The sequence below is a fragment of the Vibrio vulnificus CMCP6 genome, assembly GCF_000039765.1.
Classification (GTDB): domain Bacteria; phylum Pseudomonadota; class Gammaproteobacteria; order Enterobacterales; family Vibrionaceae; genus Vibrio; species Vibrio vulnificus_B.
This window is the reverse complement of record NC_004460.2, coordinates 865,073-980,415: the sequence shown is the minus strand read 5'-3', so window position 1 is coordinate 980,415 and position 115,343 is coordinate 865,073. Positions and strand designations below refer to the sequence as shown.

Genomic DNA, 115,343 nt, shown 5'->3' with positions numbered 1-115,343 from the left:
GTGGACTGAAAGTAGAATCTAATATTTATGACGTTTCGCGTGAGTTACATGAGTATTTTTGGGACAAGTTGTATCAATGCTATCCTAACTATCAACCGCTTTTTTCTTCTTGTTCTAGCGATATGGGAAAGTTTAGTCGTGATTTCGCAGAGTGTATAAAAAATGGATATTCTATTGAGCTAGTACTTAAAAAACACAAAGATTTAAAAAATAAACAACTGAAATATCCACAAGCAGATAGCATCATTTTGCTAATGATGAAGATGAGCTATGAAATGCGTGCTAAATTAAATTCTTATAAACAGATGGTACAAGTCGATATTGCTAATGAAGTTAGTAATGTATTTAGTGCGATGGTTACAGGCATCAGGAAAATCATCGAATTATGGCCAGAAATCGTTAATATAACTGACTTTAAACTCCAGACACCTTTGATGTTAGCTGCAAACAACAGAGATCATCAAACGGTAGAAGCATTACTAAAAGCAAACGCAGATCCGAATCTTCAAGATTTCACGGGTAGAACCGCCCTACATGCAGCAGCAGCTAGTCGATGCTTAAAATCAGCTTATCTCATACTAGAGCATGGTTGTGATGCGACGTTAATTAACGAAGAAGGTGAAACAGCGTTACATACGGCTATTCGCATGGGTGATCTGCCTATAATTGAACTATTAATTGAAAAGAAACCTGGGCTACTAAAAATTGAAGATTCAAAAGGAATAATACCTGAGCAATTGGCCAGAGAAATTGGCAATAATCCGCTAGCTTACGACGTTCTGAAGAACTTTCTCTTGTCTGAAGGCCGTAGTATTGTCACACACGAGACTTATAAGAAAATCTTAGAGGTTTTTTAATGATTTATTTATAAGTTTCGATTTGAGTTGAAATTTACTTCAGGGGACAAGTATTTCTAAGGATGATCTGCATGTTATGCTGAAAAAGTGCATAATATGAATCTAACACAACTGGTTGAAGATGGAAGTTTTTGTCCATTTCTTTGAATCTCAGGAACAGTGATAAACAGTACCTGATTGTGCTTTTGGATACTAAAAGTTATTAATAGGGTGAAAGTTAGTCCGTCGGTGTCAAATTAAAAATGTCCAACAACGAGTTAGAGCCTTCCCTCTAACTCGCTCCTCACAGAACTGTACTTAACCCTTACTCACCGCTGTGCGTCTTTTGCCCTTAAGCCAATGTTTCCAGCGGATGGGCATCATAGGCACAATGATCAGTAGAATGCCTAAAACGGTGTAACTGTCTGGCACTTCATCAAACCAAATCACCCCAAAGAAGGTGACAAACGCTAAGCCAGAATATTCGGCCAGAGCGATCTGGCTTGCCGGAGCTTGCTGAAATGCCTTCACCACCAAAGCGTGGTAGGCGAGTACAAACAGATTGATCGCCACAATCCATAAAATATGCTCGAAGCGAATCGCGCTCCATTGCCAGTAGGCGAGGGCAAAAGCAAAGGGCAGCGTCATTAAGGTCGTCCAAAAAAGCGTGGAAATCAGCGACTGATCGGCAGGTACTTTGCGGATCAGAATATTACCCACGCCCATGGATAACGCGCTGCCCAATGCCACAATCGCTGCCCAATGAAACTGCTCTGGGCGCAGCACAATCAGCACACCAACAAAGCCCAATAACGTTGCAACAATTTTTCCTGCGGCAGGGCGTTCCCCCAAAAAGACAAAAGCCAGAGGCAATACCAGCAGTGGGCCAACGTAGAACATGGCATTGGCGGTCGCCAGTGGCAAATGGGTGATCGCTATCATCGCGCACGCGCTGCCGAGCAAGATCAGTTGCGCGCGCCAAAAGGTGATCCAGTCGCAGCCCTTTTCCCACTGCGATTTCTCCAGACGAAGCCAGAAAGGCAATAGCAGCACTAGGCTGATCGACTGGCGAATAAACACATATTGAAACGTCGGCACTTCGCCATTGAGTATTTTGAGTGACACATCCGAGAGGGAAGCAAGCAAATTGGCCGTCACCAGTAGAAAGATGGCGCGAGAAACGGTTGGGTTGTTCATGATATGAAGTGCTAAAGGCTCGTCTACTGCCAGCATTGTGGCGAGTGTGGTGAATAAGGTCAGTGGCGTGATGCTATCAGAGAGCGGTAGAACTCGAACCTGCCAAAACTGCAGAGTTGGATCTTGCTCACGAATAATTGAACCATTGTTTTAAAAATATTGTCTCATGGTTTTGTTGCTGTAATAATAGCAGCAATTACGTTAAGGAGACATCCTATGAATCACATCAATCGCGTTGCCATTATTGGCGAATGCATGGTTGAACTGAAAAAGGTCAACGGCGAGCTACAACAAGGTTTTGGTGGGGATACACTCAACACCGCAGTTTACCTTTCCCGTTTGACCCAGCAATCCGGTGTTTCAACCTCTTATGTTACGGGATTAGGACAGGATCCATTTAGCCGAGAAATGCTTGCCGCATGGCAAGACGAAGGTATTAACACGGACATGGTGTACCTTTCTCAAGACAAATTGCCAGGCATTTATGCCATCGAAACGGCAGACAATGGTGAGCGTAGCTTCTTCTACTGGCGCAACGATTCGGCGGCGAAATACTGGCTGCGTGACCGTGCCATCCTGACGCTGGCGAAAGAGCTGTGTCAGCATCAAATGATTTACCTCAGTGGTATCAGCTTGGCGATACTGTCGCAAGATTGCCGTGAAGCGCTGATCAAACTGCTCGCGCTTTGCCGCAGTGATGGGGTGAAAATCGCGTTTGATAATAACTTCCGCCCTGCGCTGTGGAGCAACGTGGCGGACGCACAAGCGTTCTACCAGCAAATTCTGCAAGTCACCGATATGGCATTTCTCACCTTTGATGATGAGATGCTGTTGTGGGGCGATACCCATGAAGATCAAGCGATTGAGCGCACCAAGGGGTTTGGTGTGAGTGAAATCGTCATCAAACGTGGTGGGGATGAGTGTTTTGTCGTTACAGAAGCGGGCCGTCATGCGGTTGCGCCACTCAAAATTGACCATGTTGTCGACACCACCGCCGCGGGAGATTCATTCAGTGCTGGCTATCTTGCAAAGCGTATTTTGGGTGGTGATTGTCAGCAAGCTGCTTTTGCTGGTCACACTGTTGCAGGTCATGTTATTCAACATCGTGGCGCAATTATTCCTCGCGAAGCGATGCCAACTATTTAAGGATTCAAACAAATGAAAGATTTAAATCAACAGCTTGCTGAAATCAAAGTGGTTCCGGTTATCGCCATCAAAGATGCCAACAAAGCGGTAAAATTGGCGCAAGTGCTGATTGAAAATGGCTTGCCTTGTGCTGAAGTGACGTTCCGTACTGCAGATGCGGCTTTGGCAATCAAAAACATGCGCGAAGCGTACCCAGAAATGCTGATTGGCGCAGGTACGGTACTGACTTCTGCGCAAGTGGATGAAGCGATTGAGGCCGGTGTGGATTTCATCGTCAGCCCAGGTTTCAACCCAACCACAGTGAAATATTGCCAACAGCGCAATGTGACCATTGTTCCGGGAGTGAACAACCCAAGTTTGGTTGAACAAGCGATGGAAATGGGTCTACGTACCCTGAAGTTCTTCCCTGCAGAGCCTTCGGGTGGCGTGAACATGCTGAAAGCGCTAACGGCGGTTTACCCAGTGAAATTTATGCCTACGGGCGGCGTTAGCCCAAGCAACGTCAAAGATTATCTTGCTATCCCTGCTGTGTTGGCGTGTGGTGGCACTTGGATGGTTCCGGGTGATTTGATTGATAACGAGCAATGGGACGATCTAGCGAAGCTAGTACGCGAAGTTGCGGGCATTATCGCTTAATTCCCCCTGATTTGGCTCCCTTCACTGTCTTCAGAAATCGAAGATATTTGCTTTAGAAATCGAAGATATTTGGCTCTTCTTTGCCACGCCTGCACTGGTTGCAGGCGTTTTTCTACGCCCCTAGCGGCGAATTTGTGACCTCGGCAAAGTTTTAGGGCGTAGGGGGTGAGAAGGATGTGTTTGTTATTCCGTCGTTTTATTCTGAGCGTGATAAAAACGATCAAACGTCTACCTTTTTAGTCTCCATTGCTTTAAGCATCTATTGTTCTGAGGATCGATGGTGACTTGAGAGGAGAAGGCGTGAACAACGGACTGAACGATGAAACTGAACGCCATAACCCTAACTCTGCTTCTCAGCTCGACAGCGGCGATTGCCGAGCCGAATTTAACCATTTCAACCACCACCAACAGCCGAGATTTTCCGCTCAGTGCCGAGCAGCCATTAGTGGTGCCGCTGGTCAAAGAGAGCTATCAACTGAAAATCACTGGGCTGGAAGGTGATTGCCAAGCGCCAGATGCGCAGGTGATTAAGTTCAATCAACCCATTGCGCTGAATTGTGGCAAAGTGACCGAACTTCCGCTTAAAATCCGCTTTACGGGTGACTACAGCTTTGAACTAGACGCGAACGCCAACACGCTGACATTCAAACGTGAGCCGAAAAAGGTCGCTAAAACCGAATTCAAACGCCCATTGCCGCAGGTGACTTGTGAAGTTTACCAAGGCGGTGAAGTGACGATTGAACTGGGCGACAGTTTCAAAGACGGCACCTCACTGCGTGACGCCTACAGCGGCCAAGTGGTGAGCGTGAAAAAAGGCAAAGTGAGCTTAACGCCATCAGCGCAATCTGGCGGTTTGGTGCTGCTGGAACCGGTTAAACAAAACAAAAAAGCGCGCCCTTTCGATTACCGCAACGCCAATATTTACTTCGTGATGGTGGATCGCTTTAACAATGGCGACACCAGCAATGACCAAAGTTATGGTCGTCAGAAGGATGGTAAAGAGGAAATCGGCACCTTCCACGGGGGCGATCTTAAAGGGGTGATTGAAAAGCTCGACTACATTCAACGTCTCGGCACTGATGCGATTTGGTTGTCGCCGATTGTGGAGCAAGTGCACGGTTTTGTTGGTGGTGGCGACAGCGGCTCTTTCCCATTTTATGCCTATCACGGCTATTGGACGCGTGATTTTACCAAGATCGATGAGAACTTTGGCCGCGATGAAGATTTGAAAACTCTGGTGGAAGAGGCGCATAAACGCGGCATCAAAGTCCTGCTCGATGCGGTGATCAACCATTCCGGGTATTCAACACTGGCGGATCTGCAATTTGATGGCATGCAAGTGACGACAAAAGAAGCGAACTTGCCAGAAAAATGGGCCAACTGGCAGCCAACATCGGGTGAAAACTGGCATAGCTACCACTCTGCGATCGACTATCAAAGCCAAAACTGGTCACAGTGGTGGGGGGCAGATTGGGTGCGAACTGGGCTTCCGGGTTACCAACAACCGGGCAGCAGCGACATTACTTTGTCTCTCGCTGGGTTGCCTGATTTTCGCACCGAGTCGACCCAAGCGGTGACGCCACCACAGTGGCTGCTAGAGAACCCCGGTACGCGCGTGGTGGCGCGTGACAACTACACCGTCAGCGACTATTTGATTGAGTGGCAAACCGATTGGGTGAAACGCTTTGGTATTGACGGCTATCGGGTAGATACGGTCAAACACGTTGAAGGCGAAGTGTGGAAGCGCCTGAAACAAGAAGCGACGAAAAGCCTCGATGCGTGGCGCAAAGCCAATGGCCAATCGGGTGCGCCATTTTGGATGATGGGGGAAGTGTGGGGCCACTCAGCCTACCGCAGCCCTTATTTTGACGACGGTTTTGATGCGCTGATCAACTTCGATATGCAGAAGAAACTCGATAAAGGCGCAGCCTGTTTTAGCCAAATGGCCGATACCTATCGCGATTACGCCAACACCATCGCGCAGCAGAGTGATTTTAATCCAGTGAGCTACATGTCCTCGCACGATACTGAGCTGTTCTTTAGCCGATTTAAAGACTATGCCGTGCAGCGCAACGCCGCGAACGCATTGCTGCTCAGCCCTGGTGCGGTGCAGATTTACTATGGTGATGAAGTAGGGCGCAATATTGGCCCATACGCGGATGATTTCCATCAAGGCACTCGCTCGGACATGGTATGGCAATTGAGCGCAGAGCAACAAACATTGCTCAATCATTGGCAGAAACTGGGCCAGTTCCGCCGGGCGCATCCCGCGATTGGCGCTGGTGTGCATCAGGAGATTGAACAAACTGGCGCGTACGTTTTCTCCCGCACCTTAGGGGATGACAAAGTGGTTGTGGCGTTTGTTGGTCACGCCGTGCAATAGCGACGAGAAGTACCTTGTCCTCAATGTTCGCCACCCAGAGTGGTGGCGAACATTAAGCGAGATGTGCTGGTTGAGCAATACAGAGTTAGAGGCGTGAGTGTCGAATCACTGTTTTAGCCCATCGCAAACGCGCATCAGTTTCTCTTTCACTTGCCCTGCTAGCCCTTCGATACCGGGCTGATCCACCATGCTGAGCACCGCAGACGGATCCATAAACGCCACCGTCACGCTGTCATCTTCTTCCACTCGCACCACCACATTGCACGGCAGCAATAAGCCAATGTCTGGCTCGGCGGTGATGGCTTGATTGGCCAAGTGAGGGTTGCAAGCGCCGAGAATCACATAAGGTTTTCTATCCACATCGATCTTTTTCTTTAAGGTCGCTTTGACGTCAATTTCGGTCAAAATACCAAAGCCTTCTTTGGCGAGTTCTTGCGTTACTTTTTCGATCGCTTGTTCATAGCTGCCAGCAAACTGAGTGCTAAATCCGTACATGTTTATCTCCTTGATGGATAAATTCCGTTTGAGTATAGGAGAGAAAGACGGCGTTTGAGCAATGGCAAAAGGGTCGTTTAAACGGTGAAAGTTCGATGATCGCCGCAAATCTCTTTTATCTCGCGAAAGAAAAGCGACGTTTGCCGCAAAAGAGCCATAAAAATTGCTAGCACACTGTTATGAAATGTGAGGGATTTGGTTTCCAATTTGCTTGGTTGTGAATGGATTAAAAAAACCTAATTTGTGTTATTAATTAATATAATATGTTAATTGTGATGGTTATCAAAAAATAATATTTCAATAGTGGCTTATTTAATCGTTTGGCGCGGGGGTTGACCCTGATCAGTATGTAACCCATCTTCTACGTTCAAGATCCTATGCGTTCAGTTCCACAACCATAGGTGAATTTATGACAACTCCTGTTCAAACAGAACGCAAGGTAACGATTGGGAGCTACATTGCTCTCGCGTTTGCCGTTGTGTTCTTCTCGGGCCTACTGCAATCGAATCAGTGGTATGGCGTTTTTGACTTTACGACGCTAAACGGTGCGTTCGGTAAAGTAGCGTACGGCGTGAACGAAACGGCCGATGGCGTACAAGCCATGACCACCTCTTTCCGTGGTACGGGCGGTAGCGGTGCGCGTGATGGTTTCATCTTCGCATTGACCTTAATTCCAACGGTGATGTTCGCTTTGGGGATGATCAACGTGCTTGAGCACTACGGCGCATTGGATGCAGCACGCAAGTTGCTGACGCCACTACTACGCCCACTGATGAACATCCCAGGTAACACGGGTCTTGCATTGATTGCCTCGCTGCAAAGTACCGATGCGGGTGCGGCGATGACGCGTCAATTGAAAGACGAAGGCCACCTGACCAAGCGCGAAACGGACGTGTTCACCATGTTCCAGTTCACTGCCGGTGCTACCATCGTTAACTTCTTCTCTTCTGGCGCGGTGCTTTTCACCCTCACCATGGCGGATGGTTCACCAGCGGTAACGTCGTCTATCGGCCTCGCAGTTGCCGTGATGTTCGTCTTCAAAATCGTCGGCGCGAACTTGTTCCGCATCTACCTAAACCTAACGGAAGGTAAAGAAGACAAACAAGACAACGCGGATCAAGACAAACCACAAACGCTAAAAGAAGAGGCAGCAAAATGAGTGAAGTAAAAGCAAAGAAGCCGATTGTGACCGACATTTTTGTTGAAGGCGCGAAAAAAGGCTGGGTTATTGCCACCACCTCGACCGTTCCTAACGTTCTGATGGCGTTTGTGATCATCAAAGCACTGCAAATCACGGGCACACTTGATTTGATGGGCAGCGTATTTTCACCTGTGATGGCGGTGTTTGGTTTGCCGGGTGAAGCCGCAGCAGTATTGATCGGCGCGTGGATGTCGATGGGTGGTGCAGTGGGTGTGGTGATCAGCTTGTTTGACCAAGGCATCCTTAACGGCACTCACATTGCGATTTTGGCACCAGCGATCTACCTAATGGGCTCACAAGTGCAGTATGTTGGCCGTATCTTGGGTCCTATCGGCACCGAAGGCCGCTACATTCCAGTGATGATCGCAATTTCAGTATTGAACGCCTTTGGCGCCATGCTGGTGATGAACCTGTTTGTCTAGGAGCAGTAAGATATGCAATTTTCTCTCGAGCATTATCTGGAAGAACTAAAGCCGCTGATCAACGTTGATTGCGGTACCTACACGCTAGAAGGCATCGAATATATTGCCAGCCAGTTTGAGCAAAAGTTTCAAGCGATGAACGGCTGGCAGGTCAAGCGTGTCGATTGCGGTAAAGCGGGTGTGGGTCTTGAAATTAGCAACCAACCGGATGCTGCGCACATCGATGTGATGATGATTGGTCACATGGATACCGTGTTCCCTGTCGGTACGGCAGCAGCGCGCCCGATGTCGCTAGACGCTGAGAAAGCGTACGGCCCAGGCGTGTCAGACATGAAATCTGGCTTGCTCAACATCGTATACGCGATGCGCAATTTGGACCAAGCAGTGCTGGACAAGCTTTCTATCTGCATCTGCATGAATCCAGACGAAGAAACAGGCTCTGGCGATTCGGTTGAATGGATTCAATCGGTCGCCAAACTGGCCAAAAACGTGCTGGTGGCCGAAGCCGCTCGTGCCGATGGCGGCTTAGTGAAAGCGCGTAAAGGCATGGCAGGTTACAAGATCAACTTCAAAGGCATTGCGGCGCACGCGGGTAACGATCCTGAAAAAGGCCGCAGCGCGATCACCGAAATGGCGCAGTGGATCATGGCAATCAATGCGATGACCAACTTTGAATCGGGCACCACCTTAAACGTGGGTGTGGTGTCTGGTGGTGCGGGTGCCAACATTGTGCCGGAACATGCGCAAGCGGTGGTGGACGTGCGTTTCTGGAACAACGCAGAATACGATGACGTAGACACCCAACTCAACGCCATGGCGCAAACGCCATTTGTGGACGGCGTAAGTGTGACCATCGAACGTGAGGCGTACAAACCGTCTATGGTGCCAAGCGAGCAGACCGAAGGCCTGATGAAGTTGGTGGAAAGCGCAGCGCAAGAGCTGTCGATTGATCTGAATTGGCACGCGGTGGGTGGTGGCTCTGATGCGAACAACACGGCGATTTTAGGTGTGCCTACCCTTGATGGTTTGGGCCCAATCGGCGCGGGTTTCCACAGCGATCAAGAGTATCTAGTGCTGGCCTCGATCGAACCTCGTATCCGTATGCTGATGCGTGTGCTTGAAAAGCTGGCAGCTTAAACGTTTAACTGTTTAATAAGGCATTAAATAAAAACCCCGTGGTATCGCATGACCACGGGGTTTTTGTTTGGCTGTGAGTTTGTGCCACAGATTTCAATCTTGAACCTGTCATTTCTACTTGGCCTCTTCTACGCTTTCATCAATGTATCCACAAAGGAAGTACTCACTATGAAAGCGTTATTGATCACTCTGGTTATCGGGCTGGCAACTTCACCACTGGCGTTGGCTGAAAAACCGAACTGGGCAGGGGAAGGCAAACCCAGCAAGGAAGCGGTGGAGCAACATACCGAAGAAATGATGCAAAAACACTGTGACAAGAAAGACAAAGAGTGTTTGAAAAAACTGGAAAAAGAGCAGAAAAAAGCCGCCAAAGAAAAAGGCAAAAAAGAAGAACAAAAAGCGATGAAGGAGATGAATAAGCAGGAGAAAGAAGCGCGTAAACAAGCGCTCAAAGAGAAAAAGCAAGCGTTAAAAGATCAGCGCGAAAAGCTTGAAATGGAAGAAGAGAATATCGAAAAAGAGCTAAAACAACTGGAGGAGGATGACGAGTAAACCGCCGCCAATTTCTCATCGCTTATCTGGCCTGTCTCTCTTTGTCATTCGCGCAAGGAGAGACATTTACTCAGTACCTGTTAAGTATTTCTTGATGCTGGTGTCGATCACGTCATCCCGAATAAGGCCTATCATTTCCCAAATGTTTTGCACTAATTGCGGATTCGCTTCGGCAAACTCATGGCTGAAAATAAGGTAGTAATCCTTGGTCGATATCGGTGGGGAAACGCGTTCGACGCTGGAAAGGTGGTGTTCATTAATGTAACTGGTGGCAATGTTGCTCTGAATAGCAATGGCGGTTAAGCGTCGTTTGCCGAGCATCTCGAATAGCTTTTCCGTGCTGCCGATCTCGATGGTGTTGACGTCACTCTCCTTCAGTTTCTTTGTAATGGAAAAGCCAGTATGAGCCCCTACGGGGACGCCTCCAATAGAGCTCAGTTGCACGCCGTCCCATGCGAACGGTTGCTCTTTTAGCTTGTAAAAATAATAGTCTAGTGTGGCGATGCGCAAGGTGTGATCGGCTTGTTGATCTTTCATCGGATAGCGCGCGTATTGAGCTCGCTCCTGACTGTAAGAAAAAATAAATCCGCCATCCACTTGGTTCGCTTTGATCTGGCTTAAAACCCTTTTACCAGGAAGCCTGACATAGTTGATTTTAATATTGAGCAGACGGGCGGCTTGCTCGATGACATCGACGGAGACTCCGGGTGGCTCGGCAACCAAGTTGCCATTGCCCATTTGGAAGGGGAAGGATTCGACGTCTGAGTACGCCAGCGTTATTGTCGTGGCGGGCGAAGCGTGTGAGCTGAATGGGCTCAGCAACATACAAAACAGGAACAATAGATAGCGCATTCAGTTTGCTCTGGATTCGATGACTGTTATTTCTCTCAGTATAGAGCTCAGAAGCGCATCATGACCCCGATTTGCGGAGAAAGTGAGCCATTCGTCAGCATGTTGACTCCAGAACGTATTCGACCCAAAGCAGTGCCTGCTACCATTGACCGCTTATACCATTGCCCGCTTCTACCGTTGTCGGCTTATACCTAAGCGGCGACGTGCAGTGACACAGGGTGTCTCTCATTTCCGATTTTCTCCTTGCATAACTTGACATATGTTTTTCCATATATATGATTTTCCGTATGTGTTTGATTGAGTGTTTGCTATGTCTAATCCCGTTTTTCTCTACAAAGCACTTTCGGAAGAAACTCGTCTTAAATCTCTGCTTTTAATGCAAAAGCTCGGGGAGTTGTGTGTTTGTGATTTGATGGAAGCCCTGGATGTAAGCCAACCGAAAGTCTCTCGCCATCTGGCTGAGCTACGTAAGCAGGAGCTGGTGTTGGATGAACGCCGCGGTAAATGGGTCTACTACCAAATCCATCCTCAGCTTGCTCCTTGGATGAAGCAAGTGCTGCAAACCACGTTGGAAAACAATTTTGCGTTTATTGAATCAGAGCTAGAAAGCATCCTTGGCAAGTCTTGCCGCAGCGATGTGAGTCATTGCGCCCAATAAGCGCATCCAGAACAAATTTGAAAGAGGTTGATATGAACCAGACCGTCAGTTGTGAAGAGAGCAGTGCTTATCAAAAGATGAGCTTTCTTGATCGATACCTAACGTTATGGATTTTTCTCGCCATGGCGGTGGGGGTCGGCATTGGTGTGCTGTTCCCTCAAGTCGCGCAGTGGAATGAAGCGCTTTCGGTGGGCTCGACCAATATTCCGTTGGCTATTGGGTTGATTTTAATGATGTATCCGCCACTGGCTAAGGTCAACTATAGCCTACTGGGTGAAGTGACTCGCGATAAACGCGCCATCACCTTGTCGCTGGTGATGAACTGGATCGTCGGGCCAATTTTGATGTTCGTTTTGGCGATCATTTTCCTGCGTGATCAACCGGGGTATATGGTCGGGCTTATTTTAATTGGCTTGGCACGCTGCATCGCAATGGTGCTGGTTTGGAATGACATCAGCGGCGGCAATAAAGAGTACGGTGCCACGTTGGTAGCGCTGAACAGCGCTTTTCAAATTTTTACCTACAGCTTTATGGCGTGGTTGTTTATCACGGTGCTTCCGCCCTATTTTGGCTTGGAAAGCGTGGTGGTCGATGTGACGATTCTCGACATCGCACAAAGTGTTTTGATCTATCTTGGTATCCCATTCTTAGCGGGCTTTTTAAGCCGAAAATGGCTGGTCGCCGCCAAAGGTGAGCAGTGGTACAACGAGGTGTTTATCCCACGTGTTTCGCCCATTACATTAGTTGCGCTGCTCGCCACCATCGTGCTGATGTTCAGCCTCAAAGGTGACATGATCATCGAGTTGCCGATGGATGTGTTCCAAATCGCTATCCCGCTGGTGATTTACTTTATGGTGATGTTTTTTGCCAGCTTTTACATCGGCAAGCGCTTAGGGCTGCCTTACGATCAAAATGCCTCTATCGCTTTTACCTCATCTGGTAATAATTTCGAGCTTGCGATCGCCGTTTCCATTGCGGTGTTTGGACTCAATTCAGACCAAGCGTTTGCTGGCGTGATCGGGCCTCTGGTCGAGGTGCCTGTGTTGATTGCGTTGGTCAATGTCGCGTTAAGAATGAAGCGCAAATACGATGCTTAGTCTTCCGCTCTTAACTCTTTGAAGAGTCCACTATAGAGATCCTCTGTTGCCATTTTTGATGAACGCGTTTGAGTCTTGCAAGTGTGTTCATCGGGCTCAGAGGATTAATAAACCGCGTTAACAATCGCCAATAAAAGTGCACGGAATCCCCTTTCTTTCTTGGGATCAGATGAAGGTGCACGTGGGGAATATGTTGGCCTGAATATTGGCCGTTGTTGATGATTACGTTGTAATCACAAACACCATCATAGACATGTGACATTTGCTGCCCAATATCACGCGCAAATTGAAAGAGAGTCGCATATTCACTGTCAGACAGTTGCTCTAAATGAGATGCGTGACTTGGGCTAAGAATCAGAATATGTCCTTCTGCAATCGGGTATTTATCGAGTACCGCCTTGAAGCCATCTTGCTCTGCGATAAGAAAATGTGTCAGTTTGTTTTGTTGAATCTGACAGATGATGCAAGTTTGCTCTGTTGCCACAGTCTTTTCCTTGTTGATCTCTTTTTCATCCCGCCTTCATTATTCATTCATTTTATTTCTTAAGCCAATCTTAAGTTTCGCTCGATATGATTCGCCTTGTTGAAGCACACACAAGGACCCCATCATGAAAAAAACACTTCTCTTGACCACCATCGCATTGATTTCAATGGGCAGCGCAACCAGTGCATTGGCCGATCCACAGTGCACGAATGCACCGGAATCGCAGTGGATTAACTTTGAGCAAGCCAAATCTCAAGTGGAAGCGATGGGTTACAAAATCAAAGTGTTCAAAAAGACCAAAACCGGTTGCTATGAATTGTATGGTCACACCAAAGAGAACAAACGCGTCGAAATCTATTTTGATCCCACCGACATGCGCAAAGTGAAGGAAGAGTTGGATGACTAACACCTTTAAATGGGATTGGGTTGTGCGAGCAACCCATTGGACAGTGGCAGTGCTGTTTTTGGCCAACTTTTTTGTCTTGGAAGAGGGCAGCGAATGGCATCACTGGGCAGGTTATTTGATCCTACTGAGTTTGAGCCTTCGTCTTGCTTGGGGGCTGGTGGTGGAGTCACCTGCACGTTTAACTCGCTTTCTGCCTTCTGTTTCAGCCGCGCTGGTCCACCTAAAAGAAGTGGTGAGCAACAGGCAGGATAAGCACCTTGGTCACAACCCAGCGGGCGCGGTGATGATTTGGCTATTGTGGAGCCTGCTCATCGCAACCGCAGGCAGTGGTTGGTTGACCGAGAGCGATCTTTTCTGGGGAGAAGAGTGGTTAGAGGAAGTACACGAGGTGCTTGCCAACCTAACCTTAGTGGCCGTTGCAGTTCACGTCTCGGCCGTGATTTTTATGAGCAAATGGAATCGCAAAAATTATCTCAAATCGATGCTGCCTTAGCAGCACATTCGCAGGGCAGTGAATGCTCTGCGCTGGTTTTATTTCACATTGAGTTTGGTTGTTATGCAGCGAATTTTAAAAAATACCCATTTCTCGTATGTTGGCATCACATTGATGTTGGCGAGCTACTTTGCGTTTTTGGTTAACATCCCGATCTACGCCACGTTGCATTCGATCTTAAGTAGTTTAGATAGCGTTAAGATTGGCTTTGTCATTTCGATCCCGCTGTTCTTTCTTGCGGCGTTTAATTTGCTGTTTAATCTGTTCAGTTGGCCTTGGATCACTAAGCCCTTTTTTGCTGTGCTGCTGCTGGTTTCTGCCGCGGCGAGCTATGCGGGTTTTAACTACGGCACCTTGTTTGACTCCGATATGATCGCCAACATTCTCGAGACGGACTCTGCCGAGGCGAGTGCGTACCTCAGTGCCTATTCTGTGCTGTGGATCGGTTTGATGGGGGTACTACCGGCTGTGCTACTGGCGGTGACACCGATTCGCTCAAGCGGCTCTTGGCTGCGATTTATTGGCCGCAAGCTTGTCTCTATGGTGATTTCTCTGGCGGTGATTGTCGCAATTGCCGGGCTTTACTACCAAGATTACGCGTCCGTTGGGCGTAACAACCCTTATCTTCGTCAAGAGATCATTCCCACTCAATTGGTGTACAGCATTGGTAAGTATGTTCACCGCACGTATTTTTATCAGCCCATGGCATACCAAGTCTTGGGTGAGGATGCGCAGCAGTCGTCACAAGCGTTACAACAAGCGACAACAAAGCCAACGCTGATGGTGTTCATCCTTGGCGAAACCGCGCGCTCAAACAACTTTGAGTTAAACGGTTACCCCAGAGCAACCAACGCTTACACCAAAGATCTTGATGTGATCTCATTTAGCCAAGTTTCTTCGTGTGGAACCGCCACGGCGGTATCGGTGCCTTGCATGTTTTCTGCAATGAAACACGATAACTACTCGAAGCGCGTGGCGGACAATCAAGATAACGTTATCGACATTCTGAAACGCGCCAACGTTGACCAATTGTGGCTTGAAAATGACGGAGGTGACAAAGGCGTAGCGCACAACATCCAAAAAACGGTGGTGGATCGCAACGCAAAAAATGCCTTCTGCGATGGCAATACCTGTTACGACATGGCGATGTTGGAAGACTTCTCACAACGAGTTGACGGCATGCAAGGAAACCGAGTGGTGTTTTTGCATGGCATGGGCAGCCATGGGCCGACCTATTTCCGACGTTACCCGGAGCAACAGGCCGCGTTTCAGCCAGATTGCCCGCGTGCTGACATCGAAAACTGCAGCGTCGAGCAGATCGTTAACAGTTACGACAACACCATCTTGTATACCGACTACGTGATTGCGCAGACCATTGAACAGTTAAAAGCGCTGCAAAATCAGTTTAACACCGCGCTGATTTATGTCTCTGACCACGGCGAATCCTTGGGCGAAGATGGGCTCTTTTTGCATGGTATGCCGTATGCGCTCGCGCCAGAAAACCAAACCAAAGTGCCGATGCTTTTTTGGGCATCCAACGGTTTTGCCAAAGAAAAAGGGTTAGACAGAAAATGCTTAGCCAATGAAGCAACACACGGCGCGTTTTCTCACGATAACCTGTTCCACTCTATGCTTGGCATCATGGACGTGAAAACTCAGGTTTATCAAAGTGATCTGGATATTTTTGCCCAGTGCCGCAGTTAACCAGTACTCAGTTAATGTCGTTACTGAGTAAAGTAGCGACTGAGTCGTTCACGAAGCCATTGGTTGGCAGGGCTGTTGATCTCTCGGTTATGGATGAGAAGCCGATAGGTGATGGGAATAGCAGTCATCGGAGAGTGGAGAACTTGCAAACCCAGTGTCTCGGCAAATTGCTCCGCCAATGAGCGGGTGACCATGGCAATGCAATCGCTGGTGGCAACGAGTGACATCTGCGCCACCATCGAATCGCATTCCGCCGCAACCCGTCTAACGTTGAGAAACTCTTCGGTAAAGTAATCGGCGAGGTAGACATTTTCTCGACGCATTTTTAAGGTGATGTGCTTCTCTTGGTAATACTCATCGCGGCTAATCGCCCCTTGAATACGCGGGTGCCCACGCCGTGCAATCAAGCAAATTTCATCATTCATCAGCTTTTCTGAATAGAAAGAAGGGGCTGAATGGTGCACAAAATCAATCGCGAGATCCGCTTGCTGTTGGTTCAAACGCGTAAACTGTTCGTCTACATCGTAAGGCATGTGTTGAAGCTCGATGTCGATTTTGCCCAGTGTCGAATCGCCTTCAATCTTAGGCAGCAGTGTTAGCATCAAAGGCTCTGGCGCATAAATGACAAACTTGCGGTAGGTGTCGGTGCGGAAGGCTTCTAGGCTTTCCAAAGCATTGTGAATTTGGCTGAGCGCCGGTTCGACTTGTCTAGCCAACTCATGTGCATGGTGTGTGGGGGCAATTCCACGGCCATCACGAGTAAACAGGGTGACGCCAAGTTGCTCTTGTAGACGTTTTAAAATGCCACTGACGCCGGGCTGGGTTAACCCCATGGCGTCAGCCGCCAAGGTGATCGAACGGTGGCGATACACGGTGACAAATACTTTCAATAAGTTGAAGTCGATCGGGTTATCCATGGCCTTAATACATCGCAGTTTGTTATGTTTTGAGCTAAGTTTTATGGAACTTTAGCGATGAGTCAATCAAGGTTTTGGCTCAACTGTGAGAGGAGGCGGAAAATGATCTCTGCTCGTTTCACGGCAATCATTCAAAAATTCAACAACGATGAGCACAATAATGGGGAGTTCGCATGGATGAGGTGATTCAATCCGCAATCCAATTGAGAAAAGCTGGGCAATACGATCAAAGCCGAGCGCAATTAACCACCTTGCTTCAAGACGCGCACTACAAAGCGCTAGCGCATCTCCATATTGCTTGGAGCTATGATAATCAAGGTTTGGAATCACAAGCGGTACCTCACTATTTGGCGGCAATACAAGGTAACTTGACGGGGGATGACCGCTTTGAAGCCCTGTTTGGTTTGGCCAGTACATTGAGAAGCTTAGGGGACTATCAAGATGCACTGAACTGGTTTGAGAAAACGCTGCAAGAGTTTCCTGAGCGAAGAGAAGTGATGCCGTTCTACGCAATGTGCCTTTATAACTTGGGCAAACATCATCAATCGACCGCGTTGCTACTCAATCTACTGGTGGAGACGACCCAATCTCAAGCCATTCTGGGTTATCAAAGAGCCATAGCTTTGTATGCGGAAGATTTGGATCGCGTCTGGCCCAAGGGCTAACGCGCATTATGCTGTTAGGAGGGATTCTTTGATAAGGTGAAGTGTTGAAGTATCGCGAATCGTGATGTTTTAAATAAACATTCATGCATGTATCTCTATGTGTTGTTTTTCTAAAGTATGCCCATAACAACGCACTAAGAGAGATAACGTTATGAATATCCGCTTTGTACCCTCAACCCTTACCCTTGCTTTGATGGTTTCTTTTGGCGCATCGGCGGACTACGCCAGCTTAGAAAACTATCAAGGTAAGCCAGCAACGGCCCACACAAAACAAGCCAACGCTGAACTGGCAAAACAGTTGCCTTGGCATGATATCTCGGCGTTTGAGCGCACTCAGCGTGGGCTTATTGCCGAATTCGGTAGCCATCAAGCCGGTGAACTCAAGCAGCGCTTTCACTATATGGCAGAAATGAACGTAGAGCAGTTGCCAGAGACGGTGAATCCGTCGATTTGGCGTCAAGGCATGCTCAACTACGTTGCCGGCGGCTTGTATGAAGTGACGGATGGGGTTTATCAAATCCGTGGTGCTGATCTCTCGAATATGACCATTTACCGCACCAACAATGGCTACGTGATTCACGATCCACTATTGTCACGCGAAGCGGCGGCAGCGGCGTGGGAATTTGCCAAACAGCATCTTCCTAAAGTGAAGGGTGGCCACAAAATCACCGGCATGATCTACTCGCATATGCACGCTGATCATTTCGGTGGTTCAAGAAGCATTATTGATTCTGGCGATTTTGTTAAAGGTGCGCCGATCTACGCACCGAAAGATTTCATTAAAGAGCTGGCGGATGAAAACATCATCGCGGGTACGGCCATGAGTCGTCGTGCTAACTATCAATACGGCACCACTCTCGATAACAATACCAAAGGCATCGTGGATAATGCGCTTGGCTTAGGCACCTCTCGTGGTGAAATCACGTTGGTGGCGCCAACACAAGAAATCCAACCTCGCGAAAAAGAGCTGACCATTGATGGGCTCAAGTTCCACGCGATCAACATGCCGGGCGCAGAAGCCCCAGCAGAAATGGTGCTTTATGTTCCTAAGTATCGCTCTCTCAATACCGCAGAGCTGACTTACGATGGCATGCATAACATCTACACTTTCCGTGGTGCGAAAGTACGCGATTCCTTGGCGTGGACCAAATACCTCACCGAGCTGAAACTGCGTTTTGTCGACAGCGGTTTGGTGGACAACATTCACGCCGCGCACTCAGCGCCAGTGTGGAATGATCCGCACACTGAAGTGAATGAGATTTCACAATACATGACCCTGCAGCGCGACAACTATGGGTTTATTCATAACCAGTCGATGCGCTTAGCAAATCATGGCGTGACCATTCACGATGTGGGCCGTGAGATTGAGAAAATTGTGCCTCAAACGCAAAAAGAAACCTGGCACACCAATGGTTACCATGGCTCCTACAGCCATAACGCTCGAGCTGTGGTGAACTTGTATCTTGGCTATCACGATATGAACCCGGTGAACACGAACCCACTGGCGACTCAGGATAAATCGTGCGTTTACGTCGAAGCCGCTGGCGCACAAACGCTATACAAAGCGGGGCAAACACACTTCGCCAAAGGGGAATATCAGCAAGCATCGCAGCTATTTAACGACTTGGTTCAGTGTGACCCGAACAATATCCAATACCGTTTTGCGTTAGCTGACAGCTTTGAACAGCAAGGCTACCAGTCGGAAACTATGGCGTGGCGCAACTCGTATCTGCAAGGCGCGGTTGAGTTGAGAACCGGAGAAATTCGTCCATCGATCAAAGCAGCATCGGCCGATGTGATTGCCAACACCCCAACGGGTATGTTCCTTGATTTCTTAGCGGTGAAGCTCAACGCGACGAAAGCAGAGCAAGCGGGGCTGGATTTCCGCTTTGGTGTATCACATCCAGAGCTGAAAGAGCATTACTACGGTGAAGTGTCCAACGCGAACATGGCCAATATTCAAGTGGATAAGTTACCGAATACCGATGTGACTCTAAGCATCAGTAAGAGCGACTTAACGCAAATTGTACTAGGTAAAACAACGTTAGATAAGCTAGTGAAAGAAGGAAAGGCAAACCTGAAAGGGGATGCCCAACTGATAAAAGCACTGTCGGAATGTTTAGATGAGTTTGATGGCTTGTTTGAGATTCTTCCAATGCCGAATAAAAAAGCATAGAAAGTGCTAACCCCTAATCCCTCAACTTCGGTTGAGGGATTTTTCACTTCCTGACGTTAAATCAAGAAAAGTGCAAAAAACGCCCAAGGTTTGGAATAGCGAAAATTCCGAATTGACTGGGCGAGTTTTGTAAAATGTGCCGCTCAATATACCAATAAAACAAGGCTCTACATCATGTCTACCTCTGCAGAAACCCTAGCGCCAAAGGAAGGTCTAGGCAGCAAAATAACAAGGTTCGTTATGGGCACCCTACGGTTTATTTTTAAAGCCCTATTGGTGATTGGCACGTTAGTCGGCTCGTCACTTGCGCTATCCAAATTGGGGGCCATTCACGGTAAAGACTTGCCTGAAAGCTATTTTTCTCATGGCTATCCGAGCATATTGCGCCTGTTGGATTCTGAGATCTTTATGGGATTCATTTTCTTTGTCACCGTCGCCGTCCTTATCTATGTGGTTTATCTTTTTTGGCGTTTACACGAAGTGGCTGTTCATCGAGCCTCTGAAATGTCGAGTGCGCACACGCAACTGGTCTTTGCGTTATCACTGTGCGGGTTGTTTGTCGATAAAGCGTGGTGGGTGTTGGCGATCATTATTGCGTTTGCACGTTGGGATGTGTTGGCCAAAGAGCTCTCTAATATCATTCGTAATGGCGTCCAGCCCCGCACCAGCGTTAAGGAGTAAGCGATGAAAGAAATCATGTTGCCTTATGTGTTCATCTGCTGGTTGTTGGTAAAAACAGGGCTGGTTAAGTGGACATTAAGGAATGCGGTAATCATTGTTGGCACAGGGGTATTGATTGCCTTAGCCTTGTTTACGGCGCATCGCTTTTGGTCTCCGGCGGACCTAACCAACAGTACCACCGTGAAGGCGCCTCATGCGGTGTTAAGTCCGCTGATTGGTCAAGAGGTGGAGCAGGTGTTTGTCGATCATAACCAAATGGTGAAAAAGGGAGACTTGATTTACACCTTACGAACAGAAGACACCGAGTCTCAGATGAATGGGTTGCAAGCGCAGAAGAAGGCGGCACAAGCGGAAATTCTAGCGCTTACTTATCAGATTGAAAATGATAAGAAAAATCTCGCTCGATTAGAGAAGCTGAATGACTATGCTCAGGAATTTCAACGAGACGATGTGCGCACGCGCATTGAATCGACCGAAGCCAAAATTGCCTCTGTGCATGCGCAAATCCTCAATATCGAAGCACAAATCGCCACTGCAACGTGGCAAAATGACCGCCGCGAGATCCGTGCGCCGTTTGATGGTCAACTCTCTATCACCAACATCGTCAATGGTACGCGCTTAGGCAACATGCATCTTTATGACACCAGCAAGAAGTTTGTCGAAATGCGTATTGCCGATCAGACCTTTAGGGGGATTGAAGTCGGTCAATTTGCCGAGTTCTATGTGGATGCCTATCCGGGGGAAATTTTCCGTGGTCGAGTTCACAGCGTAACCACTGGCACGGGTGAAGCGGCGGTGTCGGTGATCAACGGTTCGCAGCATGTTCGTCAGCATGTTGGCAACAACATGGGCTCGCATGGTCGCACCATTATTATTGAGTTTATCGAACCTGAAGGTTACAACGTACCGATTGGCGCGACTGGGGCTGGGTGGGTTTCGGCGAACAAGCCTCATCCGTTATTGGGTTTTATGGACATCATTGGTGCGGCGACAGTTCGCTTGAAAGCGTATAAATCCTATTTGTCGGCGATGTAAGTGCCTCGTTTGGTATGGCCATTTAGCTTTCGTAATAATGAGTGAGTGTGGGTGGTTAAAGTCAAGGCCATGGGCTTAAATGCGCATGGCCTTGTTTTGTGTTTCACCAATGTGTTTGCAATCCGGTTTGAAAAGAGGAAATGAAAGGTTTAAACCGTGAGCTTGCATTGGTTTGTGATTACGCGTGATGTTTATCGCTCCAGCGCGTTTTAATATTGTGTTCCACCACTGAAATAATGAGATCAGTGAGCCATTTTTGTTTTGCCGCATGGCGAAGAGAGGCTTTCGTAATGAGTGCGACATCAATATTCAATCTTGTCTGTTTGGTAGAAGAAAAATGTGGTTCATAACGCAAGGTATAACAATCTTCCATTAACTGCATCATAAGTGCGTGGCTATCAACAATAATGCCAACATTCGTCTCGGGTTCGAGCGTTTTAAAATGATCACTGTATTCGTTTACTCCTGAAACAATAAATTTCACATACTCGCCCTCTTTATTGCCTTCAAAATATCCTGCACCAGAGTGTATTCTTTTTTGATAGAACGCTTGAGGCTTATCATTAATAATGTGCAAGCCAACATCGACACTCTCATTTAGAATAAGAGACTCGCTGTGCTCTCCCCATTGTCTAATTTCTATTTTGGCCTTGGTCTCGGCTCGAATCGCTTCAATGAGTGCTTTGCCGATCTGAATCAAATAAGGTTCAACAATGTGTAAGGTGACTTTATCAAGCTGAGAAGGATCAAACTGCTGTGGAACGAGTGCAGAGTCGATTTGTTCCAAGGCGATACGAATCTTAGGTTCTATGGCGTTTGCATAGTCAGTGGGTACTAACCCTGAACTTTCCCGTAGAAACAGTGGATCGGCCAACTCTTCTCTCAACTGCGCCAAAACTTTTGAAACGTAAGATTGTGAACGTCCCAGTTTTGCCGCGCAGCGTTGTGTCGAACGAGTTTGCATTAATAACAAAAATACATGTAGGTTATTTAAATTATTCATTGGCATTGTCTTCTAATTCACTAGGATGGCTAGAATAACCTTTTGTATCCAGAGATGTGTTTTATTTCTGTCAGGTGTTTGATTGCGATTTATTTTACTATTTATAAGTCACTCATTATTATTAATTAATTTCGCGTCAATAGCAGTTTAGGAATAAACATTATTCCAATTTGGAAAATTAACTCAGTTAAAATAGTACAAATTTGAATTCTGCCTCTGAACGGGATTTGAGTATCTCGCTATTTTAAGAAAGAGCTTCTTTATGAAAACACTAAACGCTTTTGTACCTCATAGCGCTCGTCGGCTAGACATGCCCTCGTTTGCGTCTTTGAACACCTTTTGTCTTTCTTCTTTGAGCCTCAAACGAACACTATTCAGCCTCTCTCTGTTGGCCTCCGCTCACGCCAGTGCCAGTGGTATTTTTCTGCAAGAGGCCGTGATTGCTAACGCAGGAACGGTGGGAGCGGGCGATGGTGTGTATACACAATCGGCGGCGGCAATGTGGGCAAACCCAGCGACAATGCCGTGGATGGGTGAGACGTTGACGACAGTGAATGCCACGGCGTTTGACTTGAAAATGGACTATCACGATCAATCGGGTGTGGGCCATGGGCAAGCTGCGTCTTTGATGCCTTCTGTTGGCCTGTTTCATGTTCGTCAACTCAATGAAGACGTGCACTTTGGCATTGCGTTGGGTACGGTGGGCGGTTCCAGCCTAGATTACGGTTCTGAGTGGCAAGGTGCCGCACTGATGACCGACATTGCGTTGGCGGCAGTGCAAATCAACCCGGCTCTGGGTTTTAGAGTAACTGACCAGCTTTCTTGGGGGATCGGTGCACAAATCAGCTGGGCTTCTCTGGAAATGGGCATGGCGAATGCGCGACGGCTTGAGCAGTCTTCTGATTGGGCGTATGGCTTTAATGCTGGCGTGATGTATCAGTTTGATGAGCAATGGGATCTGGGTGTAAGTTTTCGCTCCAAAGTGAATCATGAGTTTTCAACGGAGCTTAGTGGTGGGCAACGTGCGCTTCCTGTAGGCACGGATCTGGTTGTACCCGCGATTGTGGATGTGAGTAGCAGCTACGCAGTGAATCCGAAGCTCAAGTTACTTGCTTCTATCCAATTACACCGCTGGAGTGAATGGGATACGACGGTGTTTGATTTTGGCCGTTTAGATTCAAATCCTCTCGGTCTGAATTCGATAGATCGTCAGTGGGAGGATGTGTGGAAATTTGCCGTTGCGACGGATTACCAACTCAATGCGGATTGGCGCTTAAAAGCAGGCTTCTCGTACGAAACGTCGCCACAAGATGACCCTAGCAAGCAATGGGTGGATCTGCCCGTTGGTCAGCAATATCGTTACTCTGTTGGCGCCACGACGCAGTGGGACAGCTATGTCCTTGATGTTTACTATGAGTATGCCGACTTAGGGGAAGTGGACATCGCGACGCGGAAAATAGCGAATCAGGATGTGGGCATTAATGGCACGTTTGAAGGGCGTATCCACTTTGTTGGTCTGAGCGTCAGCTTTTAAACCTGAGAGACACTCCGAGCCCGAGTGCTCGGAGTGTACGCAGGTGGTTAAAGTAGTCGTCAAAGGGAAGATGTCGCGCTAAAGTGAGCCTCTCAATGAACGTCACAGAGAGCTCTTTCATGCCTTATACTCCCGTGAAAACGGCCGTCATCGGCTATGGTTTTTCAGCGAAAACCTTTCACCTACCTTTTATTGACGCCCTGCCTGAGTTAGAGCTGTGCGCGATTAGCTCGAGCCAGCAATCGGCTGTGTTAGCCGATTTTCCGCAAGCAGAGTGGTATGGCGATGCTTACCAAATGCTGGATCAAAGTGATGCGGAACTGGTGATCATCACCGCGCCAAATGATGTGCATTTCCCATTGGCAAAATATGCCCTAGAGCAAGGCAAACATGTGATCGTGGAAAAGCCATTTGTGACGCGTAAAGAAGATGGCGCGGCGCTGATTGCACTGGCAGAGCTGCAAGGGCGGGTGTTGAGTGTCTTCCATAATCGTCGCTGGGATGGCGATTTCCTGACGGTGAAGAAGCTGATTGAAACGGGGCAATTGGGTGAGGTGAAATTGTTTGAGTCGCATTTTGACCGTTACCGTCCTGAAGTGCGCCAGCGCTGGCGTGAATTGGCTCAAGAAGGAGGCGGCATTTTGTATGACTTGGCGCCGCATCTACTTGATCAAACACTCGCGCTGTTTGGCTTGCCGCAAGCGATCAATGCGCAATGTCGAATCATGCGCCCACAAGGCCAAACCATCGATTACTACAATTTGATTCTCCATTATCCTGACCACTTGGTGCATTTGCATTCCAACCTATACAGCCCGGAGCCTAACTTACGTTTTCGTGTGCTAGGCTCGTTGGCGAAATACGAAAAGTATGGGTTGGATCCGCAGGAAGGCTATTTGAAACAGGGTATCCAGCCGAAAGAGGAGAGCTGGGCGCGCGAAGAACCCGAGAACTATGGCCGAATGTATCGTGAATCGGAGACGGAAACGGTAGTCACAGAATTGGGGGGCTATCAGCACTACTTTAAGGGCGTGGCGGATGCGATCCGACTTGGTGCGGCCAATCCTGTACCAGCGCGAGATGCGCTTGATAACATTGCCTTGATTGAGTTAGCACTGGAAAGCAGTCGTACAGGGCAAACGCTTTCAGTGGATTGGTGATGGCGCGATTTTATCAATAAGCCAGCATTTCGCTGGCTTATTCATTGCGCCGTTACTCTTACACTTGCGCGAGTTTCACCATCGCAAACTGCTTTTTGCCTCTTTGCACAATGTAATATTGATCATACAAAGCAAATGTCTGCGCTAAAGTCAGTTCATGCCAGCGCTCGCCGTTAATACGAATCGCCCCATTTTCCAGCCATTCACGAGCTTGACGCTTTGAGCTCGCCAAACCTGTCTCTAAGAGCAAGGTAACCACATCACTCACGTGCGCCAATTGGCGACAAGGCAGCCCATCTTGCTCAAGCTGTTTGAGCTCGGCTAAATTCAGTTGGTTGAGTTGGCCGCTAAATAACGCCTGTGAAATACGCTGCGCACTCTCAAGCCCTGCTTGCCCATGTACAAATCGCGTCATTTCTTCGGCGAGAATTCTCTGTGCGCTCGGTTTGCCTACTTGCGCTTTATCGGTGGCTTCAAGCTGCTCAATCTGCTCGACAGAGAGGAAAGTGTAGTAGCGAAGAAAGCGATACACGTCCGCATCATCGCAGTTGAGCCAAAATTGATAAAACATGTAGGGTGAGGTTTTCGCCGCATCAAGCCAGATCGCTCCGCCCTCGGTTTTACCAAACTTTGTGCCATCGGATTTGGTGATCAAAGGCAAGGTTAAACCATGCACGTTAGTGCCATTGAGGCGGCGCGTTAAATCAATACCGCTGACGATGTTGCCCCACTGATCATTGCCGCCAATTTGCAATGCGCATTGGTGCGTTTGGTTCAATTGAGCGAAGTCGTAAGATTGCAACAGCGAATAGCTGAACTCGGTGAAAGAGATGCCTTGATCTGGGCGAGCCAAACGCTGTTTAACCGATTCACGCTGAATCATGGCATTGACGGAAAAATGTTTGCCAATATCGCGGAAAAACGCAATCACACCAATGGATTGCATCCAATCGGCATTATTCACCATGACGAGTGGTTGGGTGAGATGCGGTGTCATCAACTGTTGAATTTGCGTAGCTAACGCGTTCACCCAGGCTGCAACCGTTTCGGCGCTATTGAGGCTTCTTTCGCTGGCTTTAAAGCTTGGGTCTCCAATCATGCCCGTTGCGCCGCCGATGAGCGCGATCCCTTGATGCCCGGCATCTTGAAAGCGTTTTAGCATAATCAAAGGCACTAAATGACCAATATGCAAGCTGCCCGCGGTGGGGTCAAAACCACAGTAGAGTGTTTGTGGTTGGCGAAATAGCGCGATGAGTTGTTCAAGGTCGGTGGTTTGCGCGATCAGCCCTCGCTGGGCCAAGTCATCAAAGAGTAATTGTGAATTCATGCTGCCTCCAAAATCTAGACAGGCAGCGTATAAGATCAGGCCAGATCATGACGATATCCCTAAAGGGATAAAAGCGGTGATTAAGCCAGCGAGATCGGAAAACTATGCTTTGAGAGCAATCAAATGATTGAGAAACAACTGGAACAGTTCGCTGAGTGAGGCGACGTTGAGCTGCGCGTAGATGCGTTTTCGATGGTTTTTCACGGTGCCCAGTGTGATGCCGAGCTGCTGGGCGATTTCTTTGGAATCAAGCCCTTGGATGAGTAGTGCCGCAATTTCTTGCTCTCGTTGGCTGAGTTGCTGTTGACCAAAATCGCCAATCGCTTTGCGCACCCACTGGCTGACGTTGGGTTGCGCGGTTTGATGTTCTGCCAGCAACAAATCAGCGTTGAGCCAATGTTGGCGGCACAAGGAGGCGATGGTGTCAAAGCGTTGCGACAGTGCGTTGATGTCTGTTGCTTGGAAGACGTTTTCTGCTTGCGTAATGCCTAAATAGATGGCGATGGCGCGTTGTTCATCGAGGGTGATGATGATCGCTACTTCGTCTTGCCATTGGGTTTGCTGGTAAAACTCTTGCTGGTAGATGGCGTGAGGCACCAGTGTTGAGCTGGTGTCTTTCTTCATCACCTGCGCAAGATGAAAAACCCCTTGCTGCGCCGCACCGAGTACGGGGTCGTAGAGCGGATCATGTTGATAGTAATGGAGCAAATAGCGTTGAAACAGCAGCTCTCGTTGTGTCTGAATGGAGTCAAACAGATAAATGGGATGCTTGTTGTCACGATGGCCTAAAATGATGGCGCAGTCGAACGTGACCACTTCCGCTAACATTGCGATCAGCGTTGAGCTAAAACTTGGTGAGTGCAATGTGGCGATGCATTGGCTCAGTTTTTGATACTCAGAAGAAGAAATACGCACAGAAAGATCCATCAGTTTGGGGGAAGTCAGTATGCCGATTCTGGCAAACAAAATCGACAGGAGTCGTCAGTTTTCAGCCACCAAATTTTTCAAGATCGAGGTGGCTGAATGATTTAGCGACTGGCGATCGCTCTTTACCGCGCAAAGATTAGATAAGTAGCTGGCCTTTCAGGGTCGTCACCGCGGTGCCGATCAGTTTCACGCGTTGATAAGGAAGCAAAGCCATTTCGATGCGGCCACCACGAGCGGACGCTTGATAGCCCGCAAGGTAATCCTTCTCAAGTTTACTACCCCAGTAACCCGCAAGGGCACAGTGAGTTGAGCCAGTCACGGGATCCTCATTGACACCAACCCAAGGTGCAAAATAGCGCGAGATAAAATCGTAGATCGGTGAGTCGGAACGTGCGGTCACGACCACGCCGCGTCCGGTCAAGGTTGCAAGAGCATCAAAATTGGGAGAGAGGGCCAAAAGCGCCTCTTCACTGGTGATTTCGATAAAATCTTTCTGTTGAAACTGACCACTGCAAAGGACTTCCTCTGGTTTAATGCCCAGGTGAGCCAGTTTGTTGGCGTCAATGTTGACGGAGAAATCAATGGGGGATTGCGGAAAGTCCATTTCAATTTTGTTCGCGGCCAGTTTGACTTTCAGTTCACCCGATAAGGTATCAAAGGTGATCTCTTCGCCTGCCTTGAGTAGCCCTTGTTGTTGCATGATATGGGCCGTGGCTAGCGTGCCGTGTCCACACAGTGCCACTTCGGCTTTCGGTGTAAACCAGCGCAGATTCATGGTTTCCAAACTTAAGAAGGCGGTTTCGGAGACGGCCATTTCAGCCGCAATCAACTGTATCAAACGTTCATCAAGCGGTTTCTCTGTAATACAAACACCAGCGGGGTTTCCTTTAAATGCTTCACGGGCAAAGGCGTCTACTTGGTAGATATCGAGTTCTGTTTTCATGTGAATGGCCAAAGCGTCAGTGCTTTTGTTCCTTAGCGTGTTTTGAGTAGCGTAGATTGGTTGATGTAGAGTAGCTCGAAAAACTCATGCATTTATCTGATAGAACTATCAAAAATTTGCATGATTTCGTCTCAATATTGAGATGGTAGCCTATCGTCATAAAGTGAGATAGAGATTATCGAACGGCAAGAAGTTTGTCAGAGAACTGTTTTTCAAGCTGTTTCAGCCATGTTTGGCTCAACAATGGGTGCGATTTTGCAGACACGGCCAACACGATGTCTACCTTAGGTAGTGGTGGAAAATCCCTTAGTAGCCTTACTTTGTCACCCATGCTGAGTTTGCCCATCGCGCCAATCGCAAGCCCTTGCTCCACCAAAGCGCGCTGTGCTGATGCGGTATTGCAACAAGCCAGTAGTTGGAAAGCTTGGCCGCGTTTGGTGAGGCCATCAATCGCCGCCGCGTGGTATTTGCAATCCGCTTGAAAAAGAGCAAGGGGCAGAGCGGAATGGGCTTCGACACAAAAGGTTTGACTGGCAATCCACACCCCTTGATCGGAGGTGAGCCAATAGCCCTCTTCACTGTTTGGCGCGCGAGTTAAAATGGCGCAGTCCAGCTCGCCCGCATCGAGCTTTCTTCTCAGTTCGATGCTCGGCTCACTAAAGACTTGGATAGAGCATGTGGGTTGTGCTTCATGGAGCAGGGCAATCAAACTGGGGAGCACTTTCTCGTTGTAATCTTCAGGGCAGCCCAAGCGCAGCGGGCGTTTACCTTGAAAATGTTTGAGCTCCGAGAGAGTCTGATCATGTTGCGACACGAGTTGACGAGCGTGAGAAGTGAGGCGAATACCCGCATCACTCAGTACTAAATAACGCCCTTCTTTGATGAACAGCTCTGCACCGATTTCTTCTTCGAGCTTTCGCATTTGGGCGCTAAACGCCGACTGAGTGCGGCTGATCTGTTTGGCTGCGCGGGTAAAACTGCCCGTCTCAACAAAAGCAAGAAAACTGCGTAGTGCTTCAATATCCATATTGAGTCTAATCCATCGTATTTTTAAATAGGTTGTATCAAAACTATCCGTTGGTCGTGGCAAGGAAGTTGGCCTAATCTGCGATTGAACTTAACAGAAATAGCAGGGAATGACGATGAAGTTGTATATAGGAAATCAAAACTATTCGAGTTGGTCGCTCAGAGCATGGGTGATGTTTGCCACTTACAACCTTGAGGTGGAAGTGGAAAAACTGGCGCTGTTCACTCCTGAGTTTTATCAAGCTCTGGAAGGCATTACACCAACGGCGAAAGTACCGACGCTGGTGGATGGGCCGTGCACGGTTTGGGACTCTTTGGCCATTTTGGAGTACGTCAATGAAACACAACTGGCGGGTAAAGCGTGGCCTGACGATCGCGCCTCAAAAGCCAAAGCACGTGCGCTTGCGTGTGAAATGCATTCGGGTTTTCAAGCTCTGCGCAATGAGCTGCCGATGAACTGTCGGGCAAAACGCAAAGTGACGCTTTCAGCGCAAGCTGAGAAAGACGTTGCGCGCATTGATCAAATTTGGTCGCAGCAGATGGCGGCTCACCCTCATGCTTGGCTGTTTGGTGAGTGGTCCATTGCCGATGCGATGTTCGCGCCTGTGGCGCTGCGTTTTGAAACGTATCAAATCCCGCTTTCGGAAAGCGCTCAGCTTTATCAGAACAAAGTGCTGGCCAGTGCGCCAATCCAACGTTGGTTGGCGGAGGCAGCGTTGGAAACCGATATTGTGGAGGAAGATGAAGCAGGAGAGCCGATTTAGTCGCCATTTTCGTATCGCTAGGATGGAAGCAGATAATACGATTTGTCTGCTTTTCTTTTTGTCTTAGTCTTCTATCTTCTTTCCTAGCCCCTAGCCCCTAGCCCCTAGCCCCTAGCCCCTAGCCCCTAGCCCCTAGTCCCTAGTCCCTAGTCCCTTCCTTTAGTTGTAAGTCCATTCATTTTGCATGGTTACTTGTCTGGAAAATACCTCTAAATAAGGTGTTTTCGCTTAATAATATGGCTCAAAAGAATATGAAATTGATTGCTTTATGATGTGTGTCAAATTGTAAACAAAAAATGCGGAGCGATATTGGCCAGCGTATATAGTTAACTTAGCAGCAATATGCCGTGTTTAAAGCGGTTTTCTCGGAGGAAACATGGATATGCGTCATCTCGCTTTTTGTGTTGTTTTGTTTTTTTCTCCTTGGCTCAGTGCGAGCCAACAGATTGTTTATATGGTTTCCGATCTGCGGATCCCATTTTGGCAAATCATGTGGGGAGGAATTGAGAATGAAGCAAAACAGTTGGGCTATGAAGCCGTGGTGTTAAGTGCAGAAAATGACGCCAAAACCGAGCTGGAAAACATCATCAAAGCCATCGCCCTCAAACCAGATGGCATTATTCTATCGCCGACCAATTCATCGGCTGCGGTTACTATTCTCAAAATGGCGGAGCAAGCGAATATTCCAGTGGTCATTAGCGATATCGGCACCGAAGGCGGCACCTTTGTCAGCTATATTGAGTCGGATAATTTTTCCGGCGCGTTTCAATTGGCTCAAATACTGGCGGAGGCTATGAAAGCGAAAGGCTGGCAAAATGGCGAAGTTGGCGTGGTCGCCATTCCGCAGAAACGCAAGAATGGCATTGAGCGTACAGAAGGGTTTGTTGAAGCAGCCAAGCAACAGGGCATGCGCATTGCGGCGATCAAACAACAAAAAGATTTCAGCTACCAAGAGACCTTTATTTTCACCCAAACGATGTTGCGTGAGCATCGCAAAATACGCGCCATTTGGTTGCAGGGCTCCGACCGCTACCAAGCGGCACTTGATGCGATTGATTCATTAGGTCAAAGAGACAAAGTGTTGCTGATCTGTTTTGACGCTGAGCCAGAGTTCATCGATATGATCCGTTCTCAGCAGCTGGTTGGCTCAGGCATGCAACAACCTTTTTTGATGGGAGAGAGAGCGATGAACTCTCTGCATCAGTATCTTTTAGGTCACACGGTGGCGAAAGAGCAACAACTGGAAGTATTAGCGGTGTCATCGCAAAACCTAGACAGCTTGCTTAGCACCATTCAGCGGAATGTGCTGGGACATGAAGGAGGGGCACAATGACAGAGAGGTGGCCGCTTTTTCATCATCGGCGTTCATTAACGCTCTTTCTTAGTATCAGTATGATCATCACCTCGTCCATCGTCTTTATTGGCTATGGTGTTTACAACTATTCCTTGCGCAGTGAGCACGTAGAAAGCGAGATACGTGGCCAAGCGGAAGAGAGTGCAGCGAGGCTAAGTACGACGATTTCAGGGTATGTGGACACTTACCAGATCCACGAGTACGACAAACTGCTCTATAGCGAAATCAACACAGAGAATCACTATGCATTGCTGGCGATCTTAGTCGATAACTTTCAAATGGCAGAGCTGACAGGGCAAAAAAGTTATCTCACTGGCTACGTGAAAACGTCCTCCTCTCGTGTGAGTGAATTTCAAAGTGAAGACTTACAACAACAAACCTTGCTGAAGCAGGCACTCTACCAAAAAAGTTCAGAGATCCATGATGAAGAAGGCAATCAGATCGGACGTGTGGATGTGTATGTGAGTGGGGAGCTATTGGTGCTGGAAAAGCGCCATTTGTTCCTGAACATTACTGCCACTGTATTGGTGTTGTTGTTGGTCCAAGCGTTATTGGCCATGTTTCTTATCCGCTGGATTTTGATTCATCCATTAAAGCGGATTGCTCATTCGCTTGAGCATCGAGATCAGGATGGCTTACCTATCAATATGTTGGCACCTTCCCCCTACACAGAATTGAACATTTTAACCAAAACGGTCAATGACATGTTGAAGGTCATCTCACTGACACGAAACAAGTTAAAAGTAGAGCATGAGCGTCTGGAGAACGTGATTCGAGGCACCGATGCGGGCACTTGGTATTGGAATATCAAAACCGGTGCGGCGAGGTTTAATCCACGTTGGGCCGACATCATCGGCTATCAATTGGAAGAACTGACGCCTGTCTCGATTGACACCTGGATGAAATACGTTCACCCCAGTGATTTAAAATTGTCACAACGACGCCTATCCGATTACTTCTCCGGTAAGACAGACATCTATGAGTGCGAAGTAAGAATGAGGCACAAAGACGGGCATTGGGTGTGGGTGCTCGATCGCGGCCGTGTTGCGCAGTGGGATGACGATGGTCAACCGCTGGAAATGTTCGGCACGCATGTTGATATCAGTGAAAGTAAAGCGCGAGAGAGCCAATTAGAGCTGGCGGCCAATGTGTTTAAATACGTTCACGAAGGGATTGTGATTACCGACAGTAAAGGCATGATTGTTGATGTGAATCAAGCGTTTACCTACATATCGGGTTATGAAAAATCTGAGCTTGAAGGACAAACGCTTAAACTGTTGAAGTCCGGTATGCATGATGAAGACTTCTATCATGATCTTTGGGAAATGTTGCTTTCTCGTGGTTACTGGCGGGGAGAAATTTGGAACAAGCGCAAAAATGGCGAGGTTTGCCCCGATCTTCTCACCATCAGTAAGGTCGAGGATTCGCGAGAGGATGGGGTTCGTTTTGTCGCACTCTTTTCGGATATATCTGCACTCAAAGAACATGAACACCAACTGGAAAAAATTGCCCACTACGACCCGTTGACTGAACTGCCAAATCGACTGTTATTAAAAGAGCGAATGGCACAAGCGATGGAGCGTTCGAAACGCAATAACTACTATCTCGCTGTGCTGTTCCTCGATTTAGATGGCTTTAAGGAAGTGAATGACACCTTTGGTCACGACGCGGGAGATGACGTGCTCTACCATGTTGCCGCCAGAATGAAAGATTTGGTCAGGGAAGGTGATACCTTGGCTCGCCTCGGTGGCGATGAGTTCATTATTTTGGTGCCGCGGGTGCGAGATAGCTACGACATTGAACCGTTGGCTCAGCGCTTCCTGCATTCCATCAGTCAGCCCATCGCCATTGGAAAAGAGGAGATTACACTCTCTGCCAGCATTGGTGTGTCTATCTATTTTGGTGGGGAACAGCAAGATTCCGACAGCCTTATCCGACAGGCAGATCAAGCGATGTATCAAGCAAAACTGGCAGGGAAAAACTGCTACATGTTCTATAGCGACCAAACCCCAATGCGCCAACTAAACGATTAGTGCTGCAGCGAGTTAACCCTATGGAGGCTGAACTCGCGGTGATGGCTGTCTGGGAGTCTAAATTATCTCGCTGACTTGATCATCCCTAAGCTTTTGAGTTTACGATATATGGTGTTGCGGCTGATACCGAGCAATCGCGAGGTTTGGCTGATATTGCCTTGCGTTGCCTGATAGGTTTTCACTAACGACTCATCCACGGTTGAGCGCAGATCTTTAACTTCCGCCGCCGCGGCATTAGCTTCTGAAAGTTGTCCCAGTTTTTGAGCTAGATGCGCAGGCACATGAGCCAAAGACAGTGAAGGCTCGCCTTGCGCCATTAAGGTGGCGACTTTCAATAAGCTGTCCAGTTCGCGCAAATTACCGGGCCATGTATAGTGCAGCAGTAGCGCCATCAAGTGCGGGCAGATCTCTTGATGATCTTGCGCATAACGTCGATGAATATGCGCAATGAATGCGCGTTTATCGTCACGCTCGGCAAAGCGGGGCAGCTCAATGATCAAACCATTAAGGCGATAGTAGAGATCTTGACGGAACTGGCCAAGCTGCACTAACTGATCCAAATCTTTGTGTGTGGCGGCAATGATCTGAGTGTCTACTTGTACGGTTTGATTAGAACCGATCGGTAGTACGGTGTTGTCTTGCAGCACATGCAGCAATCGGCTTTGCGCGTCCAATGGCAAATCAGCAATTTCATCGAGAAATAAGATCCCTTTATCCGCTTGGCGGATCTTGCCTTGATACCCTTTGCTGCTAGCGCCAGTAAATGCTCCAGCGGCGTAGCCAAACAGTTCCGACTCAATCAGATCTTTCGGAAGGGCGCCACAATTGACGCAGACTAATGGCCCTTGTTTGCGCTGGCTATTTTTGTGCAGCGCTTTGACAAATTCATTTTTGCCCACGCCTGTTTCACCGAGAATCAGCAAGCGAATGTCTTTATCAATCACACGATTGGCTTGTTGCCAACAATGCTCGACAGTGGCATCACCAAAATGAAGATCGTTGGAAGGGCTTAACGCTCGGCTACGATGACGTTTTGCCTGCAAGGTTTTGGTTTCAAAAAACAGAGGCGAATGGCTTTGCCGCGATTGCAAAATGGCGTCTAATGATTGCCCAACCACCTGCTGTTTGGCGAGCAGTTGGCCTGCCACTTGGTTGTGCGCCACCACTTGACCGGATTCATCCGCAATGAGAATGCCTTGCCAGCCGCTGTTCAACAGCGATTTTTCACAAGCCAGATCAACACGAAAATGGCCCTCAGGAACTTGGTTCAATAATTGGTTTTCCACCAATTGCACCATGTTTTGGACTAACACCTGTGTGGACAGGTCATGTTTTTGCTGCTCGCTGGTGATGTCCAAAATCCCCACCAGATTGCCTTTGTGATCAAACAGCGGGCTTGCCGAGCAACTGATAAAGCGATGGCGCTGGATGTAATGCTCATCCCCCACTATGGTGACGGGTTTGGCTTCAACTAAGGCGGTGCCAATGGCGTTGGTGCCTTTCAATCGCTCTTGCCAACAAGCGCCGGAGCTTAGAGCGATCTCGGTGAGTTTTTCACGAAACTTGGGTTGTCCCCAACTGCCGATGATCACGCCTTGGTTGTCGGTCAAAATCAAACGGCTATCACTGTGGGCAAACAGTTGGTTAAACAATGGCAAAGCAAATTGAGTGATCGCGTCAATTAACGCGTGATGTTGTTGGCGTCGATCTTTGAGCATCGCGGGGGAAATGCGCACATCCTCGGGGAGGCGACGTTCTTTCAAACCCGCCTGTTCGCTTCTGTCCCAAGAGTTCATCAGCCAGTTGGGTTTGCTAACATGTTGAAGTTGCATGACTGTTCCATTTTGCCACAGTTTGGGTGTACCAATTTGGAACAGTTGAACAGCGCGTATCACGCCACTCGTTGTGCCACTCTCGATAAACCCAAGTTGTTATCGTTTGGTAATCATAGTTTTACATTTAATTAACAACAAGCGTTGTGTTTCTGGCCTGTGACTTGCGTTATGGCTTAGGTAAAGCAGTGCGAATCGACACTGTGTTTTAAACCAAACGAGAAACAAAAGGACGAGTTATGATTTATGCACAACCAGGTAGTGACAACGCTGTCGTGAATTTCAAAAGCCACTATGACAACTACATTGGCGGGGAATGGGTGAAACCGGTGAGTGGTGAATATTTCGATAATATTTCGCCGGTTAACGGCCAGGCTTATTGTAAAGTGGCTCGCTCAAGCGCGGCGGACATTAACTTGGCCTTGGATGCGGCGCACAGCGTTCGTTATCAATGGGCGAAAACCAGCGTGACGGAGCGTGCCAATATCTTGCTGAAAATCGCCGATCGCATTGAAGCGCATCTCGAAGAGTTGGCGGTGGCGGAAACGTGGGAAAACGGCAAGCCTGTACGCGAAACGCTAGCGGCAGATTTACCGCTGGTGGTCGATCACTTCCGCTATTTCGCCGGGTGTATTCGTGCGCAGGAAGGCAGCGCAGCGGAGCTGGATGCCAATACCGCGAGCTACCACTTCCCAGAGCCGATTGGCGTGGTTGGGCAGATCATCCCTTGGAACTTCCCCATGCTGATGGCGGCATGGAAACTGGCACCAGCGTTAGCGGCGGGCTGCTGTGTGGTACTCAAACCAGCAGAGCAAACGCCAACGTCAATCTTGGTACTGATGGAAAAGATTGGTGATCTCATTCCGGCTGGCGTGGTGAATGTGGTTAATGGCTTCGGTGCAGAAGCAGGCCAAGCATTAGCAACGAGTGATCGCATTGCCAAACTGGCGTTTACCGGCTCAACCGAAGTGGGTAATCACATACTTAAATGTGCCGCGGAAAGCTTGATTCCATCAACGGTGGAACTCGGCGGTAAGTCGCCAAACATCTACTTCCCTGATGTGTTTGATCATGAAGATGCTTATCTGGACAAATGCATTGAGGGCACTTTACTTGCCTTCTTTAACCAAGGCGAAGTGTGTACTTGCCCATCACGCGTGCTGGTTCATGAGTCGATTTACGATCAGTTCATTGCCAAAGTGGCGGAGCGTGCCAAGAGCATCAAACAGGGCAACCCGCTTGATACCGACACTCAAGTGGGTGCCCAAGCATCACAAGAGCAGTTTGATAAGATATTGAGCTACTTGGAAATTGGCCGCCAAGAAGGGGCAAAAGTGGTGTTTGGTGGTGAGATTGCCAAGCAAGAAGACGATTTGGCGAGCGGTTACTACATCCAGCCCACTTTACTGCAAGGTCACAACAAAATGCGGGTATTCCAAGAAGAGATTTTTGGCCCGGTGATCGCGGTGACAACCTTTAAAGACGAAGCCGAAGCGCTGGCCATTGCCAACGACACTGAATATGGCTTAGGCGCTGGTGTGTGGACTCGCGATCAAAACCTAGCCTATCGCATGGGACGTAACATTGAAGCGGGCCGAATTTGGATCAACTGCTACCACGCATATCCCGCACACGCCGCATTTGGTGGTTACAAAAAATCGGGCATTGGCCGTGAAACCCATAAGATGATGCTGAATCACTACCAAAATACCAAGAACTTGCTGATTAGCTACGATGTGAATCCGTTAGGTTTCTTCTAAACGAACTGGCATTTTCTAGGATTAGGATAAAGAAGCCCCTGACGATTGGGGCTTCTTTGATCGGACTACATTTACCAAGACTAAACGTTGCGATTTGAGGAGCTATTGAAAGAGAACATACGTACTTCGTCGCGCGCAAACCAGCCCATTTTTTGATAGAAATTCTGCGCTGCATGGTTGTCGCTTAACACAAACAGATGTGTTTTGGCGATGCCAAGGGCGGCCAACGCGTCCGTTGCGCGAGTAACAAGCTGCTGGCCAATACCTTGACCTCGGTAGTCGCTATCGACAGAGAGGTGTTGCAAATAACCACGTCGTCCATCGGTACCGACCAACACGGCAGCGATGGTTTTCTCGTTGTCGAGCACCACAAAACTCAAGCCTGGGTTGCGCTTGAGGTAGGCAGCAATACTCGGTTTGGAATCCGCGTCTTTGATGGCTAGATGCTCGGTCTCACCCCACAGAGCCATGACGTTCTCGTAGTCGGAAATCTCCATTTCCCTGATTTGATACATTCGGTGTTTATCTCCCTAATAGTGACCGTCCAACCCTACATAAAAAATCAGCCAAAGCGAAGGGCAATGGCTGATGAAATGAGTGGTGAGTGCCGACGTTATTCCTCGTGGCTTGGCTGATTCTCCACTTCCACACGAGTTACCAGCAGTTGGTCCACTTTGTAGTTATCAATGTCCACCACTTCGAACTTGTAACCAGAGTAGATGATGGCATCCGTTCGGCGTGGGATCTTTCTCAGCATGTACATCATAAAACCAGCAATGGTTTCATAGTTCTGCGGGTGTGGGAACTCATCAATGTTCAACGCACGCATCACATCGGTGATTGGCGTAACGCCATCCACTAACCAAGAGTGAGCATCTCGCGCAACAATTTGTTCTTCCCCTTCCGCCAACACCCAGGTGCCCATCACCGCACTTTGCAGGTCGTTAAAAGTGACAATACCCAACACCAGCGCGTATTCGTTCATGATCACGGCAAAGTCGGCGCGGGTATTTTTAAAGTAATCCAACGCTTCAGAGAGGCTCAAAGTGTCAGGAATAATCGGACAACTCTGCACCATGCTGCTGTCTTTGACGTTTAAGGTGTGCCCGTTAATCAAACGAGTAAGCAGTTCTTTGGAATCGATGTACCCTTTGATGGCATCGAGTTGACCATCACACACCAGAAACTTGTGGTGAGGATCTTCGGCGATTTTCTTTCTCAGCGTCTCTTCATCGTCTTCAAGCGAAAGGAAGGTCAGGCTTTCGCGTGGCGTCATGGCAGAAGTGACGGGGACTGATTGCATTTCAAACACGCTTTCCATCATTTTTTGTTCGCCACGATCGAGCACGCCCGCTTCAGCGCCCGCATCCATCACTGCATAAATATCGTCAGAGGTAATGTCGTCGTTACGCTCAGCAGGAATGTTCAGCAGTTGGAAAATCAGGTTGGCTAAGCCGTTAAAGACAAAAATAAATGGCTTGAGAATGGTGATGCACACCAACATCGGGCCGACCAAGGTCATGGCGATTTTTTCTGGCACCGCCATGGCGATGCGTTTGGGCATTAAGTCGGCAAACAAAATAAACATGCTGGTGACTAAAAAGAAGGAGAGAAAGAAACTCACCTGTGCTAACCAAGTTGCAGGGATGATACCGTCAAGAGCGGCTCTGATGTGAGGGGTAAACGCAGATTCACCGACGATACCGCCCATGATGGCAACAGCGTTGAGGCCAATTTGTACCACAGTAAAGAAGTTACCCGGATTGGCTTGCAGTTCAAGCACATTGGTGGCGCGCACATCGCCTTCGTCAGAAAGCTGCTTTAAGCGAATTTTTCTGGCGGCGGCAAGTGCAATTTCCGACATAGAAAAAAAGCAGCTGGTTAAGATCAAGGCAAAGATGATGGAGAGATTCTCAAATAGGCTCATGGCGAGTTTCCAAGTTTTCTTCAGGGTTACCACACCGAATGAATGGGAGAGAAAGGGCGTGGTCTGTCTGCTAAACAAATGAGAGGTTCGGACGGGATACTCAGCAAGCGAGATACGGGCTGTTTCTGCTTATTGGTTCGAGTTCGCCTCGGCCTTGGTATTCTATACCTAAGCCGAGAAGAGATGAAGCTGCTCAGCTATTTCTAACGGTGATTTTTGTGGGTAATTTCAACATAAATTATTGAATTTAATGATATTTATAAATCCACTCAATTGTTAACTGAACCTCTCAGATTGAATTTTTTCAGTATGGCATTTTGGAACTGCACTCTCATTCCGTTCAATCTTCATTTTTAAATTTCTTGTCTCATAAATGATAATCAAACCCTAACCTACTTATTAATAACGATATTTCTTAGATTTCCAGAGGAATGTTGTGGGTTAGTGTTGCCTAAATTTGGGCTCAATCTATTCAAATAATAATGAGATAAGTCAATCATGAAGAAAAAACCACTGACACTTCTCATAGCGGGGCTGTTGGGAAGCACCGCTGTGTGGGCGCAACCTGAGTTGACGCTGGTACAGATCGGAGAGAAAACCGTCGAGCGTTTGGAATCGATCAAAGCGATGGCTGAACGCGGCGAAGGCGTATTTGAACGCAATGGCGAACGTTGGATCAATTACCGAGGTTTTGAATATCGTCTCAGCTACAAAAATGATCTTAAGTTCCCATTTCTGCCTTACCAAGGCGGCGATGACACACCGTATCGTAATGTGATCGATTTTGTCGATCAAAGCTGGGAATTCATGATGTACGACGGTGGTTTTTACCTGATGAGCCTTGAATTCGGTGTTTACGAATCGGATGAGCAAGGCTGTTTTGTGGAATACATACCTGCGGCACACGGATCGAAGCGTGCAGATGGCAGTTACGTTTGGGAGCGTGATGTTATTTACCGCACAGAAACCAACGATTGTGGTGCTATTGTGAAGCCTGCCATCCATTCTGTTACGGTATCGAGTGTCTCGGATGTGGGCGTATCGTTTGATTGGTTAGGTCAAAACGAGTCGGACACAACGCAGTTGACCTTGACCAAGGTGAGTGACGATAAGGATGTTCGCCATTATGACGCCGTTTCAGCGGGTTTTTTCATCGGCGGGCTCCAGCCTGAAACACAATATGAGATGGCGCTGCGCTCTTGCAATCCAGTGGATTGTGCTGAGCCACAGGTAGTGCGTTTTACCACTCAAGCCTCTCGTGTTGGCTTTGCCGATGAGATCCCAACGCCTAACCATTTGCAAGGCAGTTTAGAAGGTGGTCTGGGCATCACGCAAACGCACACTTCGGTCGCGCCAAATGGCAATGAGCTGACAGGGCAAGGCCATTTGGATGTGATCATGAACCGCGAAGCGATGCTGCTTTTCACGCCATCGCAAGGCGAAGAGATCAACCAAGTGCGTGCAGAAGTGCTCCTTGATGGCGAGGTGGTTCACAGCAGCTTGATGTTGCCGCCAAGCGCTCTGGCTGCGTCGGATCAGCCTGACAATGGACGCATGAAAGTGGTGTTTTCTCATCATGCTTGGTCGCTGCCCCTACAATGGAACTGGATGAAGCCGGGTCTATCGCTGCGCTTGACCGACAACTTAGGCCGAGAAGGTGTATTGAGCCAAGGAGAGATCCAATTTGGTGGCGCACCAGAGTTGGTGATCCAAAACATCGACATGGGCATGCTTATCGAGCCGCGCAATCGCAATACCATGATCCAAAACTTACCGACGCTTGCAGCGGATTACTTCCAGAAGATCCCTGCCTCCAAGTTGGTGATGGCCGATTACACGCCAGCGCATTTTCCGATTGTGACGATGCCAAACGGCGTGGTGTACACCGATAAAAGTGCCAGCACAGGTGGTTGGCACAGTGGCGATATGCGTGAAGCGATTGGTAAAGCCATGGTCTCAACGGGCATCAACAATGCCAACGTCGGCATTTTAACCAGCGCAGGTTACTCACAGCAGTACAACCGACGCTTCAATCACATTACTGCCCATACCAACGTTGGGGTTTACACCAAAAAAGACACCGATTTACCGCAAGTGATTGTGCATGGGGGCAGTGGTGGCGGTGGCATTGTCACGCTAGAAGCCACCACGGGTAATGAATGGTCACATGAACTTGGCCACAACTATGGATTGGGGCATTGGCCGTATATGGCGTCGATTCACGATATGGAATCGGGCTGGGGTTGGGATGCTTTCCATCAACGCTTTATCGGCAACCTACATTGGAAAGGCGATGTTTATACCCAGCAACAAGGGGACGATATTGTACCGCCGTTTAAAGATGCGTTCCGTTTCTTAGTGGATGCGCAAAATGGTGGTGAGCAGGAATATGTCGGCACCATCAGTCGCTTTACGTTGGAACACCCTGCACAGTCGCGCAAAGCGCAGCGTTGGATGAACAACGGTTTTAATCTTGATAGCAGCAGCCCGAGTGGTTATGTGCAGTGGGATCAGGCCGCGCAGCGCTATCAAACGGTCGAGACCGACACACCTAAACCACAACAAACGGGTGTAGCTGTGATGACGCTATTGGGTATTTATGACCCATATAACGAAAACCCAAGCCAAATTTATCCGCTGGTTTACTCCAATTACGGCAATGTGTTTGAACTGCCGCAAGGCGTTCAAGGGGCGTTCCAGCCAGAGGGTTGGCAGCCTGTGGCAGATTTAACCCCAGCGGAGCTTGAGAGTGATAGTTGGCAAACCTTGCGCATGGATGGTGAGCAGCAACGTGTGTGTAAGTTTACCTTCCAAGCGGCAAACGGTGACAGCGCTGTCTTTGTTGGTGGTGTGGATCAGAGCACCGATCGTTGTTCATCTGGCCGTGATCTCCAATGGCACATTAATTCCAACATGACATCGGCGCAAGGTGACTATGAGTTGCTTTCCAAGTACGGACGTGGTGCGGTCACGTACACGCCTACACCAGAGGTGGGGGAAGTGACGCTCTGTACTCTCAATAAGTCAGGCACCGATCACGATGGTGCGGGTTTTGTGGTGGGTAACAACTGTGAGCAAATCTCAGGCGTGATGCATAAGCATGGCAAGACCTGGCGCTACGCGCTACGTGGTGATGAAGTGCTGCGCCCTAGCTACCAAACTCAAGGTCAGTGCCAGTTAGATGTCGAGTTTGCTAATGGTGCCAGTGAGCGAGTGGTACTGAATGCCTCTCGTCATAGCGTTAATGACAGCAACAAATTCCACGTTAACTTAGCGATGGATAATGGTGTGCCAACGCAGGTCCGCTTAAGTTGTTCAGACAGAAATGGTGAGACTGAGCTAACGCGCTTCACCCCTGAGCAAAATCCACCGATTGCGGATCTCAAAGGGCCGATCATCATTGGCCAAGAGTATGGTTACAGCCAAGTGGTCGACATGACCCCAACGTTTGCGCAAAACGACACGCTCCTAAACGAAGATTTTGCGACCATTACTCAGTTTGATGCGTTTGTTGCTGAACATTATGGCCGTGGATTGCTCAACAATGGCGTAACTCACGCGGAACGTCGAGCAGGCGCGCTGTATGTGTTCGCGAATCCAGAAACGGGCAGCCGCGACTATTTTGTCATGCGCACCGTGGAGGCTCAGGCTTTCCCGACCAATCAAACCAGCAATGGCGATTGGAAATACCTTGGCTCTGCAGATGACTACGTGAACTTCACCTTCAACCCGATTGCCTTCGATCGTGCAGAAGGTCTCCGCATCGAAGAGCGCGTGAAAGGCTATTTTGCTGCCTCCCGTCTATTGAGTTGGGAAGAGCGCCACAGCACCGTGTGGGGGAGTACGGAAAACGCCGTTTTTGTTGGGCAAATCGAGGGTGAAAATCACTACTTCATCCAGAAACGCCCTGGCGAAGGAGAGGCATTCCCAACCAACGCTGCATCAAACCAAGATTGGTATTTCTTGGGTAGTGACAGCTCAATTCAAGTTTATCTGGATGAACTCAATCGTGATTTGACGAGTTTTGAACGCGCTCTGTTGGAATGGTACCAACAAGATGCGATAGGCGTTTGGGGCAGTGATGGTCAGCGAGGCAAAGTGAATGATATTTATCAATACGCTTTCCGTGGTGGCTACCATTACTACCGTCTAAAAACCACCAGTTACGGTTACTTCCCTTGGCCGACGGACAATAACTCAAGCAACCATCAGTGGGCCTATTTAGGCCAGTTCTAATGATGAGTTAGTGGTGCCAATCAAGCCAGTCTCGATGACTGGCTTTCTTTTTCTCATTTTTCAAGTTTTTGAGCCATTTTTCGCTTCGATGATGTTTGTTCAATGCCGTTGGCGAAAGCATTTGGCATTAACCTGAGGTTTACAACGGCGGGAGAAACCACTATCTTACGCCGCGTTATTTTTATTCAACGGATAATTCAAGGACCCCATGGCTGTTTTAGAAATTTTAACCGCACCCGATCCACGACTACGCGTTCAATCTAAAGAAGTAACGGATGTTGCTGCAGTGCAAACTCTAATCGACGATCTGCTTGAGACGCTTTACGAAACGGATAATGGTGTGGGCTTAGCGGCGCCGCAAGTTGGCCGAGAAGAAGCCATTGTGGTGATTGACTTGTCAGAAAATCGCGATGAGCCGCTAGTGCTGGTGAACCCAAAAGTGGTCAGCGGCAGCAACAAAGAGATGGGTCAAGAAGGTTGCCTATCGGTACCAGACTACTACGCCGATGTTGAGCGTTACACTTCGGTCGTCGTGGAAGCGCTCGATCGTGATGGTAAACCATTGCGAATCGAAACCAGCGAGTTTCTAGCGATCGTGATGCAACACGAGATTGACCATCTTTCTGGTAATCTCTTCATCGACTACTTGTCGCCACTGAAGCAGCAAATGGCGATGAAAAAAGTGAAAAAACACAACAAGCTTCGTGCTCGCTAATTGTGTGATGAAAAATGAAAAAGCCGCTGTTGTTCACAGCGGCTTTTCTATTGGGCCTTGTTATCTGACGAAGAATGGCTTAACGCACAATCAGACCAAGTAGGATACCGACCGCACCAAAGTCCGCGTCACTAAACGTGGTGTTGGCAAAACCAAGGTCGCCCAACACTGGCATCAGGAAGACAGGTAGGAAGGTGATCAGCAGACCTTGGGCAAAAGCCCCTAGGATTGCGCCACGGCGACCACCGGTGGCGTTACCAAATACCCCAGCTGCTGCACCAACGAAGAAGTGTGGAACCACACCTGGAATAATCACCGTTAAGCCCATTACGTACAGTAGGAACATGCCAAGCAAACCCGCAGCAAAGCTTGATAGGAAACCCATCAAAACCGCATTCGGGGCGTAAGGGAAAACCACAGGGCAATCTAGCGCAGGTTTAGCATTCGGTACGAGTTTGTCCGAGATGCCTTTGAACGCAGGAACGATTTCGGCGATCACCATACGCACACCTTGCAGGATTACGTACACACCACCGGCAAAGGTGATGGATTGCATCAGTGCGAACATAAACCAATGTTTACCGCCGCTCACTTCACGCACAAAATCACCGCCAGCGAAGAGACAAGTCACCATAAAGATGATGCCCATGGTAAACGAGATCGCCACTGGCGTGTCACGCAAGAACAGTAGGCTCTTTGGTACATTCATCTCTTCAGTCGAGTGCTCTTTATTACCAAATTTGCTGCCGATAAAGCCCGCAAGCACGTAAGAAAGGGTAGAGAAGTGGCCAATTGCAACGTCATCTGAACCCGTCACTTGCTTCATGTATTTGTGCGCAATCGCTGGGAAGAACACCATCACAGAGCCTACAACCAGTGAACCCAGAGCAATCAGAGGAACGCCGCTCATACCGCTAGAAGAAAGGATCGCGGCAACCATCATCGACATAAACAGCGTGTGGTGACCCGTCAAGAAAATGAATTTCCACGGTGTAAAGCGTGCGATCAGAATATTCACCAGCATGGCAAAGAACATGATCATCGCCATCTCTTTACCAAAGGCTTCTTGTGCAATTGATACAATCGCTTCGTTGTTGGGTACCACACCTGTAATACCAAAGGCTTGCTGGAAGATGGTGGCAAAATCGCCCAACGAGCTCACCACTAAGCCAGCACCCGCACCAAGAATAATGAAACCGAGAATGGTTTTTACAGTGCCTTTGATGCATTCCGTGACGGGCTTTTTCTGGGCAATCAAACCAATCAGTGCAATCAGGCCCACCAGAACGGCAGGCTCTGATAGGACATCATTCATTAAGAAACTAAAGAATTCCATAACGCCCCCTTATAGTGCGCCAAGTTCTTGAAGCGCAATAGATAAGCGATCTTTCATCGCCACTTTATCCACCATGTTATCTAGGCTGACAATCTTTGGTTCCACACCCAAGTTTTTCAACTGCTCGGTGATATCGTTGGTTCCGATAAAGATGTCGCAATCGGTGCCTTTGGCACTGCCCAGATCGATATGATCAACGGCAGCGTCGACATTCAGATCTTTAACAATCGCTTTAATACTCATTTCCATCATTAGGCTAGTGCCTAAACCATGACCGCAAACAACCATAATTTTCATCATTCTGTACCTTATTGTTTCTTTAAATCTATATAGGGGGTATAGACAGGAGTTAATAGTTCTTGATGACCGCTAGGACATCGTCAGGAGTTTGAGCTTGGCAAATTTGCTCGACATGCTCTTCATTCATAAAAAGTTCTGCCAGTTTTGCGATAGCCCCGACATGGCTATTGCTGTCGGTAGCCGCAAGCGTCACCAGCATTTTTACAGGGTCATTCCCTTCAGAATCGAAATGAACACCTTGTTGAATAACGGTGATCGCCAATGCTAAACGGTTGACGCCATCTTCTGGACGAGCGTGTGGCATGGCCATGCCCGGACCAATCACATAGTAGGGACCAAGCTCTTGGTGTGAGCGAAAAATCGCATCGACGTAACGTGCTTCGACTGCACCGTTATCAATGAGTGCCTGACACGATTTTTGCACCGCATCTTGCCAATCTGTTGCTTGAGGGTGGACTCGAATAACGTCAGAGGTAATCAGTTCGCTTAGCATTGTTGTATTCCGATTTCTGTTGCTGAGATGGCGCTACTCTAACGATGATTCCGGCATAAAAACCAGAGTACGATCACAAATGATAGCGCTACCTGATAGCGCTATCATTAAGTGTGATAGCGCTACCATTTTTGCTAACACACTGAGTTTCATATGCTGGAGTTCAACCTTTAGTAAGCTACACTCTCCAGCATCTCTCCTCTGTGGTAAGATGCCGCAGCCTGCAAATAAGTAAAATTAATCCAATGAGCGAACCTCGAAAACGAAGAAGCACAGGGAGCGTCACCCTAGCCGATGTGGCCAAGAAAGCTGGCGTAGGAACCATGACGGTGTCGCGAGCATTGCGCACACCAGAACTCGTCTCAGATAAGTTACGAGATAAGATTCAACAAGTCGTCGATGAGCTAGGCTATATACCCAATAAAGCCGCTGGCGCACTCGCTTCAGCAGAGAGTTATTCAATAGCACTGATTTTGCCTTCATTGGTGGAGAAATCGTGTGCGCTGTTTTTGCCCTCTTTTCAGCACACGCTCAACAAAGCGGGTTACCAACTTTTGCTGGGTTACAGCGACTATTCTGCAGAGCAAGAAGAAAAATTACTCAGCGCGTTTCTGGAAGATAGGCCTGCTGGGGTGGTGTTGTTTGGTAGCAGCCACAGTGACCGAACGCATCAACTTTTGCACAGTGCCAATACGCAAGTTCTTGAAATTGCAGAACTGAGCAGCGAGCCTCGCTATATGAACATTGGCGTTGATCACTTTGATGTGGGCAAGGTTTGTACCAAACATTTGGTGGAACAAGGTTTTCGTAACATTGGCTTTATTGGTGCGCGTGGAAATCATTCAACCTTGCAACGAAAACTGCATGGTTGGCAAAGTGCCATGATTGAAAACTACCTCACACCGGATCATTTTCTTACCACGCATGAAGCGCCATCGGCTCAATTAGGGGCTGAAGGCTTGGCAAAGCTGCTGTTGCGCGATTCCACGCTGGACGCGCTGGTGTGTAGCCATGAGGACATTGCCATTGGGGCGCTGTTTGAGTGTCATCGCCGCGTGATCAAGGTGCCGGGCGATATGGCGATCATCTGTTTAGAAGGCTCCACGCTCGCTGAGCACGCTTATCCAAGCATCAGCAGCGCAGAATACGACTACGATAATATGGGCACACGCGCAGCGGAGAAGTTACTCCATGCGATAAAAGGTGAGCGTTTTCAAGAAGTGACGGATTTAGGCTTTCGACTCAAGCGCAGAGCCAGTACGCAAGTGAAGGCCTAGCAACAAGTTTACCCTTTACCCAAATTTACATGCTGGCGACGTTGCTTTACGTTAGGATTGTTACTCTAAAATAACCTTATAATTTAAGTGGATTTGGTTATGGACAGAGTAAAACAATCGATAGGGATAGCCGTCGTCATCGTGACGCTTTTGTGGTTGCAAGCCGAACCTGCGCTTTTCTCTTCACAAAATGTGTTTCAATGGCGCTCAGCCTTCGTTCAATACTCCGGCATCTTGGCACTTATGATGTTCTCTGCCGCTATGGTGCTTGCGTTGCGCCTTCCCACCATTGAGCGTTGGACTCAGGGAATCGACAAAGGGTATCGGATCCACAAATGGCTGGGTATTGCGGGTTTATCGCTAGGTGTGTTTCATTGGTTTACCTACCATTTACCTAAATGGTTAATCTCTCTCGAATTGCTGGAAAAACCGCTTCGCTTCGATGGCAGTGGCCCACATGGCCAGCTTTCTGAATGGGGCGTGTGGTTAAAACAAGCGAAACCTGTCGCTATGGCGATGGGGGAGTGGGGATTTTATCTGCTGATTGCGTTAGTCGTGGTGTCGTTATGGTCGGCCGTGAAGTACAAATCCTTCCGATTGAGTCATCAATTGATGCCAGTCGCCTACCTGTTCATTGCCGCGCACGCTTTTATTTTGCTGAAAAAAGCCTATCTGGGCACGCCTATTTATTGGGTCACGTTATTGTTTTTAAGCGTGGGAAGCTTGGCTGCGCTCTACAGTTTATTTGGACTGATAGGCAAGAAAGTACGCTATGCAGCCCAAGTGACTCGAATCCATTATTGCCCGAATAGCCAAACGTTGGATCTGACTGTCGCGGTTGAAAACCGATGGAAAGGACACAAAGCGGGTCAGTTTGTTTATCTACGTTTTGCTGGTGAAGAGCCTCATCCCTTTACCATTGCCAGTGCAGCGCAAGGCAATCAACTGCGTTTTCTTATTAAAGAACTGGGCGATTTTACCATCGGTTTACGCGATCGAATCCGGGTTGGTGAGCGGCTTGAAATCGAAGGGCCTTACGGTCAGTTTGATTTCTCGGCAAATAAAGCGCAGATCTGGATTGGTGGTGGCGTTGGGATTGCCCCGTTTATGGCTGGTTTAGACGCCTTAGCGGCAATAGAACATTCCCGGCGCGTGCATCTTTTCTTCTGTTGCCAGAAAGTGGATCCGCAGATGTGTGAAGAACTTAAGCGTAAAGCGCACACCGCTCACGCTTCACTGACCATTATCGATGCGAGCGTGGACCCATTATTGACTGCGGAAGACATTGCTAAGCAATGCGGTGACCTGCGCGACTATGATTTCTACTTCTGCGGGCCTGTGGCGTTCTCGCATGCCTTAAAGCAAGCGCTAAAACTTTATCGGGTCGATATCCATCAGCGCTTCCACGAAGAGTGGTTTGTGATGCGCTAACAAGAGAAAACGCAGCTTGAAATGGCTGCGTTTGTTGATTTAAACGGTGCTGATATTGAAGAAACCACGCGTCGTTTCCATTGGGGTAAATAACGAAACGTCTAGGAAACAAGGGAAGAGAGCATCTCTTCCCTAAATGACACAGATTAACACCGATTTATTGGTGTAGATTTAGATGGGTTTTAGAATAAAACGGTAAGGTGAATATCGAAGCCACTGCCATCAAAAGTCTCGCCTGTTGAGGAAACTTCATACTCGATATTGGTGTATTTTGCACCAACCGCGATTTGGCCAAGAGCTCCAGGCGCAAACGCGTATTCATATTGCACCACCAAGCCGGCTGCATCATCGAATTCTACTTCGCCGCTGCAGATCCCGCTTACATTACACTCATAGCTAACCGCGGTGTGATAGGTAAACCCGGCACCCAATTTGTGGTTGCTTAAGCTCTTGAACACTGTGAACTCAACAGGAACTCGGCTGAATGAGATATCACCGTTTGACGCATCAATGGTGTCAAATTTGTAACCTAGGGTGCCACGCAACAAGAAATCTTGTGGAAGCGCTAAATCCGCCCCGCCAAAAATAGAGATACCTTCGTTCGCTTTTATATCATCGCTATCGCCATTGACGAAAACGCCTTCACCCAGTTTATCGCCTCCAAAGCCATATCCAATGCCGACTACTCCTGTCAATACATTCGCACTTGCATACGAAGAGGCCAATAAGCCCAACAGAAAAACTTTAGATAATGCCAACTTTTTCACACAAATTTCCTTATTGATATTTAACGTATTTTTAATAACTATGCGATTGAAATAATAGGTATATTTTATGTGCATAGAGACAGGCGAAAATACCACAATACTCATTTGTTGCATTTATGATTTATCAAATACTTATCAATTGTCACAAAAATATTCTTATTGATTATTTTGTTTTTATTCATTGATTTAGAGCTTCATTATTTAGTTTTTTGTTGTGTGTTGATTCATGAGTTGCACTTGACATCTCGTTTGTTCAATTGTTAACCTCTCGCCATCCTTTCTTGCGGAGATAACGCCTACATGAATATCTAACTTCCCTATATTCCGATGATCTTTATTCATTCGGCTCTTGGAGTTAGTCGGCGTTATTGCGTTTCTGTTGTACATCTTGTTTTCCTATGCTTCGATTTTCGTGTAGGTGCCTTTGAGGCATAACATGAGAGGACATTCGTAATTATGCTTACTGACTTCTTACCTTTCTTTGAATCGTAAGGGGGTCTCTATGCCCGTTATTCAGGCTCAGCAACTGAGCTATCAATTAAACAGCGGTGAATGGTTATTTCACCATCTTGATTTTCAACTTGCCGAGGGACGAACGGCATTGGTGGGCCGAAATGGTGTGGGTAAGTCTGTTCTGCTGCAATTGCTGGTGGGGCAAAGAGCGCCCACGTCAGGGCACGTGGTTGCTCATGGACGAATTGGCTACTACTCGCAACAAGCATCCGATCAAAAGCCACAAGGCTCTATTGCACAATACCTTGGTGTCAGTCAAAAACTGAATGCCCTCAAGCAAATAGAAAAGGGCAGTGTGGATCCACTTCATTTTGAACAGCTGGAAGAAGATTGGCAGATTGAGCACACCACGCAAGCTTTGCTTGATGAGCTTAGGATCACGCAACCACTTGATGCCAATTGTCAGCAACTTAGCGGTGGACAGCTTGCGATGCTTACTTTAAAGCGCTTGTTTTTGGGGGACAACGAGGTGTTGATCCTCGATGAGCCGAGCAACCATCTCGACCACATTGGTAAACAATGGTTGATTGAGCAAATTAGGCACGAGTCGCGGCCAATCTTGTTGGTGAGCCATGACCGCGCTTTGTTGATGGCGGTTGATCGAGTAGTGCGTTTGACGTCAGAAGGATTGCATTGGTTTGATGGTCACTATGCACAATATCAGCAGCAATGGCAGGCGCAGCAAGAGGCGGTGACTCGCAAGCTCAACCACCTACAACGTGAACAAAAAGCGATACAACGCGAGATACAAAAGAGCAAAGAGAAAGCGCAGAAGCGAGAAAGCCAAGGTAAGAAAAAGCGTGCGTCTGGTAGCCAACCCAAAATATTGACAGACGGCATGAAAAACAGCGCTGAAAATAGCCGTGCGAGTGCCAACATCAAGGTGCAAAATCAACTTAAGCGAAATCAGCATCTGCAACACAATTTAAAGCAGAAGTTGGTGCTAGAAGAAGAGCCAAAGTTGTACTTGTCTGAAACGCATGAGCACAAAAAGAGGACGTTGCTGAATGTGACGGATTATCGAACGCAAGGGCTCACGCACACACCTCTCTCGTTTCAGCTCAAACAAGGAGAGCGTTGCCGTTTGTTTGGTGCCAATGGCGTGGGGAAAAGTCGGCTACTGAAAGCGCTGACAGGTCTTCACGAGGAATACAGTGGTGAGATTTGCCGTTATGCGCCTGCGGTTTATCTTGACCAACACTACCAAATCATCAACCTTCAGCTCTCTTTGCTGGAAAATCTCACCCACTTTTGCTCAGGGATAACCACCAATGAGGCTCGTCTGCTGCTAGCCGGGATCGGTTTTCGTCGAGATAGCGTTGATCGGCAAGCGGCACATCTAAGTGGCGGTGAGAAAATGAAATTGGCGATGTTGATGGTAAGCCATGTACCCAACCAGCCTCTGCTACTGTTGGATGAACCGGACAATCATCTCGATTTGGAATCCAAACAGGCATTGGCCCATGCGCTGGCCCACTACCAAGGCGCACTCATTTTGGTGAGTCACGACGATCATTTTGTCGCAGAGGCGCAAATTACGCGGAGTTGGCATTTGTAACAAAAAGCCAGCCACCTGAGGTGGCTGGCGTTATCTTTACCCCGTAAATGTGGGCAACATGTTGGCCATGGCCAGCATATGGAAGATGGCGGTTAACACACCAAAACCCAGTACCAGAACCAGCACTGACATGCCTCCTGGTACCACAAAGCCTTGATAGCCATTCTCCATCGAACGAGATTTGTAGGCGAGCAGTACAGGGATAATACAAGCCCAGACGGTGGCCGCCGCGCCAGCATAACCAATGGCAATAATGAAGCCAAACGGGAACAGTAGCGACAAGATTAACGGTGGAAGAAACGTTACCAGCCAAGTTTTGCTTCTGCCACGCTTGCAGTTGCCAAACTTAAACAGATCAGCCAAGAAATCAAACACCCCTAATCCAACGCCAATGAAAGAGGAGAGAATCGCCGCCATCGAGAATGCGTTGATCGCTTGCGAGACCTTCTCTGATTCAATCACAGAACCCAGTGCTTTGAGCAACACATCGACATTGCCACCTTGTTCGATCACCGAGCCAAACTCTGAGCGAGGTAAGTTGCCGAAGATGCTCAGTAACCATAAGAAATAGAGGCTAAGCGCAATAATCGTTCCGCCAAGAATGGCGTATTTGGCTTTTCGTTCTTCGCCGTAATAAGAGCGCATAGAAGAGACGGAATGGTGATAACCAAAAGAGGTTAGAGCAACGGGAAGCATCGCCATGGCGTAGGGAGCGTAATCGGCATTCTCATTGATGGTATCGAATAAAACGGAGGTTTTGACGTTGATCGCTAACCCTGAAACGCCAAAGATAAAACTGAGAACCATAAAGACAATGAGAATGACCGAGATACGGTCAACCGCGCGTGTTGAATGCCAAACAAAAGCCGAAAATACCGCAACGAACAAGATAGAGGCCACTTTACTGTCTATTTGCAGAACATCTTGCAAGATAAGACCAGAAGAAGTGATGTAAGCGTACAGCAAAATGCCACCCACAAAGTAAACCATCAAATTGTTGAACCAGTTTACTTTGCTGCCGAGCATATCTTTGGTGACAGTATTGAAGGAGACCCGCAGTTCGTAGTGTTTAAATGCTTCGAGCAGTAGCCAACCAGATAGCGTCATGACGACCATGGTAAGAGTGAGAGCCAATAGAGACCAGAGCGTCCACGCGCCAGCCCCTGCACTGGGGAGGCCGAGCATTCCAGCGCCGACACAGACGCTGGCAATAATGCACGCTCCCCCAATTAACGAGGGTTGCTTTGACATGATAATAATCCTTGAGTTTCACGTTATTGTTTAATTTATCGTTATCTTTTTTTGGCCAAAAAAACGCAGCCACTGTAGGGCTGCGTTTTGGCGAGTGTTATGCGTCGATTTCCTTCAGTCGCGCGGTAAAGTGACGAAGGACCTGCGGCTCATAGGTGAACTCGAGTCCTTTGACGTTTGCCGCATTGGCTTTGACTTTACCAAATGCTTCGATGATGAAATCCATGTGCGTTTGAGTATAAGTGGCGCGTGGAATGGTTAAGCGCAGTAACTCTGCAGGACACGGGTGCTGCTTGCCTGTCGCGGGATCGCGCCCGAGTAGCAGCGAGCCGATTTCGACCGCGCGGATACCCGCAACCTTATAGAGCTCGCACGCTAAAGCATGGGCAGGGAACTGATCGGCAGGAATATGAGGAAGCAGTTTACCCGCATCAACAAAGGCCGCGTGCCCACCAGCTTGCTGGCAAACTACACCAATGCTTTCGAGGCCATTGACCAAATATTCCACCTGGTTAATTCGGTAGGCTAGCCAGTCTTGGCGCATACCATCGTATAGACCCACCGCTAATCGCTCCATCGCACCGCCTTCTAAGCCACCATAAGTGGGGAAGCCTTCTTGAACCACACACAAGGTGCGGCATTCAGTATAAACATCAAGGAAGCTTTCATCTTTGAAGCAAAGCAGACCGCCCATTTGTACCATGGCGTCTTTCTTCGCTGACATGGCCAAACCATCAGCGTATTTGTAGCTTTCGCGGGTGATTTCCTCGATGCTCCAGTTTTGATAATCCTTTTCGCGTTGCTGAATGAAATAGGCGTTTTCGGCAAAACGGGCAGAGTCCATGATCACTGGGATATCGTAACGTTTAGCAATCTCGTACACCGCTTTTAAGTTGGCAAGTGACACCGGTTGGCCGCCAGCAGAGTTACAGGTGATGGTGCTGACGATGTATGGCACATTGGCTGGGCCCGCTTCGAGAATCGCCTCTTCCAGCTTTTCTAAATCAAAATTGCCTTTAAAGTCGGCTTTCACGCCCGTATCAAAGGCTTCTTCGGTGTAGACGTTTTTCGCCACACAGCAGTTAATTTGCGTGTGACCTTGGGTGGTATCGAAGAAGTAGTTTGACAAGGCAACCATCTTAGAGCGATCCAATCCCTTTTCGATTTCACGTTTTTTGATCAACACAGGAATGTAGATCTGCTCTGCACCACGGCCTTGGTGTGTCGGAATGGTGAATTCGTAACCAAAAATGTCTTTTACGGCGTTGGCCAATGCATGATAACTGCGGCTGCCACTGTACGCTTCATCACCACGGAACATCGCCGCTTGCATATCTTGAGTGATGGCCCCTGTGCCACTGTCGGTCAGCAAGTCGATAAAGACATCTTCACTATCCAGTAGGAAAGGGTTCATGCCCGCTTTTAAAATTGCTTCTTCGCGATACTCGCGAGTGGTGCGTTTTACTGGCTCAATAACGCGAATACGAAAGGGTTCTGGAAGATGCTTAAAATTATCCATAATAGTTTCCTGAAATTTTAAATATACTTATTACCTCAAGAATAGTTTGTTAATTCTCGAGTGTTTTAAATTGATTGAAAATACCAGTGTATAAACGCGAAATATCATATTAAGCGCCAGACTAATAACTGGTAAGAACAAGTAGAGAAATTAAAATTCAATGACTAGAAAGTGTACTAATAAACTAGTATGCGAGTTTTATTGCATTAAGTAATATCTAATGTATTGAAAATTAATTTAATTGTAGGAATTAAGCAGGAAAGAAGAACGCGATTTTATAATCGAGTGTAAACCAGAGACTAGAAGTGTTGTGTGTGGTCATAATATTCACCTAATTGAAATGAACCATTTCAGACTCATAGTCATTATGTATGAAAAAATTCCCCCGTCATTATTGTGATTATAAAAGTGAGAGTTCTTAGACAAAAAATAATTTCGCAACAATAAGTTTTTGTTTTTTATATAAGCAATAGGTAGCAGAAATATTCTGCTACCTACAACCCAGTCGTTTTTGCAGACGATGGTGATGAAATCGTGACGATTACAGTTCGACTTTTTTCACCATACCCGCTTCGGCGTGACCAGGGATGTTACAGGCAAACTCGACTTTGTTATCGCCATGGAAATGCCACAACAGCTGTTTGGCTTTGCCTGGTTGAACCGTCACAGTACTGCCGCTGTCATGTGCATGGCTACCCATTTGTTTCATCATTTCACGGTGTTTTAGCTGCTCAGCCGCGGAGCCAATTGAAAACTCATGGTCAATTTTGCCTGTGTTCATCACAACGAACTGCACCACGTCGTTTGGCTCAATCGTCACTTCTTTTTTGAAGGTGATTTTCATGTCATCACTCAACATCACGTGCACCACTTTATCAGGCTTCGCCCCTTTTGCTGGCATGCCAACGTCAGACATGCCTTCCATACCCATCATTGATGAGTGATCCATTTTCATGCTGCCTTCTTTCATGTTGCCGTGATCCATTTTGCTGTGGTCCACTTTTCCATGATCCATCTTAGAATGGTCCATTTTGGAGTGATCCATGGTGTTGGCCAATACCGCGGTGGCAGAGAAAGTCAGTGCGGCTGCAATCAGTGTTTTTGTCATCTTGTTCATGGTGGTTTCCTTTTTAAGTCGTGTTCTTTTGTTTTCTGTTGTTGATTGTTTTGCTAAGGGGCAGTAAGCAAGCACTGCCCCTGATTTTTTATTCGGTTTTGGTCAACTCGGCGCTCTTCCATAACTTAAAGATGGCAGGGAGAACCAACAGCGTTAGCAGAAGTGCTGAAGCCATGCCACCAATCATTGGGGCCGCGATACGCTGCATCACTTCAGAGCCCGTGCCTTCCCCGTACATGATTGGGATAAGACCAATGATCACCGTTAGCACTGTCATCATGACTGGGCGCACACGTAAGCCAGCGCCTTCGCGGATCGCGTCGGTGAGATCTTGTGCAACGAGCGACAGTTTGTTTTCTTCTGCGTGAAGCTTTTTGTAATGCCACGCTTGGTTGAGGTAGACGAGCATGATGACACCGATTTCCACCGCCACCCCGGCCAGTGCGATAAAGCCGACCCCCACCGCAATGGAGAAGTTGTAACCGAGGTAATGCATCAGCCACAGTCCGCCCACCATCGCCAGAGGGAGTGTCGCCATGATGATCAGTACTTCGCCAACGCGACGGAAGCTGAAGTACAACAGCAGCATGATGATGGCCAGCGTAATTGGCACCACCACACTGAGTCGCTCTTTGGCGCGTTCCATATATTCATACTGACCAGACCAAGCGAGTGAATAGCCTGCGGGAAGTTCAAGCTGCTCTGCCACCACGCTTTGCGCTTCTTGTACGTAAGAACCCAAATCGCGACCATCAATATCGACAAACACCCAGCCGTTTGGACGCGCGTTTTCGGTTTTGATCATCGGTGGGCCATCTTCATAGCGAATGTCTGCCACATCGGCGAGTGCAATGCGTGCTCCGTTGGGCGTTACCAGTGGTAGGTTTTGCAGTTTGACCACGGAATCACGGTAGTCTTGCGGATAACGCACATTGATGGGGTAACGTTCTAGCCCTTCGATGGTTTCTCCCACGTTCATGCCGCCAACCGCGGTAGAAATCACTTGTTGAACATCTTTAATACTCAAACCGTAACGTGCTGCCGCTTTACGTTTGATGTCGATGGTGACATAACGTCCACCCGCAACACGCTCAGCGTAAACAGAGGCGGTGCCTTGCACGCCTTTGAGGAGCGGTTCGAGTTGTGAGCCGATCTGCTCGATCACTTTCAAATCAGGACCGGCGATCTTAATGCCGATCGGTGTTTTGATGCCTGTGGCAAGCATGTCGATGCGGGTTTTGATGGGCATCACCCATGCGTTGGTTAAGCCCGGGAACTGAACAAGGTTATCAAACTCCTTGCGAAGTGATTCTGTCGTTACGCCTTCACGCCATTGGTCGCGTGGTTTGAGCTGGATAACCGTCTCGATCATCGTCAGTGGCGCGGGATCGGTTGCGGTATCGGCACGGCCAATTTTGCCCCACACCGTTTCCACTTCCGGTACGGTTTTGATCAGCTTGTTGGTTTGTTGCAAGAGCTCACGCGCTTTACCGATGGAAATGCCCGGATAAGTGGTTGGCATGTACATCAAGTCGCCTTCATCCAATGGCGGGATAAATTCACTGCCCAATTGACTGGTTGGATAGTAAGCCGAGGCCATCAGTCCCAACGCCAGCACGATCATCGATTTCGGGTATTTCAGGCTTAAACTCAGTAGTGGTCGATAGAGCGAAACTAGCCCTTTGTTGACCGGGTTTTTGTGCTCAGGCAGTACGTTACCACGAATAAAGTACCCCATCAGCACGGGTACAAGTGTAATCGCTAGACCCGCTGCCGCCGCCATTGCGTAGGTTTTGGTGAAGGCCAGTGGTGAGAACATCTTGCCTTCTTGGCCTTCCAGTGCGAACACGGGAACAAAGCTTAACGTAATGATAAGCAGTGAGAAGAACAGCGGTGCGCCGACTTCTTCGGCCGCTTTACCAATCACTTGCCAGCGGTTTTTATCCGTAAGCGGTGTGCGTTCAATGTGCTTGTGGACGTTTTCGATCATCACGATCGCCCCATCCACCATGGCCCCAATCGCAATGGCGATGCCACCGAGAGACATGATGTTGGCGTTAATTCCTTGCCAGTGCATGACAATAAAGGCAGAGAGAATACCGACAGGAAGGCTCAGTGCGATGACCAAGGATGAACGAATGTGGAACAAGAACAGCGCACAGACCACTGCCACCACAATGAACTCTTCGGCGAGTTTTTTCCAAAGATTTTCAACCGCCGCATTGATCAGGGTCGAGCGATCGTAGGTCGACACGATTTCCACGCCTTCTGGTAGGCTGCGTTGCAGGTCTGCCAGTTTTGCTTTGACGTTGTCGATCACTTGGCTGGCGTTCTCACCAAAACGCATCACGATCACGCCACCCACGGCTTCCCCTTCACCATTAAATTCAGAGATGCCGCGGCGCATTTGTGGGCCAATGTTGATATCGGCAATGTCGCCGAGGAGCAGTGGTGTACCCTTGTCGGTCACTTTAAGCGGTAGGGACTGAATATCCTCAACGCTGCTGAGATAACCCGTGGTGCGCACCATGTGCTCGGCTTCTGCCACCTCAATCACGGAGGCGCCCGTTTCTTGGTTGCCGTTTTGAATCGCCATGTTGACTTGCTGCAACGTTAAGTTGTAAGCACGCAATTTCGCAGGATCGATCTGCACTTGGTATTGTTTGACCATGCCGCCAACGGTGGCGACTTCCGACACCCCTTCAACGGTTTGCAGCTCATACTTTAGGAACCAGTCTTGTAGGCTTCGTAGCTGAGCTAAATCATGCTTACCTGTTTTGTCTTGCAGCACGTAGCTGTAGATCCAGCCCACACCCGTCGCATCGGGGCCGAGTGTCGGCTTGGCATTGGGTGGCAGTTTTGGCGCCACTTGGCTTAAATATTCCAAAACGCGAGAGCGCGCCCAATACATGTCGGTTTTATCGTTGAAGATGATGTAGACGTAGGAATCACCAAAAAACGAGTAACCGCGCACCGTTTCTGCCCCTGGCACCGCTAACATGGCGGTGGTGAGTGGGTAGGTCACTTGATCTTCCACGACCTGCGGCGCTTGACCTGGGTAACTGGTTTTGATGATCACCTGCACATCAGAGAGATCGGGAAGCGCATCGACGGGCGTGTTTTTAACGCTGTACAGCCCGCCGAGGGTAAGAAATAGCGTGGCTATCAACACCAGAAAACGGTTGTTGAGAGACCAACGAATGATCGCTGCTATCATTATTGACCTCCCATCGCTTCAAGCTGTTTCAACTGGTAGTCAGAGCCTTCTTTGGCGACTAGAAAGCGCACTTTTTGCCCCTCCTCAAAGCCCGACAAGTTGATTTCGTCACCCACTGAGAAGTTGATTTCGCCTGCTTGCCAGTTCCACTCTGTAACGGGAAGGTGACTCAGCGTGACCATGCCAAAATCCGCCATCAACATGGAGATATCCCCACTGAGCCAAACTTCAGACGCAATGACGCTGTTGTCTGCCTTGATAGCGATGATTTGGTATTGGCCGTCGTCGGTTTTTTGCATTTCGAATTCGATGGCTTGTCCTTTTTGTAGCGCACTTAGGTCTACACCTTGCGCGGCGTTGAAGTTCATCGTCATGCCGGGCCAATTCCACTCTGGTACAGGCTGGTGGTTAATGGTTAACATGCCGTGGTCGGCCATTAGATCGGTGATTTCACCTTTTGCCCATGCGGTTTCTGCCGCTGCTTCAACCCCGTTTATACGAGAGAGGTCTGCACTTTGACTGGATTCAGAATCGAGCATAAAGTGCGCAGAGGTGACAATGCGATCCCCTTGGTTTAAGCCTTGGAGCACTTCCACTTTGTCATCGGCTTCTCGGCCGGTTTCGATGCGTGCTGAGCGGTATTTGCCCTCACCTTCCGCCAAAACCACACGCGTCATACCACCTGAGCGGATCACCGAAGATTTTGGTACGGTGAGCACTTCGGAGTCGCTGACGGGCTGCAAGGTAATGTTGGCGAACATGTTTGGTTTGAGTTCGCCATTTGGGTTGGCAAACTTAAGACGCATGCGTAATGTGCGTGTTTTCGGATCAAGAATTGGGTAAACGTAGTCGACCTCACCTTGCCAAGCTTTGCCGGGCAGTGCATCCAACGTCATGCTCGCTTGGCTACCATTAGTTAACCAGTGTGCTTGTCGCTCGAACACTTCCGCATCTACCCACACTTCATTGAGAGGGCCAGCACTGATGACCGCTTGTGCGGGTGATAAGTAGCCACCCTCGCGAATGTTGAGACTGGCGATAACGCCATTAGCGAGCGCTTTGATCTCGATGGTTTGTGATGCTTTACCACGACGAATCACTTGGTTGATCTGTTCGCGGTCGACGCCCAAAGAAAGTAATCGCTCAGTCGCGCCTTTAACCAGCCCATCACGGCCAGTGCGTTTGGCATTGAGCAGCTCTTCTTGCGCTTTGACCAGTTCAGGAGAGTACAAGGTAAAGAGAACCTCGCCCTTTTTCACCTGCTCACCCACGGCGTTGATATACAGTTTTTCCACCCAACCGGACACGCGCACGTTGGTCTGCCACAGCTGACTTTCGTCAAACGCTATGTAACCCACGGTTTCGATGCGTGGTGATAGCTTGGCCAGTTCGACTGCGGCCGTTTTTACCCCTAGGTTGTTTTCAACTGAAGGGTCGATCTTCACCGTTCCGGGCTTGTCGTTTGCCCCAGCGAGATCGTCGGCATAGACGGGAATGAGATCCATCCCCATAGGTGACTTGCCGGGTTTATCGCGTTTGTAATTTGGGTCCATTGGCGCAACCCAATACAGCGGCTCATGACTTGCTTTGATGTCGGTAGCAGCCATGGCACTCATGTCATGCCCATTGAAATATTGGTTAGCCGTAAAACCGAGTGCAGCGCCAATCAGTAGGGCAACCGTTGCGATTTGTAGTGATTTCATTCTGTAATTCCTTGGCAAATTAGCGACGGTTCACGTCAATATCAGCGAGTTCGGGTTGGGCGACGGTATAGGTGAAGCCGCCAAGCAACATCGCAAGATTACTGTTCACTTGATTGAGGTCGGTGAGAAGGCGCTGCGACTCCAACTCCACTGCCAACTCATCTCTGGTAGCAGCGATCACGTCGTTAAATTGTGCAGTGCTGTTTTGGTAGCCCCGCTCAACGGCTTTGGTGCGCGCTTTGGCTTGTTCAAGTAAGGTATTTTGGTAGCGTTCAAGGCGCTGCTCGAGATTGCTTCTATCCACCAATAACGCGTTCACTTTGGCGTTCATCTGTGCCAGGAGGAGATCTTTTTGCGATTGAGCCGCACCCACCTGATATTGGGCCGCAGCGTGTGCTCGGTCTTGACGATTTCCGGTAAACAGTGGGATATCCATCGTGAGATACGCACTAACCAGATCGGAGGCGGGTTCCCCCTTCATATTGTTGGCTTGGCGGTAGGCATACATCACTTCGACACCAAATTGAGGGGTGTAAGATTGCTCGGCAAGCTCTACTTGCGTTTGGCTGACCGCAATATTGGCGTTGGCCATTTGCACCATCGGATGTTGGGCCAATTGGGCGAAGTGCTGAGTCGTGGATGACGCCGACAATAAACGCTCTAATGCATCCCAATTGAGTTGGTTACTCGCTTTGAGATCGCGTTGTTGATACAGCCATTCGCTGCCGAGCCATTCAGACATTTGTGACAGAATGCGGCGTTGCATCTGCTGGTTGGCTTGCAGCTTTTCTTCTAATTGGCTGACTTGCAACTGTGCATTGAGCAGGTCCTGGGCTTCACTCTTACCAATCGAATAGTTGGTGCTAATGAAACTTTCTAGCTCACGCATTAAGCGCTGATTTTCAAGCAGAACGCGCTCTGCTTGCTGTTGATAGCCGAGCTCCAGCCAGAGTTGGGTGATGCCGTTGGCCACTTCGCGCTCTCGCGCAGCCACTTGCAAAGCCATGCCATCTGCTTGTTGTGATGCCTTTTTACTTTGCAATTCAAGAGTAGAACCACGTTCAAATTGCTGCATTAGGCCGACAGAAATGTTGGTCATGGGGTCTTCGTCGAACTTAAAGCTATCGACAGGTAAACCACCAAAGCCCACTTTCAGTTTGGGATCCATCAAGGTAGAGGCCGCAACGCCGCTTTCCCGCATCGCTTGTGATTGGGCAAAAATCTGCTTGCGGCTGGCGTCATTCGCCAGAGCCTGTTCAATCAGCAGGGTTAAAGGATCGCTCTGTGAGAGCAACTGACCTGTTGGAGCAGTGGAAGACTGCGCCATCACTGGAGTTGCAACCAGAGCGGAAACGCTGATACACAGCGCCAATAAGCTTGGTTTCATTTTTATAATCCAATCTGCACGTCAAAAAGCGACGTGAAAATACACACCACAGCTCGTTAGAGCTTGTGATACGAAATATTGATGATCGGATTACGCTATTGGGGGGCGATAGAGCGATTGCTGTCTTTCAATAGACCAAGCGGTTGATTCACGAGGGATCAGCGCCATGTGATAAGAGACAGGTAAGGAGTGTGCAGTTTGAGGCAAAAACGCAAAGACACTGACACAAGCCGCAGTACAGCAATTGTGTATCGATGGGGCGTCTGTGGCGCAGTGGCTGTTTGGCGTCTTAGCCGCTTGATTACTTTCGGCTTGAGAGCTTGCCGATTGATGACTTCCGGAGTGCAACGCGTGGGGATCAACCACCTTCACGCTCATACCACAGTCGGATGTCATTGTGCTTTGAGATTGCACCGTACTTTGAGACTGCACTGTGCTTAGCATCTGAAAAGTCATTAAAGGCGCGCTGGAGGCAAAACTTGAGCTCAACATGGCGAACATGCTGATAAAGGATATCCAGAATATGCGAAGAGAAGAGAAACGCATGTCGTGCCTTTAATGAAAAACTTAACGTCACTCTAAAGCTTTACCCTAGGGTAAGGTCAAGCGTAGATTAGTTAAAGTTTGATATCACAGGGTTTGTTACCCAGTGCAGACGTGTTACGGTTTTGCTGCTAACTTATTGGTCAGACCAGAGGCTTAAGGAAAGAGCCTTATCAGCGCTGTAAACAGGCGCGAATGCAACAAAAAGGATATTTTGTGCAATTACATACGATTAAAGGCTATATCCAAATCATGTATTTGGTGGAGTATGCGGACAAACTGCTGTTGCTTGACGGTGCAAGTCGAGCGGACATTCCCTATCTGCGTCGTTTCATTGAACAGGATTTAGGGCGTTCTTTTTGTGATTTGAAAGTGGTCGTGGTGACACACATGCATCCAGATCATGCGGGTGGCGCGCATCGATTACGTCAGTTGACGGGATGCCAAGTCGTGGCGGCAAATCGAGATCTCGATTGGTATCATGGTGTTGATGGCTGGTTGATGCATCTGACTGACTTGCTGTTGGCGGCGTGGATGGCAAATCGGTTAAAAAAACCATGGCGCAATCTATGGTATTCACGAGCGTTAAATCCGGATCACAAGCTCAATGATGGTGAATGCATTCCGGAGTTTCCTGATTGGGTGGTGCTTGAAACGCCCGGTCACACCGATCGAGATTTGTCGGTGTATCATGCAGAAAAGGGCATTCTGTATGTGGCGGATTTGATGGTTGAAGTGAAAAGAAAACTCATCGCGCCATTTCCCATTTTCCATCCCAACAAATATCGCGCTTCATTAGAACGAGTTTTTCACATGCAGCCGACAACCTTGCTGTTGGCGCATGGCGGAGAGCGTAAGTTTGATCTTGCCGCGTACCAACATATTTTAGACACCACCCCTCAGCGTCCAGTGACTCACTGGCGAGTGACAAAAATCAAGCTACGTGCTTTGTGGCATTCCATTTGGAAAAGGGGCTAATAAAAAACGGAGAGCCGAAGCTCTCCGTGGAATGAGATAACAAATCTCGTTAGTTGGCCAAAATGTGTGACTGGCTTGGGTCTACCAATACGCGATCAGCCATGCCTTGACGGCCCAACAACATCATGTAAGTCATGTCTTGGCGATTACTCAACGTGATATCAATTGGCCACTCTTGATCGGCTAAGCGCAGAGTGGTGGTGATCACGCAGCGGTGTTCAAAGGTACCGTTTGATGATTTGATTTTTCTGCTGCCTTTGAGAGGCGCCAAACAACGTACAATTTTCTCCAGATTGTAAACATCCGGGTGAAGATCAAACTCCACATATTGTTTGCCGTCTTTCTTTATGCAGATCAAATTATCTACGTGCAGAGAAGAAGTCTGCGCGCCAGTATCAATTCGTGTCTCTAGGTGAGTAATCCCTAACTCTGGTAAGCAGACAGCTTCAGTATTTCCGATGATCAGTTTCTGAGTCATAGTCATTATCCAAGCTTGCTTCGCAATTTTAAGAATAGTGGAAGTCTGGCTTCCACCGCGTCATTAACCTCTACCTTTGGTACGGTTTGAATTTGGTTTGGCGTTCTTTTCGATAAATTCGTAAATCATGCCTGCCACATCTTTGTTGGTCGCTTGCTCGATACCTTCTAAACCTGGAGAAGAGTTCACTTCCATGACCACTGGGCCATTCTTAGATTGAAGAATATCAACACCACACAGGTTTAGCCCCATCACTTTTGCCGCATTAATAGCGGTAGCGCGCTCTTCTTTGCTCAAACGAACCAATTGCGCACTGCCACCACGGTGTAAGTTAGAACGGAACTCGCCTTCTTTCGCTTGACGTTTCATCGCAGCAATCACTTTGTTGCCCACAACGAAACAGCGAATGTCTGCGCCTTTTGCTTCTTCAATGAATTCTTGCACCATGATATTGGCTTTTAAGCCCATGAAGGCTTCAATGACACTTTCTGCCGCTTTATTGGTTTCTGCCAATACCACACCAATGCCTTGTGTGCCTTCCAGTAACTTAATCACCAAAGGTGCGCCGCCTACATTACGGATCACGTCTTGGATATTGTCTGGGTGGTGAGCAAAACCAGTACGTGGTAAACCAATGCCTTTACGTGACAACAATTGCAGAGAGCGCAATTTATCGCGAGAGCGGCTGATGGCAACGGATTCGTTGACCACGAACGTGCCCATCATTTCAAACTGGCGGACGACTGCTGTGCCGTAGAAAGTGACAGAGGCACCAATACGCGGAATGATGGCATCGTATTGCGGCAATTCTTCACCCTTATAGCGGATCTTCGGGTTGTTACTCGTAATATCCATATAGCAGTGTAACGTGTCGATCACATCGACCTCGTGACCACGTGCTTCACCCGCCTGTTTTAGACGCATGGTGGAATACAGATTCTCATTACGAGAAAGAATAGCAATACGCATGGCAATTCCTTAGTAAGTCAGTACCAGTTTTAAATCATTGTAGGATAAAGCGAACAGGTTTAAATGATGTGACATGAACCGAATAAATCGGCACTAACCATTCGCTAATACGATTAAGGAGTGTGGTAGGACACCACATCGTTTAGAGGTGCGCACCTTAGTTTTTTTTATAAGACGATGAAAACGAAAAAAAATCATCGTAATGACAAAAAAAATCTATCGCCATTGCGCCCTTATCGCAGTTGAGTGTCAAGAGCTGTCTGGAAATTAATTTACTATTGGCTTGCGGTTTTGCACGATGAGAAAGTCGTAGAAAACGGACATCTGGCAGGCTATTTCGAGATATTCACCGCATAGATGGAATTTTTTATTGATAAATGTATCTAATTTCTGAGTTGAAAAAATAAAACCCCGCCTGGTTTCCCAAGCGGGGCTTATTCTCTTTCGCAGCAATCCAGCTACTGATAGTGCTCCCTGCATCTATCCATGATATTGGCTAAATCCTTTAACCTAATCCTTTGTCCATCGCCTTCCTAGCGGTGTCCTTACTGGCCTGTCATCCTGACTGGCGTAACTCTATCCCAGAGTGTAACGTCCTTGCTGACAACTCATCCTAAGTTATCAAATCTTCATCCTGAAGATACCCAATCCTTTAGGCTTTGTTCCTGTTCCCGCCAACATCCTGTTGACGAAGACAGTATTGAATTTTTGTCGGTTGGCGGCAATTGTCTGCAGAGAATTTTTTTCGTGTATTTTTAAAGTGAAAAATTGATAGTTCTTAAAATACATTGACTTAGTCAGTTAATTAATACGTTTTCCTCGAAATGAAAAGTGAAAAGCTTACAAGGCTTGTAAGAGATCTCGCACAAAGTGAATGGCAAATTGGTCGCAGCGCCTTTTTATCGCACCTTAGTCCGAAATGCGTGACATCACATTTTCTTTTTATTAAGGCTGAATTCGTCGATGAAGGCTTGTCGAAGCGGCAAATGGTGTCCTACTTTTAATGGTACAAAAATTGTATGTTTTTTAATCGTCAGGAAAACGGAACAAAAATGCCATTTTTCTGTCATAAGAGAAGCATAAGTTAGTAACGGTTAGAAAATGAAACCTGCCTAAGTGTTCAAAAACGAATTGTAACAGTCAGGGTGTTTATCATTAACTTGTGAAATTAATCACGGTCAGAACGAACATTCCTCGATATGTTATTGAGGAATATGACCTAAACAAAAAGTCCTGCATGAGTAGGGCACATAATTAATGAGGAAGATGGCTATGAAAAAAATGAGAAAAGCTCAGCTTCATCGCATCCGCATCCAGTATTGGAAAGATGCTAAAGAAGCTTCTAAACAAGCCTAGTGTTAACCAAAGCAAGCCGAGCTGGTAAGCGATTAAATTTTCTTTCCTAATACCAGCTCATTATTTTTCCCAACAACAGCTTTCCCTTACTTTCCGAGATGATAACCAAACAAACATTATATTAATTGCAATTGATAACTATTATCATTGATTGCGGTGGTGATGTTGTTATCATTTGTTCTATCTTTTATTACGATTCGATAGGCAAATGAGTAAACCTGTGTTTTTCCCACTCTCTTTGGCTCAGCAAGAATACTGGGCTGACTATATTGCTTTCCCTGAAAGACCTTTTTCCAATGTGGCACACGGTATCGAGATCAGCGGAGAGTGCGATATCGAATGTTTGTATCAAGCTATTTTGGAAACCACACAAGAAGCGGAAGCGCTGCGGCTCTGTTTTGGTTGCGATGAGCAAGGGTATCCACGCCAAGTGGTGCTGGACTGTTCTGCGATAGTGCTGGATTGCATCAACTTGATTGATGAAGCCGAAGCGGAACAACTCGCGTGGCAGAAAATCCGTGATGATATTGCTAAGCCAATTGATCTGACTGGGGAGGTTATGACCTATCAAGCCATTTTTCGGCTCAGTGAGGTTAAGACACTTTGGTACATAAGAAGCCACCACATCGCGCTTGATGGCTACAGCTTGCACTTAATAGAGCAACGATGTGCCTCTCTCTATTCTGCATTCATACAAAGCCAGACGCTTCCTGTGGTCTTTAAAGGATTCAATACTTACGTCAGAAATGAGCAGGCTTATCTGTGTAGTGAGCGAGCAGAGAAAGATCAACGTTTTTGGTTGGATTATATCAATCAGCACTCGTTTATCTCGTTCAACGATGATGACTTCAATAACGACACTTTTGCCATTGCAAAGGAGGTTGATCCTGAGCTAAGAGCGGCGCTCTTAAACGTCAGCCAACAACAGCAGTGGGCTTGGGTGGATTTGTTGGTGGTTTTGGTCGGTCTGTACTGCGTTGAAAAGCAGGTTCTCACAGAGCAGCAATCGGCAAGTGACGGATTGTGGATCTGGCTACCCTATTTAAATCGAATGGGTAACCGCTGCGCCAATACGCCTTGTTTGATGGTCAACACCTTACCGCTGTGGATCAATGCCGATATCGAGGAAAACTTTGTGGATAGGGTGAAGCGGCTCATGGCTGAGTTACGTCTTCTTTATCGTCACGGTAAGCACCCTCTAAGTAACAGTCTCAATGTAAAAGCAAGTCAGTCCCCTTATATCAATGTGCTTATTGATGAGGATATTGTATTTGGTGGGTGTCAGAGTGAGCGCAAGGTCGTCGCGAATGGCACCAACGATGGACTCAATATGACATTTCGCGTAAGGAAGGACGCAGCCAACATTACCTTCACGGTAGAAGGCGAACAACGATGGTTTGGACAAGAGCAAATCACCCATCTCAGTGAGCAGTTGATGGTGTTTATGCATCAATCACTCAATACCTTAGCTGAACAGAACTCAGGACAATGAAGGCATCTCATGCGGTGAGTAGCATACATTCTCACAAATGCAAATGAGAATGCTTTACATTTAAATTATCAATAATTAGAATGCGTTGTGAACTACGTTGTTATACCACTCGATAGTTGAGTTTAGGCTTTTGGCCTGAATCAGCCCCCGTTTGGAACGTATGTCAGTCGGAATATTTGCAATCAAGCACATGGCTTTTGAGCGTGACTCTATAGTGCAACGCTGTTCAGTTTCGGTCTCTTTACGCCTCTCTACTCAATCTCGAGGTAGAAGCACCACTCGCTATGCCTGTGCATCCTGAATGCAATCAGTTGTTTATTAGAGTTAAGGAGAAATTCAAATGGCAGCTTTACGCCCAGCGCGAACGAGCGTTGCAGAAAAAAAAACCTTTAAACTGCACGCTTTGTCTGCGGTAGTGATGGGGCTTTGTGCCAGTGGTCAAGCCTATGCTCAAACCGAGAGTACCAACAGCAACAAAAAAGAAGAGATGCCTGTTGTCGTTGTGATCGGTGAGAAAACAGAAAGAACCATTTATGACACCAGTTCGAGTGTCCAAGTGTTCGACCAGGAGACGATAGACAATACCCCAGGTGCAACAGAGATCGATGACCTGTTGCAACTTATTCCCAATATGGTGGACTCTGGCCAAGGTAACAGCATGCCAACGGTGCGTGGTATTGATGGTTCTGGCCCATCTGTCGGTGGTCTGGCGAGCTTTGCTGGTACTTCACCTCGTTTAAATATGTCCATTGATGGCCGCTCACTGACGTATTCGGAAATTGCGTTTGGTCCGCGTTCTCTTTGGGACATGCAGCAAGTCGAAGTGTATTTAGGTCCGCAAAGCTATATTCAAGGTGGTAACTCTTCTGCGGGTGCGATTGTAATGAAAACCAACGACCCTACCCACCATTTTGAAAGTGCAGTAAAAGCAGGTATCGGTGAGCGAAACTATTCACAAACCGCTGCAATGATCTCTGCACCAATCATCCAAGACGAACTTGCATTCCGCCTCAGCTTTGACCAACAAAAGAAAGAAAGTTTTGTTGGCTTGGCAGCCTATGACCCTGCTGGTGAGTCAAGCCGTATTGAAATGAGTTCTTTGAGAGGCAAGTTACTCTATGAGCCTTCATCAATGGATGGTTTCAAAACAACGCTTGGTGTATCGCTTATGGACTCTCGTAGTCCCCAGTCAGAAAGCATCAACATTGAAGGAGCAAATGCTTTTCGAGCTGTTTTTGAGACAAGTTCGCTCAGTACGGTATGGGATGTTTCATGGCAACTGAATGATCAATTTACTTTTGAAAGTAATGTGGTTTACGCCGATTTCACCAACGAGCGGCTTACATATCCAGTGGATAAGTTTGATTTTTCAACCAGTGGCTCGGAGTACCATGTTGAACCTATTTTGAAGTACCTTTCAAGTAACGGTCGACTGAGCGCATTGTTTGGTGCTCGTTATTACTCTTCTAAACAGAATGAGTCCTTTACCACTACGAGCGGTAGCAATCCTATGAAAGGCAGTAAGGATACGCAGTCTCTCTTTGCAGAAATGACTTATGCGATCACGCAATCAATAGATGTTACGCTGGCAGGGCGCTATGAGAAGGAACATATCACAAGAAAAGTTGAAGTATTCAACATTGATTATGATGAGACGTTAGGGGTTTTCCTACCTAAGTTCGATATCGCGTATAAGCCAGCTAATGATCAGACCTTCGGTTTTAAAGTGGCAAAAGGTTACAATGCGGGTGGCGCAGGCTTAGGTTTCAATAGTATTACTTCTGGTGGTTTTAAGCCTTACGAGTTTAAAGAAGAGTACCTGTGGAACTATGAGTTCTATACTCGTCATCGTTTAGGTCATTCGCTAGAGTTACTCACCAACACCTTCTATAACGATTTTGATGACATGCAGATGACCCAACTGCTTGCCAATGGTGATGTATTCATTACCAATTTAGACGAAGCTAAAACCTATGGTGTAGAGGTCGGCACACGTTGGTATGCCACAGATTCATTGGAGCTATTTGCTAACTTAGGTTTATTGAAAACAGAATACAAAGAGGTGAATGGAACTTCTAAAGAACTAGAGCGAGCACCAAACATAACGGGTAATTTAGGAGGGCAGTATAGCTTCTTTGATGGGTTTGAGTTAAGTGCCAACGCGGCTTACACGGGCGATTACTACTCAGATAGAAGCAACACGGCAATCACAACAATTGATGCATATTGGGTCGCTAATGCTCAATTGGCTTATGTGTTTGAAAACGGCCGAGCTACTCTGTTTGCCACCAACCTATTTGATTCCAATAAAACGACTCTGTACACATCGAGCAACTTGAACGATCAGCTTACACAGCAACCACGTATGATTGGTGCTTCATTGCAGTTGAACTTCTAGCCCTTCCCAAAGTAAAACGCCTCTGATGTTGATCAGAAGCGTTTTTATAGCAATTAGTTTCTCTATATCGACTAGAGAGAATGACTACAGTTCGACGGTCTCTTTGATGTCGGAAACCATCTTTTCCGTTGCAGAAATACCTGAGATTGAGAGATACCAAGCGTCTAGATCAAGTAAGGTGATTCGTTTGTTTTTGTAAGCGTTGGTGGCTTTGACCAGATCGTTGTCAAGATACTGTTCTTCAACTTGATTGCCTTTTCCTGAGAGCTTATCACCGTCAATCACCAATAGCGTACTTGGGTTGGCTTTATTAATGTACTCGTAAGAGATGATATCACCGTGGTTGTTGGTCTTAACGTTAGAGGAACTTTCCTTAAAACCAAAATCTTCGTAAACCGAAGCAAAGCGGGATTGCGAGCCAAACGTCGTGATATTGCCGCCGGATGTCATGATGGTGAGCGCATCCACTTGGTTTTTCTCGTTGTATTGTTTGATGGCGGCAAACTCTTCATTGAGCTGACTAATCTTCTGCTCAATCTTTTGTTGGGCGTTGAAAATTTCGCCCATATTACGCCATTGTTTTTGTGTGCTCTGCCAGTAGCCTTGCTTGAGATCGGCACTGAACACGATGGTCGGGGCAATTTCCGATAGCTCTTTGTATTTGGACGTCGCACGAGGACCAATGATGATCAAGTCTGGTTTTTGGCTGTAGATGGTTTCAAAATCTGGCTCAAATAAGCTGCCCGCCGAGGCGTATTTCGCATCCTGAAACTTATCGAGATATTGTGGCATTATTGGCGCTTTCGCAACGGCAACGGGCTCGATGCCAAGATAATCCAGAGCGTCTAAGGCCCCATGACCAATAACAACAACACGCTTTGGTGCATCTGAAATTTTAGTGCTCCCCATGTAATGCTCGATCACAAGATCTTTCGCCATTGCACCACCAGAAATCAGGGTGCTGACCAACATAACGCTTAATTTTAGTTTCATTTTTTTGTCCTATTGAAAAGGCTATTTCGAACAAATAGCCCATGTCCGTGGTGCTTTAGGCAAGTGCCTTTGCGTTGAAAATGATGGTTTGCCAAGAGCTGAACGTTGGTGAGTTCATCAGTTGGGCAAAGTTGACTTCGATACCCACTTGGCGAAGGCGACCAGTGAGGCGCATTAAACTGATGGAGTCGAGGCCCAGTTCAATCAGGTTAGTGTCGGACTGAATTTCAGCTTCGCTGACTCGCAGTAACTCGCTGAGCGTGGCAAGCAAATCAAACTCTTTTAGAGGTTCTGACAAAATAATTTCCTTTCATTTTTCGTGACTTATTGCCGATTTTCTTTGCGGCTAAGTGTAGGAATTAACCATATCATTACTTGATTGATCTGTTCAAATGATTATTATTACCATTTGCATTTGGTGTTATTAATATCACTGATTTGCGTATTGGTTTGGGTTACTCATGCCTAGTGCTACGGCCAGTAATCCAAATAGGAGTGACCTTAAAGAAAGGCAAGGATAGATATGGTCGTCGCGACAACCGAAACACCAAAGCAGATACTCGATGGCTTTGTGCGTAAACCTAGTATTCAACGTGAACAATATCAGGCTGCAAATTTGTGGCGCAATTTGCCGCTGTGGCAAATTCTTCATCAGGGAGTAGAGCGTCACCCTGATAGGATAGCGGTGACCGATAACCACACTTCACTGAGCTATCTCGAGTTGGCCAATCATGTGGATAGGATCGCTGCTGGGTTGCGAGAAGAAGGGCTTGTGTGTGGTGACAGTGTTGTCTTGCAGCTAGCCAATACACTCGATTTTCTCGTCGTGTTTTTTGCTCTTCAGCGCCTTGGTGTGGTTCCCGTACTGGCATTACCTGCACACGGTTTGGTCGAAATTCGCCACTTTATGCAACTCTCTGAGGCAAAAGTGTACATCGGCTCCAATCATGAAAAGGATGACAAAGCGTTGGCGATTGCCACTCAGTTGCAAGCGGAACTATCAGTGTCCATACGCTGCTATATCAGCGGGCATTTTGGTCAATTTTCGCCGTTGCCAGAGTGTGACGCTGGCGATTTTACACCAGCGATGGTAGACCCAGAACACCCGGCACTTTTCCTCGTTTCTGGAGGCACGACAGGGCTACCCAAACTTATCCCCCGAACTCACAATGATTATCTGTTTAATGTTGAGCAATGTGCGAAAGCCAGTGAAATCAGCGCGCAGGATGTGTATTTGGCGGTGTTGCCTGCGGCACACAATTTTACCTTGGGCTGTCCTGGGATCTTAGGGGTGTTGAATGCTGGCGGCAAAGTGGTTTTGACCACCAACCCAAGCCCAGATTATTGTTTTGAACTTATTGAAAAACAGTGTATTACCGCAACGGCGTTGGTGCCTGCATTGGCGCAGCTGTGGACGGAGGCAACTCAATGGGAGTCGACGGATCGTTCGAGTTTGCGTTTGATGCAAGTCGGTGGTTCCAAGCTTGCCTATAGCGATGCGCTGGAAATGCAAAACGCCTTTCCAAACGCGTTGCAGCAAGTTTTTGGTATGGCGGAAGGTTTGATTGCGTGTACCCGTTTGGGCGACGACAAAGAAATTATTGCAACAAGGCAAGGTCGTCCTGTCAGCGAATGGGACGAGGTCCTCGTTGTGGATGATCAAGGCAAGCCAGTTGCGATTGGAGAGGAAGGGGAACTGCTGACCCGAGGGCCTTACACGCTTAGCGGATATTACCGTGCGCCAGAGCATAATCTGCGGGCGTTTACGGATGAAGGGTATTATCGCAGTGGCGATCGCGTGGTCGTCGATGCCAACGGTTACTTCACGGTCACTGGACGGATAAAGGATGTGATCATTCGTGCTGGCGAAAACATTGCTGCTGATGAGTTAGAAGAGCTCTTATTGTCGCATCCACAAATTGCCCAAGTAGCGGTGTTTCCCCTGCCAGATGCTCATTTAGGTGAAAAAATCGCCGTCGCCGCCGTCATTCGAGGTCCCGAAATTATGTTGCGAGACATTCGGCAATTTCTCCAAACCAAAGAGATCGCCGCATTCAAACTTCCTGATGAACTGTTTGCGGTCAAATCGTTGCCAAAAACGGCCGTAGGTAAAATCGACAAGAAGCGCATTTTAAGCACCATTCTGCCGTGATGGTTCTACAACCTATTGGTCGAAAAAGAAAAACACGACGAGGGTAGGTGGCCGTATGGTAAAGAAATGGTTGTGTGCGGTTGTATAATCATTGTTAATGATATACATTCTCATTTATGTTTTGTGTGGTTTCGAAGTGAACAACCACTGAAATAACCTGTTTGTCTGTGCCAACCGCTGCGAGGCGGACGCACATAAAGCAAGGAATTCAATCGAAAGGAAATAACCGTGGCATCGTTGAAGAAACCAGAAGCGTGTGAAAGCCTCAATGATATTCGACTGGGAATCGACACTCTTGATAAAGAGATTGTCCATATCCTCTCTCAGAGAATGGGATACGTGAAAGCTGCCGCACAATTTAAACCCGATGAGAAAAGCATACCTGCCCCTGAGCGAGTGGCGTCCATGCTGGAAGAACGCCGGCATTGGGCTAATGAACAGGGGTTATCAGAAGAGTATGTGGAAGCACTTTTTGACAACATTATCCAATGGTACATCAGTCAGCAGATCCAGCATTGGCGCAGCCAAAAAGGCCTTGCGCCAGTGAGCCAAGATTAGCTTATCACTCGTAAAAACGACGCTAACCGTCATGCTTCGTCTGTGAGTGGCGCGTAATCGAACCGCCACCATCATGACAAACAAAATGAAAGGATTATCAACATGGGAATCCCCAAAATTGCTGGCTATCCGTTGCCAACCCCCGCTGAGTTTCCAGATAACAGAACGGGCTGGACAATCGATCCCGACCAGGCCGTACTTTTGATCCACGATATGCAAGAATATTTCGTCAACTATTATCAGCCAGATTCATCGCCAGTTGTTGACATCATTCAACATATTCAACGCTTAAAAGCCGCAGCGAAAAAAGCGGGCATTCCCGTTATCTATACGGCGCAGCCTGCTAACCAACATCCGACAGACCGAGCGCTGCTCACTGATTTCTGGGGGCCGGGCCTGAATGGCGATCATGTACCTATCGTTGAAGCGCTCAGCCCGGAAGAGGGTGACATTGAATACGTCAAATGGCGTTACAGCGCATTTAAGAAAACCCCATTGCTCGAGTTTATGCGCGCGCAAGGGAAAAGCCAGCTCATCATTTCTGGGATTTATGGCCATATCGGCATACTTTCGACCACGTTAGACGCCTTCATGCTGGACATCCAGCCGTTTGTGATTGGTGATGCTATTGCGGATTTTACTCGAGAAGATCATTTGCGGACCTTGGAATACGTGGCCAGTCGTAGTGGCAGCGTAAAGCGTCTCGATGAGGCATTAGATGAAATCCGTTCGCAAAAGCCGCTAACGCTGGAACAGATCCAGCAGGACGTTGCGACGAGCTTAGGAATACAACCAGACGAGGTTGATCTTGATGAGGATTTAATGTTCGTTGGCTTGGACTCGATGCGGGCGATGGTGTTGGTGGAAAAATGGCATCAACAGGGTGAGAACATTTCGTTTGGTCAATTGATGGAAGCGGCTTCGCTTAGAGAGTGGTGGCTGGTGATTGAACAAGCGAGAAATGAAGAACAAACCATGGCCGTCGCCTAAGTGTGAAGGTCAAAGATAACAACGTCAGCTAGGCAAAAATAACAAAAAAGATTAGGTGAAAGAATGAGTGACAGCCCAGAGCGCGTCTATCCAATGTTACTGGATTTTGTACGCAAAGAAACCATCTCAAAAAACTTACTCCGAGTAACGTTAACCGGAGAGGATTTAATCGGCTTCCCGGAAGACCAAAATGGTTCGCACATCAAAGTGTTTTTCCCCAACCAAGCAAGTGGCATTCTCCAGTTGCCGGTGCGAGAAGGGGACAACGTCATTTGGCCTGAACACAAACCCGTTCCGAGAGCTTACTCGGTCAGACAATATCGTGCGGCGGTGAATGAGCTGGACATCGATTTTGTGACGCATGGGGAGGAGACTCCGGGCGGTGGTTGGGCACTAAAGGCAGACATCGGCTCGCAGATTGGTTTAATTGGGCCAGCAGGACCTGACCCGCTCATTGAACCCGCGGATTGGCATATAATCGCAGGTGATCTCTCGGCGGTGCCTGCGATTAGTGCCATCTTGGAAAAGTTGCCCAGTGACGCCAAAGGCTATGTGTTTATTGAGGTGGATGAGATTGAAGATATCCACGATCTTGTTCATCCAGAAGAGATGGCCATCAATTGGTTGATGCGCAATCCTCATGATGCCGAGCCCGCATTAGCTAAGGCGATTAAGCAACTACCCTCCCCAGAGAAAGCGACCTCGCTGTCTGCTTTTATCGCGGGTGAAAACCAGAGTGTGATCAACTGCCGTAAGATCTTGCGCAATGACTATCAGATCGCGCGTGACAAGCTCTACGCGATTCCTTACTGGAAAAGAGGTAAGACGGAAGAAGCGTATCACGATGAACGTCATGATGTGATGGATGCAGTGTATTAGTCCACTGCCGTTGTTCATCGATAGCGCCTCGAAACAGAAGAAAGCCGATTTCATTAAAATCGGCTTTCTTTTTATTCCGTTTTTTTATTCCGTTCTGTTCACGACTTACTTTTCGCTACTAAGCACTCAAACCAAGCTGGGCGTAAGATTCACGCAAGCGTTTCTTGTCGATCTTTCCTACGGATGTTTTGGGCAGAGCATCGGCAAATTGGATCACATCGGGGATCTTATAGTCCGCTAACCCTTTGCTGCGTAAGTAGCGTTTTAGTTCCGTTCCTGTGATATTGAGATGACGTTTGGTGACGATCACTGCGCAGCTTCGCTCACCCAACAAGCGGTCGGGAATGGCAATCAGCGCCACATCATGAATCGCACTGTGGCCCAGCAAATGATTCTCCACTTCTTCTGCCGCGATTTTTTCACCGCCACGATTGATCTGATCTTTGTCTCGGCCTGTGACGATGATATTGCCTTGCTCTGTTATCTTCACAATATCGCCAGTGCGATAAAAACCGTTGTGAGTGAACGAACGCTGATTGTGCTCCGGTGCTCGGTAGTAGCCGCGAATCGTATAAGGCCCTTGGGTAAGGAGAAAACCTTCTTCTCCGCAGGCAACCTCTTCACCGGCTTCATTGACTACTTTTACTTGATCATGGGCGGATATGGGCCGACCTTGCGTTTCGATGATCACCTCCAGCGGATCGTCCAGGCGAGTATAATTCACTAGCCCTTCTGCCATGCCGAACACTTGTTGAAGCTGGCAATTGAGTGCTTTTGGCAAAGCTTTTGCCGCACTTTGGCTCAACTTAGCACCACCAACTTGGATTAACTGTAAGCTCGATAAGTTGTAGCGTGCGTGTGGCGCCGCATCCATCCACAGCAAAGCTAACGGGGGAACCAGAGCCGATACGGTTACTTTGTGACGTTCAATCAGAGGAAATGCCGCTTTGGGCGTTGGGTCTTGCGTCAGGACAACGGTGCCACCAGCGAAAAATACTCCAAGCGAACCTGGGGAACTGAGCGGAAAATTGTGCGCAGCGGGTAGCGCGCAAAGATAGCGTGTGTACTCATTAAAACCACAGATGGCGTTACTGCCGACCACACTGTAAGCATAATCATTGTGCGTACGTGGGATCAATTTGGGAGTGCCCGTCGTCCCGCCGGAAAGTTGAAAAAAGGCAACCTGACTTGCGTTACTGACAGGGGCCAGTTCTCGTTCATCGCGAAAGTCGTCAAATGAGATGAAATGAGATTGCAGCAGCTCGGAGTGATTGGCTCTGACGATGACATGGCGCAAACATGGGTGCTCTTTGAGAAGTTTTTCGGCCAGCGTTTGGTAGTCAAAACCACGAGTTTGGCCATCGATCAGATACGCTTTGGCTTGGGCATGTTGGCAGAAGTAGCTAATCTCAGCGTGACGATGGGCAGGTAACGCCAATATTGGGCGAATGCCTTGATGAATCAACGCAAAGTAACTGACATAGAACTCGGCGATATTGGTCATCTGCAGAATCACGTTATCGCCTTCAGCGAGGCCCAGCGAGCGAAACCCATTGGCAGCCGCATGGATTTTTCGCTCAAGCTCAGCGTATGTGATGCTTTGTTGACGGCATACAATAGCAATATTGGTCGGGTAGCGAATAATGGATTGCTTGAGATACTGATAGAGCGTTTTATCTTGCCATAAGCCAAGGCGGCGATAATCGTCCGCCATCTGCTCTGGCCATGGAGTGAAATCAGATTGTACAGAGTTCATGCCGATACCTTATGCCGTTAACATTTCGTTCAGTTGAATCCCTGCGGCTTTTAAGATGGTGTTCATTTTGGCCCCTGTTTCATCAAGCTCACTTTGAGGTTGCGACTCGTTGACGATGCCCGCTCCAGCAAACACCTTCATCCGACGCGGCTGCACTTCTGCGCAGCGAATCGTCACAACCCACTCCCCATTTCCACGTGAATCGCACCATCCAACCATGCCGGTAAAATAACCGCGATCAAACTGTTCCAATCTTTTGATCGCTTCATAGGCTTTCTCGCGAGGGTAGCCACAGACCGCTGGGGTGGGATGCAGCTCCGCAGCCACTTGCAACACATTGATGGCGGGATCCAACACTTGTCCTTCGAGTTGTGTAGAAAGATGCAGCATCGTTTGGGTCTCGATCACCGACGGAACCATCGGCGTGTACAAATTGCAGCAATACTTGCTCATGACGCGCTCAACTTCTTCCACCACCAAGCCGTGTTCATGGAGATCCTTGCCCGTATTGAGCAGCGATTGAATGGACGCCTGATTTTGTTGCTCAGACTCTGAGCGTGGTCTTGAACCGGCCAGCGGATTGGAAATCAGGTGGCTGCCTTTTTTGGCTACAAGCAGCTCTGGGCTGGCTCCCATCAACTTTTGGTTGTCGCCAATTTGCGCAGCAAAGGTGTAGCCTTTAGCGTTAATGGAGAGCAAGTTTCTCAGTAAGGCTTGCTGTTGAATGTCGGTTTCTGTCGCCACTTCTATAGCACGAGACAGTACGACTTTCGAGAGTTCCTGATTGGCAAACATCCCTAAGAGATCATGCACCCCCTGCTTATAGTGGTGGCCACTTGGCGAAGAAATAAGACGAGCTTGTGGTGCTGAGGAGGCGGACGTGTGCGAAGCTCGGGTGCTACTGGAGATGTACAACGTCTTTGGAATAACAAATCGAGTCATGTTTTCTTGATTAAATGGCACAACACCAAACAAAACCGGATTGTCTGATTCGCTAGTTTTGGCATTTTTGAGCATGTTATTCGCCACATCAGCCAATTCAGAAAATGGCAAGGTTTGAAGACGCTCTTCTTGAACGCCGATGCCCATCATAGTGTTATTTGGAGAAGCGAAGAAAAATGGCGACGATGATAGTTCGTTATCCAACAGTTCGTTTGCCATTTTGGTATAGCCAATCACTTCACGTTTCATAACAGATCCCTCTAGATATTTCGATCGTGGTATACGAAAGAGTGCTCTTTTAGCGGCGCAATGTGCGGATAAAGGAGTGCACTCTTTTCCCAACTGAATCAACTTTGCGGTGGTGGCGACGGACTGATCTCAATGCCATAGACTCGTTATGTTTGTGAGTCGGCATGTTTGTCTGGCCTGCAATGTCATCGGTTGGGTATAGGTTGCTTATTCAGTGGAGTAAGATTACAGTTATCACGATTTAAATGCTAACGATAATAATTATCATTAATATCTAAGTTTGTTTTTGTGCATTAAATCACGAATTTATAGCATGGGTGCAGATATCCATGACGGGATAAGTGAACACAGATTAAAGAGATAACGTTTTTATGTTTAACCAATTTCTTGAAAAACAAACTGTTTTTCTGACTGGTGCGGCGAAAGGTATTGGTTTCAGTGTGATGCAGCATCTACTTGAAGCGGGGGCTCGAGTGGTCGCCACGGACATCGATGAAGTGCGACTCAAGACAGACAGTGACGCATTGAAGAACCGCTATCGCGAGCAGTTATTTTGCTATCACTTGGATCTTTCTCAGCCGGAGTCTGTTGCTCGTCGTGTGGCGCAAATGATTGAACAACATGGCCAGTTTGATCACCTCGTATGTTGTGCCGGCGTATTGCATCTTGGCTCCATTACGAGCATGCCTCTGGCGCAAATTGAGCACACTTTCAATGTGAACACGTTTGGTACCTTGGCGGTGATGCAGGCCTTGGCAGAAGGAATGAAAGCACGACGCTCAGGCAGTATGGTGATTGTCGGTTCTAATGCGGCCAATACACCTCGTCCAAATATGGGGGCTTATGGGGCATCTAAGGCGGCGTTGCACATGCTGGTTAAATCGATGGGAATGGAGTTGGCGGAATATGGAGTACGCTGCAATATTGTCAGCCCCGGTTCAACACGCACAGACATGCAGATGCAATTGTGGTCGGAAGAATACGGTGAACCTCAAGTCATTGCAGGGAATTTAGAGCAATTTCGTTTGGGGATTCCGTTAAGAAAAATGGCTGAGCCACAAGACATCGCACGGTCGGTACTGTTTTTACTTTCCGAGCACGCAGGGCACATTACCTTGCACGATCTCAGAGTTGACGGTGGTGCGACATTGGATAATTAATAACTTGCTGAAGCAAAAGAAGAGGAATGGTGGATGGTAACCATTCCTTTGATATGCTTGCTAGGTTGCTAGGTTGCTAGGTTGCTAGGTTGCTAGGTTGCTAGGTTGCTAGGTTGCTAGGTTGCTAGGTTGCTAGTTTTCTAGTTTTCTAGTTTTCTAGTTTTCTAGTTTGCTAGTCCCTAGTCCCTAGTCCCTAGTCCCTAGTCCCTAGTCCCTAGTCCCACTGGTGATTTAGGCAACGGTGGAAAAGCGCTCCGTCATCACGACATTCACCGCTTCCGCAAAAATATTGAGAATACTTTCCGTCTCTTCCCACCCCAAACATTCATCAGTAATCGACATGCCTTTGACCAACGGACGATCGGTGATCTTTTGCGCGCCTGCTACCAAGAAGCTCTCCGCCATCACGCCTGCAATGCATTTTTCTCCTTCGATCAACTGACAGGCGATGTTTCTCGCCACATCGAGTTGGTTCTTTGCCACTTTCAGGCTATTGCCATGGCTGCAATCAATGATCAGGCGCGGGTTAAGATCGTTGGCTTCCAGTTGTTGGCTGATTTGGCAAACATGCTCGGTGGTGTAGTTTGGCGTTTTGCCACCTCGCAAAATGATATGGCCATTGGGGTTACCATGACTGATGGCTGTGAGAGTACGTGCCCCAAATCCTGGCACACAGATGAGATGGGGTGAGTTTGCCGCGTGTATCGCGTCGATAGCAATATCAACATTGCCGTCGGTCCCGTTTTTGAAACCAATAGGACAGGGAAGCGCCGAGGCCATTTGACGGTGAATTTGAGATTCAGTTGTCCTCGCGCCAATGGCACCCCAGCAAATGAGGTCAGAAATATAGGGGTAAGTCGTGGTGTCTAAATACTCGGTTGCCGTCGCAAGGCCAAGCTTGATGACTTGCTGTAAGAATTGTCGAGCAAGCCGCAGACCTTTATTAATGTCGTGGCTGTTATCGAGATCGGGATCGACGATCAGCCCTTTCCATCCTGCGCGTGTGCGCGGTTTTTCAAAGTAAGTTCGCATCACAATCAGAAGTTGCTTTTCATGCTGATGCTGAATGTTGGCCAGTTTCTGCGCATATTCTAGGCCTGCTTGCGGGTCGTGAATTGAACATGGGCCGATGATCACCAGTAATCGAGGGTCTTGGCCATTCAGAATTCGAGTGATGTCTTGGCGACGTTGTCGGATAAACGCTTCGCTCTCTTCGTCCAGTGAGGCGTGTTGAATGATCTCTTCCACAGAAGGGAGTGTTCCACAAGGAGTGGAGTGAATCAATTTGCTGAGCGTAGGCATGTTTCCCCCTGAGCCATATCGGTAACTGAGTTGTAAAAATAAATAATGTTAATGATAATTATTATCGTTAATGTCGGAATTATTAAGAAAGAGGAATCGATATGTCAAGCCGAAATCTTGCTCAAGTCACCCTATGCTAACCAGTAAAATCAACAAGATGAACTGACATTCTTTCACTACAAGCCTCGTTGTTTGGCATTTTAATTACTTTACATGTAAATGATAATGATTATTATTAATGTAAATTTGGGTGGCGAAATGCTATCAAATTGTGCGCCGACAGACGACAGACCGACAGGCGAAGTGAATGGACTATGTTTGGATTTTAACATGAAAGAAATGACGGCAATGCAGGCCGCTTATTGGTTAGGAAGGCAAAAAGGCAATGCGATGGAAGGCTTGGCTGCCCATCTCTATGCCGAGTTCGATGGACGAGATTTAAATCGTGAAGCGTTATCAATGGCGGTGCGGGCACTGTATGCGAAGCATCCCATGTTACGGTTAGCGATCACTGCCGAGGGGCAACAACACATTCTCCCTCTATCTGCTTGTCACCAACTAACGGTGGAAGACATTGCGCGCTATTCCAAACCAGAGGTCGAGCAGTTCTTGCATAACAAGCGAGAGCGAATGAGCCACCAAATCTTGGATTTGAATCAAAGCAGCCCCATCGAGATCAGTGTGACCTTGCTCGCCAATAATGAGCATCGATTGCACATTGATGCGGATATGATTGCGTGCGATGCGCAGAGTTTCCGAATTGTGGTCGAAGAGTTAGCGCGACTTTACCTGTCTGCACAAGAATCCGATTTAGTCATGAGCGAAGAGCCTCAGATAACCTATTTTCATTACCTTGACCATCAGCAAGCGGATCGCTATTTAGCGCAGCGCAAGGCCAGCGATAAACAGTGGTGGCAAGCGCGTCTATCATCATTGCCCCCTGAGCCTCCCTTGCCCTATTTGTCCCACCAGGATAACGAAGCTCGTCCACAAACTCAGCGCTTGGCGCATCAGTTTACCCATCAAGAGCGTGTTGCGTTAGAGGCGTTGGCGAAAGAGCACCATCTCACGTTAACACAGCTATTTCTTGCTCTGTTTTCGCAAGTGATCGCCACTGGTGCGCGTGAACATCGTTTCCGATTAAATGTCCCGACTTTTCATCGTGGTATTTATGATCCCCAGATAGAGCAGGCTGTGGGCGATTTTTCCAACCTACTGATCTTCAGTGCTCACGTTGACAAAACGCAGACGCTGCTGTCGCATTGCCGCCAAGTGGCGAACCAACTGAACCTGTTGCTGAGTCATGAAACATACTCAGGTGTGCAGGTGATGCGTGATTTGTCACGCTTGGCGGGTCAGGTGCAACGCTCGCCCGTGGTGTTTACTTCCGGTATGGATATCGACGGTGGTGAGCTCTTTTCTCAGCAAGTGACGGACAGTTTAGGCCGGATGAATTGGGTGATTTCGCAAGGAGCACAAGTCACGCTAGATGCGCAGATTGCCCCTGCTTATGGCGGCATTTTAGCTAACTGGGATATTCGTTCGGATCTTTTGGAGCAAGAGGTGATTGAGTCCATGTTTGCTCATTACGTTGCGTTGATTCGCCGCCTTGCGACGTTCCCACAAATCATGCATCAGACGCTCGAACAGCTAGACGCGGCATTGGGGCAATCCGAGTCGAAAAATATAGCGGCGACACCATTGAGCAACTTGCAGAAATCGTATTTGTTAGGGCGTTCAACTCAAATTGCCTTAGGTGGCGTTGCGATGCATGAGTTTCGCGAATATCGCGGCAATTTAGCAACCGAGACGGTGCGAGAAAATCTCACCCGCTTGGTTGAACAGCTCCCGGCGTTGAGGACGCACATCGACCAAGATAAATTGCTGCAGTTTGTTTCTCCCATCATTGAACTCAATTTAAAAACGTTTGATTTTCAGCATCTTTCTCGTGAAAAAGCACTTTTAGCGGTGGAGCCACTTCGCGAGCACTATCGCCATAAAATGCACGATTTAAGCGGTTCGCCTTGGGAGGTGTGTGTCGTTCAATTGCCCCCAGAGTACGCCAGTCGAATAAACACCATTATTTTCACCAGTTTTGATGCCCTGATTGTTGATGGGCGCAGTCATTCGATCATTCTCGCAACGCTGCTTGGTCAGCAAGAAGATGGCATTCAAGATTTGCTGCCCCCTCGCTCACCAAAGCGTCAAGGGCCCGTCATCGATACGGCGAAACGAGCGCAAGACGAACGCTATTGGCAAGAAAAATTGCATCGTGACTGCTTGCCCCCGGCATTGCCTTGGAAACAACCGCTGGAGACCATCCGCACTTCTCGTTATGCGCGAGAAAGCTTGCAAATTCGCCGTGCTGAGCTGCAACAACTGACCCTGCTTGGGGCGGAAAATGGTTTGTTCGTCAACTCATTGTTGACCGCCGCCATCGTACAAGTGTTGGCCTGCTGGACAACCGAAAATGGTATGCGAATTGGTTTTCCGGTGGTGATACCGCAGCAAGATGAGTTGGCGGGCAATGAATCGACTTTTGTGATTTTGGAGCATGAAAAATCGGACGCCTCTGTGCTGAGTCAAGCTCTTGATTTGCAATCGGATATGCTTGAAGCGCTGGAACACCTCGATTTCTCGGGGGTGGACGTAAACCGCCTATTGATGAATGGCTCTTCACCCGCATTAGCATTGCCCGTGGTGATCACTAATGGCTTATCGTGGCAGACGCTCAAAGAAACCGACGATGTGGCGCTCTTTTCTGGGGTGACTCAGACACCGCAAATGGCATTGGACATTCGACTGACGTACGATGAGCAGAAAAATCTCATCGTCAGCTTCGATTACGCGGTGGATGCGCTGGAGACAAACGTTGTGTGCGATATTCTTAATGCGCTCAAAACGTTGTTGCAACAACTGTCTGAATCCCAGCAAGGACTCTTACCGTCATCGTCTTTTCTTGATCTTTCCCACTATCGCCTCAATAGCGATGAAACTCAGCGTGACCCTTCGGATTTCTTGTCGCACATTGCGCGTCAACTGTTTGATGAAGCCAATGAAAAAACGGCGATCATTTGTGGTGAAAACACGGTCTCGTATGCAGAATTGGGCTCGAAAGTCGCTTGTGTGATAGGCCAGCTTAATGTCAGAGGGTTGCAACAAGGCAGTGTGGTGGCTATCTGTCTTCCACGAAGTGTGGAGCACTTGGTGATGACGTTGGCATGCTCACTGTCGGGCATGGTATGGGTGCCCATTGATGCATCCTCACCTCATGACCGTTTGGCTTATCTGCTCAGTAATTGCAATGCAGAACTGGTGGTCACGCAACACGGTGACGTTGTGGCGTCGGTTGCCTTCTCAGAGCTCCTCAGCCCCATCGCAAGTGAGGCTCCGTTGCCGAGTGATGAACAGTTATCGTGCTTAAGTCAAAGCACCCAAACGGCCTACTATCTGTATACCTCGGGCACCACTGGCAAACCGAAATGCGTGGTGGTCAATAATCAAGCGACGTCCAATGTCATTGGTCAAACCTGCCGTGAGTGGTCGATTTCGTCGCAGGATGTGATCATGTCCGTGACACCGTATCACCACGATATGTCGGTGTTTGACGTGTTTGCGGCTTTTAGCTCCGGGGCGACGCTGGTGCTTCCAGGAGCCGATGGTGAAAAAGATGCGCTGAAATGGAACCAATTGATTGAGCAGCATAAGGTGACGATTTGGGTGTCGGTGCCAGCGATTTTGGAAATGCTGCTTTCTTGCACGCAAGGCTCGCAACTGCAATCGTTGCGTTTGGTTGCCCAAGGGGGCGACTACATTAAGCCTGCGACCATTGCTCAACTGCGCGCACTGGAGAGTTCGATCCGTTTGATTTCGCTTGGCGGACCGACAGAAACCACCATTTGGAGTATTTGGCATGAGCTGACGGATGCGGATGTGTCGACCATTCCTTATGGACGGCCACTGCCCGGGAATCGCTATTTCATTTTGGATGAGAGGCAGCAGCATGTGCCTCAAGGGGTGGTCGGGCGCATTTACACCGTCGGGGTCAACTTAGCACAAGGCTATTTAGAGAATGGTGAGCTGAAGCAGACGGATTTTGTCACCATCAATGATGATCGTGGCGAGCCTGTACGCGCGTTTCGAACCGGTGACCAAGGTTACTACCGACAAGATGGCAACATCATTTTTGCTAGCCGAGTGAATGGTTACGTCAAAGTTCGTGGGGTGCGAGTCTCTTTGCCGGATATCGAAAAAGAGCTGTTGAAGCATCCTTTGATCGCCAATGCGGTTGTCGTCGATTATCTCGATGGCAATGGGGACAGTGCTTTGGCGGCGCTCTTTACTCTGAATTCAGATAAGCCGCTGACTGCTCAGCAACTGCGCCAGTTTGCTCAGCAATGTTTGCCTCAATCGCACATCCCAACCCACTTTATGCCGATGACCATTTTGCCTCTTTCCGCCAATGGCAAAGTGGATAGAAAGCAGTGTCAAGCGCGAGTGGTTGCCTCCTTACTGCCGAGCGAATCCGGAACACATGCCGAGCGTGAAAAAGGGGAAGTGCTGAAGCCAACTCTACTTGCACAGATTGAACAGATTTATCGCCAAGTGATCGCGACAGATGAGGTCTTCGATGATGCGCAAGAGTTGGCATTTTTGTCGAGGGGATTACTTCCATCTCACCTTGTCAGCATTGCTTCACTTTTGAATCAACGCTTTGCTAGCCAGTTGAGCGCCTCGCAGTTGGTTCGCTGTCAATCTGCGCAACAGGTTGCGGCTTTACTCGCATAGCCAGCCCTAATTTATTAACCGATTTTATCGCCGTGAAATGGCGCAATGGCGCCTTTTGGAGAAAGGAATATGACGCTTAACCTGGATGTTTCCAAGCTGGAAGCCCATCGAGACGGTATCCTACAACAAACCATTGAACCATCGCTTGGTGTGAGCGAGTTTGAGCAACGAGTTTGGCTGTATCATCAACAACATGGTGATGGGCGTAACCAGTATGCTTCCGCTTACCATCTGACTGGTGAAGTGAACATGGGTAAATTGGTGGCTGCGCTTTCTCAGTTGTCGCAAGATTTTCCCATATTCAATCAGCGCTACCTGTTTAATGATGCGTTAGGTCTGACTAAGCAAGGGGTTGACGCGAGTTTACTCCGTGTTGATATCGAACAAGTCGTTTCACTCGAGCAGGCGATGCAGTATTTAATGGCGTTGCAAAACCAACCTATAGCCCTAGATGACGATGCGCCGATTCGATTTGTCTTGTACAGCGGTGACATTGACGGCGTCGTGCTTGGCGTCGTGACGCACCAGATCCTCAGTGAGCGAATGGATTGGCAAAGTGTGTTTCAGCGTTTGAGTGTGCGCTACAACCAGCCGTCGTTGAAACGCGATTGGGAAGGGGCTTCACCGGGCCAAAGCGCTCATATCGGCTATACGCCCCTCACACCTCAAAGTGATATCGGCAATACTTGCTTTGCATGGCTGCAAAGTGCGCAGCCTGAACTTGTGGTCGAGCAAAGTTGGCCAGCGACGCCAAAGGATTCACCCGAGCACCCGATGCTTGCTCGTAAGTATCGTGTTTCTTTGCAAGGCAGTGTGCTGGATGACTATGGGTTGTCTCAACCGAATAAAAAAGAGGTGCTTTCCGTCATTGCCGCACTGTTTGCTCGCTATTTAGCGGTCAACGCCAACACTGATCAGTGCGACTTATATCTGCCTTATGATGTGGAACGTCGAGCGTTTGAGCTTAATGGGGCGATGATTGAAACAGGGTTAATTGCGATCAAGGTTCCTCATGTATCCGCCCCGATTGAGCGTAACAGTGCGGAAATACTGGCGCAGCTCAACCAAAGCCGCGAGCATTATGCGGCCTCCTATCATGGTCAACAAGAGGCTGCCCTTGTTACTTGGCTGGTGGATCCTTCGGTGCATCTGCAATTGGATCAGGTCAACGCCGAAAAATCTTTGTTTGCCGCGGCACATCCCAAATTTGCGGTAACGTTAGGTGTTGGCCTTAACTGTCAGGGAGCATTGGTGCTGGAACTGACACTGGCCGCTGGCGCATCGCCATACATTGGTGCCTTTATGCTTGAGCAGTTTGTCGCCCAGATTGGAGGCAAAGCCGCTAGCTCGTTGCATTTGCATGAGTCTGACAACCGCGAGCCAGCAAACGTCAGTGACACCACGAGCCAAACTCATGAACAAACACAAGCGGCGGTGGAAGCGGCGATCCTGGCAGAGTTTCGAACGGCACTTGCGAACCAAACGATGACAGCAGACGATGACTTTTTTGATTTTGGTGGCCACTCCCTCATCGCGACCAGAGTAATTGGTCGACTGCTATCGGATCATGGCATAGAAATCCACATCAACGACATGTTCAGCTTCCCGAGTGCGAAACAGTTGGCTCGACAGGCGAAAGTGCAACAGGCGAAAGTGCAACAGGCGGTCGTGCATCAGCCGTCTCACTGCGAAGCCAAGGCAACTGCACAATCGCAACACAATCCCATCGCATTGGACAGAGCACCTTTGTCATTGGCGCAACATTCATTGTGGAAAGCGATGAGCAAATACGCCAGCGTTGGTCTCAACAATATCTTCAATTTGCCGTTTGCACTGAAGTTTTTGGATCGTGTTGATGAAGCGGCATTTGGCCGGGCTTTCCATGAGATTTTGCTGCGCCACACTGGGCTGCGTACGCGGTTTTCCACCGAAGACAACCAGCCATATCAGCAAGTGATTCCGGTAGAAAAACTGACAGAGTATCAATGGTTTTGGACCTCGCAGCAAAATGGAGGATTGTCGGTTAGCGACCTTCTAGCGCAAGAAGCCGAGTACGCGTTTGATCTGGACAACGAATTGCCATTGCGGCTGAGGTTTGTGACGGACGATGCTGACGGAGCACAGTACTTGTCTCTGTTGTTCCATCACATCGTACTGGATGAGTGGTCGTTAAATACCATGATGGATGAACTGGCGCTGGCCTATCGATGTTATGTTCAAGGTCACGAACCGCTGTGGCACATGCAGCCACGACCGTTCCATGAATTCGCCAGAAAACAACGTGCCTCCGATGTTAACCAAGCGCATTTATCCTACTGGCTGAACAAATTTGAAGGGCTGCCTTGGGCGGAGCCGATTTTTCCCGCTCATCATCCGTTAAGTGTTGAACAACAGGTCGAATGTGGTGAAGGCGGTTGGGTAGAAATCAAAATTCCGCAGCGAGTCAGCAGCCAGCTGTATGCTTTGGCTAAAGCGCGCAGTGCGTCGCTGTTCAACGTGGTGTATGCCGCTATTGCCGCTTCATTACGCTTACTTGGTGCGCCTGAAAAACTGATCGTCGGCACACCCGCTGCTGGCCGTTTGGACGCAGACTACTTTGATACGGTCGGGTATTTCACTACGCTAGGCGTGCAATTGGTTGATTTCGCCGGGGTCAAATCCATCTGGCAGTTGATTGAGCAGGTAAAAAACAGCATCAATGAATCCATGGCCTACACGGATATTCCTATCGATTTGATTGAAGAGGGCTTAAAAGGGGTTGACCACGACACCGAAGGACACATGTTTGAAGTCTTCATTCAATTGCACGCCAAGAACAAGTTTCATGGTGCGTTTGAACTGTCTGAAAACGAGCGTGTCCGCTTCCAGCAAGTTGATCCAGACAAAAGTGAATCGGGTTTGGGGCTGCAGTTTGAAGTCATGGAAGAGAGCATTGATGGCGAGCAAACTCTGCGCGTGATGATGAGTTACATGAACAAAAATTACAGTCCAGCTCAAGTGACACTGCTTTCGGACGTCAATCGTCGCTTGTTTGAGGTGTTCGCTGGTTGCGTCGCGCAAGATCAGGATTTGGCTCAGCTACAAGAACAAGTGGCGGCGCTAGAAGCAACGGCCTGTCTGGCACACGAAGGCGCGTAAACCGATGCGGCTCTCAGACCCCACCACGTTGAGCTTAGGTGGGCACACGGTTTGGCAGCGTCAGTTTGATGCGTCTAGCTTTGAGCCCAACAGTGCGCAAGCGTGGCAGATCGCGGTGCCAGATTCACTTCAGCAAGCAAGCTGCAAGCGTCGGGCGGAGTTTGTTGCTGGGCGCGTGGTTGCGCGTGATGCGTTAGTGGCGCTTAAAAGTCCTTCATATCACGTCTGTGTGGGGGAGCACCGAGCGCCACAATGGCCGTCAGGATGGCTTGGTAGTATATCGCATACCGATCACACTGCGATTTGCGTGGTTAGTAAAATGCATGAACATGCAAAACTTGGTGTTGATATGGAGAAATTTGTCAGTGAACGTGCTGCGAAGGAAATCATGCCGCTGATTTTGGTGACACCACAAGAGCGGGCTTTGGTAGCAGCGACGGATTGGCCAATCCATCGTTTAGTGTCCTTGGTTTTTTCTGCCAAAGAAAGCTTATTTAAAGCGATTTACCCGACCGTCGGTCGTTACTTGGAGTTCTCCCATTCCTACGTAGAGGAGGTGGATCTTCATCGCGGTAAGCTGGCGTTATGTCTTTGTCGAGGGGCAGAGCAAAACATGCTTCAGCAGCGGTTTACGGCTTTTTTTCATCTGCATGATGACAGTGTGGTCACCCTAGTGAGTGAAAACGATCAAACACTTTAAGCCAAAACAAAAACGGCCCATGATGGGCCGTTTCTTCATTCCGCTGCGAATTATAAGTAGTTCGCATCTGCTAGGTCACTTACCAATACAGATTTCACTTCTGCACGTGCGTTCAGCCATTCTACGACTGCTGCGCGCTGTTCTTCAGTCGCGCTTTCGTAACGCTCTTTCGCACAGATGAAACCTTCAAAGTGCTCAAGACCGCCACCGCCAAAACATAGGCCTTTTGCGTCAATAAAATCAATGAAGTCATCAACGAACACGTCGTAACGATCAAAGTCGTGAATATCGGTTTCACAGCTGATCTCGAAACCGAGAATAGCGAATTCACCTAAAAAGAGTTTTTTACGTAGGCGGCGATTTTTGTTTTCCACTTTATCTAGTTTCATGGTCTTCTCTCGATTTTGTATTGACTAAAATGTGCTTGCTTGTGTTGCGTTTCACTCAGCAACTCTAGGGGGAAGTTCTAGACTTAAAAGATGACGATCTCAAGCATAGGCGAGCTCTTTATACTCTTGATTGCCCATGAAACCAAATACAATTGAGTCAATATTCAATGAATTGACCAACTGACAACACAAACACAACAAAACATTCATAAAGATAGACCTGTTTTGTCATTTTTCTAGCCTATCTTGGGTCGCGCTCAACTTCATTAACCCAAGAGATAAACATCATGAGTAAGGAAACCTTCGACGCGACTCGCTACAACAAAAGCAAAAACAAACCTTTTGAGGAGGTGTTAGAAGCGAGTTTATCCCGTCGCAACATTTTGAAAGGTGGTTTAGGCATTAGCGCTATGACGGCCTTTGGCGCATTTGGCCTCGCCGGTTGCAACAGCTCTTCAAACAGCGGAAGTGTCGCAGGTGGTACTTCTGGTTCTCAATCTCAAGCTGTTCTGAATTTTGACTCTATTGCCGGATCACTCACCGATGCCGTGAGCGTTCCAAATGGCTACAAAGCACAAGTGTTGGTGCCATGGGGTACGCCTTTAAATGGCAATGCCAGCGCGTGGAAAGCGGATGGCAGCAACACCGCAGAAGACCAACTCAATGCATTGGGCATGCACCATGATGGCATGCATTTCTTCCCTATCAATGGCAATCCAAACGATGGTTTACTGTGCGTGAACCACGAGTACATCGATCTTGCGGCTTTGCATCCAGCGGGTCCGACGGTGCTTAACGGTGTGCGTACTGTTGTTGATGAAGTACGTAAAGAGATCAATGCTCACGGGGTCTCAGTGGTTCGAATCCAACTCGACAATGATGTGTGGAAAATGGTCGACAGTGATCCATTGAATCGCCGTTATACCGGCGCAACAGTCATGGATATCTCAGGCCCAATGGCCTATTCCTCTCACCTGGTTACCCGTTTTTCACCCGATGGCAGTCAGGCGCGTGGCACACTGAACAACTGCGGTAACGGTTATACTCCTTGGGGCACGTACCTTACGTGTGAAGAAAACTGGCCGGGCTATTTCATTCACACTGGAACGCAAACCGAAGATCAAAAGCGCATTGGCATTGATGGTTCAGGCACCACTCGTTATGCATGGGAAACGTTGGCAGGCCACACAGAAGAACGTCTAGACGAGTTCACTCGATTCAACTTGTTGCCAACGGGCGCCTCTGCGCAAGATGATTATCGCAATGAAGCCAATGGTCACGGCTATATTGTGGAAATTGACCCTTACACGGCCAATTCACGCGCGAAAAAACGCACGGCACTAGGCCGTTTTCGCCATGAAGGGTGTACTTTTGGCAAGCTTGTTGCGGGCAAACCAGTGGTGTTTTATTCCGGCCACGATTCTCGTTTTGAATACCTCTACAAGTTTGAATCAAAAGCATTGTGGGATGCGAACGATGCCAACCCAAGCCACCGTTTAGCGACGGGTGACAAGTACATGGACGAAGGTACCTTGTATGTCGCGCGTTTTAATGAAGATGGCAGTGGCTCTTGGTTGCCACTCACTTTAAGCAGTGCGACCACCTCTGGCGGTACTTTGGCCGACCATTTTTCAACGCTGGCGGACATTATTTTAAACACCGCGGGTGCGGCAGATCTGGTTGGTGCTACGCCAATGGATAGACCTGAGTGGTGCACGGTAGATCCATTTACGGGTACGGCATACCTCACGCTGACCAACAACAGCAAACGTACCGAAGCGAACCCAGCCAACCCACGCCTAAACAACAAGTTTGGTCATGTGATTCGTTGGGATGAAGGGGCGAGTGCCACAGAATTTAGTTGGGATATCTTTGTCTTCGGCTCACCAGCGAACGGCGATGCAGAGACAAACCGTTCTGGGTTAACCGATTTGAACCAGTTCGCCAGCCCTGATGGTTTGGCGTTTGACGGCCGCGGGATCTTGTGGATTCAAACGGACAACGGCGCGGGTGAAGTGACCAGTTATACCAACGATCAAATGTTGGCGGTGGTGCCTTCACGCATGGTGGATGAAACGGGTGCGCAAACCCAAGTCAATGCGTCTAACCAAGCGCAATTGAAACGTTTCTTTGTTGGACCGAATGGTTGTGAAGTGACCGGCTTTGCCATCAGTCCAGATTACAAATCGCTGTTTGTGAATATCCAACATCCAGGCAATTGGCCATACAGCGATAATGCGGCTGAAGAAACGCCAGCAGGTATGACAGTGCGCCCACGCGCAGCGACGGTGGTGATTCGTCGCGAAGACGGTGGTGAGATCGCGCTATAAACGTGAGCTTTACTGAGAAGCTCAATAACAGCCCAGAGTGATCTGGGCTGTTTGTATTTGGTTAGTGTTTGTTAGAGGGAAAGGCGAGTTATTTGATGCCGTATTTCATCAAGATTTTGTCGAAGGTGCCGTTTGCTTTGATCTCCGCAAGCCCCTTATTAAATGCCTCAATAATCTCACCATTTTTGGCATTGGCTAAACCTGATGTGACGTGTAATGGATTGACGGAAAGGGCGTTATTGGTAAAGTCAAAATCACTTAATTTCATTCCCGCACCGGACAGAGTGGCTTTAGCCACCAGTTCATCTTCCAAGGTCAAATCAATGCGTTTGGCCAGCAGTTTTTTGGCGTTTGCCACCAAGTCGTTCGCTTCGGGTTTGTTGAAATTGGTGGCTTTTAAGAATTCGTCCCCATAACCGTAGTTGCGAATAATACCAACGTTTTTGCCGCTTAAACTGTCCATACCATTGTATTCAAATCCATCACCACTTCGTTTGATAAACTTGAGTGAATTTTCCAGATAGGGCTGACTGTAGTTGAGGTATGAGGTGCGCTCTTGGGTAAACCAAGTGGCGACAAGGACATCAACTCGCCCGTCTTTGACCTCATTCAAGGCTCTGGTCCACGGCATGATTTTAAAATCCACATCGTGCCCTTGTGTTTTAAAGGCTTCGATAACAATTTCCACCGAAATACCTGGGTTGGCGTTGTTTTGTTGCACAAACGGAGCCCAAGGATCTTGGGCGGCGGTAATGGTTGCTGCGTGACTCAAAAAAGAAAGCAATAGAGTTGTCACAACAAATAAGAGCTTATTCATGAGGTATCCTCTTTGGTTTATCCTATCTGGCCTGTTGTTTTGGGGCTGAGGATGTACCACAGCCATCCATGAGCTAGGTTCTGAATTTTTTCATGTGCTGTGCGATGTTTTTACTCAGGCTGAGCACCTCTTCTGTTCGTTGCGCGGTTTGGACCGCACCAGAGGAAACATCATTGGAGGCTTCAGACGCTTCGACAATCGCTTGGCTGATCTCTTCCACGGCTTGCCTTTGTTCCTCTGTGGCTTGGGATATTTGCCCATTGCGATCCGAGATAATGCTGATCAACTCCTGTACTTGATTTACGGAGTGTTGCGATTCACTCACACGACTGGCGGTCTTTTCCAGCAACGAGGCGATACGGCTCAGCTCTTGTTCTACCGAGTTGGTGGCGTTGCCCAAAGCAACAATGTTCTTTTGGATCTGTTCGGTGGATTGACTGGTTTTCACGGCCAAATTACGCACTTCATCTGCGACCACCGCGAAGCCACGGCCCTGTTCACCGGCTCGGGCTGCTTCAATTGCCGCATTGAGCGCCAGCAGGTTGGTCTGCTCAGAAATGTCGTTGATGACATTGAGGACGGTGGTGATCTTGTCACCTTCTCCGACAAGAATGTGCATTTCTTGATTCACGTGATCCATTTCTTCACGCATGTTGACAATTTCGCTGGCAGATTTTTCGATCGCCTCATTAACGCTGTGAGTAAGATCGGTCGCGGTGTGGGCTTGGTCCGCGGTTTGCGCCGCAGTATCGGCAACGATAGAGACTGAATGGTTTAGTTCTGTCGCAGCGGCGGCGACGGTCGTAAGCTGGTGACGTTGTTGGTCAAGCTTGTCGGCATTGGCTCTGGCTGCTGTGCCGTTGGCGCGGGCTTTTTCTTCCAACGTCACCGATGACAAACTGACGTCTTGCACAATCACGCGAAGCGATTCGGTGAAGGTGTTGATGCCATCGGTAATGTCATCAAACTCTTTGAAACGGGCTGGTGCGAGCTTGTTGGATAAATCGCCATCTCCAGAAGAGAGGGCTTGAATGACCTCCGTCAACTGACGAATTGGCCGTAGCACTGTGGTCGCGAGTACCGCGACAATGACGATGGAAATGATCAGATCTAAAACGACGAGCTCAATGATGTTGAGCAAGAGGGACTCACGCAGTTTTTGTTCCAAAATTGCCGTGTCAAAAAAGACTTTCACCGTACCGACAGGCTTTTCTTCGCCATAATCGAGAAAGGTCAACTCACGTGACAAGCTTTGTTGATCGGAATAGCGTTCTTTGTTTTTAACATCGGTGAGTTTTTTATTTTCCCCTTGCCCCTCTAATCTCAAAAACAGCAGTTCTGCCCCTTGGGTATCGGTCAATTGAATCGCCGAAATTTCAGGAAGATTGAGTTCAGCAGAAATGGCAGTGCGCGCCGTGTCGAGGTCAAAATCCCATACCGCTCTAGGTAAGCTGACGGACATGCGCTGGCTGGTGTTCTGTACACTAGTATGCAGATCGGCGGTGAGGCTTTGCTTAAAATCTTGATACTTGATGAAAGCGGAAACAAGTAACACCAATGTCACTGCTAATATGACTTGAAGCAGAAAGACGACTTTTAAACTTTTCACTGCAACTACTCTTCTTTTGGGCGTTAATAATAGAAAAGTAGTAATTGATTAAATAATAATCAAATTGACTTGTTTTTGTGATTTGAGTTGTGTTTATTTTTGTGCATGACGAAACAAAGGGTTAGCGCTAAACCTGTTTCATTGGTTTATTTTTTGGCTCAACCATAAAAAATAAACAGTTCTTCAGTATCAAATAGTTGAAAGAAGTTCATCTTAGTACTCCTGTAATAACGAAAAGATAAAAAAGCCGGAGCAACGGGTTTTCGGACAAGCACGACTAACAATGCGCAATGTTGCTCCGGCAATGTCCACAGATTAATTGGGTATTACGCAACAATAAAATCGATTGTATATATTGTTGGTATAGGTAAATCCGATGTAGGGAGATCATCGTGAAAAATAAATTCCTATTGTTCATCTTGGTGTGGTTATCGTTTGGCGCGATGGCGAATGAAAAGCGAGTGTTAGAAATCGTCACACTAGAATACCCGCCATACATAGAAACACGAGACGATGTGGTTTCGGGCGTTGCAGTGACTTTGGTGGAACATGTCTTTGCTAAACTGCAACAGCCGATAAAAATAACCGTACTGCCTTGGGCAAGAGCATTGAATTATATTGAATCGGGCCAAGCAGATGCGATTTTTACTATTTTTAAAACCGAGCAGAGGGAACGTTTTGCTGATTTCAGTGAACAAGTGCTGTTCAGGCAAAATATCAGTTTAATTCAGATGGACAATGGGCCTGTTGACGCTAGCCAAATTGAGCAAAGAGCCTTCAAACAACGGACATTGTGTGTGGTGAACAAGGTCAGCTATGGGGCGATCATGGATGACGCGATCAATACCAATCAGTTTAAATCGGTGATTCGGCAAAATTCCGCTGAGCAGTGTGCGCTGATGCTCAGTGCAGGTCGTGTCGATTTGTGGGTGTCTAATGAGTTTGGTGCGCGAAGCGTGATTGCCTCTTTGGGGCTATCGCAACAACTTGAGATTTTGATGCCGCCGATGCAAACCACCCTCAGCTACATCGCGTTTTCCAAGCAAAATCAGCATAGTGAACTGTGCCAGCGCTTTGACTTGGAGCTGCTCAAGATGAAACAAGATGGCAGTTACTTCCAGCTAATTGACGACTACTTCGCTGCTTTGATGGAAAAGTAAATTCTCGATTCGGCACGCTGGTGGGGAGGCGTGCAGTACGCTCACAACCACATGTGTCGCGGCTGTGAGCGTCGATTTATCCGTTAGTATTATGGGGTCGTCAAAAGCGCTTGCTGACGAATAAACTGCGAAAGTTGCGTGGCAATCTCACGGTGTTCTTGCGCAGTAGGGTGCCAGATACAGCCTTCAAGGGGTGAAACAAAGGTATGGCTATAGACCTGATGGATCTCTTGCTGTGCCAAGGTTTCTATGGCGTCCTGAGTTGCAGGAATAATGTAGTCATACGGATATGCAGGACGCGGCATGAGAATGATCGGCACCTCATGATAGCGGTGTTTCAATTCACTCACATATTCCACCATACGTTCGGTCCACGCTTGTTTGACCTCTTCAATGTTGCTCCAAGGTTCATGGGCTTGTGGATCGGTACTAAAATCGTTGGTGCCCACTTCCACCACAATCAGATTGGGAAACTTGTCTTCATAATCGAGTGTTAGACCATAGACTGCGGCTACTTTGTCTGTGTAGGTGGTGAGGTTATGGTGTGGTTGGTTTCCACCCCAGTTACGAATTAACCCTAACCCAGAGAACGACACTTGAGTAATGGTTGTGTTGAGCTGCTGGCCCGTTTGGTAAGGGAAAGCCAAACGCGCATTGGAGGTAGCGTAGATTTCTTCCCATGTACATTCCCTTTTCTCTGATTCACTGCCAAAGCCAGCGCTGATGGAATCACCAATAAAGAGAATATGCGGCTTGTGTCCCCACACACCGTCTATTGAACCGTTGTGTTCAACCGAGAGAAAACGGCTCATACTGGCGTAGTTTTCCGTTCGTTTAACCACTTCGATCAACACATTTTGCGTGCTTTCCGATGTAAAGAGCACGAAGGTTTCCGTCACGCCATTGGGTTGCGTCATGAGTGTTTTGCTTAGCTTACCGTCAACCAATACATCAAAATAGTCGCCATTCCCTTGCATGGTGAGGCCAAAGTGGCTGCCGATGAAGCGTGTTTTCAGCGTTGAGCCTGGCCAATTGATCGCAACGGAACCGTCTTGATAATTTTTGCTGTTTCGCCCTTCAAAGGTGAGATTGTGGTTAGTGGCAGGCAGTGATTGTGCGAGTGCGCTTGCGGTGCAAAGTCCTAGCGCTAAGCTGCATATGAGTCGATAAAACATGTCCTTTCCTTGGCTGCTGATATACCCAAATAACCTCAATGTGTGAGTTAAGATCTGAATCCTGCCTCTTGAAGTCACTTGGGTATATGGTCCGAATCAGTATGGTCTAGCAATGTGTCAGGTAAAGGTGACGGCAGAGGGAGAGGCGACTTTTGAGCAAGCCTTTCGACGTACTTCATGCAATACACGTTTTGTGCAACATCCTTGTTGCATCAGAGGATGATCACCTTGCGATAAACTATAAACTCAGCGCTTGATTTGGTTTTGTAAATAGAGTTCTTATTTATAACGTGGTAGTTGCAGTTCAACTTGGTTATCATGTGTAAGCATTCATAAGAGGCTAAATCATGCAACCAAAAATAGTAAAACTGCCCAATATTGGGATTGGTGTGGCCGCTTACTTTGCTGTCCTGCTGGCATTTTGGACGTCAAGCCAATTCTCTATTCATCATGAACAGTATCAGTTGATTTCTGTCGTTGCGTCTGTCGTGATTTCGGCTGTATTGGTGTTTCATCTTAAAGTACTGCTGCCGATTGTTCTCGCTTTCTTAAGTTATTATTTGCACGTTGGTCGGCCATTCGAAGTGGCACTCTTGTACGCGCTGTTGTTGCCACTTTTGCCAGTTGCCACTGCGCTGCTGTTCATCCAAATAGAAAAACGTCTCGAAGGCGATTCGGCCATGAAGCGACTGCTGGCTTATGCGGTGACGTTTGGCTTGTTCTACCCATTGATGAGTACGTTGATGATCAGTGTCATCAGTGCTTTGACTGAACAGCTGCATATGACGCGCGAGTTCTTGCTTTATTCGGTGTTAGGCAGTGCGCTGACCCAGCTAACGGTGACACCAGCGTTGGTGATTTTGCTTGCCATGCTGCTCAAAAATGAGCGGCATGAATATCTGATTCTCGATAAGTTGCTACGACGCTCTTCGAAAACATCGCCTTCATACTGGTTGTGGCTGCTGTGCTGTTTTTCATTGATGGCCGTCGCGATCCAACATCCTAGCTCCTTTGCGCTCTATTCTTCCTGCTTTGTCTTGTTGGTGCTGGTGATTGTTGGCTTTGGCAAGCACGGTTTGGTTCGCCCGCTTTTTATGGGAACGTTAACCATCCTGGTGATGGCGAATGACAGCCTTAATCGGGTGAACACCTATCAAATACTGGACGAGCAGTTTTTCGGCTTATTGTTGATTTTAAATGTTGTCACGGTATTGGGCTATTTTGTTGGTGGGTACGCGATAAAGCATTATGAGCTGGCACAACAGCAGATTCGCGCAGAGCGAATCGACCCTTACACAGGGTTGTTTAACCTCTCTCAGCTTGAGGAAGACCTCACGACGATTCCCAAAGCCGTGTTGATTTATCTCGATTTGTCGCCAACCTTGTCTCGTTTAAGTGAGTTAGGACACGATGGTAAAGCGCAGCTGATTGGCCAGATTTATCAATTCGTCAATCGAAACCAAGATGAGAACGCCAAGTGTTATCGCCCTCCATTTTCGACCGGCGTATTGGGGTTTATTGAAGGTGATGAACGAATGAAGCCGTTTGTGGCGGAAATGGCTCAGCGGCTCGACAATTTCCAGTTTTATTGGCGAGGGACGTCAATCTCACTGGTTTCTCCGACACTGCATTGTGTGGTGGTAAAACACGGAGAAGACTTGACCGATGTCGTCTCGCATCTGTGCGAGCACCAAGGCAGCAATCAACAAGTGAATTGGATTGATGGGGAGGCGATTGCAGAATCTCAGATCGACAAACTCGCCTACATTCAACGCGTATTTAAAAATAACGAGTTTGAACTTTATTGTCAGCGCTACATGAAATTGGCAGACCCAAGTTCTCAGCAATTAAGCTTTGAAGTGCTAACACGAGTGAAAACGTCGCAGGACAGCCGTTTGCTGCCATCAGAGTTCTTTCCTTTGATTAATCAGTTTGGGTTAGAAGTGCAGTTAGATCAGTGGGTGGTGGAGCAGACTTTTCGTTTATTGAATGAGCAAGTGCGCAATTGGTGCCGTGTGGAAAAATGTGCGGTGAACTTAACCGCTCGCTCACTGGCAATGGCAGGTTTGAGTACGTGGATTATCGAAAAAGCCCATCAGTACCAAGTGCCCCTAGATAAAATATGTTTTGAAGTGACCGAGTCCTCCGCACTGCAAAATGAAGAGCAGGCGATTGAAACACTCAAAGTGCTGCGCGCTGCGGGGTGTAAAATTGCGTTGGACGATTTTGGTACTGGTTACGCGAGCTTTGCTTATTTAAGACGTCTACCTCTTGATATTGTCAAAATAGACGGGGAGTTTATAAAAGATCTACCGACCAATGAAACCGACAGATTAATTGTTGAGTCGATAAGCAATGTCGCCAATGATATTGGCTTGGAAACCGTGGCAGAATTTGTCGAAAGTGAACAGCACATTGAGATGCTTAAACAATGGCATATTACTTATGCACAAGGTTTTGGTGTTTATAAGCCACAACCATTAGCGCAAGTCTTGCGAGAATTTGAAACATCGAGTGTCGTTTAACGCCTCTTTGCTCCTTCCTCCTTCTTGAGTTATGAGTGTGAGAGGGAGGGAAGGGCCGCATCTCTTTATTGCCGATTGGCTCGGCTTTTCCCTGTTATCCATCAAGAATAAATGCTCTAAAAATAGTGAGTTATAAACAGTATTGGCTGCGATTATCAGAATGGTGGTCAATCAAGTTGATCATCAATGATTGCAATTTGCTCATCTTGTAACAAAATGTTTCTTTGTGATTTTAAAATGAAAAATAACAGTGTGGGAATATTCTTACGTTGCATTTCTTTGTCTATTTTTCGTTATCGTTTTGAATTAAATTATTTTTAATTGACCATCAATTCATTCAATTTATAGGAAGCAATCTCTAAGTTTAATTTTTTGTGGTGAATTTGATGAAAAAGCCTTGATGAAATACGTTCGATTAAAATGTGTATTTTAAGAAACATTTTGTTACATGCGTCACGTGCCTTATTTCTTTTGCAGGTTCATATAATGAAGATTCAAATTTTTCTTCAATAAAAAAGTTGTCCAATTATGAATAATAAAGCTCTAAGGTTAGTGCCTACTGTCCTTGCGCTCGCAGTGAGTATGGCTTTTCCTGTCGCTCAGGCGGCAGTAAATAGCGAAATTTCAATTGTTGGTTCTGAAAGCCAATGGTGGAACACATACAAGGTGAGCCTCACCAATACAGGATCGAAAGCGATTGAATTACGCGATGCCAAAATAGTATTTGATTCAAATCTCACGATGTCCGCGCCTTCTTGGTCAGCGGCTGGAATCAGCTACCCAAATATGAGTTTCAGTAGCAATGCGCAAGGTAATGTGTTCAAAAACACGCTGGCTTTGGCTTTTGATAACGGAAGCTGGGTGAAATCTCAACTACCTGCTGGTCAGCGCATTGAGCTAACGCTGGGGGTGAGCGGTGTGCTGGATATGACTCTGCTACAAGATACGATTCGCTTGATTGCTGACGATGAAGTGGGGGATCCAGAACTTTCTCTGAAAATCGCCTCACCAATGAATGGCGCGGAGTTTGAAGAAGGCCAAGCGGTTACCATGCTTGCAAACGTAACCGCAACCAACACCACTGTTAAAGCGGTGACTTTCTTTGTCGACAACACACAAGTCGCACGCGTAACACAAGCACCTTTCCAAGCAAATTGGCTGTCAGCTGGTGTGGGACCACACACGATTAAAGCGATGGTGGAAAGTCACTCTGGTCTAACACAAGAGCAAGCCGTCAGTATTACGGTCAAAGAGAAGCAGGTTGAGCCACCGCTCGATCCTGTCGTGCGTGAATTGACATTTGTGGCGCCAACACAAGGTCAAACCCTTACCGTTGATCAGGCGACAACAATCCAAGCGCGTGTTGACGGTGATTTGATTTCCACTCTTGAGTTTTGGGCAAACGACCGCAAGCTAGGTCAACGTAGTATCACTCCAACCCAAACGACGTACTGGTACGCTTGGACGCCGAGCGAAGTGGGTAACGCAACCCTCAAAGTGGTGGTGCTAGGCCAGGATAACCAAATGGTTGAGCAGCGCAGCATTGCGGTTTCTGTTCAAGATGAGCCAAGCTTTGTAAGCCCGGAAGTGAGCTTTATTTCGCCAGCGAATGGCTCTAAGTTTGAAGACGGTAACACCGTTGCGATCACCGTTCGCGCAACGGACGCTGATGATGACTTATCGCACGTTATCGTAACAGCAAACAACCAGCAAATTTGTGAGTTTAACGCGTCGACGGAAAGTCAATACTCGTGCAACTGGACGGCATCTCAAGTTGGTGATGTCACGCTTGAAGCGGTGGCCACCGATGCGCAAAACCTCACATCAACCGCTCGTGTTAGCATCACCGTTGAAAAAGTAGAAACACCGACCCCTCCGCCAACCGGTGGGTTGTGTGCCGATTTCAACGTGTACCCAGATTGGACTCGTGGTGATCACGCGACTGGCGGTGACATTATGGTGCACAAAAACATTGCTTACTCAGCGGTTTACTGGACGCAATCTGTTCCTGGCAGTGATAGCTCGTGGTCATTGCACCTAAACTGTGACGGTACAGAGCCGGGTACTGCGCCTGCACTATCATTGCGCAACCCAATGGACCCAGTGCGTCTAGAAGTGGCTGGCTGGCCAAACACATTCGTAGTGGCGAGCCCATCCACTCAAGCTCCAAGCACGCTAACTATTGCAGCAAGCAGCAGTGATGCATTAACAGACGTAGAGCAACTGACTCGTTCGTTTGTCTCTGTCCTAGAGCAGGCCGAGAACGCAGGCTCAGCATCTATCGTGATTCAATCGGATGTTTTGGATCTTGCCACGCGAGACAAAGGTGCGTCGTTTGGTTCCGTTGCGGTTAAACAAGCCCTGACGAACGCCATTGATATCACGGGCAGCCGTATTGATATTGATGCGATCAACGCACTGAGTGACGATGTGAAAGGCTGGGCGCATGCGCACAACTTGATCTTCACGACACTTGCACCACAAGCGACGTTTGGTTGGTCATTGAGCATTGGTGAGTTCGCGTACGATACGCATTCTGGCCGTCAATCGGTATGGGATGAAGCGTCGGTCTTCTCTGCGGATTTGCTGGATAGCTTCGAGCTTTACAAAGTGGATTCTGCAAACAAAGCGGACTTTGTCGCGTTTACTAAGTCGAGCGAGACAGCGGCGCTAACCAGCGCGCAGTGGCATCACGCGCTTGAGTTCGTCAAACAGGTCACAGATTACGTTGAAGCACCGGCAATGCTCGCGAACATGCCGACAGAGCAAACTGCGAACTACTTCATGGGCAATACACAAAGTGAGCAGCAAATTCGTAAAGCGGCTTACAGTAACGTGTTTGCACTGATGTTTGATCAAGACTCACCTGCACTCACCAGCAAGATTGAACTGTATCAAACGGCGAAAGTGCCACTGTACTACGTGGGTGAAGAGTTAGAGAAAGGTTCATTGACTCGCATTGAAGCGTTAAACCAAGAGTTAGCCAACGCTGAGAGTGTAATGAACAACGAAGCTTTCCTATACGAAACGCCACAGTCTCAGTGGGTTCCGTCAACGGTGTACAAGTGGAACGACTTCCTCGATGGCTTGAACGCAATGCACAACATTGGTGTGGCGGGTAACAAGTTCTGGCTGATGGACGACGAAGTCGATGACGCGACCAACATCAAATACGCGAAAGTTGCGATTGCTGCGTTCCTTGCACAAAGTATGCAAGAGACGATTCGTTACAACGCCTGTGATGAAAACAACTGGTCTGAAGTGAAATACGGCGCGCCAACGGATTACCCAATGACCGCCAGCTGTGGTCAACTTGGTCAGAAATACGCAGATTACGGTGTCAACCCAGTCTCTGGTCTGGATCATGCGTACTCTTGTCCTCGCGATGACAAGATGGAAGTGAGTGCTCTGACGCATGCGAAATGGTATGGCGCACCCGCTCCTGTCTTTGCAGCGCCTGATGCCGTGCTGGAAGAGCGTGGTTTATTGGTGAACGGTGCGGCAGGTCGTTGGACCAACAACGGTCACTGTAACGATGTTCCTGAAAACGTGGATACGTCAAAACAAGTGTGGGAACGCGACGAATGTAAGACTTATGTTGGTCAGAAAGCCGGTAAGTTCATTTGGGACGGCAGCAGCCAAGAAAGCGTAGAAGGCTGTGGCTGGTGGGGTCGTGGTGTTATCCAAACCACAGGTCGTCAGAACTTCGGTACGCTTAACCACTACCTAGGTCGCTCGCACGTTGACCCATCAACCATTGGTAAAACGATTGACGGTGTCACGGTAGAAGCACCACCAGAGAACCCACTCTACGCAGAATTGGATTTCTGTTCTAACCCAGGTCTGATTTGTAGCTCGGAAGAGAATAAAGAGATCAAGTGGATCGCAGGTCTTTTCTACTGGGTAACCTCAGTACAAGCCTACAACGATGAAGGTGGTCAATACGCGGATTGGAACTACTACAATGAGTTGAAGAAGTACGTGGACAGCGGTCTGCAAGGCTCTCAATTTATCGATGACGTCTCAGGTATCGTTAACCGTGGTTGTCCGGATTTGACCTGTTCGACAGGTGATGTTCACAACGTGAAAGAACGCCGCGAGAACTTCAAACTGGTACTGCAAAAGCTGGGTCTTGATCCTCGATAATTGCGACCGAATCATGTCGACAAGCGAAGCCACCACTGAAAAGTGGTGGCTTTTTTTATCAATTCTCGATACCCGTGCGAATGATTATTTCCGTTTCAAAACCATCAATACTTTGCTGATTTTTCTTGCGCCAATAGGCCTCAATGCCTTCTTTGCCTTGTTTCTCTGACCATGCTGCCAGTTCGTCTCGATCACCTTGATACTCAAACAATGGAACCGACATTCCACAAGAGGATTGCACTAGGTTGATGTCCAACACAAACAGTTGCCGCGTAGCGACGCTGGCTGGGAAAAGGGCAAGGTACTTTTGCCATAGTGGGTCAGTTTGATGAAGTACGGTGGCGTTGCCGTAAGTGCGAAGAATCACAGGTGCGCCTTCAAACGCACACCACATGAGAGTCATGCGTGGATTTTTAATCGTATGAGCCGCGGACTCGTTGCCACTGCCCGTTAAGTTTTGCCAAACAATGGTTTTATGGTCGATAACTCTTAGCGAGTCTCCTCCTTTTGGGGAGAGATTGACGCTGCCTGTTTCCGCGGCGGTTGCGACGAAGAAAATCTTTTGCTGTTGAATAAAGTCGATATGTTGTGGCATTAACTCCAAATACTGTTTTCCCATCTCTTCTCCTAAAAAATTGGCATTGCGATAGCATTACTTTAGAGCAAAAGATAGGCAACGAAGAGGGGAAAAGTGAGAACGCGGCTAGTTGTCGTCAAAAAAGCGACCGAATAGAACATTTAGCGGCTAAACGGCCGAAAAGATGGAAATTTTTCGGCCGAAATGTGATGCAAGATAGGCTTTTCAGTGTGCTTCAAACGCGAGCGCTTTTTTCTCTACCTGGCGGAAAATCAGCGTCATGATGGCGTTGATGGTGAGATAAAAAGCACCGGCCACACCAAATACCGTCAAGGTATCGTAAGTTTGCGCATTAATGCGTTGCGCGTATCCCATCAGATCCATGATGGTGATGGTGCTCGCTAACGAGGTACCTTTGAACACCAAAATGACTTCGTTGGAATAAGCCGGTACGGCGCGGCGCAGTGCGTAAGGTAGCAACACCTTCAATGTCACTAATTTGTTCATCCCAAGCGCGCGACAAGCTTGCCACTGCCCTGATGGAATCGCGTTGAATGCGCCTTTGAACAATTGGGTGCTGTATGCGGCCGTGTTTAGAGCCAGTGCTAGCATGGCACAAAACCAAGGCTGGCTTAGCCATTGCCAAACAAAGCTGTCGCGAATGGCGTCAAACTGGCCTGGGCCGTAATAGATCAGGAAAATCTGCACGAGCAGTGGCGTGCCGGTGAACAAGGTGATCACACCGCGACTGAACCAGTGTAAAAGTGGCGTGCGTAGAATAAGCGTCGCGGTCATCAGTAACGATAAAATACAGCCCACCAACAGTGAAACCGCTGTCAGCTCAAGGCTGGTGACTAAGCCTTCTAACAGTTGCCAGAGATGTTGTTCTTTCATGCTTTGGCTCCTTGATCAAGACTCAATCCTTGTGCGGAAAATTTGGCATCGATGATTTTTACTGCGCGCTGGGTTACAAGCGTGATGACTAAGTAAATGGCCGCAGCGGTGGCATACCAAGTAAACGCTTCATGAGTGGCCGCCGACGTCAGTTGCGCTTGTTTGAGAAGATCCGTCACGCCGATTAATGACACCAACGCCGTGTCTTTCAATAACACCAACCATTGGTTGGTGAGTCCTGGCAGCGCATGGCGCACCGCTTGGGGTAACACAATTCTAAAAAAAGTACGACTTTTACTCATGCCTAGAGCACTGGCCGCTTCACGTTGGCCTTTATTAACGGCTTTCAATGCGCCGCGAATGGTCTGAGAAGCGTAAGAAGCAAAAATCAAAGAAAGGGCAATCACACCAGAAAGAAACGGGCTTACCTCGATAAAATCGCCAGTCAGTAGAAACAGAACTTGTGTTGAGCCAAAGTAGATGAACAGCACCACCAAAAGCTCAGGCAAGCCGCGTAGCACCGTCACCAGCGCAGTAGTTGGCCATTTCACTAATCGGTGGCGAGTCATCTCGCCACCAGCGAAAACAACCGCTAACACTAAACCGACGGCTAAGCTGACCAGCGCAAGCTGGATGGTCATCCAGCTTGCTTGGACGAGAGAAAGAGAGTAACCCGTTAATGCCATATTAGTTACCGAAGTACTTATTGAAGATTGCTTGGTATTCGCCGTTTGCTTTTACCGCTTTTAGAGCGGCATTCAGTTGGTCGACCAAGGCTTGGTTGTCTTTGTTGACCGCGATACCAAAGCCATTACCAAAGTATTGTGCGTTGGTGACGTGCTCGCCGACATAAGCGAGATTGTTTTCTTTCTTGAACCATTCTGCCACAACAGCAGTATCACCAAACACGGAATCGATACGGCCATTTTTCATATCAAGAAACGCATCTTGATAGCTTGCGTATGGTACGGCAGTAACGCCAGTCATTTGTTCTAGCAAAAAGCTTTGGTGAGTAGAGCCATTTTGTACGCCCACACGTTTGCCTTTCAGTGCTGCTTGGTCGGCGACCTTGCCTGCAAATGACACGAAAGCCGCTGAGTTGTCGTAGTACGCATCGCTAAAAGCCACTTGTTCTAAACGTGCATCGGTAATGTCCATTGCTGAGATTGCTGCATCATAACGTTTGAATTTCAGAGCAGGAATCAAGCTGTCGAAGGCTTGGTTATGGAAGGAACAGCTTGCGTCCAGTTGCTGACAAAGTGCGTTCGCTAAATCGACGTCGAAACCTTGGATTTGATTATTCTCATCCATGTATTCGAATGGTGCGTAGGTGGCTTCCATCGCAAATTTAATCTCTTGTTGCGCTGCTGCATTGGCAGAAACAAGGCCGATAAGGGACGCCAGTAAAATTTTTTTCATTGCAATACTCCGTGTCTATCTGTGCGCTGACGTCAAAGACGAACAGTCAGCTTATCGTCATTTCCGTTCTGTTCAGGTTTGGCGCGATTTGTCGCCATCAAACTAAACCGATTGGATGGGTTGTTAGTGTTTTAAATATTCGGCAAACGCGCGGGTTTGCGGTTCGCTGAAAGCTTGTTTGGTGCCGTGCTCAACGATATGACCTTTTTCGAGATAAAGGACATGGCTAGCGATTTTCTTAGCGAAATCGACTTCGTGAGTAACGACAACTTGGGTGATGCCAGTATCACTCAGGCCTGAAATGATCTTCACGACTTGATTCGTGATTTCAGGATCCAAAGCGGCGGTAGGCTCATCAAAAAGCAGCACTTCCGGTTTCATCATTAATGCTCTCGCGATAGCAACACGCTGCTGTTGGCCACCAGAAAGTTGCAACGGCCATGCATCCGCTTTATCCGCTAGCTGCAAGGTCGCCAAAATTTCTCTTGCTTGCTCAATCGCCTCTGCTTTAGCGACGCCCAGTACTCGTATCGGCGCTTCAATCAGGTTCTCAATCACAGTGAGATGTGGCCAGAGGTTGTATTGTTGAAACACCATGCCGACTTTTCGACGCAGCAGCAGGCCATCGGCTTCACTTGGAGAAGAAGCAAAATCAAAGGCTTGATTCGCGATGGTCAGTTGGCCGTTGTCAGCGGATTCAAGTAAGTTCAACACACGCAGTAGAGAACTCTTACCCGCACCGCTTGGGCCAAGTAAAACCAATGTTTCGCCTTTCGCACACTCAAAGCTAATGTTGTGCAAAATTTGGTTGGAACCATAAGATTTATTAACGCTTTTTACTTGAATAGACATGCTACTAATCTGCATCGGTTGTCATTTTGGCTTATGCTAGCATTTTTGCTGATCTATGCAATAAAAATGTATAAAAATTTAGTTTGTTAAATTATTGTTCACTATTTAATCGCTTTAGTAGTGTCTCCTACTGGTGTGAGCAGTTGGCGTTTTCTTGACAACACAATATTGACATTACAGAGAATTTCTAACCGGAAACGATCACAGCATGACTTTCTATTGACGTGAAAATTGAAAGGCTCGCTACTATAGAGTGACAGTGATGGATATGGAGAATATCAAATGAAAAAGACAATGTTAGCGTTAGGTGGTGTGGTGATTCTTTTAGCGGGCTGCCAAGATGACAAGCAAGTACAAGCCCCTGCAGCCACGCCTAGCGAAGAGACACAAGCTGTTGTCGTGGTGGAGCCAAACCAATCTGCAGATACGGATGTTGTGACCACTGAAACGTTTGTCGATAGTGCGCACAATGCGAAAAATGCATTGGACTGGAATGGTACGTATACTGGTACTCTACCTTGCGCCGATTGCAGCGGTATCGATGTGACCTTAACATTGAACAACGATGGCAGTTACGTTTTAGAAGAAACTTATCAAGGCAAACAAGATGGTACGTTCAAGTCTGAAGGCCACTTTAACTGGGACGAGAGTGGCAGTGTGGTGACATTGGAAGGAGAGGGGTCACTGAACCAATACTTCGTTGGCGAAAATGTGCTGATGATGCTCGACATCAACGGTCAGAAGATCACGGGTGATTTGGCCGACTTCTACCGTCTTAAAAAGCAATAAGCAAAAGTGTACCTGATCCCCCATTAGGACCTATGTTGAATGCTCTAATCTAGTCCGAGGGTGATAACCTTCGGACTTTTCTTTCTCTTGATGTGTATTGATTTGATGTTGATGATACCGCCTAGATCCCAGCATCTTGAAGTCACTTGGGTATATACTCTCTATTCATTCACCCAATTTAAAACCAACATCACCCATCGTCACGACAATCTTTGATTCGCCAAGCGTTACACGTTGAAGCACGTTAAAAGTTGATGGTAGAAAAAGAAACAGGAACACAGAGCATGAAATACGGACTTTTAATCATTTCTCACATCGCGATGTTGGTTTGTGGTATTGGGTTAGGGATTTATCTTCTGCCGATTTTGATTCAACCTACGAGCCCCTCTCAACAGGCGGTTGCAAGCGTCATGCTTGCCCCAAGTTATCAAGGGGAATTTAGCCGCGATCGTGCTGACAGCGATTTCTTACATTGGGGAGAAGGTAAGCTTGTGATTGATGCGCAAAGTATTGCTTTTTTGGGTGAACTCGCTCCAGGTCCCGACTATAAGCTTTATCTATCGCCAACGTTTATTGAGACAGAAGCTGACTTCTTAGCCAACAAAGAGCAGTTGGTCCGTGTTGGAGATGTCAAAACATTTGACCGCTTTATTCTGCCCATTCCAAGTGATGTTGACGTGGCAAACTACACAACGGCGATCGTTTGGTGTGAAACCTTCAGTCAGTTCATTACCTCAGCCAAATACCGTTAAATCATTCACGTTAATCAGAGGAAACGGCGCATAGCTTTCCCTTGAGGTGTTTTCTATTTTGCGCTTACTTATCTTATAAATGAGTGATATTTGCTAGAAATCGCCAGTGGTTAACGTTTTTTCATCTGCAAATTGCGCTCTGGATTTGCTTTTTATAAAGTGATGGCGCTTGGACACCAACTCAGAATCGCAGTACATCTAAGGACATAAGTTGCAAAAGTTACAGCTCGTTATTGATTTCTTGCTTCAACATAAGCTTTTTTTCACCGCACTGATCATCCTGTTCATTATCATGATTAGGCAGTTAGTGCTGTCTCGTATCCGTGGGGAAGCGGCATTTATCACCGAGAAGCAGCGCAGTTGGATGTCTCGGACAAAAAACGGTGCCTTTGCCATCACCAGCTTAATTCTGTTTGTTTTGTGGCAATCGGAAATCAACCAGTTTGCGCTATCGGTGACCGCCATTGCCGTTGCGATTGTGGTGGCGTCGAAAGAAATTATTCTCTGTTTTACCGGTTCTATCCAGCGAGCCAGTTCTCGCTCTTTCCGAGTCGGCGACTGGATTGAAGTGGGAAAAATTGCCGGTGAAGTGATAGATCACAATATGATGGCGACCGTGATCCAAGAAATCGATTTGCATCACGGGCAATATCATTACACAGGGAAGACGATTACCTTGCCGAATAGCATGTTTTTTACTTATCCGGTAAAAAACCTCAATTTTATGAAGCGTTATGTGTACCATCATTTTTCAATTGTGGTGCCGGATTTTGTGAATCTTTATCCTTTGCTGGCTGATTTAGAAATTAAAATCGAAGAACACTGTCATTATTTTTTAGACGTTGCAAAACGTTATAATACGATGATCGAAAAACACGCTGGCGTTGATTTGCCAGGAGCAGAGCCTCATATTCATATCACGAGCGCAGCCGCAGGCGAGCAAGTGGTGAATTTTATGATTTTCTGTCCTACGGAAAAGGCTGTTCATCTTGAAAGCTTGATTCGTCAAGATTTTATGTCCCTCTATGAAGAATGTTATCCTCGTTCAATTAATTGAAAATCACTATCGTCAGGATTGAAATCTTGAATGGACGATGCCAAATTAGGGGCGTAATGTTCACGCCCCTAATTGTGGCGTTGTCATAATTTGGAATGATAGTTCATCTTGTCATATTTATCTTTTGTTTATTTTATATATAAATACAACAAGGATTGAAATAATAGTGATGAATGTATTTTGCCTCAGTTGAACGATCAACTTTCTACTGTTTTCAGTTGAACTTAAATGGAATTTCAGGTGGCTAATTCTTCTAAATTTGTCTTGGAATTCAATTCTCTATAAAAATAAAGAAAAGATGCCTTAAGACCTGGTGTTTGGAATAATCTGGTCTAATGAAAAAATCACCCTTAATTTCTCTTCTAACAACGTTATCCAGCAATGCTTATTTAAACGGGTTATGTAATACATTTGTCATGCTATTACCAATCTCGTTGATTTCTGCATTTAGTATCTTGATCAGTAACCTGCTCAATATCACTGGATACACTCAGGCCGCAGAGCACGTTTTGGTCGCGAGTGATATTATCTGGCGCCTTTTCCCGATTCTTTTGCTGGTTTACTACAGTTTATTTCTCGCTTCGTTGCACAAGCTGTCAAAAGTCACGGTGATCACGCCAGCCATGGTGATCTATTTTGTCATTTGTCATAACTGGGGTTTGTTGCAAGTAGGCACCATAGTGCCAAGCAATTATCCTCTGGCGATCATCATCCCAACCTTGGTGAGTTTGTCGATTCGTTTTGTCTCCAAGCGCGATTGGTTTGTTCAATCCAAGCTTCCGAGCGTTGTCGACCAGTCAATTAACCTCGTGCTCTCGACATTCTTGTTGGTGTTGTTCTACACCTCATTAGGTTACGCCTTAGAGTGGTTAGTTGATTTCCCCCATCTCTCAGAGTGGGCATTGCCGAAGTTGACACTCGAATGCCTTTCGCACGGTGTGATTTATGAGGTAGTCAGAAACCTCTTTTGGAGTGTTGGCATTAATGGCCATATCGTGCTCGCACCTTATAAAGCGGAGTTGTATGAGTTGACTCACAATGCTTTGCAGGTGAGTGCGCAAACCGGGAGTGAACTCCCCATCCTGACAAGTAACTTCTATGACATTTATGCAGGAATGGGGGGCGCAGGTAATACCTTGAGCTTAGTGATCTGCATGATTTTACTCACCAAGCACAAAGCGTATCGTTCTCTAGGGATCGCGGTATTGGTATTAAGCATTTTCAATATCAATGAGCCGGTGATCTTCGGTTTGCCAATTATGTTTAACCCCATTTTGATCATCCCTTTCTTGTTGGTGCCGGTTGTAGGGTTAGTGACCGCATACTACGCCACGTTATTTGGGCTAGTACCACCAGTGTCAGAGATCATCAGCTGGATGAGTCCCCCATTATGGAGTGGTTATATCGCAACCGGAGGGCATCTTTCTGCCACTCTATTGCAAGCCATTATTATCTTGGCGGGTATTCTGATTTATTACCCCTTCTTTCGTCGTATGGACCAAATAGCCAACGCTGATACCACGTTGTTTAAATCCGCTTCGGACGATTTTTTTGACTATGAAGCGTTGGACAACGGCAAAACGGCGGGGGCATTGTTTCCTGAAATGATGGAAAAATTTTCCGCACAGCAGCGCGTCGCGAAGTTGAAACTGAGTGGTGACTTTGTGCTCTTTTACCAGCCGCAGTTTGATACGGATAAGCAGCAGATCAACTCCGTTGAAGTGTTGATCCGTCATCAAGACCATTCAGGGCAGATCACACCGCCTTACTTCCTCAATGATTTTCGCTTGTTAGGACTCACATCTGAGCTGGATTTATGGGTCGTGAGGACCGCTTTATGTGAAGTGTCACCTTTAGCGAGCAATCCGTGTTTCAAAGTGTCGATTAACATCTCACCAGAAACTTGTTTAGTTGCGGATTTCGCCAGTCGTATAATTAACATGATCGAAGAGAGTGCTCTGGATTTTCATCAAGTGGAACTGGAGATCACCGAAGAGCTGCTGATTCAGGATGCCAAACAAACACAACGTGTGTTGGACAAACTCAGAGGGAAAGGGGTACAAATCGCACTCGATGATTTTGGATCTGGCTACTCATCCATAGGATACCTCTCTAAGTTCGATTTCGACAAAGTGAAAATCGACCGTTCGTTGGTGCTCAATCTGGATAACCATAAGGGCAGAGAGCTCTTTCGTTTGACCACTGAGATCGTGAAAACCACTGGAGCAGAAATTGTGGTGGAAGGGGTGGAAACCGAAATTGAGCTGAACTTTGTCTCCCAACTGGGGATACACCTTGTCCAAGGGTACTATTTTTACAAACCGATGCCATTTAGTCAGTTGATTGCATTGACGTTTGAGCAAGATTGTTTACGCGCTTCGTAAGCGCATGACATTCATCGCTATTAATCCATTGCTCTTAATCGCGGCAGTAATGCCGCTTTTTTGTGCGCCTCTCCCCGAGTCTTACTTTTGCTTACGCCTCAAGCTTGCACTTCGCTCATAGACTGACACAATCAGCCAATACTAAGAATCTTAAGGAAAAGCTGTTTATGTTACGCTCAAAGGCGATAGGGTTAGTTTTGGCATCAGCGGCTGGCGCGATACCTGCCCCATTGTTGGCGGAAGTGGGAAATACGCCTGTGTTCGGTGGGCTGTTTAACTCCAGCGAAGTGCTGAAAAATCAGGTGGTTTCATCGCTCAGTTACTCCACGCGTTTTGCCCGTGATGTCACTCTATTTACCATCGGTGGAATGACGTTAGAAACTTATCTTCTGACGCTTCCTCTTGATACCTCAGTGAAAGCGCGAGTGATGAAGCAGATTGCCGATCCCAGCTATGCCATTCCTCTAGGCTACTTCCTTTACCAATACTACGACCGTTACAGCGGCTTGGGGAATGAGGATGAGTTTCGCAACTATCTGTTCCAAGTGTACGACAAACAAGCACTCACCGGATTCCAACACTCGCTATTCCAAGTGGAACACGCTACGTCGGTCGAAACCAAGCAACATGAAAAAGATCAAGCGCACCAAGAAGGCATTAAAGTGGATGGTGATTTTATCGCTGCATTGGTGACGGTTTACGATGCATTGGTACAAATTGGCGAATGGCAAGATCAAGAAACGCTCCCTGAACAATATCGCTACTTAACACAATCGGCGGAAGATCTAGCGTTGGTGACGAAGATAGAACCCATTGTGCTGAATATTTTGCAGCAGGTGGCATCGGGGATGGATGAGGGCGAAATGAAACATGCGCTCAACGCCATTATCGAAGATGGGAAACCGGAGCACAAAAACAAGGTTAACAATAAGGCACAAGCGATTACGGTGACCCTAATTGATTTCGTTCGCCTCAATGTACTTAAAGCGTATCGCCAGTTTGTCTATCAAGATGAAAGGCAGCAAGCGCTGGATCATTGGCTGCAAGAAGCATTTGATGATGATCCCGAAGCTCTGCTGGCCTTTCTTGCTTCGCAGCAACAACGCCGACTGGCAGTGCAAGTGACGGTGGATGGCCTACAGCAAGGCTTGTTGGAGGGGTTGGTTTCACCAAATAAGCCGTTTATCTCGACGGCCTATGATAAACATCTTGAGTGGCAAGCGGGGAGTGATCAGCGACCAGATGGACAGAAGCCTGCCCACAAGCAGCAAATGCGTTTTTTACAAACCCTTGCGACACAACCGTATCAAGACCCTTATTATCTGCCTTTCTTCAAACGTTTATACCAAAACCATGAAGACTCCATCGCCAGAGTGGGCATCTCTTCAACGCCAACCATCAGTGTGAGGAATTTGCCTATCATCAAAACGGGGGCAAGAGTGGAAGGGGAGGGGGGCACTGGCATTCCCAACTTCCACTTTGTTGATCGCCATGAAGATCGCGCTTATTACTTTTTTGGTAATGATGCCCTGCAGCTTGACCGCATCATGCAGAAAAATCGCGTGCAAACCATGTTTGACCGCTTGGTTTATCTGAAAACACTCAATTGCAACGCGCAGTATGACTGGAATGCGCACACCACGTATGATGGACTGGTGAATCTTGGGGCGGGTGAAGCGCTGCGTGATTTTGGCGAAAAACGTTGTTTACGCGAGCTTAATGAGCGGGCGAAAGTGGAAGTCGTGTTGCAGCAGATGCGCAGTGATTTAATTCGAGATGTTGTGGATTACCAAGAGATACCGTTTTGGGATATCTATACACGTTTAACGAGAAAGTGGAAAATTGAACAAGATTTAACCTCATTCTCCAAGCTTGACGCGAAAGGGATGCCTGATTACACCTTAGTGTACAACCCATGGCCGGATCATTTCGCACACTTTGTTGGCCCGTTTAGTGATGAAATCATCATGCCGACGGGTGAGCTTAATCGACTCGATTACTGGCTTGGTGCGTTAGAAAACGCCTATCAACAGGCAGGGGTTTACGAAAGAACGTTATGGGGAATGGCTGGCGATCATGGCCTGTCTCCAGTCTACCGAACGCTTAACCCAGAGAAAGCGATATTCGAGCCACTTCAAGGCACTTTAGGCTATCCACTGGTGATGAGAAAGATTTCATCCGATGAGGGAGAAGGGCCGAAGATGACCAATGCTCTGAATTTCCCCTCCAATAAAGGCGTTGATGTGGTGGTGGCCTCCACTGCTGGTGGAAACTTTATGCTCGACTTTTTCAATTCCAACCAGAGCTGGCAAACTCAGCCTCTTTATCAAGAGTTGACCCAATGGCGTCCTGTGAATGCAGGGAGTGAGCCAATGATTGATATTGTCGATTGGAGCGTAAAAACCTTGGCAGACAGCTTAGATTATCTCGCTGTGCGAGAAACCGCTTGTAGCGCTGAGCATTGTAAAGTTCGCCTCATCGCGACTCGCGACGGCAAGCGGGTGGACGAGTTTGTTGAGAAGGTGGGTGAGAAATACGCCTATTTTGCAGCAAAAGGTCAGCCTTCGTTATTGGAGGTGTCTACGCTTAATCCCTATTTGCCTACATTGAGTGAAGATGAAGAAAAGCAGCGCACTCTAGCACTCCAACGTTGCCTAGGCGTTGACAGCCAACGCCCTGAAACATGGTGTGATAAAGCGCAATGGCGAGCACTAACCCGCTTCACGACTCGACCTGATTCGGTGGTTCAGTTGGCGCACCTCTATTTGGAAGAAAGAGCGGGCACCATCAACCTTTTCCCCAAAGAAGGGGTTGGTTACAACACCAAAGTACCAGGGAGACACGCTGGAGAAAGCTATCTTGAAAAAGACGCCTTTATTGGTTTTTGGGGGGCGCCAATTGGCAACAATACGACGCCTTTAACCAGTGAGGAAAATGGTTCTCTCGCACCAACATTATACGAATACCTGACGGGAGAAGGCGTAGTCGCCGGAGAAAATGGTTGGGGCTTCCCTTCTTTACTCAACAAACTTGGTATTGAATCGTTTTGATTGGTGTCTCTCTA

Annotated in this window: 89 protein-coding genes (1 of these 89 cut by a window edge); 48 read left to right on the top strand and 41 right to left on the bottom strand. The window is 47.8% G+C overall.

Annotation, left to right across the window (positions count from 1 at the left end; genetic code table 11):
- On the top strand, positions 1-857 hold the end of the coding sequence (locus VV1_RS19335) for an ankyrin repeat domain-containing protein (protein WP_011081817.1). Its footprint begins 1,828 nt before the window's first position; only the last 857 of its 2,685 coding nucleotides appear in the window; its start codon lies off the left edge, out of view; its stop codon occupies positions 855-857.
- A gap of 297 nt (positions 858-1,154) precedes the next feature.
- On the opposite strand, the gene VV1_RS19330 is transcribed toward VV1_RS19335, so the two are convergent.
- The gene (locus tag VV1_RS19330; protein ID WP_043921263.1) at positions 1,155-2,033 is read right to left on the bottom strand and encodes a DMT family transporter; all 879 of its coding nucleotides are present in this window, start codon (positions 2,031-2,033) and stop codon (positions 1,155-1,157) included.
- A 216-nt stretch (positions 2,034-2,249) separates the two neighbouring features.
- Between VV1_RS19330 and kdgK the strand changes: the two genes are divergently transcribed.
- From kdgK to VV1_RS19310, 3 genes are all read left to right on the top strand, one after another.
- The gene (gene kdgK, locus VV1_RS19325; RefSeq protein WP_011081815.1) at positions 2,250-3,179 is read left to right on the top strand and encodes a 2-dehydro-3-deoxygluconokinase; all 930 of its coding nucleotides are present in this window, start codon (positions 2,250-2,252) and stop codon (positions 3,177-3,179) included.
- Positions 3,180-3,191: 12 nt separating this feature from the next.
- Entirely contained in the window at positions 3,192-3,815 is a 624-nt protein-coding gene (locus tag VV1_RS19320; protein WP_011081814.1) for a bifunctional 4-hydroxy-2-oxoglutarate aldolase/2-dehydro-3-deoxy-phosphogluconate aldolase, read from the top strand.
- A 319-nt stretch (positions 3,816-4,134) separates the two neighbouring features.
- A complete protein-coding gene (locus VV1_RS19310; RefSeq protein ID WP_011081813.1) occupies positions 4,135-6,198 on the top strand; it encodes an alpha-amylase in 2,064 nt (687 codons plus the stop codon).
- A 105-nt stretch (positions 6,199-6,303) separates the two neighbouring features.
- Here VV1_RS19310 and VV1_RS19305 read toward each other — a convergent pair whose 3' ends face one another.
- Entirely contained in the window at positions 6,304-6,693 is a 390-nt protein-coding gene (locus VV1_RS19305) for a DUF302 domain-containing protein (RefSeq protein ID WP_011081812.1), read from the bottom strand.
- Between the two features lie 409 nt (positions 6,694-7,102).
- Here VV1_RS19305 and VV1_RS19300 point away from each other — a divergent pair, with 409 nt between their 5' ends.
- From VV1_RS19300 to VV1_RS19285, 4 genes are all read left to right on the top strand, one after another.
- On the top strand, positions 7,103-7,852 hold the full coding sequence (locus VV1_RS19300) for a nucleoside recognition domain-containing protein (RefSeq protein WP_011081811.1): 750 nt from the start codon (positions 7,103-7,105) through the stop codon (positions 7,850-7,852).
- Positions 7,849-8,316 (top strand): YjiG family protein, encoded by a 468-nt coding sequence (locus tag VV1_RS19295; protein ID WP_011081810.1) that lies wholly within the window; start codon positions 7,849-7,851, stop codon positions 8,314-8,316. Before VV1_RS19300 ends, VV1_RS19295 begins: the two co-directional genes overlap by 4 nt.
- A gap of 12 nt (positions 8,317-8,328) precedes the next feature.
- Positions 8,329-9,453: a M20 family metallopeptidase gene (locus VV1_RS19290; protein WP_011081809.1), complete on the top strand. Its 1,125-nt coding sequence runs from the start codon at positions 8,329-8,331 to the stop codon at positions 9,451-9,453.
- Between the two features lie 168 nt (positions 9,454-9,621).
- A complete protein-coding gene (locus VV1_RS19285) occupies positions 9,622-10,005 on the top strand; it encodes a hypothetical protein (protein ID WP_043921262.1) in 384 nt (127 codons plus the stop codon).
- Positions 10,006-10,071: 66 nt separating this feature from the next.
- On the opposite strand, the gene VV1_RS23000 is transcribed toward VV1_RS19285, so the two are convergent.
- Positions 10,072-10,857, bottom strand: coding sequence for a substrate-binding periplasmic protein (locus VV1_RS23000; RefSeq protein ID WP_011081807.1), 786 nt, complete (start codon positions 10,855-10,857; stop codon positions 10,072-10,074).
- Positions 10,858-11,167: 310 nt separating this feature from the next.
- Between VV1_RS23000 and VV1_RS19270 the strand changes: the two genes are divergently transcribed.
- On the top strand, positions 11,168-11,515 hold the full coding sequence (locus VV1_RS19270) for a metalloregulator ArsR/SmtB family transcription factor (RefSeq protein ID WP_011081806.1): 348 nt from the start codon (positions 11,168-11,170) through the stop codon (positions 11,513-11,515).
- 32 nt (positions 11,516-11,547) lie between these two features.
- Entirely contained in the window at positions 11,548-12,612 is a 1,065-nt protein-coding gene (gene arsB, locus VV1_RS19265; protein ID WP_011081805.1) for an ACR3 family arsenite efflux transporter, read from the top strand.
- A 10-nt stretch (positions 12,613-12,622) separates the two neighbouring features.
- Here arsB and VV1_RS19260 read toward each other — a convergent pair whose 3' ends face one another.
- Positions 12,623-13,096, bottom strand: a complete 474-nt coding sequence (locus VV1_RS19260; RefSeq protein ID WP_011081804.1) for an HIT family protein — start codon at positions 13,094-13,096, stop codon at positions 12,623-12,625.
- A gap of 124 nt (positions 13,097-13,220) precedes the next feature.
- On the opposite strand from VV1_RS19260, the gene VV1_RS19255 reads away from it, so the two are divergent.
- The 3 genes from VV1_RS19255 (at position 13,221) to VV1_RS19245 (ending at position 15,699) form a co-directional block, all read left to right on the top strand.
- A complete protein-coding gene (locus VV1_RS19255; RefSeq protein WP_011081803.1) occupies positions 13,221-13,502 on the top strand; it encodes a PepSY domain-containing protein in 282 nt (93 codons plus the stop codon).
- On the top strand, positions 13,495-13,995 hold the full coding sequence (locus tag VV1_RS19250) for a cytochrome b/b6 domain-containing protein (protein ID WP_011081802.1): 501 nt from the start codon (positions 13,495-13,497) through the stop codon (positions 13,993-13,995). Before VV1_RS19255 ends, VV1_RS19250 begins: the two co-directional genes overlap by 8 nt.
- Positions 13,996-14,058: 63 nt before the next feature.
- Positions 14,059-15,699: a phosphoethanolamine transferase gene (locus VV1_RS19245; RefSeq protein ID WP_043921171.1), complete on the top strand. Its 1,641-nt coding sequence runs from the start codon at positions 14,059-14,061 to the stop codon at positions 15,697-15,699.
- Between the two features lie 20 nt (positions 15,700-15,719).
- Here VV1_RS19245 and VV1_RS19240 read toward each other — a convergent pair whose 3' ends face one another.
- On the bottom strand, positions 15,720-16,616 hold the full coding sequence (locus VV1_RS19240; RefSeq protein ID WP_011081800.1) for a LysR family transcriptional regulator: 897 nt from the start codon (positions 16,614-16,616) through the stop codon (positions 15,720-15,722).
- A gap of 173 nt (positions 16,617-16,789) precedes the next feature.
- Between VV1_RS19240 and VV1_RS19235 the strand changes: the two genes are divergently transcribed.
- The 4 genes from VV1_RS19235 (at position 16,790) to VV1_RS19220 (ending at position 21,173) form a co-directional block, all read left to right on the top strand.
- Entirely contained in the window at positions 16,790-17,281 is a 492-nt protein-coding gene (locus VV1_RS19235; protein ID WP_011081799.1) for a tetratricopeptide repeat protein, read from the top strand.
- Between the two features lie 151 nt (positions 17,282-17,432).
- Positions 17,433-19,457: an alkyl/aryl-sulfatase gene (locus VV1_RS19230; RefSeq protein WP_011081798.1), complete on the top strand. Its 2,025-nt coding sequence runs from the start codon at positions 17,433-17,435 to the stop codon at positions 19,455-19,457.
- Between the two features lie 174 nt (positions 19,458-19,631).
- On the top strand, positions 19,632-20,138 hold the full coding sequence (locus tag VV1_RS19225; RefSeq protein WP_011081797.1) for a hypothetical protein: 507 nt from the start codon (positions 19,632-19,634) through the stop codon (positions 20,136-20,138).
- Between the two features lie 3 nt (positions 20,139-20,141).
- The gene (locus tag VV1_RS19220; RefSeq protein ID WP_011081796.1) at positions 20,142-21,173 is read left to right on the top strand and encodes an HlyD family secretion protein; all 1,032 of its coding nucleotides are present in this window, start codon (positions 20,142-20,144) and stop codon (positions 21,171-21,173) included.
- Between the two features lie 178 nt (positions 21,174-21,351).
- Here VV1_RS19220 and VV1_RS19215 read toward each other — a convergent pair whose 3' ends face one another.
- Complete coding sequence (locus VV1_RS19215) at positions 21,352-22,176, bottom strand: LysR family transcriptional regulator (RefSeq protein WP_043921259.1); 825 nt, start codon at positions 22,174-22,176, stop codon at positions 21,352-21,354.
- A gap of 310 nt (positions 22,177-22,486) precedes the next feature.
- On the opposite strand from VV1_RS19215, the gene VV1_RS19210 reads away from it, so the two are divergent.
- Positions 22,487-23,710 carry an OmpP1/FadL family transporter gene (locus VV1_RS19210; RefSeq protein WP_011081794.1) on the top strand — a complete coding sequence of 408 codons (1,224 nt, stop codon included), beginning with the start codon at positions 22,487-22,489 and terminating at the stop codon, positions 23,708-23,710.
- 119 nt (positions 23,711-23,829) lie between these two features.
- Positions 23,830-24,870, top strand: a complete 1,041-nt coding sequence (locus VV1_RS19205) for an oxidoreductase (RefSeq protein ID WP_011081793.1) — start codon at positions 23,830-23,832, stop codon at positions 24,868-24,870.
- 58 nt (positions 24,871-24,928) lie between these two features.
- On the opposite strand, the gene tyrS is transcribed toward VV1_RS19205, so the two are convergent.
- The 4 genes from tyrS to VV1_RS19185 form a co-directional block, all read right to left on the bottom strand.
- Positions 24,929-26,197, bottom strand: a complete 1,269-nt coding sequence (gene tyrS, locus VV1_RS19200) for a tyrosine--tRNA ligase (protein ID WP_011081792.1) — start codon at positions 26,195-26,197, stop codon at positions 24,929-24,931.
- Between the two features lie 102 nt (positions 26,198-26,299).
- Complete coding sequence (locus VV1_RS19195; protein ID WP_011081791.1) at positions 26,300-27,124, bottom strand: helix-turn-helix transcriptional regulator; 825 nt, start codon at positions 27,122-27,124, stop codon at positions 26,300-26,302.
- Between the two features lie 136 nt (positions 27,125-27,260).
- A complete protein-coding gene (locus VV1_RS19190) occupies positions 27,261-28,067 on the bottom strand; it encodes a PhzF family phenazine biosynthesis protein (protein WP_011081790.1) in 807 nt (268 codons plus the stop codon).
- A gap of 175 nt (positions 28,068-28,242) precedes the next feature.
- Entirely contained in the window at positions 28,243-29,094 is an 852-nt protein-coding gene (locus VV1_RS19185; protein WP_011081789.1) for a LysR family transcriptional regulator, read from the bottom strand.
- A 115-nt stretch (positions 29,095-29,209) separates the two neighbouring features.
- Here VV1_RS19185 and VV1_RS19180 point away from each other — a divergent pair, with 115 nt between their 5' ends.
- The 3 genes from VV1_RS19180 (at position 29,210) to VV1_RS19170 (ending at position 33,244) form a co-directional block, all read left to right on the top strand.
- Entirely contained in the window at positions 29,210-29,857 is a 648-nt protein-coding gene (locus VV1_RS19180; protein WP_173652432.1) for a glutathione S-transferase family protein, read from the top strand.
- A gap of 376 nt (positions 29,858-30,233) precedes the next feature.
- Positions 30,234-31,190: a substrate-binding domain-containing protein gene (locus VV1_RS19175; RefSeq protein WP_011081787.1), complete on the top strand. Its 957-nt coding sequence runs from the start codon at positions 30,234-30,236 to the stop codon at positions 31,188-31,190.
- Positions 31,187-33,244: a sensor domain-containing diguanylate cyclase gene (locus VV1_RS19170; protein WP_011081786.1), complete on the top strand. Its 2,058-nt coding sequence runs from the start codon at positions 31,187-31,189 to the stop codon at positions 33,242-33,244. The genes VV1_RS19175 and VV1_RS19170 overlap by 4 nt, the downstream gene beginning before the upstream one ends.
- A 62-nt stretch (positions 33,245-33,306) precedes the next feature.
- On the opposite strand, the gene VV1_RS19165 is transcribed toward VV1_RS19170, so the two are convergent.
- Positions 33,307-35,076 (bottom strand): sigma-54-dependent Fis family transcriptional regulator, encoded by a 1,770-nt coding sequence (locus VV1_RS19165; protein ID WP_011081785.1) that lies wholly within the window; start codon positions 35,074-35,076, stop codon positions 33,307-33,309.
- A gap of 239 nt (positions 35,077-35,315) precedes the next feature.
- On the opposite strand from VV1_RS19165, the gene exaC reads away from it, so the two are divergent.
- Positions 35,316-36,836, top strand: coding sequence for an acetaldehyde dehydrogenase ExaC (gene exaC / locus VV1_RS19160; RefSeq protein WP_011081784.1), 1,521 nt, complete (start codon positions 35,316-35,318; stop codon positions 36,834-36,836).
- 80 nt (positions 36,837-36,916) lie between these two features.
- On the opposite strand, the gene VV1_RS19155 is transcribed toward exaC, so the two are convergent.
- Positions 36,917-37,351, bottom strand: coding sequence for a GNAT family N-acetyltransferase (locus VV1_RS19155; protein ID WP_011081783.1), 435 nt, complete (start codon positions 37,349-37,351; stop codon positions 36,917-36,919).
- 98 nt (positions 37,352-37,449) lie between these two features.
- The gene (gene paeA / locus VV1_RS19150; RefSeq protein ID WP_011081782.1) at positions 37,450-38,763 is read right to left on the bottom strand and encodes a polyamine export protein PaeA; all 1,314 of its coding nucleotides are present in this window, start codon (positions 38,761-38,763) and stop codon (positions 37,450-37,452) included.
- Positions 38,764-39,261: 498 nt separating this feature from the next.
- On the opposite strand from paeA, the gene VV1_RS19145 reads away from it, so the two are divergent.
- Together VV1_RS19145 and def are read left to right on the top strand one after the other, a co-directional pair.
- The gene (locus VV1_RS19145) at positions 39,262-42,999 is read left to right on the top strand and encodes a M66 family metalloprotease (RefSeq protein ID WP_011081781.1); all 3,738 of its coding nucleotides are present in this window, start codon (positions 39,262-39,264) and stop codon (positions 42,997-42,999) included.
- A 208-nt stretch (positions 43,000-43,207) separates the two neighbouring features.
- Positions 43,208-43,714 (top strand): peptide deformylase, encoded by a 507-nt coding sequence (gene def / locus VV1_RS19140; RefSeq protein ID WP_011081780.1) that lies wholly within the window; start codon positions 43,208-43,210, stop codon positions 43,712-43,714.
- Positions 43,715-43,793: 79 nt separating this feature from the next.
- Here the strand turns inward: def and ulaA are convergent, their stop codons facing one another.
- The 3 genes from ulaA to VV1_RS19125 are packed head-to-tail and all read right to left on the bottom strand — an operon-like array spanning position 43,794 to position 45,843.
- On the bottom strand, positions 43,794-45,050 hold the full coding sequence (gene ulaA, locus VV1_RS19135) for a PTS ascorbate transporter subunit IIC (RefSeq protein ID WP_011081779.1): 1,257 nt from the start codon (positions 45,048-45,050) through the stop codon (positions 43,794-43,796).
- A gap of 9 nt (positions 45,051-45,059) precedes the next feature.
- The gene (locus VV1_RS19130) at positions 45,060-45,347 is read right to left on the bottom strand and encodes a PTS sugar transporter subunit IIB (RefSeq protein ID WP_040111024.1); all 288 of its coding nucleotides are present in this window, start codon (positions 45,345-45,347) and stop codon (positions 45,060-45,062) included.
- A 52-nt stretch (positions 45,348-45,399) separates the two neighbouring features.
- The gene (locus VV1_RS19125; protein WP_011081777.1) at positions 45,400-45,843 is read right to left on the bottom strand and encodes a PTS sugar transporter subunit IIA; all 444 of its coding nucleotides are present in this window, start codon (positions 45,841-45,843) and stop codon (positions 45,400-45,402) included.
- Positions 45,844-46,088: 245 nt separating this feature from the next.
- Between VV1_RS19125 and VV1_RS19120 the strand changes: the two genes are divergently transcribed.
- A complete protein-coding gene (locus VV1_RS19120; RefSeq protein WP_011081776.1) occupies positions 46,089-47,120 on the top strand; it encodes a LacI family DNA-binding transcriptional regulator in 1,032 nt (343 codons plus the stop codon).
- 99 nt (positions 47,121-47,219) lie between these two features.
- Entirely contained in the window at positions 47,220-48,551 is a 1,332-nt protein-coding gene (locus tag VV1_RS19115) for a ferredoxin reductase family protein (protein WP_011081775.1), read from the top strand.
- A 182-nt stretch (positions 48,552-48,733) separates the two neighbouring features.
- On the opposite strand, the gene VV1_RS19110 is transcribed toward VV1_RS19115, so the two are convergent.
- Positions 48,734-49,432, bottom strand: a complete 699-nt coding sequence (locus VV1_RS19110) for a hypothetical protein (RefSeq protein ID WP_011081774.1) — start codon at positions 49,430-49,432, stop codon at positions 48,734-48,736.
- 388 nt (positions 49,433-49,820) lie between these two features.
- On the opposite strand from VV1_RS19110, the gene VV1_RS19100 reads away from it, so the two are divergent.
- Positions 49,821-51,389, top strand: a complete 1,569-nt coding sequence (locus VV1_RS19100) for an ATP-binding cassette domain-containing protein (protein WP_011081773.1) — start codon at positions 49,821-49,823, stop codon at positions 51,387-51,389.
- Positions 51,390-51,425: 36 nt separating this feature from the next.
- Here the strand turns inward: VV1_RS19100 and VV1_RS19095 are convergent, their stop codons facing one another.
- From VV1_RS19095 to VV1_RS19065, 8 genes are all read right to left on the bottom strand, one after another.
- Complete coding sequence (locus VV1_RS19095; RefSeq protein ID WP_011081772.1) at positions 51,426-52,640, bottom strand: aromatic amino acid transporter; 1,215 nt, start codon at positions 52,638-52,640, stop codon at positions 51,426-51,428.
- 97 nt (positions 52,641-52,737) lie between these two features.
- A complete protein-coding gene (gene tnaA / locus VV1_RS19090; RefSeq protein ID WP_011081771.1) occupies positions 52,738-54,159 on the bottom strand; it encodes a tryptophanase in 1,422 nt (473 codons plus the stop codon).
- Between the two features lie 250 nt (positions 54,160-54,409).
- Complete coding sequence (gene tnaC, locus VV1_RS25565) at positions 54,410-54,481, bottom strand: tryptophanase leader peptide (RefSeq protein ID WP_123776204.1); 72 nt, start codon at positions 54,479-54,481, stop codon at positions 54,410-54,412.
- A 219-nt stretch (positions 54,482-54,700) separates the two neighbouring features.
- Positions 54,701-55,267, bottom strand: coding sequence for a copper-resistant cuproprotein CopI (gene copI, locus VV1_RS19085; protein ID WP_172665186.1), 567 nt, complete (start codon positions 55,265-55,267; stop codon positions 54,701-54,703).
- A 97-nt stretch (positions 55,268-55,364) separates the two neighbouring features.
- Positions 55,365-58,493 carry an efflux RND transporter permease subunit gene (locus VV1_RS19080; RefSeq protein ID WP_011081769.1) on the bottom strand — a complete coding sequence of 1,043 codons (3,129 nt, stop codon included), beginning with the start codon at positions 58,491-58,493 and terminating at the stop codon, positions 55,365-55,367.
- Positions 58,493-60,196: an efflux RND transporter periplasmic adaptor subunit gene (locus VV1_RS19075; RefSeq protein WP_011081768.1), complete on the bottom strand. Its 1,704-nt coding sequence runs from the start codon at positions 60,194-60,196 to the stop codon at positions 58,493-58,495. The genes VV1_RS19080 and VV1_RS19075 overlap by 1 nt, the downstream gene beginning before the upstream one ends.
- 19 nt (positions 60,197-60,215) lie before the next feature.
- Entirely contained in the window at positions 60,216-61,583 is a 1,368-nt protein-coding gene (locus VV1_RS19070; RefSeq protein ID WP_011081767.1) for a TolC family protein, read from the bottom strand.
- Between the two features lie 90 nt (positions 61,584-61,673).
- Positions 61,674-62,129 carry a hypothetical protein gene (locus tag VV1_RS19065; RefSeq protein WP_043921168.1) on the bottom strand — a complete coding sequence of 152 codons (456 nt, stop codon included), beginning with the start codon at positions 62,127-62,129 and terminating at the stop codon, positions 61,674-61,676.
- 213 nt (positions 62,130-62,342) lie between these two features.
- Here VV1_RS19065 and VV1_RS19060 point away from each other — a divergent pair, with 213 nt between their 5' ends.
- Positions 62,343-63,104, top strand: a complete 762-nt coding sequence (locus VV1_RS19060; protein WP_173652431.1) for an MBL fold metallo-hydrolase — start codon at positions 62,343-62,345, stop codon at positions 63,102-63,104.
- Positions 63,105-63,153: 49 nt separating this feature from the next.
- On the opposite strand, the gene VV1_RS19055 is transcribed toward VV1_RS19060, so the two are convergent.
- Both VV1_RS19055 and rimK read right to left on the bottom strand, forming a co-directional pair.
- Positions 63,154-63,582 carry an ATP-dependent zinc protease family protein gene (locus VV1_RS19055; protein ID WP_011081764.1) on the bottom strand — a complete coding sequence of 143 codons (429 nt, stop codon included), beginning with the start codon at positions 63,580-63,582 and terminating at the stop codon, positions 63,154-63,156.
- Positions 63,583-63,645: 63 nt separating this feature from the next.
- Complete coding sequence (gene rimK, locus VV1_RS19050; RefSeq protein WP_011081763.1) at positions 63,646-64,551, bottom strand: 30S ribosomal protein S6--L-glutamate ligase; 906 nt, start codon at positions 64,549-64,551, stop codon at positions 63,646-63,648.
- Between the two features lie 1,564 nt (positions 64,552-66,115).
- On the opposite strand from rimK, the gene VV1_RS19040 reads away from it, so the two are divergent.
- Positions 66,116-67,399, top strand: a complete 1,284-nt coding sequence (locus VV1_RS19040; RefSeq protein WP_243742164.1) for a condensation domain-containing protein — start codon at positions 66,116-66,118, stop codon at positions 67,397-67,399.
- A gap of 340 nt (positions 67,400-67,739) precedes the next feature.
- Complete coding sequence (locus tag VV1_RS19035) at positions 67,740-69,797, top strand: TonB-dependent receptor domain-containing protein (protein WP_011081760.1); 2,058 nt, start codon at positions 67,740-67,742, stop codon at positions 69,795-69,797.
- An 84-nt stretch (positions 69,798-69,881) separates the two neighbouring features.
- On the opposite strand, the gene VV1_RS19030 is transcribed toward VV1_RS19035, so the two are convergent.
- Complete coding sequence (locus VV1_RS19030) at positions 69,882-70,790, bottom strand: siderophore ABC transporter substrate-binding protein (protein WP_011081759.1); 909 nt, start codon at positions 70,788-70,790, stop codon at positions 69,882-69,884.
- 55 nt (positions 70,791-70,845) lie between these two features.
- Positions 70,846-71,088 (bottom strand): phosphopantetheine-binding protein, encoded by a 243-nt coding sequence (locus tag VV1_RS19025; RefSeq protein WP_011081758.1) that lies wholly within the window; start codon positions 71,086-71,088, stop codon positions 70,846-70,848.
- A gap of 225 nt (positions 71,089-71,313) precedes the next feature.
- On the opposite strand from VV1_RS19025, the gene VV1_RS19020 reads away from it, so the two are divergent.
- The 4 genes from VV1_RS19020 (at position 71,314) to VV1_RS19005 (ending at position 75,369) form a co-directional block, all read left to right on the top strand.
- A complete protein-coding gene (locus VV1_RS19020) occupies positions 71,314-72,942 on the top strand; it encodes a (2,3-dihydroxybenzoyl)adenylate synthase (RefSeq protein ID WP_011081757.1) in 1,629 nt (542 codons plus the stop codon).
- A 228-nt stretch (positions 72,943-73,170) separates the two neighbouring features.
- Positions 73,171-73,500 (top strand): isochorismate lyase, encoded by a 330-nt coding sequence (locus VV1_RS19015; RefSeq protein WP_011081756.1) that lies wholly within the window; start codon positions 73,171-73,173, stop codon positions 73,498-73,500.
- Positions 73,501-73,602: 102 nt separating this feature from the next.
- A complete protein-coding gene (locus tag VV1_RS19010; protein ID WP_011081755.1) occupies positions 73,603-74,490 on the top strand; it encodes an isochorismatase in 888 nt (295 codons plus the stop codon).
- A 63-nt stretch (positions 74,491-74,553) separates the two neighbouring features.
- A complete protein-coding gene (locus VV1_RS19005; RefSeq protein WP_011081754.1) occupies positions 74,554-75,369 on the top strand; it encodes a siderophore-interacting protein in 816 nt (271 codons plus the stop codon).
- Positions 75,370-75,487: 118 nt separating this feature from the next.
- Here the strand turns inward: VV1_RS19005 and VV1_RS19000 are convergent, their stop codons facing one another.
- Positions 75,488-77,125 carry a (2,3-dihydroxybenzoyl)adenylate synthase gene (locus tag VV1_RS19000; RefSeq protein WP_011081753.1) on the bottom strand — a complete coding sequence of 546 codons (1,638 nt, stop codon included), beginning with the start codon at positions 77,123-77,125 and terminating at the stop codon, positions 75,488-75,490.
- Between the two features lie 9 nt (positions 77,126-77,134).
- On the bottom strand, positions 77,135-78,316 hold the full coding sequence (locus VV1_RS18995) for an isochorismate synthase (RefSeq protein ID WP_011081752.1): 1,182 nt from the start codon (positions 78,314-78,316) through the stop codon (positions 77,135-77,137).
- Positions 78,317-78,687: 371 nt separating this feature from the next.
- Between VV1_RS18995 and VV1_RS18990 the strand changes: the two genes are divergently transcribed.
- Positions 78,688-79,476: a 2,3-dihydro-2,3-dihydroxybenzoate dehydrogenase gene (locus VV1_RS18990; protein ID WP_011081751.1), complete on the top strand. Its 789-nt coding sequence runs from the start codon at positions 78,688-78,690 to the stop codon at positions 79,474-79,476.
- 231 nt (positions 79,477-79,707) lie between these two features.
- Here VV1_RS18990 and VV1_RS18985 read toward each other — a convergent pair whose 3' ends face one another.
- Positions 79,708-80,778 carry a 3-deoxy-7-phosphoheptulonate synthase gene (locus VV1_RS18985; RefSeq protein ID WP_011081750.1) on the bottom strand — a complete coding sequence of 357 codons (1,071 nt, stop codon included), beginning with the start codon at positions 80,776-80,778 and terminating at the stop codon, positions 79,708-79,710.
- A gap of 318 nt (positions 80,779-81,096) precedes the next feature.
- Here VV1_RS18985 and VV1_RS18980 point away from each other — a divergent pair, with 318 nt between their 5' ends.
- The 3 genes from VV1_RS18980 to VV1_RS18970 all read left to right on the top strand — a co-directional run bounded on the left by VV1_RS18980 (position 81,097) and on the right by VV1_RS18970 (position 89,404).
- A complete protein-coding gene (locus VV1_RS18980) occupies positions 81,097-85,566 on the top strand; it encodes an amino acid adenylation domain-containing protein (protein ID WP_341825554.1) in 4,470 nt (1,489 codons plus the stop codon).
- Positions 85,567-85,635: 69 nt separating this feature from the next.
- Positions 85,636-88,704 (top strand): condensation domain-containing protein, encoded by a 3,069-nt coding sequence (locus VV1_RS18975; RefSeq protein ID WP_011081748.1) that lies wholly within the window; start codon positions 85,636-85,638, stop codon positions 88,702-88,704.
- Positions 88,705-88,708: 4 nt separating this feature from the next.
- Complete coding sequence (locus VV1_RS18970) at positions 88,709-89,404, top strand: 4'-phosphopantetheinyl transferase family protein (RefSeq protein ID WP_011081747.1); 696 nt, start codon at positions 88,709-88,711, stop codon at positions 89,402-89,404.
- Between the two features lie 50 nt (positions 89,405-89,454).
- On the opposite strand, the gene VV1_RS18965 is transcribed toward VV1_RS18970, so the two are convergent.
- Positions 89,455-89,793 (bottom strand): YggL 50S ribosome-binding family protein, encoded by a 339-nt coding sequence (locus tag VV1_RS18965; RefSeq protein WP_011081746.1) that lies wholly within the window; start codon positions 89,791-89,793, stop codon positions 89,455-89,457.
- Between the two features lie 287 nt (positions 89,794-90,080).
- Between VV1_RS18965 and VV1_RS18960 the strand changes: the two genes are divergently transcribed.
- Complete coding sequence (locus VV1_RS18960; RefSeq protein ID WP_011081745.1) at positions 90,081-92,123, top strand: PhoX family protein; 2,043 nt, start codon at positions 90,081-90,083, stop codon at positions 92,121-92,123.
- An 88-nt stretch (positions 92,124-92,211) separates the two neighbouring features.
- Here the strand turns inward: VV1_RS18960 and VV1_RS18955 are convergent, their stop codons facing one another.
- Positions 92,212-92,940 carry a transporter substrate-binding domain-containing protein gene (locus tag VV1_RS18955; RefSeq protein WP_011081744.1) on the bottom strand — a complete coding sequence of 243 codons (729 nt, stop codon included), beginning with the start codon at positions 92,938-92,940 and terminating at the stop codon, positions 92,212-92,214.
- A gap of 73 nt (positions 92,941-93,013) precedes the next feature.
- Positions 93,014-94,549 carry a methyl-accepting chemotaxis protein gene (locus VV1_RS18950; RefSeq protein WP_043921166.1) on the bottom strand — a complete coding sequence of 512 codons (1,536 nt, stop codon included), beginning with the start codon at positions 94,547-94,549 and terminating at the stop codon, positions 93,014-93,016.
- 392 nt (positions 94,550-94,941) lie between these two features.
- Here VV1_RS18950 and VV1_RS18945 point away from each other — a divergent pair, with 392 nt between their 5' ends.
- Complete coding sequence (locus VV1_RS18945) at positions 94,942-95,709, top strand: substrate-binding periplasmic protein (RefSeq protein WP_011081742.1); 768 nt, start codon at positions 94,942-94,944, stop codon at positions 95,707-95,709.
- Positions 95,710-95,798: 89 nt separating this feature from the next.
- Here the strand turns inward: VV1_RS18945 and VV1_RS18940 are convergent, their stop codons facing one another.
- Positions 95,799-96,884 (bottom strand): SGNH/GDSL hydrolase family protein, encoded by a 1,086-nt coding sequence (locus VV1_RS18940; RefSeq protein ID WP_043921165.1) that lies wholly within the window; start codon positions 96,882-96,884, stop codon positions 95,799-95,801.
- A gap of 347 nt (positions 96,885-97,231) precedes the next feature.
- On the opposite strand from VV1_RS18940, the gene VV1_RS18935 reads away from it, so the two are divergent.
- Both VV1_RS18935 and VV1_RS18930 read left to right on the top strand, forming a co-directional pair.
- The gene (locus VV1_RS18935; RefSeq protein WP_011081740.1) at positions 97,232-99,409 is read left to right on the top strand and encodes an EAL domain-containing protein; all 2,178 of its coding nucleotides are present in this window, start codon (positions 97,232-97,234) and stop codon (positions 99,407-99,409) included.
- Positions 99,410-99,937: 528 nt separating this feature from the next.
- On the top strand, positions 99,938-103,555 hold the full coding sequence (locus VV1_RS18930; protein ID WP_011081739.1) for an Ig-like domain-containing protein: 3,618 nt from the start codon (positions 99,938-99,940) through the stop codon (positions 103,553-103,555).
- Positions 103,556-103,613: 58 nt separating this feature from the next.
- Here VV1_RS18930 and VV1_RS18925 read toward each other — a convergent pair whose 3' ends face one another.
- The 5 genes from VV1_RS18925 to artP all read right to left on the bottom strand — a co-directional run bounded on the left by VV1_RS18925 (position 103,614) and on the right by artP (position 107,297).
- Complete coding sequence (locus VV1_RS18925) at positions 103,614-104,174, bottom strand: pyridoxamine 5'-phosphate oxidase family protein (protein ID WP_011081738.1); 561 nt, start codon at positions 104,172-104,174, stop codon at positions 103,614-103,616.
- Positions 104,175-104,357: 183 nt separating this feature from the next.
- A complete protein-coding gene (gene artM, locus VV1_RS18920) occupies positions 104,358-105,026 on the bottom strand; it encodes an arginine ABC transporter permease ArtM (RefSeq protein ID WP_011081737.1) in 669 nt (222 codons plus the stop codon).
- Positions 105,023-105,712, bottom strand: a complete 690-nt coding sequence (gene artQ / locus VV1_RS18915; protein ID WP_011081736.1) for an arginine ABC transporter permease ArtQ — start codon at positions 105,710-105,712, stop codon at positions 105,023-105,025. Before artQ ends, artM begins: the two co-directional genes overlap by 4 nt.
- A gap of 1 nt (position 105,713) precedes the next feature.
- Positions 105,714-106,445, bottom strand: a complete 732-nt coding sequence (locus tag VV1_RS18910) for an arginine ABC transporter substrate-binding protein (RefSeq protein WP_011081735.1) — start codon at positions 106,443-106,445, stop codon at positions 105,714-105,716.
- A gap of 123 nt (positions 106,446-106,568) precedes the next feature.
- Entirely contained in the window at positions 106,569-107,297 is a 729-nt protein-coding gene (gene artP / locus VV1_RS18905; RefSeq protein WP_011152524.1) for an arginine ABC transporter ATP-binding protein ArtP, read from the bottom strand.
- Positions 107,298-107,579: 282 nt separating this feature from the next.
- Between artP and VV1_RS18900 the strand changes: the two genes are divergently transcribed.
- The 5 genes from VV1_RS18900 to VV1_RS18880 all read left to right on the top strand — a co-directional run bounded on the left by VV1_RS18900 (position 107,580) and on the right by VV1_RS18880 (position 115,329).
- Entirely contained in the window at positions 107,580-108,086 is a 507-nt protein-coding gene (locus VV1_RS18900; protein ID WP_011081733.1) for a copper resistance protein NlpE, read from the top strand.
- A gap of 284 nt (positions 108,087-108,370) precedes the next feature.
- Positions 108,371-108,838: a DM13 domain-containing protein gene (locus VV1_RS18895; protein ID WP_040110995.1), complete on the top strand. Its 468-nt coding sequence runs from the start codon at positions 108,371-108,373 to the stop codon at positions 108,836-108,838.
- 211 nt (positions 108,839-109,049) lie between these two features.
- Positions 109,050-109,895 (top strand): mechanosensitive ion channel family protein, encoded by an 846-nt coding sequence (locus tag VV1_RS18890; RefSeq protein ID WP_011081731.1) that lies wholly within the window; start codon positions 109,050-109,052, stop codon positions 109,893-109,895.
- Between the two features lie 335 nt (positions 109,896-110,230).
- Positions 110,231-112,279 (top strand): EAL domain-containing protein, encoded by a 2,049-nt coding sequence (locus VV1_RS18885; protein WP_011081730.1) that lies wholly within the window; start codon positions 110,231-110,233, stop codon positions 112,277-112,279.
- Positions 112,280-112,446: 167 nt separating this feature from the next.
- Complete coding sequence (locus VV1_RS18880) at positions 112,447-115,329, top strand: alkaline phosphatase family protein (protein ID WP_011081729.1); 2,883 nt, start codon at positions 112,447-112,449, stop codon at positions 115,327-115,329.
- The last annotated feature ends 14 nt before the right edge of the window (positions 115,330-115,343 follow it).

Excerpts from the sequence above, each read along its gene's own strand:
- VV1_RS19330 (WP_043921263.1), bottom strand. The coding sequence starts at position 2,033 with ATGAACAACCCAACCGTTTCTCGCGCCATCTTTCTACTGGTGACGGCC.
- kdgK (WP_011081815.1), top strand. The coding sequence starts at position 2,250 with ATGAATCACATCAATCGCGTTGCCATTATTGGCGAATGCATGGTTGAA.
- VV1_RS19320 (WP_011081814.1), top strand. The coding sequence starts at position 3,192 with ATGAAAGATTTAAATCAACAGCTTGCTGAAATCAAAGTGGTTCCGGTT.
- VV1_RS19310 (WP_011081813.1), top strand. The coding sequence starts at position 4,135 with ATGAAACTGAACGCCATAACCCTAACTCTGCTTCTCAGCTCGACAGCG.
- VV1_RS19305 (WP_011081812.1), bottom strand. The coding sequence starts at position 6,693 with ATGTACGGATTTAGCACTCAGTTTGCTGGCAGCTATGAACAAGCGATC.
- VV1_RS19300 (WP_011081811.1), top strand. The coding sequence starts at position 7,103 with ATGACAACTCCTGTTCAAACAGAACGCAAGGTAACGATTGGGAGCTAC.
- VV1_RS19295 (WP_011081810.1), top strand. The coding sequence starts at position 7,849 with ATGAGTGAAGTAAAAGCAAAGAAGCCGATTGTGACCGACATTTTTGTT.
- VV1_RS19290 (WP_011081809.1), top strand. The coding sequence starts at position 8,329 with ATGCAATTTTCTCTCGAGCATTATCTGGAAGAACTAAAGCCGCTGATC.
- VV1_RS19285 (WP_043921262.1), top strand. The coding sequence starts at position 9,622 with ATGAAAGCGTTATTGATCACTCTGGTTATCGGGCTGGCAACTTCACCA.
- VV1_RS23000 (WP_011081807.1), bottom strand. The coding sequence starts at position 10,857 with ATGCGCTATCTATTGTTCCTGTTTTGTATGTTGCTGAGCCCATTCAGC.
- VV1_RS19270 (WP_011081806.1), top strand. The coding sequence starts at position 11,168 with ATGTCTAATCCCGTTTTTCTCTACAAAGCACTTTCGGAAGAAACTCGT.
- arsB (WP_011081805.1), top strand. The coding sequence starts at position 11,548 with ATGAACCAGACCGTCAGTTGTGAAGAGAGCAGTGCTTATCAAAAGATG.
- VV1_RS19255 (WP_011081803.1), top strand. The coding sequence starts at position 13,221 with ATGAAAAAAACACTTCTCTTGACCACCATCGCATTGATTTCAATGGGC.
- VV1_RS19250 (WP_011081802.1), top strand. The coding sequence starts at position 13,495 with ATGACTAACACCTTTAAATGGGATTGGGTTGTGCGAGCAACCCATTGG.
- VV1_RS19245 (WP_043921171.1), top strand. The coding sequence starts at position 14,059 with ATGCAGCGAATTTTAAAAAATACCCATTTCTCGTATGTTGGCATCACA.
- VV1_RS19240 (WP_011081800.1), bottom strand. The coding sequence starts at position 16,616 with ATGGATAACCCGATCGACTTCAACTTATTGAAAGTATTTGTCACCGTG.
- VV1_RS19235 (WP_011081799.1), top strand. The coding sequence starts at position 16,790 with ATGGATGAGGTGATTCAATCCGCAATCCAATTGAGAAAAGCTGGGCAA.
- VV1_RS19230 (WP_011081798.1), top strand. The coding sequence starts at position 17,433 with ATGAATATCCGCTTTGTACCCTCAACCCTTACCCTTGCTTTGATGGTT.
- VV1_RS19225 (WP_011081797.1), top strand. The coding sequence starts at position 19,632 with ATGTCTACCTCTGCAGAAACCCTAGCGCCAAAGGAAGGTCTAGGCAGC.
- VV1_RS19220 (WP_011081796.1), top strand. The coding sequence starts at position 20,142 with ATGAAAGAAATCATGTTGCCTTATGTGTTCATCTGCTGGTTGTTGGTA.
- VV1_RS19215 (WP_043921259.1), bottom strand. The coding sequence starts at position 22,176 with ATGAATAATTTAAATAACCTACATGTATTTTTGTTATTAATGCAAACT.
- VV1_RS19210 (WP_011081794.1), top strand. The coding sequence starts at position 22,487 with ATGCCCTCGTTTGCGTCTTTGAACACCTTTTGTCTTTCTTCTTTGAGC.
- VV1_RS19205 (WP_011081793.1), top strand. The coding sequence starts at position 23,830 with ATGCCTTATACTCCCGTGAAAACGGCCGTCATCGGCTATGGTTTTTCA.
- tyrS (WP_011081792.1), bottom strand. The coding sequence starts at position 26,197 with ATGAATTCACAATTACTCTTTGATGACTTGGCCCAGCGAGGGCTGATC.
- VV1_RS19195 (WP_011081791.1), bottom strand. The coding sequence starts at position 27,124 with ATGGATCTTTCTGTGCGTATTTCTTCTTCTGAGTATCAAAAACTGAGC.
- VV1_RS19190 (WP_011081790.1), bottom strand. The coding sequence starts at position 28,067 with ATGAAAACAGAACTCGATATCTACCAAGTAGACGCCTTTGCCCGTGAA.
- VV1_RS19185 (WP_011081789.1), bottom strand. The coding sequence starts at position 29,094 with ATGGATATTGAAGCACTACGCAGTTTTCTTGCTTTTGTTGAGACGGGC.
- VV1_RS19180 (WP_173652432.1), top strand. The coding sequence starts at position 29,210 with ATGAAGTTGTATATAGGAAATCAAAACTATTCGAGTTGGTCGCTCAGA.
- VV1_RS19175 (WP_011081787.1), top strand. The coding sequence starts at position 30,234 with ATGGATATGCGTCATCTCGCTTTTTGTGTTGTTTTGTTTTTTTCTCCT.
- VV1_RS19170 (WP_011081786.1), top strand. The coding sequence starts at position 31,187 with ATGACAGAGAGGTGGCCGCTTTTTCATCATCGGCGTTCATTAACGCTC.
- VV1_RS19165 (WP_011081785.1), bottom strand. The coding sequence starts at position 35,076 with ATGCAACTTCAACATGTTAGCAAACCCAACTGGCTGATGAACTCTTGG.
- exaC (WP_011081784.1), top strand. The coding sequence starts at position 35,316 with ATGATTTATGCACAACCAGGTAGTGACAACGCTGTCGTGAATTTCAAA.
- VV1_RS19155 (WP_011081783.1), bottom strand. The coding sequence starts at position 37,351 with ATGTATCAAATCAGGGAAATGGAGATTTCCGACTACGAGAACGTCATG.
- paeA (WP_011081782.1), bottom strand. The coding sequence starts at position 38,763 with ATGAGCCTATTTGAGAATCTCTCCATCATCTTTGCCTTGATCTTAACC.
- VV1_RS19145 (WP_011081781.1), top strand. The coding sequence starts at position 39,262 with ATGAAGAAAAAACCACTGACACTTCTCATAGCGGGGCTGTTGGGAAGC.
- def (WP_011081780.1), top strand. The coding sequence starts at position 43,208 with ATGGCTGTTTTAGAAATTTTAACCGCACCCGATCCACGACTACGCGTT.
- ulaA (WP_011081779.1), bottom strand. The coding sequence starts at position 45,050 with ATGGAATTCTTTAGTTTCTTAATGAATGATGTCCTATCAGAGCCTGCC.
- VV1_RS19130 (WP_040111024.1), bottom strand. The coding sequence starts at position 45,347 with ATGAAAATTATGGTTGTTTGCGGTCATGGTTTAGGCACTAGCCTAATG.
- VV1_RS19125 (WP_011081777.1), bottom strand. The coding sequence starts at position 45,843 with ATGCTAAGCGAACTGATTACCTCTGACGTTATTCGAGTCCACCCTCAA.
- VV1_RS19120 (WP_011081776.1), top strand. The coding sequence starts at position 46,089 with ATGAGCGAACCTCGAAAACGAAGAAGCACAGGGAGCGTCACCCTAGCC.
- VV1_RS19115 (WP_011081775.1), top strand. The coding sequence starts at position 47,220 with ATGGACAGAGTAAAACAATCGATAGGGATAGCCGTCGTCATCGTGACG.
- VV1_RS19110 (WP_011081774.1), bottom strand. The coding sequence starts at position 49,432 with ATGCAACAAATGAGTATTGTGGTATTTTCGCCTGTCTCTATGCACATA.
- VV1_RS19100 (WP_011081773.1), top strand. The coding sequence starts at position 49,821 with ATGCCCGTTATTCAGGCTCAGCAACTGAGCTATCAATTAAACAGCGGT.
- VV1_RS19095 (WP_011081772.1), bottom strand. The coding sequence starts at position 52,640 with ATGTCAAAGCAACCCTCGTTAATTGGGGGAGCGTGCATTATTGCCAGC.
- tnaA (WP_011081771.1), bottom strand. The coding sequence starts at position 54,159 with ATGGATAATTTTAAGCATCTTCCAGAACCCTTTCGTATTCGCGTTATT.
- copI (WP_172665186.1), bottom strand. The coding sequence starts at position 55,267 with ATGACAAAAACACTGATTGCAGCCGCACTGACTTTCTCTGCCACCGCG.
- VV1_RS19080 (WP_011081769.1), bottom strand. The coding sequence starts at position 58,493 with ATGATAGCAGCGATCATTCGTTGGTCTCTCAACAACCGTTTTCTGGTG.
- VV1_RS19075 (WP_011081768.1), bottom strand. The coding sequence starts at position 60,196 with ATGAAATCACTACAAATCGCAACGGTTGCCCTACTGATTGGCGCTGCA.
- VV1_RS19070 (WP_011081767.1), bottom strand. The coding sequence starts at position 61,583 with ATGAAACCAAGCTTATTGGCGCTGTGTATCAGCGTTTCCGCTCTGGTT.
- VV1_RS19065 (WP_043921168.1), bottom strand. The coding sequence starts at position 62,129 with ATGCGTTTCTCTTCTCTTCGCATATTCTGGATATCCTTTATCAGCATG.
- VV1_RS19055 (WP_011081764.1), bottom strand. The coding sequence starts at position 63,582 with ATGACTCAGAAACTGATCATCGGAAATACTGAAGCTGTCTGCTTACCA.
- rimK (WP_011081763.1), bottom strand. The coding sequence starts at position 64,551 with ATGCGTATTGCTATTCTTTCTCGTAATGAGAATCTGTATTCCACCATG.
- VV1_RS19040 (WP_243742164.1), top strand. The coding sequence starts at position 66,116 with ATGAGTAAACCTGTGTTTTTCCCACTCTCTTTGGCTCAGCAAGAATAC.
- VV1_RS19035 (WP_011081760.1), top strand. The coding sequence starts at position 67,740 with ATGGCAGCTTTACGCCCAGCGCGAACGAGCGTTGCAGAAAAAAAAACC.
- VV1_RS19030 (WP_011081759.1), bottom strand. The coding sequence starts at position 70,790 with ATGAAACTAAAATTAAGCGTTATGTTGGTCAGCACCCTGATTTCTGGT.
- VV1_RS19020 (WP_011081757.1), top strand. The coding sequence starts at position 71,314 with ATGGTCGTCGCGACAACCGAAACACCAAAGCAGATACTCGATGGCTTT.
- VV1_RS19010 (WP_011081755.1), top strand. The coding sequence starts at position 73,603 with ATGGGAATCCCCAAAATTGCTGGCTATCCGTTGCCAACCCCCGCTGAG.
- VV1_RS19005 (WP_011081754.1), top strand. The coding sequence starts at position 74,554 with ATGAGTGACAGCCCAGAGCGCGTCTATCCAATGTTACTGGATTTTGTA.
- VV1_RS19000 (WP_011081753.1), bottom strand. The coding sequence starts at position 77,125 with ATGAACTCTGTACAATCTGATTTCACTCCATGGCCAGAGCAGATGGCG.
- VV1_RS18995 (WP_011081752.1), bottom strand. The coding sequence starts at position 78,316 with ATGAAACGTGAAGTGATTGGCTATACCAAAATGGCAAACGAACTGTTG.
- VV1_RS18990 (WP_011081751.1), top strand. The coding sequence starts at position 78,688 with ATGTTTAACCAATTTCTTGAAAAACAAACTGTTTTTCTGACTGGTGCG.
- VV1_RS18985 (WP_011081750.1), bottom strand. The coding sequence starts at position 80,778 with ATGCCTACGCTCAGCAAATTGATTCACTCCACTCCTTGTGGAACACTC.
- VV1_RS18975 (WP_011081748.1), top strand. The coding sequence starts at position 85,636 with ATGACGCTTAACCTGGATGTTTCCAAGCTGGAAGCCCATCGAGACGGT.
- VV1_RS18970 (WP_011081747.1), top strand. The coding sequence starts at position 88,709 with ATGCGGCTCTCAGACCCCACCACGTTGAGCTTAGGTGGGCACACGGTT.
- VV1_RS18965 (WP_011081746.1), bottom strand. The coding sequence starts at position 89,793 with ATGAAACTAGATAAAGTGGAAAACAAAAATCGCCGCCTACGTAAAAAA.
- VV1_RS18960 (WP_011081745.1), top strand. The coding sequence starts at position 90,081 with ATGAGTAAGGAAACCTTCGACGCGACTCGCTACAACAAAAGCAAAAAC.
- VV1_RS18955 (WP_011081744.1), bottom strand. The coding sequence starts at position 92,940 with ATGAATAAGCTCTTATTTGTTGTGACAACTCTATTGCTTTCTTTTTTG.
- VV1_RS18940 (WP_043921165.1), bottom strand. The coding sequence starts at position 96,884 with ATGTTTTATCGACTCATATGCAGCTTAGCGCTAGGACTTTGCACCGCA.
- VV1_RS18935 (WP_011081740.1), top strand. The coding sequence starts at position 97,232 with ATGCAACCAAAAATAGTAAAACTGCCCAATATTGGGATTGGTGTGGCC.
- VV1_RS18930 (WP_011081739.1), top strand. The coding sequence starts at position 99,938 with ATGAATAATAAAGCTCTAAGGTTAGTGCCTACTGTCCTTGCGCTCGCA.
- VV1_RS18925 (WP_011081738.1), bottom strand. The coding sequence starts at position 104,174 with ATGGGAAAACAGTATTTGGAGTTAATGCCACAACATATCGACTTTATT.
- artM (WP_011081737.1), bottom strand. The coding sequence starts at position 105,026 with ATGAAAGAACAACATCTCTGGCAACTGTTAGAAGGCTTAGTCACCAGC.
- artQ (WP_011081736.1), bottom strand. The coding sequence starts at position 105,712 with ATGGCATTAACGGGTTACTCTCTTTCTCTCGTCCAAGCAAGCTGGATG.
- VV1_RS18910 (WP_011081735.1), bottom strand. The coding sequence starts at position 106,445 with ATGAAAAAAATTTTACTGGCGTCCCTTATCGGCCTTGTTTCTGCCAAT.
- artP (WP_011152524.1), bottom strand. The coding sequence starts at position 107,297 with ATGTCTATTCAAGTAAAAAGCGTTAATAAATCTTATGGTTCCAACCAA.
- VV1_RS18900 (WP_011081733.1), top strand. The coding sequence starts at position 107,580 with ATGAAAAAGACAATGTTAGCGTTAGGTGGTGTGGTGATTCTTTTAGCG.
- VV1_RS18895 (WP_040110995.1), top strand. The coding sequence starts at position 108,371 with ATGAAATACGGACTTTTAATCATTTCTCACATCGCGATGTTGGTTTGT.
- VV1_RS18885 (WP_011081730.1), top strand. The coding sequence starts at position 110,231 with ATGAAAAAATCACCCTTAATTTCTCTTCTAACAACGTTATCCAGCAAT.
- VV1_RS18880 (WP_011081729.1), top strand. The coding sequence starts at position 112,447 with ATGTTACGCTCAAAGGCGATAGGGTTAGTTTTGGCATCAGCGGCTGGC.